Source organism: Pleurocapsa sp. PCC 7327, from assembly GCF_000317025.1.
Classification (GTDB): Bacteria; Cyanobacteriota; Cyanobacteriia; order Cyanobacteriales; family Microcystaceae; genus Hydrococcus.
The window spans coordinates 1,390,515-1,505,857 of record NC_019689.1; the positions used below are offsets into that span (position 1 = coordinate 1,390,515).

Genomic DNA, 115,343 nt, shown 5'->3' on the forward strand with positions numbered 1-115,343 from the left:
ACGCCTGGCGTTGGTCGATAGTTGGTGAATCCCGTCGCCCAACTTCTAAAAATGGGATTGACGGTGTTGTTGGGAGAGACAACACCTAGACCATCTGAACCAACAAATCCAGGAATTCCCGCATCAATTTTCCCAGGATCGAATGTCGAATTTGAAAATGAGCCGGCAACAGCGTTACCGCCTGCGAGTGCCAGATTCAATGTTATCAGAGTCAAGCTAGCTTTTTGAAAGAAGCCGAGAGTTTGCATTGGAACAGCAAAATAAGAACGTACAGTGTGAGACTTACATAAATCGTTACAATTATTTCCATCAAAAACCCTCCGCCACTACTGAAATAGGACGAGTGGGTTTTATCGGCGGTTAAATTAGCTTTTGTTACGCTTTAATGCCAAAGTAGTTGCGCCTATTACGCCAAAAGCTAACAAAAAAGAAGGTTCGGGTACGGAAGTAGATTGTGCCGTTACAGTTTGTGCGGTGAAGGTAGTGGCATAAGAAATGCCAGGATTGCTTGCTGTGGGGTCGTCATAACTCGCTTCAATAACTTGTAACCCTCCCTCACCGATGAGAACCGAAGCAATCCCGTTGGCATCGACGGTAAGTTCTTGTCCGAGGTATTCTACAGTTGGATTAGCGATCGCATTTCCTTGATACAAAACTCGAACGGATAAGTTGTCTCCTATCCCTAATGCAAAAGGATTTTCTAGAGGTACGATCTCAAGGGGAAGACCGAAAGGCGTTGCTACTTCATCAGACCAGCTATAGAGAGCTTTTGTAGACTTGAGATAATTAGTCACATTTTCGTAATTAATTGCTTCTGCCTCTTCTGGCGAAAGATTTTCATAGCTGCCGTCGGGATATTCTATCCAAAAACCGTTGTCATAAGTTGCTGTTAAGGCAGCAACTTCTCCTTCTGGAACTACAAACAAGCGATCGCCTTCTACAGAAGTGTTACTTGGGACAATTTCTCTACTTAGATCGTAAGCCATAGCCCCTCTAAAGTTACTCGGAGTTAAAGGCTCTGTTCCCTCTTCTGGATGACCGAATACTAATTCATAATTGCCATCGTTATAATCAAACCAAATCACATGAGCTAAAACTGGTTGACTCAGAATTAGTGGCAAAAAAGCCACTGTTAGGCTTAGTTTTTTCAAGGTTTGTTCGAGCATCTTTCTAAGTTTTTAACACTAAAAATTTGGTAAACGAGTAATCGCATCATGAGATGGTGGGATGGTATGAAAAATAGCTAATGCTACTTTTGAGTGTCTTTTACTTCTTCTCGCAAAACTTTGGTCGCTTCTACCATATTTTTCAATGCAGGAATGACTTCTTCCCAGCGTCGCGTTTTTAGTCCGCAATCGGGATTGACCCAGATTTGTTTGACAGGTAAATTAGCTACTCCGGTTCGCAATTGTTGTAAGATTTGTTCGGGACTGGGAATTGCCGGACTGTGAACGTCGTAAACTCCATTACCCACTTGATGGGAATAACCCGCCTCGGTTACTTCAAATAGGGTTTCGTTATTGCTGCGACTATTTTCTATTGACAGAACATCGGCATCCAATCGTTCGATGTGGGACATAATATCCCCAAACTCTGAATAACACATATGAGTATGTATTTGAGTTTGTGGTTTGGCGATCGCGCTTGCTAAACGAAATGCATCTACTGCCCATGATAAATAATCATTCCAGCGATCGTACTTCAGTGGCAAACCTTCCCTCAATGCAGGTTCGTCTATCTGAATCATACTTGCACCAGCCGCTTCTAAATCGGCGACTTCTTCTCGTAATGCTAAAGCAATTTGAAAAGCTTGCTCGCTACGAGAAATATCATCTCTAACATACGACCAATTAATCATCGTCACTGGTCCTGTCAACATCCCTTTGACAGGTTTTTTAGTTAGCGATTGCGCTACTTTAAACTCCCGTACCGTCATCGCAGAAGTACGAACCACATCGCCATAAATAATCGGCGGACGTACATATCGACTCCCATAGCTTTGCACCCATCCATGTTCGGTAAAGGCAAAACCTTGTAACTGCTGACCGAAAAATTCCACCATGTCAGTCCTCTCAAACTCTCCGTGAACGAGGACATCAATGCCAATGTCTTCTTGGAGTTGGATACAGTGGGCAATTTGTGCATCAATAGCAGCTTGATACTCCTCTTTAGTCATCTCGCCTTTCTTGTAGCGAACTCGCAGTTGTCGCACTTCAGGGGTTTGGGGAAACGAACCAATCGTCGTCGTTGGGAAAGGGGGAAGAGAAACTTGTACCGATTGTCGTTCCTGATAAGATAAGGTACGTTGAAAATCGTCAAGTTTGAGGTTTTTTAGTTTTTCTCGAACGGATGTATTCGCTGGACTAAACTGTGTAAAAGCTTCCCAGTTCGTATCAATTAATTCCTCTGTTAAGTCTTGTTCGATTCTCGTATTTTCTCCCCCTATTGTTCGTGACAAGAATTTAACTTCTTGGAGTTTTTGTTCGGCAAAACTCAAAACATTTCGTAACGGTTCGGGCAGTTGTTTTTCTCGTTTGGCATCATAGGGAACGAACTGTAAAGAAGCTGATGGTTGGATAGAAATATTGGGAATTAGGGTTTTAATTTCTGATAACAAAGGGAGAACTCGATCGGTACGAATTTGCCAGATATTCCTGGCATCGACAATGCCAACTCCCAATCGTTTATCATGATTCCAACCGTAAGTTTTAATCAAATCTAAATTGTGTCCGCGGGTGAAATCTAAACTAATTGCTGCGACAGGTAAATCTATTACCCAGGGATAGGTTTCTCCTAAGTCATCGAAGTAGGTGACGAGATTAATGAAAATTCCAATGGAAGCCAATCGATTGTAAATCGTTTGAAACTGTTGTTTTAAGGAAACGGCATCGCTCAAAACTAAAACGGGTTCGTGTATTTGAACTTCTTCTATGCCCATGTTTTTAATTTCCGTGAGTAGATCGACATAGAGAGGAAGTAATTTTTCTATAGCTTCATCGATATTAATTTCTACTCGACTCAAACGCAACAAAGTCGAAAGTCCTAGAATAATTGGGGTCGCTTTTTTATCTAGTAAATTTTGAGCGCGCTCGATAGTTTCTAAAAAGTCGTTGAAATCTGCTGGTAAGATATCCGAACTAATTTCTGGAACGAGGTAATGATAATTGGTATCGAACCATTTGGTCATTTCCAGCGCTGTAATTCCTTCTTTCCCTCGCGCCATTGCAAAGTATCTTTCTAATCCTTCAAATGGTTGAAATCTTTTAGGAATTAATCCCAAACGGACTGTCCAATCTAATACGTGGTCGTAGAGAGTGGTATCGCCAATGCCAATGCGATCGATCTCTTCTTCTAATTGAGTTTTCCAGTTTTTTTCTTCTACTTCTCGAATAGTTTTTTGCAATGATTCTGCATCAATTTTTCTACTCCAAAAAGCTTCTAGTGCTTTCTTGACTTCGCGGTTTTTACCGATACGAGGATATCCTAATGTTGCTGTCGAAATCTTCATCGTTTCTCCTAAAAATTGACAAGACAGTTGGCTAGAGTTCGGAAGCGATCGCACCCTAAACTCTGAAATTTTAACGGTAATATTATTTCTTACCGATTGTTCTAAATAAAATTAGGAATTCGAGCTATAATTCCCTTTTTTAAAGGGTCAGGACGTTCCGACCACGGCATCATGCCATCCGATTTTTGAAAATATAAATTGGCACATTTCAGTATGGCATTACATGAATTAGAATCGCGATTTAAATTGCCAAATAGATAAGTAAACTTACCAGGTGCAGTAAAGGCAATAACGCAGGAATTATTACAAGCATTCATACACTCTACTGACTGAATCGTAAATTTAGATGCGTGCGACCAATTTTGAGACTGTTGGGTTAATTCTTCTAAGAGTTTTTGACCCCCACTGTGCCCTACTCTTTTTCCATCCTGCCAGACGCTAGCGCAAGTCGAACAGACAAGAATTGCGTGTCGATTTTTCATGTCAAAAATGTGGATAAAATAACCATTTATACACCTTTTTTATCGGTGCGATCGCATATTTCGATCGATCCAAACATTTGAGTCAGATTAACTAAAAGCTGTCTTCCTTTTCTCTACGTCTATGCACAAAAATACTACGTCTTTCTACTTGAGATAGAGAAAACAAATTGGCTTATCAAACACAGCTTTCAAGCAAGTCTAAGTAGCTATCTTGCTTTAATTTTTAACTTTTGTAGTGCCAGAAAACAGTAGGTGGGGGTGCTGTGATTTTTGACAATAAAAATCTTTTTAACATCTGTACCTCGCAGATTGTTTTGCAAGTGATTTCAATATTGGCGGGCATTCTGACTGAGAGATTTAAACTCGATCTCATCACAGCTGCGGGACAGCGTCGGATTTACACCGAACTTTCCCCGTTACCTCTAGTAACTGCTCCTTACTAGAACCAATACATAGTTATCACGCTAACACACGATCGTTTTTTTTACAACTGGTTTGAATCAAGGTTTTTTCATGATTTTTCTAACTCGCCAGAATTTAAGATCCAGCTACTTTAATCGCTCAATTAAATGCTCACCTACTCTTAAAGCATTAGCAATAACCGTTAAAGCAGGACTCACCGCAGCATTAGAAGGAAAGAAACTGCTATCGACCACATAAAGATTATCGAGATCGTGGGTGCGACAGTTGAGATCCAACACTGAAGACTTGGGGTCTTTGCCAAAGCGACAAGTACCGCATTGATGCGCCACTACTTGAATCGGAATACTACCATAGGGATGAATTCCACGAGATTGTTTATCCGTAGCTTTTAAAACTTCTTGCCAACGATATAATAAGCGATCGTGTGCTTCTAGGTTGTTGGGAGTGTAATCTAGATATAATTTATAACCTTTAAGTGTAACCCGATTGTTGGGATTGGGTAAATCTTCCGTTTGCAACCACCAACCAAGAGAACGTTTGGCTAACTGCTTCAAACCAAATCCAGGCATTAATTTAGCTGCAACGGATAAAATCGGCGGCGACTCGGAAAAGATCACATCTTGCAGAATACCTCCTGAGTTTTGAATGTGACCCATAGGGTAATTAAAATTATCATCACCCCAGTAGAAATCATTAATGTAGAGGGTTCTTTGAAATAATCCAGAGTTAGGCTGGGGTGATTGTTGTAAAATTACCGTCATTAGGTGTTTCATCAGGTTGCGTCCCACTAAATCGGAACTGTTTGCCAATCCTTGAGGATGCTTTTCATTGGCAGAATGCAACAACAATGCTGCTGAATTAATTGCGCCGCAGGCAAGGACGATAATATCTCCCGTAAATAGATAAGATTGTCCGTCAATTTCTGCTTCTACCGCTTTAACCGTCGAACCTGAAGAATTAGTGTGCAAACAGACGACTTTAGCACCTGTTTTTAGGGTCACATTATTACTACCCTTGATTGCTGGAGTGACTCCCGTATCTTCTGAGTCAGTTCTTCCTTCATCGCCAATACCAATGGGAAGATAAGCCGGATGTAAACCATATTTAGACAAGCGATCGCCTATATCCTGTATATTAGACTCATGTTGGATAGGTGAAAAAGGATAATCTTCGCTGCGAGATGGTTCGGTGGGATCGTCACCTGCCTTACCGTGAATGCGATAGAGTTTTTCTGCTTCGGTATAATAGGGTTCAAAATCCTGGTATTTCAGTTCCCATTCAGGGGAAATGCCGTCTTGGTGTTGGATTGCTTCAAAATCTTTCTCTCGCATTCGCATTAGCACACCACTATAAATCTTGGTGTTGCCACCGACAGAATAACAAGTTTGAGGATGAAATGGTTCTCCTGCATTGTCGTACCACTGTTCGGGTGCGTGATAATCTTCTTTTTTAAATACTTCTACTTCGACTAATTCCGAACTTTCTTTGGCTAAAAATTCTCCTCGTTCTAAAACCAGAATTTTCTTGCCAGTGGGTGTTAGTTTACGGGTTAAAGTTCCTCCCCCTGCACCCGTACCAACAATAATTACATCGTAGTAGCGATCGTCGATAATCATGATTGGTTATTTTTTATTTGTGGAATTTACTATTTCTCGTGGATGCACCGTGATAATTGCTGATAACCCTTTAAAATCATATGGGTTGAGAGTTAAAATGTGGCTAATTCCACAGACAACATCACTGCAACAATACGAGCATCATACGTATGCTTACCCTTTACTTGATTTTTAGTTACTAGATTTAGCCAAGCTGGAAAAATTTGTGATGTTTCTTCTGCTACCGGAAAGCGGTCTAGTAGTTCCTCAATTACATTGGTTGTTTGTTCGACAGTCCAACCTAAACCATTTACGTCAACTGGACGTGTAGCAACGACCCAAAGTTCTATGAGAACTTGTGCTGTTAAATAGCATTCGTCTGACCGTTCGAGCAAAGTTGCTACTGCTTCTGTCGTTAAATTATGTTGGTCATCCGACGGATTAGTAAAACGCAAAATAACATTAGTATCCAGCAAATATTTTGTCATTAATCGTAAATATTATTACGGTCAAAGGCTTCATCTAGAAGACTTGGGCTAGTACGTGATAGTTGAGAAGCCCATTCTCGAAAATCTTGCGCCCTCTCTTTAGATGTTGCTCTTTGCCAAAAAGGTTTTGTTTCTGTTTTCTTCATATCTTGAGCTTTTAATAAAACCACAAAATCAGCGAGTTTTTTTTAATTGCTCTTCTTTAAGGTTGTCTATTTCTTTTTTAAGAGTATCTTTTAACATCATTCAAACTGTTTATTTAATTAGGGAAACAATCTTAATCGATAACTTGTATTAGAGTTAGTTCAACTTGTTCTTGTAGCTCTAATAATTTAGACATTACTGCGACCATCTTGCTGAAGAAGTTGGCTGGCTCTTTCAGCCATATCTATTAGTACTTATTATTGATTGTACTCTTCATTGCCAGACATAAATCAAAATAAATAAAATAATCCAAATCACATCAACAAAGTGCCAAAACAAAGAAGTAGCTTCTACACCAAACTGTCCGCCTTGATAATTATTAGGAAGAAAGGAACGAATTAACATAATGGTTTGTAATAGTATTCCTGTCAAAACGTGCAACCCATGAAAACCAGTTAATAAATAAAAAGTTCCACCAAATACACCCGAAGTAAAACCAAATTCAAGGCTACTCCATTCCACTGCTTGTCCGTAAAGGAAGTAGCTCCCCATTGCCATCGTTAACAGCCAAAATAATCGAAACCCCCACAGACTTTGGCGATGCAGAAATCGTTCGGCGATGTAGATGACAAAACTACTGGAAACTAAAACGACGGTATTGATGGCAGGTTCTTTTATTTCTAATCCTTCTGCTCCAGCAGGAAGCCAGTTAGGAGTGGTGGTTTTGTAAAGAATGTATCCAGCGAAAAAACTCAGGAAAATGATACTTTCTGAAAGCAAAAAGACAATGAAGCCAAACATACTATTGCCTGCTTCATCGTGTTCGTGTTCTGCTGCGATCGCGCGACTCGATGGCGGGAATTCCTCTGATGCGATCGCGCTGTTGGTACTGGTGATAGCTGATTGTTCTTGCATTTTACTCTATTTATGATTCAGTTATGTTCTGGCGCGATCGCGACTAGCGGTTCCGATTTACCATATCCATAAGGTTCTGCTACTACTACGGGAATCTTTTCAAAGTTTTCCACTGGTGGCGGCGAAGCAACTAACCATTCCAAGCCAATTGCCCGCCAGGGATTATCTGGGGCGGGTTTGCCAGAAATCCAAGAACTAATTATATTTAACAGGAAAGGTAGAGTGGCCATCCCTAACGAAAACGCCCCAATACTAGCCAACACATTCCAGAAAGCAAATTCGGGATCGTAGGAAGCTACCCGTCTGGGCATTCCCATCAACCCGACTGGGTGCATGGGGAGAAAGTTTAAAGTAGTACCGAGGAAAGTTAACCAAAAGTGAAGCTTACCTAATCCTTCGTAGTACATTCGCCCAGTCATTTTGGGAAACCAGTGGTAAATGGCAGCATACATGCCAAAGACAACTGCACCGTAAATGACGTAGTGAAAGTGTCCGACGACAAAATAGGTATTGTTGACGTGAATATCAATGGGAACTGATGCCAGCATGATTCCGGTAATGCCCGCAAAGACGAAATTAATCATGCCTCCCAAGGCAAATAGCATCGGCGTATCGAGGCGCAGTTTCCCTCCCCAAATTGTGGCAGTCCAAGCAAACACCTTAATTCCTGTGGGAACGGAAATTAACATAGTCGAGAACATGAAAATCATCCGCATCCATCCCGGCGTGCCACTGGCAAACATATGGTGTACCCAGACAATTCCACTCAATCCCGTAATGATTAGGGAAGAAACTGCGACTACTTTGTAACCAAATAGAGGCTTGCGGGCGTAGACTGGAAATATTTCCGAAAAAACGCCAAATATCGGCAGAATAATCACATAAACGGCGGGATGGGAATAGAACCAGAAAAAGTGCTGGAACAGAATCGGGTTGCCACCTTTTGCGGGATCGAAAAAAGCCGTTCCCAAGGTGAGATCGCACAGCAGCATGACTGCCCCGGCGGTAAGGGCAGGTAGTCCAAACAATTGAATAATCTGGGCACTCAATACCGTCCAAACAAAGATAGGCATCCGAAACCAGGTCATCCCTGGGGCGCGCATTCTAGCAATGGTAGTGACAAAATTAACTGCGCCCATAATCGAGGAAACCCCAGAAATTGCCACCGCTAAAATCCAAAGAAATTGACCGTTAAGTAACTGTCCGCTTGGATTTTGGAGGCTGACGGGGGGATACGCCCACCATCCCGATTGAGAGGGTCCACCAGGGACTAAAAAGCTTAAGATAAATAAAATGCCGACGACGGGAACCATCCAGAATGCAGCTGCATTGAGGCGAGGAAAAGCCATATCCCTTGCCCCAATCATCAGCGGAACTAGATAGTTTCCCAATCCCACCAGTGCCGGAAACGTCCAGCCAAATAACATGATCGTTCCGTGCATGGTAAATAAAGCATTATATACCGCGCGATCGAGCAAATCCGCCTCTGGGGTAATCAGTTCTCCTCGCATAATCATGGCGAAAATGCCGCCGATGAGGAAGAAAACGAAAGATGTAACCAAGTACTGTATCCCAATTACTTTGTGGTCGGTGCTAAAGCTAAAATAGCGTCGCCAATGGGGAGGTAGTTCGGGGATATGCGATCGCTGTTGTGAACTTTCCGATAAAATCTGAGTCATGGATTAAGGATGATAGTTAACGATGGGTGGTTCGACAGGAACGATGGTTGCCCAAGCGGATTTCTCTCTAACGGCATATTCTGCGGCAGCTTGATTGGGGGCAGGAGACGGTTTACGGTTAGCCGCTTCCGTCAGCCATTCATGGTAATTTTCGAGGGATTCAACCACGACATCTGTCTGCATTGCTGCAAAATAAGTCCCGCTATATTGAGAATCGCGCAGTCGATATTTACCGAGACGAATGGGTGTAAACTCAAAGTCGATGGTACGTTGGGGGATCATATCTTGCTTGACTCGAAACGCCGGAATGTAAAAGCCGTGTATTACATCTTGCGATCGCAAAGCCAAACGAACGCGACGATTGACGGGTAAGTGGAGTTCGCTGCTGGTAATATCTTTCTCTGGATAGTGAAAAACCCAAGCCCACTGTTTAGCCGTCACATCGATATTTTCAATGGGGTCGCTCATTTCATCCATTGGCGCAGCGTAGGCTGGTTCCATTTCCATCGGCATATGCAGGTGGGCAATTTCCATCGGACCTTTAATTGCCATCTTTTCATAGGTTTGATAGCTGTAGGTAGCAATCCAAAATACCAGTAGCAAAGGAATTGCTGTCCAAACTACTTCTAGGGTGACATTGCCTTCAATGGGCGGTCCATCGCTGATATCGTATCTCCCTGCCCGATAAAAGATAACGGAATAAATTACTACTCCCGTAACGCCAAGAAAGATAAATGCGCCCAGGGTCACCAAAAAACTAAACAAATTATCTACCAGTTGAGATTCGGCAGACGCTTGAGGAGGAAGCCAAGAGTATGACTGCCGTCCGATCCACAGACTGACAGCGGTTAAAATAAGGGCGATCGCTATCAGCGTCAAAATTCTTCTCAGTTTCACGACAAAACCTCACTTGAGTAACAAATTGGGGTCTTGTCCCATTCGCAACAAATTACCCGCCGTATTATGAACGCCAAACTCGGCAGCTAATTGCGCTCCCAATGTACCATGAAGGTACATCACAAACATAATGACCAATCCTACTAGCAAATAGCTCCACTGCACTTGTTGGCTAGTATCGCTGCGCCAAAGATAACGTTGAAAGCCTCGCCAGACAGTCATGCCTGCGATCGCTGCTAATAAGATAACCCCTCCAACCCCGTGCCAGAGCATGGTTTCCATGGCATCCAAACCCCAAGCACTCTCGATCTCCGTCGGCGGATCTGCCAGCATGATTTCATAAAACCCGGCTGCTACGGTAAAAAAGGTCACGATCGCCGAAGCTAGCATATTGTACCAACCCACATCAAAGAAATTGAAACGAGTCGCAGGAATCGCCAGATACTTGAAAATGGGTTTTTCAAAGGGAAACAGCACCCCGACAATATCGAAGGCAATGCCAATGATGAACAGTCCTAGAGTTAGATGTACTAAATTCGGATGAATGGGAATAGGGTAGGGCAGTCCGTTTGCACCTAAACTCATTACAAAATTCCCTCCTTGACAGCTTCTACCACTGGGACTGTATGCAACCCATATACCCAGACCAGTTCGTCGCCGAGATATACTTGGAATAACACCAGACAGGTTAAGAAAAAACCCGTCCCCAGATAAGCAATTGGGATAGTTTTCCGATCGCGCAACCGAATTACATATCGCCAACCCGTAATTGCCGCTAGAATTCCCGAAAGCGACCAGCCAATCAGGGTATGTAAATTTAGCACTGGTTCGACGGCATTGTAAGCTAGTGCCAGTCCCGCTTCAATTTGACCGAAGATAATGGCAATAAAGATGGAAATTGTCGCAAAAAACATATTCCACCAACTCACCTCGTACAGCTTTTCGTTACGGGTGAAATAGCCAAGGACATCGCAGAAGAAAGCAAACAACACCATTGCAATGACAAAATGAACCACAATGGGATGAATGGTGTCGGCATAGGGTAAATTGTGGTCGTTAAGGGGTGGCAAAAGATTCTCAAACATAGTATTTTCCTACACAAATTACCCAAGGGTTTTAACAAAATAGAAGCTTTTCTTTCGATCTCAAGATATAAATTGAGGAAGTTTACTTCTGTATGATAATCAACAAAAAAAAATTGAGGTAGCAGATTTTCAGATTTATTTAATTTATTGGCAAAATTTTGACATTTGACAAATTTGTTAATCTAGTTGTAAAAGCTAGCGATCGCCAGAGGTTTCTTGTTTCGAAGCGGTTAACTGTCGGAACCAGTCTGTCCTACTCAGATTTTGCCAGACCATGACGCAGCCAGTAATTAGCATCCACAATAGTCCCAAACCGTTAAGCAAAACATAGATCGGCTCTAGTGTAGCTCCTAAATATTCCCCTTCGTGAATCGACATCAGGATGTGAACCCGATCTCTGGAAAGTCCAAACCAACTTCTTCCCAATCGATAGGCTACTCCAGTGAATACTGTAATCGTCAGAGGTAACAGGACAATTGGTGCAACAGTGCGGTGGAGTCGGCGAAATTGACGAATGTCCATTAAATGGTGAGGGTAGCACTAATGTAAACACAAACGATTAAAGTCATTAGTAACAAGATCCAAAATAGCTGCTTTTGAGTCACTGTTTTTTGAGCGTTTCTAGATACGCGATCGATTGTAATATTGGTAAGGTTAAAGCTTCATTAAGTCGGATAATGCCAGTCAAAAATATCGAATTTTTCTGGTTAAAAAATTAATTTCAAAGTTGCTCATTCATTCTTAATAAATTTAACCGTTTTTTAAGATACGAATGCTATGTAACTAAGAAATTTCTAATAAAACACATAACCTCTATTAAAGCTTTTGTCAAAAGACACTATGTCGAACTTAGAGCTTGTTTCTAAATGACTTCCCACAATTAAAGCAATTAATTTGATGTTGATAATTTGCACTTACTCAATGGCGATCGCACTCCATCTTGCTGCAAAAAACGCGATCGCTCATCTCATCGAGAACTAACAATGATTTTGCAGTTTGTTGCGTTGGGTAACGGAGATCGCCCGCGATTGTCCGAGAGTGGTAAAATCAATCAATAAATTGAGCTGGTTCTGGCGGGGAGCAGCCGCTAGAGGAAACGGGGAAAGTTTGGTGTAAATCCAACGCTGTCCCGCAACTGTGATTCGATTGTAGGTTGGTGACTACCTATTGAGGGGTGAGCGAAAAAAGGTGTGGGAGGAGAGGAAGTAGTTAGCGTATTATTTACGATAACAAAGTCCGAATTAAACTGAAAATTAGTCACGAGTTCTGCTGGCTTCTTCTAATAAATCTTCTCGACCCAATTCCAATGTATGTCGTACTTGTTCTAGAGCAGAAATTTGAGTACGATTACGATACATTTCTACCGCTTCTAAAAAAGCGGGACTACCTGCTTTGCCAATATATTTGTAACGAGAATAATTACCTTTTTTCGTAACGAATATTGGTTGGGGAGATTGCCATTTGTAATACCAATAAGCTCCACCCTTTCCTTTAGCACGAAAACGAATAAGGGAGCAAGTTGGGGGTGCCACTGGGGAGTTTGCTTGAATCTTCTCAATCTCTATTGAGATTTCATCAATTAAAGCTTGTACTTGTGCGATTCTGTTGGCTAAATCTAATTGCTGTTGTTGAGTTTTGACCACTTTTGAAGTAAAAGAGACAAAAGTTATGCCGAAAATTACGCTAACTTGTTAAAAACATTCTACTCTCTCGCGACCAAAAATTTAACCAACGGTTTGAATTACTTAAATAAGCTGCCCTCAAAGCCATAACTCCTTCTGCTCCAAAAGCTGACCAGTGCATTCCTGCTTGTTTTAATCTTTGAGTAACTACACGACGATTGGAACTTTCAACTACACCTGAACCAATCATTAACCCGGCTTTTAAATAGGATTGATAATCAATTCGACTTTGATTATTAGTTAAATAACGCTCTAGGTCAGTAATCGCTTCGATTAAATCTTTCTTGTTTCTTTTTAATTTATGAGAATTGTGAATAACAGTTTGCCACTGAGATTTTTTCAGCAATTGCTGTTGAATTTTCACCCAATCTTTTTGTTGTTGTTCCCCTTTTGGATAAGCTGCTTTAGCTACTGCCCAAACATATTCTGAGAGATGAAAAAAATCGAGAATTTCTATTGAACCAGGAAATTGTTCCTGTGCCATTGACCAAATCCAATGTGCGCCATCACCAATAACTACTGTATTTGTAGCTTTTTGACCTGCTAGTTGATTATATAATTGGAATACTCTATTCTTAAATTCCTTACGTGATTTTAAAGTTGCGACATATTCTCTTCGACGTATTTTCCCTCTTTTACCCTTAATTTTTTGATGGTCTTTACTCCAAAAAATTACACCGACTTTGGCTTCTTTATAGCCCTGTTTTTGATTAAGGGGAGTCATGACTCCATCAACTCCCACATATAATAAATCTGATTTAGATGAATCTGAATTTGTAGATTCAGGCGCTCTACTAGGCATTTGTTGATGGTCGAAACTAAATTCTTGTGATTGTAGAATATTTCCTGTCTTTTCAACTTGATTGGCAAGGGTTTTTTCCGTTAATTCAAGATGAGTCCATCTTGGAAAAAGTTGATGAGAATTGGGGAATTCACTACTAATCCCCAAGGCACAAGCTAATTCTAAAACCATTGGCAACCATTTATCTTTTGGCAATCCCAACTCTTCATCAACTTTTACTTTCAAACCATCAGATGTTTGATAAACTCTGCGCTTAATACTTATTTCACCTAATGGTGTATAGTAGCTTTTCGACCAGATGGTTCTCGGAGTAGAGTATAACCGTTCTTTTTCTTCAATACGCGCTTGTACTAATTGTTGTTGCACAAAATTTCCCAATTTTAGCCAGATATCATGAAATTCACTGACAAACTCGGATAAATTATTCCAGTCTGGTAATGAATTGAGTGTTTCATTAATTTGGGACAGAATTGACTGGAAGTTATTCATTTTTCGTTTTAAAGAGTCGAAGGTCTTACTTATGTTATCGTAAAATAAACGCTAACCAACTCCCCTTCCCCACATCTTTTTTCGCTCACCCTTTGTTAGGTTATATTTACTCATTATATTTGTACACAGGAGTCTCAATAACACGATCTGGTTCTTTCCCATTCGCAATGAGCTGCTGTAAGTTTTTCACAGTGGAAGGAGAAAAAAGCGCTCCCCAGTCTCCTCATTTACACGAGCAGGAACGTTCTCGACTATGTAGAACTTGCCATTGAGTTGTAGCGTATAAGTTACTCTATCATCAACCAGGAATTCTTCTAGGAATTCTTCACCCTTACTCGTCATTTCTATGACTTCTCCTCATTGTAAAGTTGTTATCCCATCGTTCAGGGTTAGGTTCGTACACCGCAATAATTTTAATAAGAGGTCGAGTATAACAGCTAAACTTGATATGAATTGGGCGTTGAGCTTGTGTCAAGCCAAAAATAAGATAACTTGGATTATGCTTATCATTGGAATAGTCTCTAATTAGCTGTCCATTAGCAACTACCTCTTTAATTTCATTGATTTGAATCTGATGCGTTATGAACTGCTCCACAGCATGATTGGAAAACTCAAATTTATTGCTAGTAACCTTTCGGCGAATTTCCATAATAGGGTGATTGAATAAACCCAGATAAGGGGCGAGTAACCCAAGATATGCATAGGCCGCTGCATTACGAGCCGTGATGGGTAAAGCCCCTGAATTCTATTCAGGAGATATAAGCGAACAGGATGAATTTATTCATCCATGATGGGGGTCATTAATGTATTCCAAAACTTTCTGAGTACTAATTTTTCCAGTCGTATCAAACATATAAGAGTGTGTCCACAAGCTAGGCAATCTTAACAATTCTGGAAACTCTTGTCTTAGTATTTGTGACGATCTCCCCTTAAAAGCTTTAACTACTTGAGAGATTGAATGATGCGGCTCGTATTCAACTAATAAATGGATGTGAGCTGGAGCAACTTCTAATGCCTTGATAATCCATTTCTTGTCATTGGCAACAGACTGGAATATCTCAATACATCGAAGCTTCAAGGGTTCATTGCTAGCAAAAACCCTTCTACGTCTACACGGTATCCCAACCAAATGAACAGTAGCTAATCCAACAGCGTGATTGTAGTGATTATCAACAGTTCTCATGTAGATGATTATTGATTATCTAGATAGCTAATGGTATCATACCCCTATGAAGACACTGAAGTTTAGAGCTTCTATCAACACAAGCGGAACAGATACCTTAAGCGAATGATTAATGCGGCTGGGGGAATCTACAACCATTGTATTGCTCTCCACAAACGCTACTACCCTATGTGGGGCAAGCACTTAAACTGCTCAAAACTTCAGTCTTATATTGCCAAGTTGAGAAAACGTAATCCTTTGTGGCAAACAGTAGGATCTCAAGCAGTACAGGATATCTGTCAACGCATTGATAAAGCCTAGCAGTTATTTTTTAAGCACAATAAAAAGGGAGTTAAACCACCAAGTTTTAAGAAGGTCAAGAAATACAAATCCTTCACCCTTAAGCAAGCAGGTTATAAGTTCCTGGGTGGCAATAGAGTCAAAATTGGTAGTAGAGTTTATCAATTTTGGAAGTCCAGAGAGATTGAGGGAACGGTCAAGACATTAACCATCAAACGCACACCGTTAGGTGAGTTATTTATGGTCATTGTTGTTGATGGTAGTAATCGAGAAGTCGAACGCCAGTCGCCACAAGTCGGGGAACCCGCCCATGGCGCTGGCTCAGTTAAAATGGGTAAAATCGCTGGCTTTGATTTTGGATTAAAAACATTTCTCACCGGCTCAGACGGAACAAGAATTGAGTCTCCCCAATTTTTCAAACAGTCTCTAAACGCTATCAAGAAGGCTAGTAAGCATCTCTCTAAAAAGCTAAAAGGATCATCTAATAGAGAACGAGTAAGGAAGAATTTAGTACGCCAGTACGAAGATGTTTCTAATCGTCGGCGTGATTGGTTTTGGAAGTTAGCCCACGAGTTAACAAATAAGTTTGATGTACTTTGCTTTGAAACTCTCAACTTCAAGGGAATGCAACGTCTTTGGGGCAGGAAAATATCTGACGCTTGCTTTGGGTGAGTTCCTACGAATTCTTGAATGGGTAGCCAAAAAGAAAGGTAAATTAATTGTATTTATTGACCAATGGTATCCATCTAGTAAGACTTGTGCGTGTTGCGGACGCGTTTTAGAAAAGTTAGATTTGTCCATTAGAGAATGGCGCTGTCCATCTTGTCAGTCAATTAATGGTAGAGACGACAACGCATCTCAGTTAATTTGTGCAGTCGGGGCATCGACTGTTGGGTTAGGTGATGTAAGACCGTATGAAACTGCAATCGCTGTTGGACCCTAGAATCCCCGCAATTCAATTGCGGGGATTATGTCAACAGGATTAAACCAAAATGCTACAAGAAATTCTCTCAATGCTTCATCAGTGTCATTGTCTAGCTCTAGATCGAGTTTCTTTTCTGCTTGGCGAGCGATGTGGATAGCTCTAATCTGACACAGAAGTATCTGAGCAACTAAAGCACTCTTTATAGGTAAAAAAAGATAAAGAACTAAGAGTAACTCAGGAATTTTAGGTTTCATTAAAATTAGTTACCTAATTCTGAATCCCTGTCCTCAAGATAATCTATCTGAAGTCCAACGTCAATCAAAGAATTTCACTTAAATCTAAAATAAATCCAGGTAAGACATCTTCTCCTGATAGAGTTTGAGGATTATTTAAAATCTTTACTTGTTGCCCAGAGCGATATATTTCTACTGTTTTTGTATCGGGTTCGATTAACCAACCAAGTTGAACGCCATTATCTAAATATTCTTGCATCTTTGCCTGTAAATCTTCATATCGTTGATTTTTTAAATCACTAGGACTTATCAATTCAATCACAAAATCAGGAGCAAGGGGAGGAAAGCCATCTTGTTGTGCTTGAGTTAGTTGATTCCACCTTTCTAATTTAATCCAACTAGCATCAGGACTTCTTCTCGCACCATTGGGTAAAGCAAATACTGTAGAAGAATCAAATACTTCTCCTGTACCGTCTCGATCTGCCCAGTTTCTTAGTTGCTGGGTTAAACGGCTATTCTTTCTTCCTGCTGTTCCACCCGTCGGACTCATGATAATTAATTCTCCATCTTTAGTTAACTCCATTCGTGCTAGTTGTTCGGCTTGTGCTAGTTGCTCGAATTGTTCTGGAGTTACTCGAAATCCTCTAGGAATAGTAATGGTTTCCATTTTTCCCTTTGTAACTAATGTCTTTGATTATTATTGTAAATTGGCATTTTCTGCTGTTCAACAGCATATATTTACACTGTCAAGATTTTAGAGATTCTCTCCATTGCCCAATCTATTTCTTCAGTAGAAATTACTAAAGGTGGAGCAAAACGAATCACGCTATCTCGCGTCTCTTTGGCTAATAATCCTTCTTTGGCTAAGGCTTTACAAAAGCATCGCGCTCCGCCAGCTTCTGGATGTAACTCTACCCCAATTAGCAAGCCTTTCCCCCGCACTTCTTTGATATAAGGGCTATTTAGCGATCGCAATTTTGCTTGGAAATATTCTCCGACAATTGCAGCCCTTTCTGATAATTTTTCTTCGACAATAACATCCAAAGCAGCATTGCCAATCGCAGCAGCTAGAGGATTGCCGCCAAAGGTACTGCCGTGATCTCCAGGGTTAAAGATTCCTATCACTTCTTCAGTAGAAATAAAGGCAGAGATGGGATAAAATCCCCCCGATAAAGCTTTTCCTACCGTGATGCCATCTGGTTTGACATCTTCGTATTGATGGGCAAACATTTTACCCGTTCTTCCCAATCCAGTTTGAATTTCATCCAAAATTAGTAAAACTCGATTGTCTCGACAGATTTGTTCGGCTGCCTTTAAAAATCCCGCAGGCGGAACAATAATTCCTCCCTCTCCCTGAATTGGTTCGACTAAAAAAGCTGCTGTATGGGGTGTAATTGCTTTTACAAGAGCCTCGGCATCGCCAAAAGGAATGACTTTAAACCCAGGAGTAAAAGGACCAAAACCCTCTTTATACTGAGCTTCTGTCGAAAAACTAACGATCCCGATCGTCCGTCCGGCAAAGTTATTATCGCAGACAATAATTTCTGCTTGATTTTCTGGTATTCCCTTGATTTGATAAGCCCATTTTCTGACAGCTTTGAGAGCAGTTTCTACCGCTTCAGCACCGCTATTCATCGGCAAAACTTTGGGCAATCCAGAAATTTGAGCCAGCTTTTGATAGAATGCTCCCAACCGATCGTTACGAAAAGCACGAGAAGTCAAAGTAACTTTGCTAGCTTGTTCTACCATTGCTTGCAAGATTTTGGGATGACAATGACCTTGGTTTAAAGCCGAGTAAGCACTTAGAAAATCTAAGTATTTATTACCTTCTATATCCCATACCCAAACGCCTTTTCCTTTAGCAATAACAACGTCTAGAGGATGATAATTGTTTGCTCCATACTTTGATTCTAGGTCGATGTAATCCTGGGTCTTTTGAGAGGGAATTTCCCGCTTTTGCAGGAGAATATTAGTTATTGACATAGTTCTTAATTGTTTCCTAGATATTCGAAAATTAGACAAGAGATGTTTAGGCTGTTGTTTAATATCAAGTTCGCTTCAACAGTTAAAGGTAATGATTGACGAGGAGACTGGGGGACTGGGGGATACGGAGAGAATTTATTTTAAGTGATTATCAGAACTTGATATAAGGTATTGAGTCTGAATAATCGCGAGTACAGGTGTAGATTTGAGTTAGCTAATTTACCGGCAACTTGCGACTATATTTTTTTGAGAGCAAACTAAAAAGTGGGATTTAAGGTAATAGCTAATAGCTCTTAGCTACGAACCTTATTCCTATCGGTTTCATAGTTTAGATCGGCAACGCCCTTTGTAGAGAAGAAACTCGCCATCTATCAGAAATAGCTTAAATTTGTTGATGCGATGTGAAACCAGTTACCCATTCTGTCTGAATGTAGAATTTGGCTCCGACAAAAAGTGGCAGTAAAAATTGCCAGGGTTTTCTCAAAACTGATAAAACGCTCATCCGTTCCTCGCGGATCGAACATTATTAATACTTTTCTAAGAAGGTATCATCTCTTATTCAATTTGCAAATCCCATAGGGGGGCTTTTGTTAAGAATTTAGTTAAAGTCTATCTTACTGAAGATACTTGATAACGCTGCAAGCGATCGCGATCGCGTTTAATTCTAAATCTGATTCTCATCACTATTGCGATCGCAACAAACAAAAAGAGAATAAATTTCCTGGAAATTAAACCTAAAAAAAGTCCTAGTCAGTAGGACTAGGACTTCATTCACCGTTGGCATTAATCTAGGCAACCTGAGTAAAAAACAGACCCCAAATAATCCCGGCTACTCCTATAGCAATTAGGAGATTGTTGAAAAATCGTCCGAATTCTCGATTGAATCCTAGAGATTTGTCTTCATTACCTGCCGTGAAGAACAACGACCAAGCTTGATTAGCATCTAATTTCTCGAAATTATTGAAATTAGAGCGAAAGACGACGGGAGCAAATAAATCTTTGTTGGCAAGAACGTCAAAATCAGTTTTCATCTTTTTTCTCCAAGTTTTCCGAGTTAAATTTTCCAAAATCTACAGACTGGTTAACCATCCAACGATGCCATGTCCGGTAATTATTTCGAGGACTAAAAGCGAGACGAATCCAATCATTGCCAGGCGACCGTTAAGTTTTTCGGCGTATTCGGTAAAGCCAGCTTGAACGGTTTCATCAACGTACATTTTGGGTTCGACGGCAAAGTTGTTGAGTCGGTTGCCTTCTTCGATTTTGTATCCGCGTGCTGTCATCGTTTTTTTCCTGTTACTGTCCTTATGTAAATAAATATAATCTTTTGTAAAGAAATATGTAAATAGCTTGACAAAGATTCCGGGGTAGTAATCGCCGACCCAAGAGTAGGGTAAACCCTCCTCAGAACCTAGGTCAGGCAAAGAGATAAATTAGGTAAATAGCCTCAGCAATTCGCTCCCGTTGGTATCCCGACTGACGATCTGATTTTGGCGATCGCTTGCTGAGTTTCTGTCCAGCGATCGCCTTTCAGATTAACCCGCACAAGGTATTAGCGAATATTGATTCTCCTTGTCAACCCACGACATCGATTGCCCAAAATAAGCTTTCAAAGGTACTTGATTAGCTGTAAATCACTTAACCTTTTAAGCTTTTTTCTCTAAATCAGACAAAAGTTAGACAAAAGTTAGACATCTTAAAAGCTTCCGCAGGCGCGATCGTAGATCGACGAACTAGATACTGATCGATATAGAGAATTTATTCCAGTTCGTTGAAGGTTAAATAGTCATGATTTTAGTCACAGTTGGTACGGAAAAGTTTCCTTTCAATCGCCTCATGCAGTGGGTTGACCTCCTCCTTAAAGAAGGTTTTATTTCAGCAGAAGAAGAAGTTATCGTTCAATATGGTTCTTGCACTATCGTTCCTGACAAAGTTAAAGGCTATTTCCTACTGCCTACTAATGAATTTCAAAATCTCCTCAAAAAGGCGCGTTTAGTTATCGCTCATTGTGGAGAAGGAACTATCGACGTACTAGCTAAAAATTCAGTGCCTTTTATTTTAGTTCCTCGCAGCGATCGCTTTGGCGAACACGTTGATGACCATCAAATCGAATTGGCAGAAGTTTTAGCCGAACAAGGCATTCCCATTGCCTATTGTCCTGGAGATTTAGCACGTTTTGTTCTCTCACCTCAAGCAGTTCGAGTTTCTAAGGTTCCTGCTGATTCTTATGCCTATGCTTCTTCTCTTCTCGACCAAAGATTTGGCTCCAATCCAGCGGCAGAAGAACCAGTTTTAGGCTGGCAGGATTATCTGTTTGGATTTTGGCAAAAACTAACTGTTAAACGTCCTATTTTCTCTAACTAATTTAAGTTTTTCAAAGCCTAAAAACTATTTTTAAATCTAATCAAAAAAGAAATAACTATGTCACAGCAACTAACATCTAATCCAGGTATTTTTACAGTCGGACAAGCGGGAATAGTCTCTTTAGATTTTCTCTTTGATGGAGGGGAATATCGCGGAGAATTAGCTATTTTTAGCTTAAAAGGCATGGAGAATTTAGAAGTCGGTTCGACAGCTTTTATTAAAGAAGCTGCGCGTCGTGCCCTCAGCAATTCTAAGTTAGGCTATGTCGCTATCTCTGACGAGACAGAAGGGGCAAAATTCAGTGCCAAACTTGCTTGGGAAAACGATTACAATGCTGGCACTTATAAAGGGATCAAAAGCTTTACCATGGATGCAGGCGATCGCTTTGCTATCATGTTAGTTCCTCAGGGAACAGTGCGGGAACTCTACAACAATCCTGCTCGCACCGACAATCGCCGTCCGCTGTTTTCCATTAATACCGCTAACCCAGACAACGCCACTCAGTTTTATCAACTCAATGATGCGAAGGGAATGGGCAATACCTTAGTCTTTGAAGATAAAACTATCCCCAACGGTTCGGATCGCGATTTCAACGATATCACTTTTCAACTCATCGGCGCGACGGGAGAAGCCGCCAGCGTAGATACAGTTATGCCTGCGGGTTTAGACTGGCGCAAGACAGCAGTGGGCAAGCAAATTATCGACTATGCTAGTCGTCCTACCTACGAAACGGGAGTCTTTCGCGTCGATGCTAGCGGACAAGTCGGTATCGATTATCTCTTCGACGGGGGAGCTTATCAAGGGGAATTGGCAATTTTCAGCCTCAAGGGGATGGAAAACCTGAAACTCGACTCCCCAGCTTTTGCCCAGGAAGCGGCACGGAGGGCTTTAAGCAATTCTACCCTGGGTCATGTCGTCATTCAAGACAGTACTGACAAAGCTAAGTTCAGTGCCAAGTACATTTGGGAAAATGATTTTAATAGCGGAACCTATAAGGGCGCAACAACCGTTGCCATGAATCCTGGCGAGGATTTTGCAGTGATGTTGGTGCAAAACAGTACCGTACAGGATCTTTACAACAATATCAATAATATGTGGAGCAACGGTCGCTTGCCCATCTTTTCCATTCCCGCCGCCAATGGTTCTCCCAACAATCGCCAGATGGTGGACGTGACAGGTAAGGGCGATGCTTTTGCAATGGAAGACGTGCGTCTGAGTTGGGGAAACCAAGCGGATAGGGACTACAACGATATCATCTTTAAAGTGATAGGTGCCAAGGGGATCGCGCCTTTGATGAATCAAGAGATCGATCCCGGCCGGGACTGGAGTAAGTCTCCCGTCGGTAAAGAGATGCTTCAGGATATTACTCGTCCTAACTTTAGTGGTGGTGTCTTTGATGTTGGCGAAAATGGTAAAGTTCGCATCGATTTTCTCTACGACGGCGGTTGGTTCAACCAAAGCGAACTCGCGATCTTTAATCTTGATGGCATGGAACAATTTCAAGTCGGTTCCCAAGCCTTCATCCAAGAAGCGGCGAGAAGAGCATTGAGTAATTCTACGCAAGGTTATGTGGTTATTAAAGACGCGCTAGAAGGGGCGAAATTCTCTGACAAAGTGCCGTGGGAAAACGCTTTTAACAGTGGTGAATATAAGGGAGTCAAAACCTTTCAAATGGAGTCGAGAGGTCACTTTGCTTTCATGCTAGTACCGAATAACTCCGTCGCTGCGATCGCGAGTAATCCCAATTCGATCTGGCAAAACGGCAATATGCCGATTTTCTCCATTCCCGAAGCCAACGCCCCTAGCAAACCCATAGAGATGGTTAAAGTTGGCAACCGAGGAACATACGCCTTCGAGGACGTGCGGATGGATCGCGCTGTTTCTGATAAGGATTATAACGACCTCATTATTCAGGTTAAAGGCGCACAAAGCGATCTGCCTCTTATCGACAACCACATTAATCCCAATCGGGACTGGCGCAAGACAAAAGTCGGCACGGATATTACTAACTACGCCAACCGCACCGAGTTTGAAACTGGCGTTTTAATTACTGGTAGTACGGGTAGAGTCGAAGTCGAATTCCTCTACGACGGCGGTGCTTACAAAGGCGAAGTCGGTATTTTTAGCCTGGCAGGAATGGATAGCTACGAACCCGGATCCGAAGCTTTCATCCGCGAAGCAACCCGACGAGTACGAAGCAACTCAGCGCAAGGTTACATCGTCGTACAAGATTCCTTAGAAGGGGCTAAATTTACTGGCGGAATCGACTGGGAAGGCAACTTTAACCAGGGGAGTTTCCAAGGGATTAAGGTGCTGAATCTGAATCCGAACGATAGTTTCGGCATCATGCAAGTTCCTAATGGTACGATCGCGGAAGTCGCCAACAATCCCAAACTCGACGGTGCCAAACGCCCTCTCTTCTCCATCCTCGATGCTAATCCTGCCTACGGCTTCCAGATTGGCAAGATTGATATGGCGGGAGGATCGACTATTGTTTCTCTCGAAGACCAACGCTTAGATGGAAAGAGCGATCGCGATTACAACGATATCATCCTCCGCTTCAAAGGCGTAGAAGTCTCTGCCGATCCTCTAGATCGCGTAATGGCTTCTGGCAAAGACTGGCGCGCTACCGTCATGGGAGGGAAACTGTTTGATTACGTCAACGCGCGGGATAAAAATAACACTACTCCAGAAGCATTTGGCGAACAGTCAGGTCTTTACCTACACGGAACTCGCAACAATAGACCTCCAGCAAAAGTCAGAGTAAGTTAGGTAAAATAAAACCAAATTACAATTCGAGTTATGACTTACTCTCAAGTAAAAATTTAAAACCGACAGAGTTTAAACGGCTTTGTGGAGTATATCCAGAGACGTTTAAAGAGATGGTAAAAGTTCTAGAAGCCGAAAAAGTCTTACAAAAAAAACAGGACGACCAAATAAATTAAGCGCAGAAGACCAAATCTTAATGACTCTTGAATATTGGCGAGAGTATCGCACCTATTTTCATATCGGAACTAGCTGGGGAATAAACGAGACAACGGCTTTACGAATCACCAGAAAAGTAGAAGATATTTTAATGAAATCGGGACTTTTCAATCTGCCTGGGAAAAAAGCTGTTCAACCCCAAAATACAGAAATTGAAATTGTCGTAGTAGATGTAGCAGAACATGAAATAGAAAGACCGAAAAAAACAAAAAGCTTACTACAGTGGTCGGCAAAAGTGTCACACGATAAAATCGCAAGTTTTAGCTGACGCAAAAACGAGACAAATTCTTTGTATTGCTCATGAGAAGGGAAAAAGTCATGATTTTAAGATTTGGAAAAATAGTAAAATAGGAATCGAACAACAGATAGAATGTTTGGCTGATAAAGGATATCAAGGAATTCAGAAACTTCATCCCAACAGTAGAATTCCCAACAAAAAAAGCGCAATCAACAGTTAAGTCTAGAGCAAAAGAAGTTTAATCGTAAGTTAGCAAGTGAAAGGATTGTAATTGAAAATATTCATCGCAGTCTAAAAATATTCAGAATTCTTTCAAGTCGATATCGCAACCGAAGAAGACGGTTTGGGTTGAGATTTAATTTGATTGCTGGCATTTATAATTATGAACTTCTTTCCCACTCCAATTATGCGATCGCGTAACACTTTTGCAGGAGGTCTAATGATACGCTACAGGGAAGCGCAGGCAATGACTACTTAGGAGGTCGAGAAGGAAACGACATTCTCATTGGCGGGAAAGGAAGCGATATCCTGGTCGGCGGTGCGGGTAACGATACCTTCAAATTCACTTCTTTGCAGGATGCTGGCGATATCATACGCGATTTCAGTGCGGGCGATCGCCTCGACCTCGGCAGCCTATTTCTCTCTCTCAACTATCTAGGTTCCAATCCGATTGCAGATGGCTACCTGCAATTTCAACAAGTAGGTGCCGATACGCAAGTTTTCATCTCTAGCAACGGAACTAATGCTGACTGGGTGCGTTTGGTAACAGTTAGTAATGCGATTGCATCTACTTTGGCAAGCAATACTGTGTTTTAAAACTTACACCAGTCGCCTTTGTTTGTACGTTAAATTGCTTAAGTAGTTAGTTTCCGAGAGAAGATAATAGATCTGTGTTGGATGCACCGACTGCAACCAATTTTGGAAGCAGCATTGGGAAAAGAGCAATCAACAAGTATTAGTTCTCACTCACTCAAGAGAAGGAAAAATACACAACAAACGACTTCATGACTGTGAAGATCTTATTGGTGGGATTCCTGATGAGATTTCCGTATTGCGAGATTCAGGATTTCAGTAAGATATACATCTTATTATATCTGTGGAGACGGTATTTAAAAGTTTTTGATAAGATTTTTGAGGTTCGTTGAAGCGTAACATCTATCAATAAGCCTTGAGGTGCGCGAACAATCGATCGAGTTAAAAAGCAAGGGCAAAATTGTGCCCACATCGAAATTGTCATAACTGCTAGATATACTGATTCTAGGACTACTTGTCCCTGAAAACAATCACCTTTAGCCAACTCATGCAAATCACTCTCAATCTCGATGACTCCCTTGTCAACGAAGTGTTTTATCTTACTAACCTCACAACCCACGAAGAACTAATTAACCTTGCTCTACAAGAACTTGTTCGATCGCGCCGCAAGAAAAACCTTCTCGATCTCGCTGGACAAATACAGTTTGCTCCAGATTTCGACCATAAAGCCCTGCGCGAAACTCGTCATGCTGCTGATTGATACGTCTGTTTGGATCGGCGTGTTCCGCGATCGTAGCGATCGAGTTCGTCAGCAGCTTCAAACCCTTATCGACGATCGTGAGGTTTTACTCACTCGCTTTACTCAGCTTGAATTGCTTCAAGGTTGCCTAAATGAAAAAGAGTGGACTCTGTTATCCACCTACCTTGAAACACAAGATTACATCGAACTCAGAGATCGTTCCTGGCAAGCGGCTGCGCGGATCTATTACGATCTGCGTCGCCAAGGACTTTTGGTTCGCAGTCCGATTGATTGCTGTATCGCTCAAGCTGCTTTGGAGCACGATCTACTCACGATCTACTTTTGATTCACAACGATCGTGACTTTGAAACCATTGCACAAGTGCGACCTCTCCAACACTTCTGCTTTCGACCTAGCGATGACTGATATTCTTGAGCTTGCAATCATCTAAGACTCGATCGCACTATTTTAGCTTTTGAGAAAATTTGACAATCTTAGACACAAGTTAGACAAATTACATTCTTTCGCAAGCGCGATCTTAGATCGGCGACTGAAATACTAGACAGTATAGAGAAATAGAGAAAAAAAATTTGAAACTGTTGAAATTTCAGCTAGGAAAAACATGACTTATTCAGCTTTAAATAACGATTGCTATCTTATTAACTGCGATTGCCCTCCGGACAGCGCCACGAGTGGCAATCGCGCTTGCTTAATTCAACTCCCCGAACGCTTCACGCTACCTGAAGCCAGTTTATTAGAAAAAAAATTTAAAAGTATTATTCACGCTAATTCTACCTCTAAAAAAATTATTCTAGATTTTGCTCAAACAACCTGGATTGATAGTAGCGGACTGCTTTGTCTGAAACAACTTGTTCGAGTGGCTTCAACTGTTGGAGTTGATATAGTGAGTTGGAGTTTTTCTCCTCAAATTAAAACGCTTTTATCTCGTTCTGGATGCGATCGCCTCTTCGAAAGCGAGTCAGAAACCGAAGCAATTTGGCAACAAGAAAACAGCCAAAATCGGGCGATTCATCCTTCAGTTAATTCTCGTATCAAGCGTTTATTTGATATATTAGGAGCTTTAGCTGGTTTAGCGATTACAGCAGTTATTTTTATTCCCATTGCGATCGCGATTCAATTAGACAATCCTGGCCCGATTTTTTACAGTCAAATCCGTTGCGGTTACATGGGAAAACCTTTTCGGATTTGGAAGTTTCGATCGATGGTTGTTAATGCCGATCGCCTACAAGAACAAGTAGAAAACCAGACGAATAGCGGTTTTTTCTTCAAAAATAAAAATGACCCTCGCATTACTAAAGTCGGTCGCTTTTTAAGAAAAACAAGTTTAGATGAATTTCCTCAATTTTGGAACGTCCTTAAAGGAGAAATGAGTCTGGTGGGAACGCGACCTCCAACTATCGAAGAAGTTAACAAATATGAAATTTCTTACGGACAGCGTCTCAATATCAAACCGGGGTTGACGGGGGAATGGCAAGTCAATGGTCGCTCTAAGATTGTAGACTTTGAAGAAGTGGTGCGTTTAGACTTAAAATATCAACGAAATTGGAGTTTTCTCTACGATTTTAAACTTATCCTTAAAACAATTATTGTCATTTTTAGCAAAGAAAGTGGCGCTTGTTAAGATTCTTACAGAATGTCTTATTGATATAGATAGCTGGTTGAGTGACAAAACTCAAATTTCCTTCACCCCAACCCCTCTCCCAGAGCGGGAGAGAGGCTTTCCACTTAAGACTTTTGCCTGAAGTCCCTTCGCTCCTTGTGGGAGAAGGGATTTAGGGATTAGGGAACAAAAATTTGTCAGTCAACCAGCATAGATAGTTTAATTTTTTTTCTAACTAACTAAATTTATTGATTTTTTAAAGCTTGTATTTTTAAAAGCTTGACAATTTGTACAGTCAAGTTTTTCGGGAATGATTGGCGAACAGGACATATGCGCTTACGCGCACGCTACGATGAGCGCACTACATACCTAACTATGACTAATTCAACGAATTTAATATTACAAATTCTAAAAATCCTATAGATAAAACATACGTATATTCTCGCTTATCTATTCTTATTTGTAAATTTAACATGAAAATATCAATTCAATAATTCATTTCTCGAAAGAACCAAAAATTTCTTGGTTCTTAGAGAAATCTATAAACTTCAAGCCTATCGACAATATGACTTCGGTTTTATCAAATTCCTTAAACCCACTTTCCGAAACACCTATCGCGCGGTCAATTCCCTTAGTTTTAGAGCCAGTTTCCGATCTCAGCGCTTCCACTTCTAGAAACAGCAAACTTTTCAATAGTAATCAAGAAATCACTCTGACTCCAAAAAATACTTCTATTACTCTAGCACCAGAAGAGATTAAATTATCTGAAGATTGGGAACAAGATCTTGTTGAATATTGGGAGTCGTTTCTTTATAACGATCCTCTTGTTAATTATGCCAACTTAAGCAAGCAAAAAGTTCAATTATTTGAATTGAATCAAACGCCTTTAACTCCTAACAATTCTACCTCACTATCTCCTGGTCAAGGATTCCAAATTATTGGCACTAAAATATACGATCCCAACGGACAAGAATTTATTATAAAAGGCACCAATATGTTTGCCTGGGAGCGAACTTCTAATGTCAATTCCTATCTAAATACTTGGGGTTTTAATACTATTAGAGTTCCCAATTATTTATTAGGTAGCTATAATCAGCCGCATCCCAGTGCAGATGGCTATGCTACTAACCGTCAAATTGTCGATGCTTTTACCAGTAGGGGTGCAGTTGCTATATTTGACGCACACGATCGCATTGGCAGATATTACGATGGAATGGAATTTGAAGTTCTCAAAAACTATTGGCGCGACATGGCGCGGCAGTTCGGTAACAATCCCTACGTTTGGTTTAATTTGCACAACGAACCAGGCAATGGCATTGCCAATCCAGACAAATGGGTTAATTACCACCGCGAATTAATTAATATTATTCGTTCTGAAGGTGCTAATAATATTGTCGTTGTGGATGGCGAAGCTTGGGGACAAGACTATCGGACTCAGACCATTCCCACTGCTGCCAATCGAATTATGAATGGCAATACCAATGTCCTCTTCTCAATCCATACTTACGACCAGTGGAATGGCAAAGATATCGGTCAATACTTCGATACCGTACAAAATCGAGGCATTCCGATTATGGTTGGGGAATATGGATCTACAAACGCAGGACGCAGTACTTTAGATGCCAGTCGCCGGATGATGGCAGCAGCACAAGAACGGGAGATTGGCAGAATTGTCTGGGTAGCTAAAGCTAATGACCTTAACGACCTTACCACTGGTCCAGGAGGACACGCAGAGTATTTTAACGGAATCAACACGGAAATTCTAACTGATTTAGGAAGACTGGTGCGAAATGATTTGCAGAGAATCGAGATTTTAGAAAGTCTTCCAACTGCTTCCTTACAACAAAATCAACTATTGGCAAGCAGTAGTGACGATCTTCTAGTCGGTAATAGCAGTGAGACTCTCGTTCAAAGTAACGCCAACGATTCACTTCTTAGTAGTAATAGTACAGATGGCTTATCTGGCAGTCAGGACTATGAAATTCTCGCTAATGGTTATGGTCATTATTTTCCTGTTGATGACTCATTCGACTTGAGTATTGGTAGTGCTCAACTCATAACTCTATCCGATTTCCAACAGGATAGTATGTTTAACAGTGAAACTATTATGCAATCATGCCATCAGTAGCGATCGATCTCTCCAGCAACTAACCCAAAAATCAAAATTTAAGAACATGCTCGCTTTCTCGAAAAGCGAGTTTTTTTCTCTAACAAAAGTTGAACACAAGTTAGACATATTAAAAGCTTTCGTAGGCGCGATCGTAGATAGAGAAACTAGATATTGGTAAACATCAAGGCTATTTCATTCTAGTAGCCAGGGGATAATTTTTTTCTAAGATGCTAAATTCCGCTGAAACCAACTGAAATATTTGTGCTAAGAAATTTATTGCTTGGCGAACTCAAGTCAGAATCATTTTAAGGAGAAAATTTATGTATGTAGATTATGATTATGCAAATAATAATAATCAAGCTAAAATGGCGATCGCGCTCTATCTAACTACGGCAATTCCTTTAATAGTGGGAAGTCTACTTCTGATAAGCGGACGATCGCAGATTAATATGAATCGTTGGACAATTAGAGGAGTACCAGTCCCGATTATTCTAGAGTTCTTAAAAGATGAGACAGCTAGAAAAGCTTATTTCCAAGGTAATAAAAATCTTCTCCACGATCGCCTCGACGAGATGGGAGTAGAAGAAAAAGTCAAAGACTTTTATCGCGAGCAAATTCCTAACGAGTACGCACTCGATCGCCACATTCACCAAATTTTTTATAACAACACTGGATATGTCGGCAAAGCTTATAAAGTTAACTCGCAAGGAAATTTAGTTAACAAAAATTAGTACTAACCTGTTATTGAAGCAGAGTTTTTGGGAACTCTCTCTATAATTACACCTGAGCGATCGCTCCGAGTGACTAAATAGTCTAAAATCTAAAATCGCAATGACACTACCCAATTTTCTCATTATTGGTGCGGCAAAAGCAGGGACGACCGCTTTGCATACGTATCTGCAACAGCATCCGCAGATTTATATGACCCCTGATAAAGAAACTAATTTCTTTGCTTTTGAAGGCGAACATCTCAACTTTCAAGGACCTGGCGATGAAGCTATCAACCAGTTTTCTATTATCGAGCTAGAAAGCTATCAGGCAGAGTTTCAAAACGTCTCTGATGAAAAAGCGATCGGAGAGGCTTGTCCTCTCTATTTGTATCATGCTAAAGCACCAGAACGCATTTATTCTTATATTCCTCATGTGCGTTTAATTGCTATTCTTCGCCATCCAGTCGATCGCGCCTATGCCAATTTTCTCCATATTATTCGTGACGATCGCGAACCTTGTCGAGATTTTGCTCAAGCATTGCAGCAGGAAAAGAAACGCATTGAAGACAATTGGGAATGGTTTTGGCATTATATTCAACTCGGTTACTACTCCATACAACTTAAACGCTATTATGACATCTTCGATCGCGAGCAAATCCGAGTCTATTTATACGAAGATTTATGTCAAAATCCTTTGGCTTTAATACAAGATATTTTTTGCTTTCTTGGAGTAGATAAAACTTTTGTTCCTGATATAAGTATTCGCCCCAATAAATCGGGAATACCTAAAAACTTACTCGTTCATAAATTGCTTACAAAACCCAATCCTATCAAATCTATTCTCAAACCATTATTTCCCTCTCAACTTCGTCAAAAAATTCAACATCAGAATTTAAAAACGCCTAAAATTTCTTCAGAAACAAAGGTATTTTTAACCAATCTTTATCGCGAAGATATTCTTAAATGCCAAGATTTAATCGATCGCGATCTTTCGGGGTGGCTAAATTAAAAATTTCGATGAAACCTAAAATTTTACATCTTATTGGTGATAAACGTTCGGGTGGATCGAATCGACTGGTTAAACAGCTAGTCGAATCAAAATTGCGCGAAAATTTTGACTTTTTGGTATTTAGGCTAGAAGAAGCAAAACCTCAATTAAAAAATCTCAAACCAGATATCATCATTTTTCACTATCCCTGTGCTTGGAAATATCTTTTAGATCTTTTTCTACTCAAAAAATACAGTAAAGTTTTTATTTACGATCACCACTATTGCGAAGGATTTGAACGAGAACAAGTGCCTTCGCTTTTTCGCTTTCATCTCATGCTGCGGCTAGCATATGGTTTAGTCGATGGAGTGTTGTGCGTTTCTCAAGCACAGCATCAGTGGATGTTAGCTCGTCGATTAGTCTCTCCAGAAAAAGTGAGGGTGATTTCACCTGCTTCTGCAATGGATGAGATGTTAACAATTCCCTCAAAAATGCCCAGTTGCCCTTTGATAATCGGTGCTTATGGACGATTTGCCAAACAAAAAGGATTCGATCTATTACTGAAAGCATTTGCACTGCTTCCGCCAGAACAATTTCAGTTGCATTTAGGCGGATATGGACCCGATGAAGAGCAAATTAAAGAATTAGCTAGAGAATTGCCCCATGTCAAATTATTAGGAACCATTACTGACGTTCCTGCCTTTCTTGCCGCTTGCGACGCGATCGCGATTCCTTCTCGCTGGGAACCTTGGGGATTAACTTGTTTAGAAGCAAAAGCCGCCGGAAAACCCGTAATTGCTACTGCGGTTGATGGGTTGTGCGAGCAAGTTCGAGACTGCGGGGTATTAGTACCTGCCAACAATGTAGAAAAGTTAGCGGATGCGATCGCATCTTTACCCGAATATAATTTAGAAGCTTGGGGAAAGACAGGGAGAAATTCAGTCATTAATGCTTGGGAAGAATTTTGCGATCGCACCCAAGAATTTTTTATTTGGGTAAGATGAGGTTAACCAATCCCAAGTAATTCATTAACACCACTAGGGTAAGCATCGCATAACTAACTATCAGCTTCGCCATTACGGCAGTCATCACAGGACCTACTCCCAGTTGGCGGAGCGAACGCAAATTAATGTTTAACCCTACACCAGCAAAGGCAAGTAAAAAAGCCCAGCGCGATAGATTTCCCAGACTGACGAGTTGCTCCTTACTAAAAGCACCAAATGTTCCTAAAAGAGAGATGAGAAGGAACGCTAGCACGAACTTGGGAAACTTTTGCCACAGAAAAGAGCGTTTGTTCTCAATATTTGATGCCTGTCCCCGCCTCGCCCAAAAGAGAGTAAAACCAAGAACGACAAAACCGATTGCTGCATTGCGAGCCGTCTTCACCAACATAGCAATCTGAGTAGCCCCTTCGGAATAGAGAGCGCTAACCGTAGCAGTTGTAGCCGTGTTTTCCACGACTAGACCAGTCCACAAGCCGAATAGAGGCGCTTCCAAATCACAGAAGTGCCCGATCGCGGGATAGACTAATAGTCCGACTGCTCCCAGTGCCAAGATAATGGCGATCGCAAAAGCTGCTTCGTCATCTTCGCTCTCAATCGCTCCTTTTCCAGCAACGATTGCCGAAACTCCGCAGATTGAAGAGCCGATAGCGAGTAGGCTAGCTAGCTTCGGTCCAATCCCAAAAAAACGACCGAGACCCATTGTAATAGCAATAGCTAAACATAACTCGAATGCAACCAGCACTAAGCTAACAGCACCAAGTTTGAGAATATCTCCCAGGAGAAAACGAGCACCGAGCAACGCAATTCCGACTCGCAGCCAAAATTCGTAGGTGGCTACTCCAGGACGAAAAATTTTCGGAATTCCCACGGTGTTGACGATAATCGTGCCAAACAGAATTGCCCACAGCACGTATTCGATATCGGGCAACGTTAGATCGTGCGCTTTGCCATAGTCTTTGATGAACTGTTCGAGTAGCTTGCCCAGGTAGCCTAATCCAAACAGGAGCAAAACACCTGGAAGCCGACGCCATAAAAACTGGGGCAAGAGTTGGGAAAGATTCTGAGCAAATGAGGTGGTTTTAGCCATAGTTGTTATCACTTACTTGTAATTTTCAATTACAGATCGGTAGTTCTCAGCCATCATCACCAAGGAACGTTGATTCCTAGCAGCACTAGCACTAACAAAGCTAGCGCCGTCAGCACTGCCGACCAGTCTTGGGAAAGCTGAGATCCTTGCGTGGGAAGTCGTTTAGACGTTGTCTGTTCGTTTGCCATTTTTAAAACTCTATGAAAAAACTTTATGTGTCCCTAATGTACCCAGATCTCGAAACGGATTTACAATATGAATTCATGTAAATCTATAAAAAATCAATAATTTTCCCTAAAAATAAGAATATTTAATTTCTCAGCCAGCGATTGAAATCGCCGTCTCAAAGCTTAATTCTCTTCAAAGAGAATTAATTTAAACCAACACCATCCCCCAAAAACAATCGATTAAAATCGATTTTCACTATCGGACAGAGAATGAATTCTCCGTCTTCCTAATTGCGAATTGGCATAAAAGCCATGCCCATGATGACTAAACCCGGCCAAAACAAATAGGCAAGAATCTCCAAATTTTCGCCAAAAGTGTAGAGGAAGAGAATAAAAAGGATAGTCAATCCCGTCTGTGCCGTTTCAGATTTCTGTGCCTTCACCAAAAGAACTAAAAAACTGAGTGCCATAGGAATAGCCAGTGCCAACAATCCAACAATTCCTTTCACAAACAGCAACCCGTACCAAGTGTGATGGGAACCGATGGGCATATATTCTACGAGATGAGGGCCAGGCTCTACTACCCCATGTCCCCAAAGGGGAGCTTCGGTTTGCCATCGATAGCCAGCAATTTCTTTGAGGGTTTGACGAACTCGCGTCGATTCTGCTCTCGCTTCCTTAAATTTCGTCCAGAAATTATCCAAAGCATTCAGCAGTAGGGGCGAGAGTATGCCGCTAATTGTGGTAGCAATTCCCAGCAACATGAGAACGAGCGGACGGCTCAGTCGAGAGAAAATAAACGTAAATAGAGGCGTTAAAACGATACAAACTTGCGCTAAGCGAGATTTGCAGATATAACACATCACCACAGAGCCTATGATGCCAAACCAACGCCATTTTCGATTTTGCTCTCGCAGCGCTAAGGCAAAGTAAACATTGCCCACAAATCCCAAAGCTGGACCCCAAGGCGTAAACAAGCGCTGGCGTATCTGTCCGTCAAAGTCTACTTCGTATAAAGACACATCAAAAAAAGTCGTTCCCGGCCCTCCTACCGCTTTGAGGGGAGAAACATATAAAATTTCTGGCAGATGGAGAATCGGCGCGACAATTAATAAAGGCAAAAGCAAAAGGGTATGAAAGCCAATAATGCAAGCGCCTCTGTAGATAATTTGCGGTCGAATTTGCAAACAGCCTGCAAGGGGATATAGAGCGAGTAACGCCCATCCTTTTGCCCAACCAATGGAAGATTTAATTATCAAAGAAGTGGGTAAGTTAAAGTCGAGATGACCGATAATCAGAGCAACTTCCATTACCAGCATCCCGACGATCCAAATCCAAGCCAGTAAAGGAATCGCGATTTTTTGACGCTGAGGTGTTTCCTCTGTTTGCAACCAAAGCTTTAAGAGAACGTAAAACCCTAAAATCCAGCCCAAAACCGAACCGACAATATACAGTCCGCCGATGAGGTAAAAGCCGTAAGTCCAAACCATACCAAACCAAATCAGCCGTTCTGGAAAATTTTCTGGACAAATCTTTTCCTCATTTATGGAAACTATTTCGCTCATCTAGTTTCGGCGTGGAGACCCACTGTACAGGCTTTTGCCTTACCGTGGGAGGAAACGCCGCCTCCACATACAGGTTTACCAGCCGATCTCGGATGAGATAAAATAGGGCTATGACACAAGCCCTGTTTGTAAGATGCAAGTTGATAGTCCCTGTTGAGTTTCGCCATCAAATTGACGAAACACTCTCTGGATTTGCTGCTGCTTGCAATTACATTCTGGATGTGGCGAAACAAGAAAAGTGTTGGCATACAACTAAGCTTCACCACAAAGTCTACAAAGCTACTAGGGAGCAAACTGGGCTGAAAGCCAACCATGTCTGTCAGGCTATTAGACGGGTTATTGGCAATGCCAAAGCCGTTAAACAGATTCACAAATTTAGACCTACCAGTATTAGTTTGGATGCTCGAACATTCAAGTACGTTGAGGAGAAGCAACAAGTAGGAATAACCTTGAAGTCTGGGCGAGTTAATTTCGGCTTGGCAATTGGCGGTTATCAAGTTGCACTGCTTAGAGGTCAAGTTCCGACCAGTGCGACATTGAGCAAAACTAGGGGGGGAGATTACTACATCAACATCGTGGTAGAAATCCCTACTCAACCCACGGGTAAGACTCCTAAAGTTTTGGAAGTTGACCTTGGTATTCGTGACACTGCTACCACTAGTACGGGAAAATTTTGGGACGGGAAACAACTTAGAGAAACCCGTGCAAAATATTCTCGCGTCAGAGCGTCTATTCAATCCAAACGCAGCAAGGCCTCTAAAAGATTGCTTCGCAGGCTCTCTGGGAAAGAAAGACGCATGATGGCTTGGGTTAACCACAATATTAGCAAACAGCTTGTAAACGATGGGTCCAAACTGGTTGCAGCTATTGCTTTTGAAGACCTTACAGGGATTAGGCAACGAGCTATAGTTAGGAAGTCTCAACTCCGAGAGCATAATTCGTGGGCTTTTTACCAGTTGAGACTGTTTACAGAATATAAGGCTGCTGTTGCTGGTATTCCAATTGTGTTGGTTGACCCCAGATATACATCTAAGACCTGTAACTGTTGCAAGGTAATTGGCAACCGAGACGGCAAAGTCTTTCGTTGTCTGAACTTGAATTGTGGTTGGACTGGAGATGCTGACCATAACGGAGCTTTGAATATTTCGGCTCTTGGGGCTGCTGTAAATCAGCCTGGAATCTCGACTATGTTTTGTTCGTTGGAACAGACTGTGTTAGGGATCAAGCCGTCCCGCTACAACCCTGCGGGTTGTAGCGGCGGGTAGTTTACGCCACAATTTCTTTGAGGATTTTTTTCGTCGCTGTTGCTAGGGGATCGCGCCACCAGATTAGGGTTAGCGATGTCGTAACCAAAAGGGAGCCTAAAACCGCTCCTGCTAATACTAGCTTTGGTTTGGGGGCAGTGGGTTCTTCGGGTAAAGAGGGTTCTTCAACCATTTGGATGAGGGGAAAAGAGCCGAAGGGATCTCCTTTGCCTAAGTCCACTTTAGCCAGCGTCGAGGCAAAAACGGCTTCAGCAATTTGCAATTGTCGCAGGAGAGCATCAAGAACGGTCTCTTTTTGAGAGAGTGCCTGCAATTGAGTTTCTAGCTTTTGAACTTGTTGCGTCAGGGTTCTCACTTGGGCGGTTAAACCTTGATAATCTGATTCCAAAGTGACCAGTTGTTGAAAGAGTTGCGCTCGTTGTCCTCCCGAACCGTTGCTATTATCTAAATTTAGCCGCTCTAGGGTCAATTGCTCTACGGGTTTACCTAAAAGGGCTTTTCCTCTCTCTAGAAGGATGGCTAAGGCAGCTTCTTGTTGCTGTCGTGCCGCTACTACGTCGGGATAGTTAGGACCGCGATCGCTCAGAAGTGCTTTTAGGGTTGTCGTTGCTGTCGTGTATTCGCTGAAGCTTTTTTGAAACTGTTGGTCGGTTTGTAATACTAGAGCATCAGCCGCTTCCTGGGGAGAGAGTTGTAAGTTGACGGATAATTGTTTTAAACGACTGCCAAGTTGTTGCTGTTGGGCATAGGTTTCCGATCGCTGCTTTCGTAACAGTTCGATGTTACTAATTAATTCTTTAATTTGAGATGAAGAGTTAAGTCCGGATTCGGCTTTGTATTCGGATAAACGGCGCTGGGCTTCGGTGAGCTTTTTCTGCGCGTCGGACAGCGCTTGTTGGTTGGAGCGATCGCGTTCTGTTCGTTCGGTTTGCCGCAGAGAGTTAAGCTTTTCATTAAGTGCCCGATAAAGTGCTTGCAGTTTTTGTTGGGTTTTCTCTGGATCTTTCCCGTTGATGGCGATGCTGAGTAACGTGGTATTGTTGATGAGCTTGATGCGAGGTTCGCCAAATGCTTCTTGGGGAATATTGAGGGACTGAGCAGCAGCTTTAATGACGGTAGCGCTACTGGCAATAATTTTGTAATTTTCTCTCGGATCTGAGGAAGAACTGCCAAAAGCAGAAGCACTGGAAGTATAAGCTTGACCGATTTCCGGTAGATTGACGCTCACTCCAGGACCATTTCCTGCCACATTGAGGGTAGCTTCGCTCGTGTAGGTAGGAGGGGTGTTTTTCAAATAAACAATCGCGATCGCCCACAGTCCCGCATTGGCAAAGATGCCAACGATCGCATACTTCAAGAAGCGCCACCAAAGACTTCGTCCTACTGGCTTAGACTTTTCGTCAGTTAATGACTTGGGAATAATTGCCATTAATTGAAAAGGTTGCGAAACAGCAAAATGGGATTTAAAGGACTCAAGATATCGCCAATAGTGCGAAACAGATCTCTGGTATTCGTTGCCGACGAATCATAACAAGCGACGCTATCCTTTGGCATGAGCAAGGGATTCTCTTCATTATTATCGGAATTTCGCATTAAATCTTCAACGTCGCGCTCGATGGCGATGGTTTTTCCCGTAATGCGATCGGCTCTTACTAAAATAGCTTTTCTATCTTCACTAATATCCGTTCCTCCAGCACAGTTGGTTGCTACGACGGCGTGACTAAAGCGAGAGCCATAAGGAACGCTAATCCCTTCTTCGCGGTTGCTAACCGCTGCCGATGCGTTATTGGCGGCAGGAATGGTGAGATTGGAGACAAAGACCTTGATTCCTGGGGGTGTAATTTGAGAAGGACGCACCAACTCCGGTTGAAAACGATCCGCCCGAGGAACTACAATGCGATCGCCTGCTATCAGGGGTACGTCCTCTACTGGCTCTCCCGTAAAAACTCCTGATAAATCTATTATCGTCTCGCGATCGCCCCGAATGAGACGGACTTGACTGACATCTGCGGTCGGTAATACGCCTCCTGCCGCTCGAATCGCATTGGTTAGATGGCGACGAATGGGATAATTGCCCGTAATTTGCCGAGATTCGGGTGAAAATGCCGTATTTGCCTCGTTTTTAGTTTCGTTAATCAAAACTCGTCCGGGTTGAAAGGTTTCTCCCGCCACAGTCACTTGTATGGGCGCCCATTTGAGGACTTGAACGCTCAATTGCAATTTGTCGGGAAGAAAAAAACCTTTATCGCTCAAGCTTTGAGACAGTTTGGCTTGAATATCGGGCGGTTCTAATCCAACGACAGGTAAAGCGCCCAGATAGGGAATTTCGATCTTGCCATCTTGGTTGACTTCGTAAACGCCAACAAAATATTTATCATTAGGAATAGAAATTTCCAAGCGATCGCCTGGAGATATTGGTAGAGCTAAACTTGGCGACGACTTCAAAAATGCAACCATCAATATCCCGATTCGTAAAAACCAGTTTTTTTTCATCTTCAGCATTTTTGATACAATTTTTGACGCTTAAAAACATAACGGGTTGCCCAAACGGCAAACAAGGGTAAGAAAAGGCAATGAGTTAGTAAAACTGCCATCGCGACTCCTACACTCTGCCAATGAACGCCAATGAATAACCCTATCGTAAACAATCCAGTAAAAAGAAGATTCCAGACGAGATCGATTTCTGGCTTGTCTACGGCTAATAATAATTGGGAGGCAGAATCGGCAAACGGACGAGGAATTGCCGACAGACAAATTAAAATCAAAATAGGAACGGCAACCATCCACTTTTGACCGAAAATTAGGGGAACATAAAAAGGAGCCAGAAAAGACTGAAGCAGAACTAAGGGAATAATAACCAGCGCGATCGTTTTCAAGCTACTTTGATAGCGCCAGCGAAATTGAACCAGATTTGATCGCGCATCGCACAGATGCGGGAGCAAAGCTGATTTAATCGAGGAAATAATCCCAAAACTAATGCCAAAACCTGCATTAAAAGCAAAATAATAAATTCCCAATGCTTCAATACTGAGAAAGCGTCCGACGATGAGGTAGTCTAGGTTGGCACGCAGCGTATTGAGCAATTCAACGCCTAACACGCTGCGTCCAAAACGCATTAATTCCCTCCAACGCGTAGTTGTAAATTGTCCCTTGGGTCGCCAGGAATGATTTTTTAAGATACCGTAAACCCAGATAGGAGCAACTAGCATCTTTGGTAAAACGATCGCCCACATTCCCAATCCAGCAATGGCAAAAACTGCTGATAAAATATTATCGGTGCAAACTTGAAGCATATCCGTCAGCGCGATCGCCTTAAAGCGCCCTTCTCGTTGAATCAGCGCCGCCTGTACCATTCCCACGGGAAGTAAAAGCAAATTGAACGCCATCCCGCAAATAGGCACAATCAAGTTATTGTCGCGGTAAAACCAAGCAATAGGAAAGGCCGTCAGACATTGAATGGCAAATAACCCGATAAAGATTGCCCAATTCAGCCAATACGCCGATTGAGCCAAGTTTTCAAGTTGTTTTTCCTCTACTTGAATCAGTCGAATGCCAATTCCGTTGCGCGCGAACACCCGGATAAACTCATTCGTCGTGAGAACGACAGCCGCCAAACCGTAGTCATGGGGGGAAAGAAAGCGAGCTAGAATAATTGTGGTTATCAAGCGCGAAACTCGGATAACTGCGCCCGAACCTCCTAACCAACCGACATTACGGGCAAAAGGACTGTCTAAGGTTTTGAGTTGGGTTGCGATCGCTCGAAATGAAATTTTCACGTCACTGTTATTCGTGAAGTTTGCTCGCTATTGAGTGTTCCCATTTCGATCGGTAGAATCGATGCGAAAAGAAATTCTTTGTTTTTTCAGGAAGTTGATATAAAGTTCACAATTGCAAAAATCCTTGCTCCAATAACTCTAAAATTTCCTCTGTGGAGAAAGAACGTTGTTCTTGAATGGAGAGATTTTTGACAAGCGATCGCAGTCGTTCGTACTGTTCTTTGGTGAGCGGTTTTTTGAGATGTTGCTCGAAAAGATACTGAAAATTACTAGCACCGCTACACTTGCCAAACCAAATCTCCGGCTTTCCGTAGGGAAAAATTGAATAGCTGCGATAATCTTCTAGGAGACTTTTAACATGAATCCCCGTTTCGTGGCGTTGCGCTTGTTGAGAATAGGGCGAATGCGGGCGAATTCCTCGGAGATCGAGATAGTCTGTTACTTTATTAAGAGCATCATAATCGATTCCTTCTACCTCCCAGCCAAATCGAATTCTCAGACCGTTTAAAACCTGTTCTAGAGCGACATTTCCCGCTCGTTCTCCAATGCCGCCAAAGGTGCCAGAAACGCCAGAAACCCCCGCTAACACCGCCTGAATGGTGTTTTCGAGTGCCAACCCCAGATCGTTGTGGAAATGAACGGCTAAGGGAGCCTGATTAGTATACTCTAAAAGGTCGTGTATCCATACATAAGTTTTTTCTGGCGTCAGGACTCCCACTGTATCGCAGAGCAAGAATTGCTCGATATAGGGTTGAAAAGCGCAGATACACTCGACCAGAAAATCAAAATCGGAGCGACTGGCATCCTCGGCAGCAAAGTATACTTTTAAGCCAATTTCTGTGGCGTAGCGCAGATGTTTGAGAATTTTGTCGATCGCACTCTGACGAACTTTGTTGATAATGTTTTTGGGAATATTATCATCTACAGTTTTCCCTTTATAGTCGGGGTTGCGGCGGATTGCCGGATCTCTGAGAAAAAGCAGGCGATCGGAGACGGCATGAAAGAGAATAATCTTGTGTACGCCGCAAATTTTAGCGCGATCGATAAATCGTCGGTTCATCATCGTCGAGGCGACAACCTTATTATCCAATCCTTCCGCTATCAATGTTTTCACCAAATACTCTTCAGTTTCATGAATGGCAGGCATGATAGCGATTTGATGTACTCCCGTCCTAGCGATCGAATGTGCTAAAGTTCGCTTAGTTTCACTCTCAAAGAATAGTCCTGCTTGTTGTTCGCCATCTCGAAGCGTTTCATCAGAAATTATCAACCCGATCGTCTGCATGATATGAGTTCAACTGTTATCCAACTGAGCAGCCTCTTAAAAGCCCAATTATAAAGTTAATCTTAAAAGTATAGGAAATATTACTGTATTTTGACATATTACATAGTAAATTATATCCAACTTAATGCGTTATAACGGGTTAGTAAGGTAATTGGTAAATATTTTGACTGTTTAATAGACATCACTTTCAAAGGAGCTGTTTCCGTAAAAATTTTACGGTCATACTTGGATAAGAACGAAGAGAGGAGGGGGTGGGGAGACAAGGGGGAGACAAGGGACTGTGGGGAGAAAACTAACTACTAACTAATCTCCAAAATGATTAAAGATTCAACTTAAGGAGTAAATTGATGAACTTTGGAAGTTTGCATGATATCCTCTTCTTTCCAAGTTTAATTGTTGGATTGCTGGTTTTACTTTTCATTAGCATTTGGGCATATACAAGAGTTTATATTATTACCCCAAATAACGAAGCTTTTGTAAGAACTGGAGGCGTAATTTGGAAAGGCAAAACTGTTATTCTCAATGGTGGCTGTATTGTCTTGCCTAGATTTCACCAAATCACGCGCGTTCCTTTGCGAGAAATTTCTATTGATGTAGAGAGAACTGGCAAACTAGCGGTTCGCACTCAAGATTATTTGCGAGCCAATATGCGGGTGACATTTTACGTTTGCATTAATCCCAACAAGGATGATGTATTAACGTCTGCTGCTCGTTTGTCCAAACAAGAAAAAATATCCGATAATGATATCAAAGATGCCTTAGAAAAAAGAGCCGACGGCGCGATTCGTGCCGCAGCGAAAAAGAAGAGTTTGACAGAGATTGATTCTGATAAATTGGGGTTTGCCAATGAAGTTTTGAATCTGATTCAACAAGATTTAAAGAAAGTCGGACTGACATTGAATAATATCGCCATTTCGGAAATCGAAGAAAGCGATACTTACGATGAAAATAACTTTTTCGATGCTCAAGGCATGCGTTTGAGAACCGAAACAATTCAGCGATCGATTCAACAGAAACGAGAAGTCGAATTAAGTACTAGAGTCGCGATCGAACAACGAGAACTGCAAGCCGAAAAACAATTGCTAGAAATTGCTAAACAAAAAGAAGATGCCAAATTAACCCAACAAAAAGAAATTGAGTTGCTCAAAGCACAAAGAGAAAGAGAAATTCAAGAAGCAAAAGACCAAGAAGCTGCCACGATCGCTCGCAATAAAATTTGGCAAGAAAAAGCCGTTGAAGAAGAAAAAATTCAACAACAATTAGCCGTACAACAGAGTCAGATTGAGGCAAATATAGCTCTAGAGGAAGGCAACAAACAACTCAAAGTTGCTGAAATTATGCGCCAACAAACGATAGAAGTCTCTCGCTTGCGATCGCAAATCGAAATTGCCCAAGCACAAAGAGAGTCAAAAATCGCTCAACAAGAAGCTGCAATCGCGATTGCCGAAAAAGAGCGCGATCGCGCCTACGCCGAAGCCGAAAAAGCCAAAGCCGAAACCGCCGTTATCACGGCGATAGAAGTCGAAAAAGCAGAAAGGGAAAAACGCCTCTCGATGATTTGTGCCGAACAAGAAGCGCAAAAACGTGCCATTGGCGATCGCAACGTCATAGAAATCGATGTTTTCCGTCGCAAGCGTCAAGCGGAAGTTGCTCGTCAAGCAGCAGAACAAGAAGCCGAAGCCATCCGCTCCCTTGCCGATGCTAACCGCTATCAAGCCACGGCAGAAGCAGAAGGCAAACGGACGCTTATTGAAGCCGAAAATGCTCTTAGTAATGCCAACCGCACAGCAAAACTAATCGAAGCCATTTTACCCGAACTAGCAGATCGACTGCCAGAAATCGTCAAAGCTTTAGCACCTCAACCAGGAGTTTTGGGAGATACGCGCATTTATGCGTTTCCAGGAGTAAACGGCAACAATAACAATGGCGCTAGCGATATCAACAAACTATTGCTCTCTACCAGCGGTTTAGCGCTACTCGATACCTTGCTCGATGAAAGCAAATTAGGAAAAGCGATCGATCGAGTCAAGCAATTACTCACTTCTGAGGAGAAAAAGTCCTCAGCAACTCTTTCCAATCTACCCCAAGATGAGAACGCGGTGTCTGAAGAAGTTCGGACACATGAGCCATCCGTTTAAAAGCAAGTCGTATAGTGAATTGAGGCGATTGATGGTAAAAAAAGATCGGTCTCTAATTAGTTAACAAGACCGAGCTAGTAAAAATGTTACTTGAATTATATCGTAGCAGTTTAGCCAGTCAACTCACACCTGCTCAATTATTAACTCTTTTAGCTGAGCAACAAGCTTTAATTCGCCCAGTTATTAAGCTATTGAAATGTTATAAATTCGTGGTGTTGGGAGACCGAGAATTTCATAGTGTCGAACTAGCAAGACGGCTTTTATCAAAGAAAGTTAACTTTGTTTTACGTCAACAATAAGGGACTTTCATCCAACTAAAAAGACAAGCATGGTATTTACTAACCAATTTAAAGAGTTTAGAAGAAGCAATAAAAGCTTATAAACGGCGAGTCTGGATTGAAGCAATGTTTAAGGATTGTAAAACGGGTGAATATAATTTAGAAGGGTCTAAAGCCTCAATAGAAAGATTGACTCGCTTAGTTTTATTGATGGCGTTCGCGAAGCGTGCCGGAGGCAATCTCGCCTACACGAGTTCAACCTTAAAAGGCAAAATAATTACAGCGAAGGAACAACAACAATACATCGGTCGCTTGAGAAAGATTAAACAATCTTTGACTCCAAACAGTAATTTTTGGCTCGGATTATATGGGGATGTCTGGATAATAACAAGGGAATTTGTTGCCCCTAGGGGAGAAGAATTGATGAGACTTAACTCAATAAGCTCCCATTTTATCAGAGAGGGATAAGAGCTATGAACATTATACAGCAAGCTTTCTAGCTGGGTTGTCACCCCGTCAGGGTTTTCTCTCTATCGTTGTTCTCAAAAAACTCCCCAGCCGCTATCTTGGTATAATCGCAACTTTAGCTGCAAAGATAAGGACTATATTAACAAGTTCTTACCGAACAACTTAATCATCACACCTTGCTAACGTTTTCTTCTAAAGCGTAACGATTTTGAGTAATGAGTGAAGCAAACAAGCAATTTGAATATTTTTCCCTCCGAGTCAAGCCTCTCCTAGAAACTCTCTACGATAAAAAAACTGCCGCCCATTTTTTAGAGCGGTTGTACTATCTCCTCAAAGAACATTTTGCCGATCGCGTCGATGAAAATTTAAATAAATGGACGGAAAATAACGTTCAACTCATAACCTACGGAGATAGTATCCTCAAAGAAGGCGAAAAACCCTTAGTTACGCTCGATCGCTTTTTAGACGAACACATTCGAGATACACTGACAGGCGTTCATATTCTGCCTTTTTTTCCCTACAGTTCCGACGATGGGTTTGCTGTCATCGACTATCTCAAAGTCGATCCACAATTAGGAGATTGGGAAGATATTCAACGGATTGCTGGAAAATTTAATTTAATGGTCGATCTCGTCATCAATCACGTTTCCAGCCAACATGCTTGGTTTGAGCAATTTAAGCAAGGAATTAAGCCGGGATGCGATTATTTTATCGAAGTCGATCCCGCTACCGATTTATCTCAAGTCGTTCGTCCTCGCAGTACGCCATTGCTAGCTAAAGTCAATACGGTTAAGGGAGAAAAACATGTCTGGGCAACCTTTAGCGAAGATCAAATCGATGTTAATTTTGCCAATCCAGAGGTTTTATTGGAGTACGTTAAAATTATTCTTTTCTATATCAAGAAAGGGGCAAAATATATTCGACTCGATGCCGTAGGATTTCTCTGGAAAAAAATTGGCACTTCCTGCATTCATTTACCAGAAACTCATACCGTTATCAGGCTTCTACGGGAAATCGTACAAATGCTCGATCCGATGGTAGCTTTAATATCGGAAACTAACGTCCCCAACCGAGAAAATCTGAGTTATTTTGGCAATCGAAATGAGGCGCACATGATTTATAATTTCAGCCTTCCTCCCCTCATTTTGAATGCTTTATTACAAGGAAAATCCGATCATTTAAAAACATGGATGATGAGCATGCCTCCTGCGCCTATTGGGTGTGCGTATCTGAATTTTACCGCTTCCCACGATGGAATTGGTCTGCGTCCTACTGAAGGATTGTTATACGAAGACGAGTATCAAACCCTGTTAGAAAAGATGCAGGAATTCGGCGGCAAAATCAGCATGAGAAATAAATCCGACGGAACCGAAGTTCCTTATGAGGTCAATATTTCTTTCTTCGACGCGATGCAAGGTACTGTTAAAGGTAAGGATAAATGGCAAATTCAGCGCTTTCTTTGTTCGCAAACGATTATGTTAGCTCTCGAAGGAATTCCAGCTTTTTATATTCATAGTTTATTGGCAACGCCCAACGACCTTGAAGGCGTGGAAAAAAACGGAAGAAATCGCTCTATTAACCGCTACAAATGGAATTATGAAGAGTTAGAAAAACGCTTAAAAAATCCCAAGTCTCCTCAGTCAATCGTATTAAAAGAACTCAGCCGACGCATCAAAATTCGTCGCAAACAACCTGCATTTCATCCCAATGCAACTCAATATACTTTGCATCCCTTAAATAAAGCGCTGTTCGTCTTCTGGAGACAAAGCATTTATCGCGATCAAAGTATTTTCTGCATTAATAATTTGAGCGATCGCACTCAAAAACTTCGTCTCTCTGACTTAAATTTATTTATTATCGATCCCTGGTGCGATCTCCTAAGCGGGCATCCAATCGAAAATCTCCACGACAAATTTACCCTCAAGCCCTATCAATGTGCTTGGATTACTAATAAGTTTTAATCGAGCGATCGGCTAAATACCAGAAAATTATAGCAGTCTTGCCCAGTAGGTAGCCTGCCACGTCAGCAGAAACAAAACCCCGCAGATGAGAGCGCCCAAGTTCCACTTGACCGACCTCTTGAGTAGGGTTAGCTGTCGATTTGCTTGCATTTCCTCAGCTTCGACAGCTATCTTTCTTTCAGCAATGGCGATCGAAGAAGCAACTTGTTTTTTTGCCTCTTCCAACTGTTGAGCATTTTTCACCTCCTGAGCCAGTGGTTGACTGTCGAGGCGGCTCACGAGTTTTTCCAGCTCTTCTTGTGTCTGAACCAATTCCAATTGGGATTTAACTTGTTGAAACCGAGCTATATCCCTATCGAGTTGGGCACTGATTTCTTTATCGATCTGTCGATCGAGCCTTACAGTATTTAACAGTCCCAAAGGAATCAGCAAAAAAAACAGCACTGCCAACAACAAAGCCGACCAAGACAAAAACTTCAAGATAGGTCGCTCCCATCTCGCTCGCAGATTGGGTTCTCCCAAAAACACCAGCGCTAACCCGATCAAAGGGACGGGAGCTTGTTCGACTAGCGCGCCCAACATCTGCATTTCCCAGACGGGATTCATAAAGCGCGACGGCATAAAAATTTCAATTAGGTCGAACAACGTTAATGCCAAGAAGCCATAACCGATCCAGTGCAAAAGATTAAGAGAACGCGATAGACCAGAACTAAACTGCCATAGCTCGTCTACGGTTTCAGTGAGTTTGTCAGTTGGTTTGTTCGTGGATGATTTAGCCATTAATTTGACAATTACGCTCGCAAAAGTTTGAATAAACCCGAATTTATGGCTTTGGAAAGCGTGGATTCCACCAGTTATACCAGGAAACCCAGATTTTTTCTAGATCCCGATAGGCAGCTTCAGAAGAAGCATTTGGCACGGCAATGGATAAATGTGCCCACAGACAGCGCTTGTCTCTGAGGGGTTCTTGACCGAGTAGCCAAGGTAATAGACGATTCAAGCTGATGTCGTAGAGATACCGATTCTGCTCAAACTGTTCGGCAGTCACTGTACTACTGCCGCGTCGGTTAATGCAGGCGCTCAGGTAAGCTCTCTGCTGGCGCGCGAAAAGACCGTAAAAGCCTGTCTTCTGATGATGCACGACAAGAGACTGCGCAATCCCAGCGTACTGTTGAATAAAGATTCTGACATCTCCATTAGTAGCGGTAAAATAACGCATTTCGATATCCAGATTCAAACCGTTCTGTTGATATCGATAGTGCCTTCCAGCAACTAATTTTGGAAACTCGTAATTAGATTTGGGCAAGGAACGACTCGCCAGAGGCTGCCATCCTGGTAAGGGCACTTCTGAAGGAAAAACAAAGGAGTCGGCAATGGTACGGTAACTTATCGTCGGAGCTAGGATTGACTTTCCTAAAACGAACAGAACACCTCCAAAAGTTACGACTAAAAACGAGTATCGGATTTGTTTCCAGAACATCATCGTTCCCAGAACTACGCCGTATCCCGCTCGACGGGTTCCTGCTGTCGGATCGAGAAAAGGCAGAATAAACCGAAAAGTAGCACGGCAATCAGCGAAAACACGAGAGAACCGCCGCCTTTATGCCAGTATTCAAAGGTTTCCAGCTGGGAAGAGGCAGCTAGGACGGTCATGAAAGCAACTCGAAATCCGTTGACTAAAAAAGCCAAGGTGACGGCAACGATGGGTGCTAGGATTTTTTGTCCCCAATTCATGGGAAACATCGCCAGAAAAAGAATCGCTAGCCCTAACAAATGAGCCATATTTTCCAAACCCGAACAGCCAGGATAGACTTCGACACCTCCCCCAGGGAGATTGATATAAACTCCTTGGCGAGAAACTTCAAAGCCCAAATACCAAAGAATAAAAGCAGCAAATTGAGCTGTGATTAAGGAAGTATCGATCGATAGCGACGATAGGATTACCTGGGGCACGCCCAGAAAAAAGAGAACGGTCAGTTCTTGCCAGTATTGCTTGAGTCCCTTAAAACCAGAAGCAAGCAGGGCAAGACCGACGGCAGATAGGAAAGGAGAGAGACGAATGAAGTGACTGCCAGTTAGAGACGTGCTCTTTAGCAGCACGATCGCCACGAGCAATGCGCCCAGTAAGCTAGATAGCGCACCACTTTCTAAATTTAGGCAACTACGCTTTCTCCAGATTAAAGACGATACAGCCAGCCAAAACAAGACGCTAACGCCTAGCAGGTTAATATCTCCAAATCTCCAAGTCACAGTCAGGTGAATGGCGATTAACCCTGCTGCAATCCCCAACAGCCAGAATTGGAAGTTTTTTAGGTATCTAACTGGAGTAAAGAGGATTGCTTTCATGTACGTATCGCGGTAGCCATATCATCTTAGGGGAAACAAGAAACCTCTTCATTGAGTCTTTTGCTTCGATGTCTTTTGCTTCCTCGAATACTCTCTATGCAACAAGCCTCCGAATCCCAAAGCTAAACCTGTGCCTAGGATAGTAAAGGGTTCGGGGACGGTTTCGAGATCGGCTCCAATCGCTTCGTTGGCTACAGCCGATCGAGTTGCAGTCGAGCTGAATCTTGCTCTTAAGTCGGATGCTACAGTCGAGCGATTCGCTATAGTTACGTTGAGAGCTTTAAAAGAAAAATAGGTTTCAAGTAATTGGGCTAAATTTAATCCCATCACATCCGCAGAGGGATCTTCTATCATCGAATCCGAGAAGATGTCTTCTCGCATTGGATGGGAGAATGGTTGACCTACTGTGACGGCGTATGTGGCTGCTGGTGTGAGACTTAGCACTACTGCTGTTGCTGTTAAAACCATCAAAACACGGGTTTTGTTCACGTTTTTCTCCTCAACTACGCTCAAAATTTTACACTTCGCTTCAGTTTGAAGACGAATAGTGTATTTATTTATTCTTTCTTCAACGAGCGCTAGCTGTTTTCCTTAAAAGTATATTTTTAAAATTGGAACTCAAACGCAAATCATCTCGGCATTACAGCTCAAATCCGCGATCGCCTGTTTGATTTCGCCTTTGTAGATTGGATTCATCACGATGACGATATCCGGTTGATACTCTCGCAGAAATTCCGGCGAGACAATTTGCTGTCCCTCTCCAGCCACGTACATTCCCTGTTTGCGAGGATTGATATCGACGGCATACTCGATCGCGTTCCCGACGTTCAGGAGATTCAAAAAAGTCACTCCCTTCGAGCCAGTTCCCCAAATAACGACTTTTTGTCCCGAACGCGACATTTTTTCCAGTTTTTCTCGCCATGTTTCCACTAGAGCATCGAATCTCATCTTAAAGCTAGCAATATCTTTTGACAATACCTCGATTTCATCCGCGCGATCGCTGCTAGCGATTTGTCCGTTCGCTGGTAGGGATTCCAAGCAAATAAACTGTCCGTCAAATACTTCACGAACTTCCTGCGGTACAAACCCACAATGAGAAAAGGTTTGTTTGAGAGAAGTCGGCACGAAATAACTGCAATGTTCGTAGATAATATCCCAGATCGCGAGATGGCGAAGAGTATACAGAGCGTTGGGAACTTCAAAGAAAACGGGGGTATCGAGGCGAGCGCCAATCGCCTGTCGCAGCGGTTCGAGTAGATCGGCAGGATTGGTGACGTGTTCTAGGGTGTGCCGACAAACGATCAGATCGGCTTGATAATTTTTGTATTGCTGCGAATAATAATCCTGAATAAATTGAACGCGATCGGCTAGGGGGATATGTTCTGGTCTGGCTACGTAGCTGGGGTCGAAACCAATGCCGCGATTATTGCCCAGTTCGCACAGGGAAATCAGAAAATCTCCTTTGCCGCAACCAATTTCGATAATATCTTTGTTATAGAGATGATGCCGCTCTACCAAGTCAGCAGCGAGGGAGTCGGCATATTGCTGAAACCGAGGCGAGTAGTGTAAAGAGTTTTCGTAATCCCGATTATAGCCTAATTTAGCTGGATCGAACGCCACATTGGTAATAAAGCCACAACTATGGCAGAAAGAAAGTTTGATATCTCCCTTGGGACAATTCTGAGCTGCTTCCCGTTCCGTCCACAAAAGATTGCAGTAGACGGGAACGTCTAACATTTCAAAAAATAACTCCAGATCCTGAGACCCACAAACAGCACAGACGCGATCGGCTAACTCGTTCATTTTCTGTCTCCAGTTTGTCTAAAATGCCTATTTTTTAGTGGTTAGCCCTTGACTAACCCAGGGTTATTTCATTGTGACTCGATCGCATAAAGAAATAAACTCATTCGCAATTGGCAATCATCAGTTCGCAATTAGTTAGCGACTCTGGATGTAAGGCTTTTTCCTTGAGCAAAAGTCTTCTAAAGAAGACCCGATAGGAATTTCAGTCGATTTTAATCGAGTTGCGCTTTGAGCCTAGAACTAAAGTTCTAGGCGTTGATGCCAAAGGTGCAAGATCTGAGGTAAGACGGACTTTAGCATCGTAGACAGAGAGTTTATTCTCTGTCTACTAGAATGCAATAGCCCTGGGCTAACTGCTTGCCAACCAAGACTCGGCTTTTCTTTTGACCAATACCACGGTGGCGCAGAAAATGATCGAGCTATGTAGCAGGTTTTCCCAGTTTGCAGCCCTGCCGCTTCCACTCATTAAAATGCCTTCTAGAATCCCAGCCGGGAAAAGGATTCCTCCTACAACGATCGCGCTCGCCAACCGAATATCTCCCCGTGAGATTGTTAAGATAAGTCCTAGAAGACATCCCAGAGGAATAAAAATTAGTCCGTAGTAAAAGAGATTGTAAGCTTTTTTGCTCAAAGAATCGAGACTAACGCTCCAACCATCTAAAAAACATAATACATATCGAGACAGGGCAATTTCTGGAGTTAAATCGAGAGACGAAAAAAGTTCGACGCGATCGATATAAACGCTAAGGGTCACACCATTATAGGTAACGATCGAACGATGGAAATTGGTATCGGAAAATACATTGGGGACGACGAAATCGGGATGGTTAGCATTTGTTCCCGTGACTGGCGTTCGCAAGCGAAACACTAGGTCAGATCCCTCCTGCCCCAAGGTAAAATTGCGCTGAAAAAGATCGCTTGAAAGGGAGAGGATACGCGCAGGACCAAATTGTCTCGTGTCAGCCGTTGCCAGAACAATTCCAATGGTAAATTGAGAGGTTTTGCCAATTTTTTGGGCGATCGCGGTGGCAGGAGCGACTGTTTGCAACCAGTGGCTGTCAGAGAGAAAGACCCCTGCTCGGTTTTCAGTATCTGACGGTTTTCCGTGCCAAGATAGATCGGGAAGATTTCCTTTTAGATCGGCGTAGCTGCCTTTGCCCCTCAAGCGATAGGAAGCAATTGCCGCGTCTTCAAGCGGAGTCAAACCATTCGGATTGTTAAAAATTTGGGCTATCTCTGCCTTAGAAAAGGCGCGGTCGGCAATGTCCACTTGAGAAACATACCCTTGCCAGGGTCGATCCCCCGTTTGCTCGTTGCCCAGCAACAGCGGAAAACTCGATTCCCAATTGCTAAGATTTATTGTATTCTGTAGGGCGATCGCGATTAGACACATCAGGCTAAAATAGCCGATGAACCCCGCTGTTAACGTCTTGGGTGAGAGAAGGCATTTTCTTTTTGCGATCGCCCAGGCAAAACCGAGGGGGATAAGCTGCAACAGGTAAAAGCAGACAAAACCCAAATAGCCTCCGATGCTATTGGTCGCGATATCTGCGATCGTAGGCGCTCTCGAAGGGATAAATACCTGAAGGATCTCGACCGTCACCGATAAGACAGTACTGGCGATCGCGATGACTAGAAAACTGGCGATAAATCCTAACTTGAGTCTCCGAGTCAGACAGGTCGCCCCAAAACCAAAGGGAACAAATAACAGAATATTCCTGACCAGATCGCCCGAATTGCTGGGATGGTAAAAACTATGAGTAATTAATTCGATCGAGATACCATCTTGAAACGAAAAGTTAAAAGGGTACAGCGTGGCGACCAGCACCAGCAAAAAGCTACCAATTACTAGAGCAGGAGTCCATCGCTCCACTAGGCGATCGATAATAGCGACAGAAGATCCGGTAAGACGATCGTGTGGATTCATAGCCTGCTTTAAGATTATGCTAGGAAGTCATTCTCAAGTTTAGCAATTGGCTCTCAGCCAACCGCTATCTTCAAATGCCGCGGTGCGGGAACCCGTTCGGCGATCGCTTTTCCGATTTCGAGGGAAGAAGTCGCTGCTGGCGAGGGAGCATTACAAACGTGTAGGGCATTGCGACCTTCGACGATGAGAAAATCATCTACTAGCTTGCCATCGTCCATTAGTGCTTGCGCTCGAACGCCTGCATGAGTGGGGATTAGGTCGTCGGACTGCACTTCGGGAATGAGCTGTTGCAAACTACGAACGAAGGCAGCTTTACTGAAAGAGCGAACGATTTCTTTAATCCCTTCATCGGCATGTTTGGCAGCCAGTTTCCACAAACCGGGGTAAGTCATGGTTTCGAGAAAGTCCCGCAGGTCGAAATCGGTTTTTTTATACCCTTCTCTCTTGAAGCTGAGTACAGCATTTGGTCCGGCGTGGACGCTTCCGTCTATCATGCGGGTAAAATGAACCCCCAGGAAGGGAAAATTAGGATTGGGAACGGGATAGATAAGGTGCTTGACCAGATAGCGTTTTTCTGGCTTTAGCTCATAATACTCGCCTCGGAAGGGAACGATCTTGGCTTGGGGATTGACGCGACCCAATCTAGCCACGCGATCGCTATGCAGTCCGGCACAATTGATGACAAAATTAGCCGTAAAGGTGCCTTGGTTAGTTTCCAGTACTTCTCCTTGCGGGGTTTCGAGAATTTTTTCAACCCTGGTATTGAGGTGCAGTTCCCCACCGCGATCGCAAATTAGCTGGGCATATTTCTGACATACCTGCCTGTAATCGACAATTCCGGTCGAATAAACCCGAATTCCCGCCAAGCAACTGACGTGCGGTTCGATTTCTTTGACTTCCTCGCCGCTGATTCTGGCAATTTCGATGCCGTTTGCCAATCCCCGTTGATAGAGATTTTCCAGCAGCGGCAGTTCCTGGGGTTCGGTCGCGACAATGACTTTGCCGCAAACTTCGTGGGCGATGTTATGCTCTTGGCAGAAGGCAACCATCGAGCGGCAGCCTTCGCGACAAAATTTAGCTTTGAAACTGCCCGGTTTGTAGTAAATCCCAGAGTGAATGACACCGCTGTTATTTCCAGTTTGGTGAGCCGCCCAATCGCTTTCCTTTTCTAAAACTAAAATTTTGGCATCTGGATAGCGTTGTCCCACAGCCATCGCTGCAGATAAGCCAACAATTCCTCCACCAATAATGGCAACGTCAAACACTGGTATCTTTACTCCTAAAACTCGTGTGGATTCATTAAGAAAGGCAGAACTTAGAATTCGGAAGTCGGCGCTGCTTGCTCCTCCGCGGGAGCTTCGTGCGCGGCGGAGTCGGAAGTCGGAAGTAGGGGAAGAGTGGGGAGTGTGGGTAGACAATTAACGACTAACCAAACCACGAACTACTACTGTACGGGCGGGTTTTTTAGACTAAGTATCGGTAAATCTAGAGCGTTTTTAGATAAACCCGCCCCTACTCACCACTAACTACTAACTATTCCTCAATTTTTCAAACAGATAAACTTTATCTTTTTGATAGGTTAATTGAAATCGTTTGTCCCGTTCGAGTTGCTCGACCAAACCAGGTGCGGTATTTTCAACCCTGAGACTTGCATGCTCCAAATTTAGCAAAATATAGTCAAATTTAGACGCATTAACGGGCGGGGAACGATAAAACTTGACTACAGGACGATGAGTCACGTGGGGAGCGATTTCATGGGTGGTTAACACGCTGCCTTTGGTTTTAACCTGGGCGATCGCTTCCTGCGTTGCTTGCCAATTAGACCAGTCGAACAAATAACCTTTATTATCTATCAGGGCAAGCCTTAAAGTTAAACCCAAAAACAAGATCGCTAACATCCACAGGATAATGCTTTTTCCCTTTCGCAGCCACGATCGATTGGCGGCAAGAGTAGAAACGATCGCCACCACTAAAAAGGGGACGATGGGTAGGGAATAATGATGCATTAAGCCTTGCTGGGCAGACTTTTCAGATAAAATATCCAAAATCAGCGTTGGAGATCCCCAATTAACGGAGCGAGATCCCAGATTGACAGTCCCCAAATGACTGGCAACGCCAAAAAAGCCAGATATCTAAGAGTATCGAGGGACAGGACTCGCTCTAAAACAAGATGCGGCTTCAGCAGCAGATTCTTGGCAATTTCTGGCAGAGTTCCGCCCAGATAAGCATAACGGCTCATTCCAGCCGCCATGCCCGTTTCAGTTCCTATTCCTGCATCGAGGTTAGTAAATGAGGGGATAATCGCCTGGGTAGCGATCAAAAACCAAGCACAACCGGAAAAGATGGCAATCGCGCCGCATAAACGCCTTTTCTCAAACACGAACAGCCAGACTCCCATGGCTGCTACAGTCAGCGATAAGATTTCCTTACAGCTTAAAAAAAGGACGATTGCCGCGACAAACCAGGCTGTCTTCCCCAAACGCGCTGCCAAAACCGCACCCAAAAGCGCCGGAATGGCTATGACCTCTGGGTGAAAATCGAATAGATTGGCCGCTGGAATTACGGGATACATAAGGTAGGCGGCTGCTATTCCTACCGCCTGTCCTTGCTTTAATCCGGCTTGGCGGGCTAAAGCCCAAGCGGGCAAAGCGCCCAATGCCAAAGCTACTGCTTGTACGGCTAATAACCAACGAACGTCAGGGTAAATTTTGTAGAATAAACTCAGCGGATACAGAATCGAGGATGCATGGTCGCCCAAAATATGAACGCCTAAGAATGAGGATATGGGCGGTTGTCCTTGGCTAATTAAATAAACGGCTTGGTCAAAAATTCCTAGATCGAAAGCCCCCGAACGAAAAAGTGTATGCCTGATGCTGCTACACAAAAATAGAAATAAGCTACTCGCCGCGATCGCCAAACCCAAAGTTTTGGTGTTTAGCTGTAAGGAGATCGAGCTGTGAGTGTCTTCGAGCGGTTGCAGGGATTGTTTCATAGCTGCTACTCCTTAGCTTGCTGGTTCTTTTTCTTAAGTCACATCTAAAAACTAGGTAGGATTTTAGAATCGAACTTATATTCAAAGGCTAGTGAGGAACAACAGAAGAATTAAGCGTCGATGGATAGCGCGATCGCGCTATCCATTCTCAGGATAAGGCTAACTAATTTCAGACAGCTTCTTTTTCCATTTTTTTCTGCATTTGCCCGGTTTGGTTAGAGCTTTCAAAAGTATTCCTCAGTGATTGTTCGGCAGCAATTAACAAATCTCTGACTAACTTGATCCAATTGCCAGCCAACCAAGAACTTAGGGACAAATAGCAAGATAGCTTTTGATTTACGCTGAGTGGGAAGGATGTTACGGAGATAAAATATTCATAAAAAAGTCTCCATTCTGGAAAATCAATTTTTCCTTTTTTCGATGGATCGAACCATTCTGTAGGCGGTAATGGTCCCATCCCAAGAAATTTGGCGACTATAGTTCTTCCTCTAGCGATTTGAACCTGCTTTTCTTTGACCGATCGCTGGGAATGATCTCTGTTAAAAAATAAATATTCGGGAATCTCATAAAACCTACCCAACAAACTCAGCCTGACTAGGAGAACGCTATCTCCACGGGCGTAGTAACCAAGAAGCGGGGTTTGCTTAAGGGCATCGCTACGGATCAGCCCAAAAATTTCAACGGCGGCATGTTTCCTGTGGTTGACTAATACCAGGCTGCGATAGCGCTCCGCTGGCTGTGGCGAATCGGTAGCGATCTGGTAATTGTAGTCTTTGAGAATTTTCCCTTCTGAATCGATAAACTTAGTTTTTGCGTAGCACAATACAATGGAATCGTCGCGATCGAGGACTTCGACGCACTTGGCTACAAACTCTGGGGCATAGATATCGTCGTGGGCTACCCACTTGAAGTACTCGCCCTGGGCTAACTCGAAGACTCGATTGAAATTCCATGCCGGTCCCCGATTTATCTCTTGGCGGTGGTAGCGAATGCGCTTATCTTTTGTCGCATAGCTTTGACAAATTTCCTCAGTTTTATCGCTAGAGGCGTTATCCGAAATGATTAACTCAAAATCTTCAAAAGTTTGCGCTAGAAGAGAATCTAAAACTTCCCTAAGAAAATTCTCGCCATTATAGACGGGAATTCCCATACTAACTCGTGGCTTCCAATTGTTCATTATATTATGTTTCCTCGCTTTATTCTTTATCGATGAATTAATTTTTGATAATGCTCTAAGGCAGTAGAGGCAATCTTATTCCACTGAAGATTCTTGAGTACGTAGTCTCGCCCGCGCCAACCCATGTCTCGCCACTGGGGACGAAGCGCCAATAGCTCCAGCAAACCCTTTTTAATTGCCGCGACTTCTGGGATGACAAGAACGCCACACCCACTTGCTTTGACGTGAGGCGCGATGCCAGCCACTTCTGAAACTAGCAAGACTCGACCCGCTAGCATGGCTTCGAGCGCTGCTAAACTAAATCCCTCAAAACGCGAGGGAATGCAAAAGATATCGCACTCTCCTGCAATTGACGAGGCAGAGCGATCGAAATCGGGTTCCAAAAAAGAAACTCTCTGAGCGATTGAAAGCTCGGCAGCCTGTTGTTCTAAGGCTTTTCTGTCTCCATTGTCCGGTCCTTGAATGACCAGTCGAGCATTCGTCGCCTCAGAAATTTGGGCGAATGCCTCCAGCAGCAGATCTAGTCCTTTGTTGTGAGCGTCTATGCGACCGAGAAAGAGGATTTGGGGATCTTCATTGTCTCGCCACTGCAACGCCGACTCAGGCGGGACATTTTCGGCTGAGAAGCTACAGGGAGTCTCGATCGTCGGAGTTCGCACTCCCAGACGATGCAGCCATTCGGTATGGCGAATGTCCAAGAGTTGTATGGCTTTCGCTTGCTTGAGCATTCGCCGCTCTAGGAAATACCAGTAGGGCCACTTTAGATAAGCATTTTTAGCAAAAATAGAAGGGTGGTAGGGATCGAGCGGCGACGCGATATAAGGGATATTTTGGCGAGCGAGGAGGCGGGAGATGGCATAAACGCTAGGATGGAAGATCCCGTTAATTACTACCAGTCCCGATTTCATATCATTTTGGATATAGTTCCGCAAACCGTCAGAAATGTTAAAACTCATGTGTTTGCTAGGATTAGCAAACCATTTAATTTCGTAGCCTGCGTCGGTTTGATAGGAACTATCGCTCGTATCTCGCGAGAGGGAACCCTCACACAACACTGTCACTTGAGCGCCGCAGCTTACCAGTCCGGCAGCGAAACCGCTTACATACTTGACAGCGCCATTATTCATCGCCTCGCCATCGCCAAAGGGTGGGAACATTTTAAGATAGAGATAAATATTCATATCCTTAGGAGAAAATGGATTGTTGTTATTTGGCAAGGGTTCCTCGGTTCGTGCAGAAATAGAAGTATAGTTTAGGCTTTTTAGAGAGGAACTAATTCGGTGACGACTCCCATTTCGTTTAGCATTTGCCCAATTTCATCGCAGTAAATGGGATTCATCACAATGACTCGATCCGGTTGATATTCCTTCAAGAATTCCGGCGACTTGATTTCTTTGCCCACGCCAGGGATAAATTTTCCGTGACGATGGGGATTGATGTCGATAACGTATTGAATTTTATCGATCGTATTGAGGGTCGTCAGAAAAGCGACGCACTTAGAACCCGAACCCCAGACGACTACTCGTTGTCCCTGTGCTTGCCACTGTTCTAAATTTTGCTTCCAAGTTTCCAGCTTGTTTTTAATGTTGGTTGCAAAATATTGCACGTCCTCTTTCATTTGTTCGAGGGTTTCTTCTAGGGGATGTATTTTGTCAGATGGAATAGCGACGGGTAAAGCTTCAATCATGAGATATTGATCGCCATAGTCTCGATAGAGATCGGTCACTTCAAAACCGCAGGAACGGAACAGACGAGCTAGCGATCCCGGCGTGAAATAGGAGCAATGCTCGTAATAGATATCCTCAAAAGCCATGTCTCTGAGGACGCGGGTCGTGTCGGGGATTTCAAAGAAGACGGGAATGTTAGCGCGATCGCCGATGGAACGGCGCACGGTTCTGATAAATTCAAAGGTAGGATGGATGTGCTCTAGCGTGTGGCGACAGCAAATAAAATCGCCGACGTACTCGGCATGCTTTTGTGAATAGTAATCTTGAATAAATTTAACGCGATCGGCAGCTTTGCTCTTAACTCTGCCCGCGACGACGCTCGGATCGATTCCAACACCGCGATTGTTGCCCAATTCGCATAGAAGTAGGAGAAAATCCCCCTTGGAGCAACCAATTTCAACGAGATCTTTGTCGCGCAGATCGTATTTTTCGATTAGGCGATTGGCGAGATCGAGGGCAAACTTATTGAAGGTAGGCGAAAAACTTTGTTGATCTTCGTAGTTGGGCGCGTAAGCCGACCATTTGGAGTCAAATAGCACGTTAGTGACGAAGCCACAGCGATCGCAAAATCCCAAAGCAACGTCGCCGCAAGGAAAATCGAGCGCTTCTTGCTGGGTGGACAGCATCAAGCAACTGTGAACGGGAACGTTTCGCACTTCATAAAAAAGCGACAGTCCCTGATGAGTGCAGTTCGGACATTGATGGTCTGCCGAATAGGTGGTTTCTTTTAGGGCGGAATTTTTCACTAATGGCTGTTGTATCATCTAAAGTTCCTTGTAAGTGATTAATTTACTGGGATTGAGTCTTTCTATCGCTCGCGACAGCATCAGACACAAGCTTGCGCATATCTGTTGCCTAGTTCGCTACTCAAGGCTGAGGATTCAATCTGCAAGTAACTCTTCACATCTGCATGTTCCTCGGCGGTGGGTTTTGAGTAAGCCAGCAGAATCTCTGCCAAACGCTGACTGTCATGCCGCAAGATAGTTTTGCCTTTGACCAAGTTAGCGCTAATAATCTTTTTAGCGACCAGTTTTTGACAGGCTTCTAGATCTGGCTCGACGGGAAACTTATATTCTTTTGCATAGAGGCGACTCAGCCTCTCGTCAATCGGTTCTACATTCACCACGGCGTAATCAATGAGAGTTTCATCGCAGTAGTATTCCTCTATTTTTTTAATAAAATCCGAGGCTTTATAGCCATTGGTTTCAGACGGGTCGGTAACTAAATTGACGATATAGGTTTTCGGCGCGGTCGTTTGCCTTAAGGCTTCGGGAAGCCCTTCTACCAAAAAGTTGGGCAGAATGCTGGTAAACAAACTGCCTGGTCCGATAACGACGTGGTCTGCCTCTAAAATCGCCTGCGCCACTGGCTTATAAACTTGAGCGCGGCGGGAAAGATAGATATATTCGATCGCTAGCTCGAAGTTAGAGCGCAGGTCGATTAAAGATTCGCCGATCAAATCGCTGCCATCGTTCAATTTGGCAATCAGATTCGCGTCGTTGAGCGTCACTGGCAAAACGCGACCCTGAAGCTTTAATAATTGAGAAATGGCTTCGATCCCAAAGGAAGCACCGCCCTCCCAGTCATAAGCAGAGGCGAGAAGCAGGTTTCCCAAACTGTGGCCCTTGAGTCCTTCCCCTTTGTGAAAGCGGTAGTTAAGCAAGTCGCGCCATTTTTGACTGTACTCGTCATCGGGCAGCAACTCGGAGATGCATTTGAGAACGTCGCCAGGAGGCAAAATTCCGTGTTCGTTCCGCAGCCGACCGCTACTGCCGCCACTGTCCATCATCGAGACGACGGCAGTGACATCGGCGACTTTTTTCAACTCGCTAAGTACTGTACTTACGCCAGAACCCCCGCCGATTATGACAATTTTGGGCTTGATATTGTGAGTCATGAGAGATCGATAAAGTTAGTCGGATGGGTTTGGCGAGGCTTTGGCATCATTGCGCCAAAGGTAAAGATTGGGGTAGTCGTCCCAGGCAATACTGACTATTTCTGGATTTCCATCTCGGTTGAGATCGGCAACTCTAGCTCCTAGATGGCTTTCCTTACCAACGGAAATTACGTGCCTAATCCAAGCAGAACCCTTATCGACGTTTTTCCAAATCGCAACGATTTTTGTGCCTCGGTGTTCGCCAGTAATGATGTCTGCGGCTCCATCTCTATCCATATCGGCAACGTCCATTGCATTGGTAGTATACTGAGTCGCTACCGGATGGCGCGACCAACCGGCATTTTTGGGGTTGTCGGGTTGCTCGAACCAATATACATGAGCGTTGGGTTCTTTGCCCTCATTTTCCTCGCTGACGACGATATCCGAGCGATCGTCTCCGTTGATATCTGCTATGGCAAAGCGATCGGGCCAGTGCTCGACGGTGCCAATCTTATGCTTGAGCCAATTTCCTCGACCGTTACCTGGATTTTCCCACCAGGCGATTTTGTCCCCTCCAGTATACACATCCCCAGCGGCGATGTCGATATCGCGATCGCCGTCTATATCTCCAACGCCGATGCCTTCTTCGCTAGCTTCATTCGTAATTAAGGTGCGAGGCCAGTTTTCCGCGCTGGGATTGTTGGGAATTTCAAAGTAGTAGATTTCACCTTTTTCCTCTCCGCCTGCTAGAAGGATTTCCGGTTTGCCCCCGGCAATGATTTGCGCGAGTTGATAGCCCTGTCCGTTTCCGTGAGCGGTTTTCGGGAGCGTGCCGATTTTAGTTGCTTGCCAGAAACTGCCTTGGAGATCTTTGGCTTCTAACCAATAAATGTCTGGAAGGTCTTCTCCAATGACATCGGCTTTGTCGTCGCCATCTACGTCTGTAACTAGCATGGCATCGACGTTGATGGGAAACGTAACGCGAGACCACTCGCCCGTCATATCTGTACCCGGATTGCGGTAAAAATAGCGTCCCGATACGATATCTCCGTAGCCATCGCCCGTCATATCTCCCATGGCTAGACCGAAGTATTTGATCGAGCTATCTCGAATCAGATCGATCGCGCCGAAATATTTTCCTTGACTGTAGACCCCTCTGCGATCGTCTACTTGAATCTCAGTCCATCGACCGAGACTTACCTCTTTACTGGCTTTAGCGGCGTTATTCTCCCACATCTCTACCACTTTTGCACCCGTGTAGTTCTTGCCAACGATATCCAGGTCGCCATCGGCGCTAATATCGCCAATGCGAGCATTGTGAGTTCCCTGAGTGCCGAGAGTAAGGCGGTTCCAGCTTTGAGCGTTACCAGCATTCAAATAAACCCTAATCCGACCGCTGCCAGTGTTCATTTCGCCGACAAAAACGTCGAGGTCGCCGTCTTTATCGAAATCGCCGACTTCTAGGCTGTGAGCGCCCTTGAGAACTTCAGTCTCGATCGCGCGTTCTTTCCAGGTAGGGTTTTCAAACCAGGAAACTCTGCCCTCTCCTTCGGCATGGCTGAGAACGATATCTTTTTTGCCGTCGCCGTTCATGTCGGCGATGATATCCCGCGTTTCTTGACCCCAAGAAGCAATATTCAAAGGATGCTTCTTGAATTCGAGCGCTTTCCCGTCTTCATTTTCGTACCAGTTAACGCTGCCTGCAATATCCAGGTCGCCGTCTCCGTCGATATCTCCGAGATCCAATCCCTCTCCGGGCGGCGTATCGACCTCGTGACGAGTCCAAGGTTGTCGCGCTTCGGCAGGTGCTTCAAACCAAGTTAGCTGTCTGGGTTCGTCTTTTCTGAACATGGCAACGTCTGGATGTCCGTCGCCGTTAAGATCTCCAACGGCTAGGTCGTGGGAGAATTGAGAACCGATTTCGTGGCGAACCCAACCGGATTTTTCAAAGGGATTGCCCGTATTTTCCCACCATTCGATCGCGTCGCGGGAGATGGAACTGATGACCACATCTCCGTCTCTGTCTCTATCTAGATCGGCAATGTCTCCGTCGGTAGTAAAGTCGCCATCGCCGATGGGATAACGAGTCCAGGATGGATAATGATACCATAGCGCCCCAATCGATTTTTCAGACCCCACCATAACATCGGGTTTGCGATCTCCGTCGATGTCTCCAATGGCTAGTATATCTAGGCAGCAATCGGAACCCGAAGGAGGAGAGGGGTCGATGACTTGGTGACCGAATTTATCGGAGGCGATCGCTTTGCCGTCAACCAGATGGCTAGCGGGATCGCTGGGATGGCGAAATTGAATGACTGCTATTGCTGCTAGAATGACGATTCCTAGAAAAATAGCGGTTCGTTTCCATTTCATGGCTTTAGCTCGTCCATTTTGCCATAGAGTTTATGAGCGCTACCTGAATTGATTCCTCTTCAAGGAGCAAGCGAAAGTTATCGGGAGACGGATTCCGTTCGCGCTGGGGTTGCGATCGCGTGTCCGACGTACCATCCTAGGTTGGAATAAGCTTCTTCTAGATGGGAGATCGTGTATCCGCGCGATCGCACAAAAGTTTCAATTTCTTGACTTTTGCGCATAAAAGCTTCTCGATCGCCATCATCTACCTCATAAATAAGGATGGGTTTAAATTCTTCAAGAGTTCGGAACATACCGCGAAGAACGTCGAGTTCTGCTCCCTCAACGTCAATTTTTATCACTGAAGGAGGAGTTATTGTTTTTTGTGCCACTAGATCATCAATAGAAACCAACTCGACAGTAGTCGAACCTTTCAGATCGGGGGGCATACCTACTGTTGATAAAGTATGACCTCCGGGGTGTTCGGCTAGCAGCAGTTTGCCTTTGCCTGTCGAGTCAGAAACCGCTTTCTTCAAGATAATGACATTAGAGAAGTTATTGAGTTTGACATTGTGTCGGATAATATCGGCGTTCTCTGGAACGGGTTCGAAGGCGTAAACTCGTCCAGACAAACCAACTAGCTTGGCGGCAAGAACGGTAAAAAAGCCTACATTGGCTCCAATATCGTAGAAAGTGTCGCCTGGCTTGAGGTGGCTTGCCAGCACTTGCTGCATGGGCAGTTCATAAATACCGAGGGCACTATCTGGATTAGCTTCAGCCGCGTTGAACTTTAGTCCTTTTCCTACGCCATTACCGAGAGTTACGTCCCGATTCCTCAAGCCTAAGCGAGCAATGCGACGAATATTCGGGCTTGACTCTAATTGACATAGCCATTCGATCCAACTTAGCGGCAGAAGTCTCAAAAGATAGCCCAGTAGTTGCTTGAGCCAAGAGCGAGAGTCGGTCAATCTCATTGTTCTAGACCTTGGCGATAAAGTTATCAAATAGGCTGCCCGTATCATTTCCCCATTCCCAGTTGGCAACAATGCCAACGCGGTTAATAGCCAGCCGTGGGGTATCGGGATAAACATCCGTCAGGGCACGATATAGGACTGGCTCACCGTTGACGAAAGCCATGTAATGCATTCCGTCAAAGACGACGCGCAGAGTATAGGGAACGCCCCAATAAATGCGGCTGCCAACGTTTGTCCAAACTGCGTCATATAATTCCTCGAAACCATCGAGATAAAAGAAAGACGAAACGGACGCACCCCCGTAAAAATCATCCAGCCAATTGTTAACGATGATGTAGTTGTTAGCGTCCTGCCAGAAGATCAACCCAGCACGACTTTTGTGCCCCTGACCTCGGTCGGTGCCTGGGGGAGTAACGTCTACTTGCAAATCGGCTAGGTTAGGGTTATCCCAGGCGATAGTATAAGCCGTTCGTCCTGGATTGGGACTTTGCGCGTTTGCTTGGACTTTGGCTGTGCCACTTCCACTGAGCGCGATCGCGCCCCGACCAATTTCCTTGTGCCAGACTTTGTTCCCAATGCTGGTCGTTTTTCGATCCAAGTCTCTAGCTGCACCGTCAAAATCATCGCTGACAACCACCTGAGTCCCTTGTGCTATCCAAGGAGAGCCAAGATCGAGACCTCTGGGAATCAAAAAGCTGCGCGGGTGAGCTTCAAAGTGGCGAATGTAGAGACTTTCGTTTGCCTCAACCGTATTAAGACCAACTCCCGTGGCTTCTTGCAAGCGCGTATCGGCGAACCAGGTGTTAAATACCTGCTTGCCATTTAAGTACAGACCAAATGTCTCGCCGTCGTCCAATATTTGTACCGAGTTGATGGTGTTAGACGCTAAATACCACTCATCGCTAACTGCCACCATATTCGAGATGCCATTTTCCTGAATCTGAAGCTGACATCGATCGCCTGAGATGAGAAAACTCCAGAAGTTATTTTTGTCTCGAACGCGCCACAGAAAACCGCACGTAGTTACAATCGCTGGCGTTTCGATAATCGCGTGGATCAGCCCAGAAGGAGCGCTGGGTTTAAGGACAGCTAGGCTATCCGTTTGCAAGGATCTGACACCGTTGGCAGTTAATTCGTAACTGCCTCGATACACGCTCCAAACACCGCCTACTTCTGCTGGCAAACCTGCCAATAATCCTTCGCCAATCAAGTCATCGGCTGCATGAGCGGTGCCATACCAATTAGCCAGTTCTGGAACTAGCTCTACATGGGCGCTATAAACCCGTGTATCGACCCGGAAACCTGCCTGTCCCAAAACGCTCTGATAGAGTGCGGCATAGACAGTGGCATCGTCGTTGAACGGATCGATCGCCAGAGGACGCATATTGGGATAGGCGACTAGACCATGAGCATTGGGAACAGAGGCAGCGTAATAGGCTGCGCCCTTCTCGCGCAAAATGATGATGTAATATACTGGGAGGTTTTGTAATCCCTTAAAGGTCGAGAGCAGCTCGTTACCAACGCGAATCCAGAGCTCTCCATTTTCCGGTCCCGTTGCATGAACGATCGCTCCATTTCCCTGTACTAGGGGATTAGAGGGAACTTCATAGGGAAACCAACCTACTGCCAGGTTTTCATCTATACGAGATGTTTTAACTCCTTTATGGTTGCGAATCCACCACAGGAAAACCCGTAGGGTTTGCTGCTTGTGTTTGCAGCCAAGCCAACGCAGGAGTCGCAGCGCTGGGGTCTCAGTCTCGCTGCCACGAATCCAGCGCCAAAACCGCGTTATTAGACGCTGTCCGATATTTTCAGATTCGGAAGTATTGTGCCCGTTAAGGAGAAAGACTGAGAAAGCCAGTCCATTGACGCGGGCATAGGGACCGTAAGCAATGCCTTGTCTGCCCCAGCCAGGTTTCATCAGGGTTTGAAATCGCAGCGCCCCGTTGTCGATCGCGATCTGCTTTTCTACGTCTGCGCCTTTACGAATAGCGCCGCCAGCGCTTTTAGTACCAATAACTTTGCCGATGGGCCGCTCGTCAGAGTAAGAGTCGGTTAGGCGATCGGTATAAGGGCTCGTCAGTTGCGATCGCTTTCGTCCGTACGATTTCATCAACGCTATTCCTTGCTAAAAAAACTAAAAAAGCTCTATCGATCCGACAAATTATATTTATAAAACAATTCAAAGTTCTGGAAAAAACATTCTACAAACTCCCCATTTGACACGTCGTTAAGCGTAAGCCAACTGGGATCGCTCAGGAGTCGCGTCATTTGAGATTTATGCTGGCTCAGGGCAAGTCGTTTGAGTTCTAAAACCTCGCCGACATAGATAGAACATCTGAAATCTTTGAGAATCTGCAATCCGAAGCCAGACAGTAGACTTTTCTTTAAAAGAGACAATTTTTCTCGTCTGCTCCCCCCTAACCCTATCCAGGGCCAATGATGCCAAAACCAGATGGGATACTCATAAACCGTTGCTTTTATCCCGCTTTGTTTGAGGGCAGATAAAACGACTCGATTAGTGACCCAGTGATCGGAGGGCGATTCTTTATAGTAAGGAATAAAAACCTCTTGAGGTCGATGGGAAAGAAGAATAGTTTTGACTTTCTCAATGGCGGCATCCCGATGTTCTTCTAACCGTCCATCTTTGAAGGCGAGAAAGTGCGTATCGCTAGCCTCTAGCCCAAGGGATCGAGCCGCCGCGATCGCTTCTTGCTCTCTAATAGACTTTAGCTCGTTTTCGGGAATGAGATGGGCATGAGAGCTGCTGCCATCGGTCATAAATACGAGTTTGACATCGGCTCCCGCCTTTTTCTTACGGATAATCGTTCCGCCACAGCCCAAGGTTTCGTCATCTTGGTGGGGGGAAAAAATAATCGCCGATTGCCCCAGATCGTCTTCGCCTCTTTCGTTAAGGGTGGAGTTGAGGAGGAACCGATAAAACTGACGCACCGGACTCGTCAGAGATAACTTGCTCATTCGCCTCGCCGATTTTCTTGTATTGGCACAGTAAATTTTCAACTACTCTCTCCCAGTCAAAAAGCTCCTGGACGCGCTGACGACCTGCCTTGCCCATCCTTTCTCTAAGCGTTTCGTCTTCCAGGAGTCGCGCGATCGCTTCGGCTAGCGCCCGATGGTCTGCCGACTCAAACAGGAAACCCGTCTTGCCATCTTCGACCACATCTACCATGCCGCCGACTCGCGCCCCGATAACGGGGATCTCCATTGCCATTGCCTCAGCCAAAGTCATGCCAAAGGCTTCGCTCAGCGATGGATTAATCAGGACATCTGCATTTCGGTAGTACTCGACTAATTGAGAATGGGGAACCGCACCCACAAACGAGATTTGAGAGGCGATTTCCGACGGGATTCTCTCTTTTAACTGGGAGAAATAATTGCCCCGATAAAAAGTTGCCAATTCGAGAACTTTAGGATCGTCGCTCAAACCCACAATAAAGTTAAAAGGAACCCCTTCTTCTGGTCCGACGATTTTCAGTTCTGTATTGGGATAGTGGCGAACGACCTCTCGAAAGGCATCTATCAAGACGTGCAAGCCTTTTTCTGGAGAAATTCTGCCCACAAATAGGAGTTGATTGACGCGATCGCGATTGGTTTTATGACGCTGTGTTTCGTTCGCAAAGACATTGGCATCGATGCCGTTAAAAACGGTATAGCAGCGATGGGCAAATTGAGGGAACTTTTGCCGAACTTTGTTGGTAATATATTCGCTGCAACCAATAATGAGATCGACGTGGCGTAACCTTTCCTCGATGAGCTTTGCGTCGAGTTGCGTCAGCCACTCGCAATGCATGTGCAAGACGATTTTAATCTTGGGATTAATCGCGCGAATGAGGGGAACGAACTGAGAAAAATTATGAAGGTGAACGATGTCATATTTCTGCTTTCTCAGTTCGAGCGCTATTTGCAGCGTATAACCTGGGTAATGAAAATCCGAGGTGCCGGGAGCGCTCTTGAGACCGAAAAGTCGCGGAAATTTGGACAGCAACTTCAGCAGTAATTTGTCAAAAATGAGGGGGACGTATCGATAAGTTACCTCTTCATGGCGTTTTTCTTGCTTGTGAAATTTACCCCTGGCATAGACGGTTACCTCGCAAGAACGAGCCAAACGACGTGCGGTTTGATAGATGATGATGGGAATAGAACCCGCTTGAACCGGAGGTTCGACTGTCCCCCAAGGTTGATTGACAAAGGCTACTTTCATGATTTCCTAGCTCTCGGATTAGCTAACGGCTACGGTTTCGCTCCCTTGGCTTTTCGACTAGACAATTGTAGGTTCTGGAATCGGAATAATAAACTTTCCACCTTTTTGTCGATAAGCTTCTTGCTGTTGCATAATCTCTTCGGCAAAATTCCAAGCCAAGATTAAAACATAATCTGGTTTGTCTTCCAAAAGCTTCGAGGGCGGGAAAATGGGCAGGTGATTGATGCCCATGTAACGTCCTTGTTTGAACTTATTCAAATCCACCACGTAATCGACCAGGGTTTTATTAATGCCGACGTAACTTAGCAGGGTTGTGGCTTTAGCAGCAGCACCGTAGGCAGCAATTTTTTTGCCTTGTTTTTTGAGATCCCAAAGGATATCTAGCAGAGAATACTTGACGCTCATCACGCGATCGCCAAACTCGCGATAATAATCGATGCGATCGACTCCCAATTCTGCTTCTTTTTTCAATAATGCCTTCACTGACTTCTTTACGGCTTCGCGAGGCTCGACAAATAGGCGCAAAGAACCGCCGTGGATAGAGGTGCGCTGGATATCGTTGAGATAGAGCGAATGTCTTCTAAAGAGTTTGTCCAGAGCAGTTACGGAAAAATAGCAAAGGTGCTGGTGATAAATCGTGTCAAATTCGCAGTGGTCAACCAGATCGACGACGTAGGGAGCCTCAATTACTGCCACGCCCGTTTCTTTCAAGAGCATGCCAATACCAGCTACAAACCCATTGAGTTCTGGCACGTGAGCTAAGACATTGTTGGCAAGGAAGACATCTGCTTGCTTGCCTTCTGCTAAAAGTTGTTTGGCTAGCTCCTGAGTGAAGAAGGTGCAAAGAGTAGGAATACCAGCCTTTTGCGCGGCTTCTGCCGGACCGGAGGCCGGATCGATTCCCAACACGGGAATCCCTCGCTCGAAGAAGTTCTTGAGCATGTAGCCATCATTGCTAGCCGCTTCGATGACCAAGCTGTTGCGATCGAGTTGTCTCGACTCGATAATGGCTTTGGCACTGTCTCCAAAGTGTTTGAGCAGGGATGAGGATACGGAAGAAAAATAGGGATAGTCTCTGCAGAAGAGAATTTCGGGCGGAACGATTTCCGTAATCTGAACCAGTCCGCAGTCGGGACAAAAAGCCAGATCGAGAGGAGCGGTATATTCTGGTTTGTCGAGTTGGTCTTTAGTTAGCAGTCCGTCGGCTAGCGGCGTATAACCAAAGGAGATAATCAAATCTAAATCGGGATTTCCGCAAGAGCGGCAAGTTAGCTTTGGGTCTTGCATAATCTTCGTTTGTGGCGAAAGGCGAAAAATATAAAGTGGAATTAATCGAGTCGAGCTAGACGAGCAGTCCTGAAATTGCCTCGCTGCAAGCGACGGGTGACATTCCTGCTAGATCTAAAATTTGGGGAATCAAATCTTCTCGTTTGACTGCCATCAGGTGTACTCCCTGACAGAGTTGCTTGGCTAGCCGCACCTGTTCGGCGGCAATGTTTACCCCTTCTTGTAAGGGATCGGGGGCATCTGCCAGTCGTTTGATGATGTCTTGCGGGATCTTGACTCCAGGCACGTAGCGATTGATAAATTCAGCATTTTTAGCCGATTTGAGCAAAAAAATTCCAGCTAGGATGGGTTTGTCCGCTCCAGCCGCGATTTGGTGCATAAATTTATCCAACCGCTCGAAATCCGTAATCAGTTGGCTTTGAAAAAACTGTGCCCCCGCTTCTATTTTCTTCTCAAAGCGCCGTTGCAACCCCGACCAGCTCTTGAGTTGGGGATCGACCCCCGCCCCAGCAAACAGGTCGAGTGGTTCGTCGGGAAGCGATCGCTGGTTGCTGTCAAAACCTTGATTGAGTTTGTCGATAACTTTGAGCAAGCGAACCGATTCGAGATCAAAAACCGCTTTGGCAGCTTGGCAATCGCCAGCTTTGACGGGATCGCCCGTTAGCGCCAAAAGATTGCGAATGCCGAGGGCGTGCGCGCCCATTAAGTCAGCCTGCAAACCGATCGCGTTGCGATCGCGACAAGTCATCTGACAGATGGGTTCGATGCCATGCTGCAATAAAATTGCCGATGCCGCGATCGAGGACATCCGCAAAACGGCACGACTGCCATCGGTAATATTGACTGCATGAACCCATCCTTTGAGCATTTTTGCCACTTCTATCATCCGCGCTGGATTACCGCCTTTGGGCGGGGTTATCTCAGCCGTAATTAAAAATTCTCTCTCTAAAACGGCTTGGCGAAAACGGTTAACCATCGGCTATTTATTAAGTTATCAAATGTCAAGGCTTGCTCGTTACCATCCAATCCGAACATTTTTGTACGTCAGGGCAGGTTTCAAAACCTGCCCCGACTATTTCCGACTGTCACTTCTGATAAAGAAGGAGCAAAAGCATCTTGCAAAAGCACCACTTTGTCGGTGCGTTCCCAGGGCAAATCGAGATCTGTGCGTCCGAAATGTCCGTAAGCTGCTACATCTTGATAAAAACGACCGCCTTGCTCGGCTGGGAGGCGACGCAGGTTAAAATTCTGAATAATTCCAGCCGGACGCAATTCAAAATATTCTCTGACGAAGGCTAGCAGTTTTTCCTCGTCTACTTTACCCGTGCCAAAGGTTTCTACCATGATGCTCACGGGTCGAGCGACTCCGATCGCGTAGCTTGCCTGTACCTCGCACTTATCTGCCAGCCCTGCTGCCACGATATTCTTAGCCACATAGCGACAAGCATAGGCAGCCGAACGGTCTACCTTGGTTGGATCTTTACCCGAAAAAGCGCCGCCGCCGTGACGGGAGTAACCGCCATAGGTATCGACAATAATTTTGCGTCCAGTCAGTCCGGCATCTCCTTGGGGACCGCCAATGACGAATTTTCCGGTAGGGTTGACCAGGAAACGAGTTTCTTGAGTAGGTTTAATTTCAATGTCGGCAAAGACGGGTTTGACGACGGCATCCCAGAGATCGCTTTTAATTTTTGCCTGTACGGTTGCGTTGTCGGCAATCTCACCAATGGTCTCGGCGTGCTGGGTAGAAATTAAAATCGTATCGATTCCGATAGGTTGCCCATCTTCATAAATAACGGAAACCTGGGTTTTCCCGTCGGGACGCAGGTAGGGCAAATCTCCCGTTTTACGAACGGCTGCCAAGCGGCGCGAGATGCGATGCGCCAAGCTGATGGGCATGGGCATCAGTTCGGGCGTTTCTCGGCAGGCATAGCCGAACACGATCCCCTGATCGCCAGCGCCGATGCGATCCAATTCGTCATCGCTGAGTTCTTCGCGTTGTTCTTGAGCTGCTGTCACTCCTTGGGCGATATCAGGCGACTGTTCGTCTAAAGCGACCAAAACCGAACAGCTATTGGCAGCAAATCCGTTTTCGGCATTGGTATAACCGATTTCGGCAATTTTTCGCCGCGCTAAATCTACATAGTTAATTTGGGCTTTAGTAGTAATTTCTCCCGTAATCAGGACTAAACCCGTATTAACGACAACTTCTGCGGCAACGCGACTGCGATCGTCGCTCGCCAGTAAAGCATCCAGAATCGTATCGGAGATCTGGTCGCAGATTTTATCGGGATGCCCCTCAGTAACGGATTCGGAAGTAAATAAATAACGACGAGACAATTTGATTCAATCCTCTCTTAATAAGATTACAGATAGGGAATTTGACATTCTGGATAGACGGTTGGGTGGCGATCGCTTTTTGCTGCCGCCTCTGTGTAACACTTTTTCTATCCGTAGCATTAGGGTTAGAGATTTATATTTATGCCCGATTGGTTGCTAGCGCTTCGGTTTTCCAGCGCAGATTTTCATCGAGCAATCCATTACTGAGTAACTGTTGGATGTGGGCGATACGTTGGTATCTCGGTCCTTCAAATTCTTCGAGGGTTAACCCAACTTTTTGATAAGCTGCGTAGAGTTCTGCCGCTCCCTTGCGAGCATTCCATTGGGGTTGGAAGTCTGGCAAGGTGCGCGTAATTTTGCTACAGTCAACCCGGTAGCAGCGCTTATCCGGTCCGCCATCTTTGGCATACTCGATCTGGCAGCCGGGAACTGTCTCGCGAACGATCTCGGCGATATCTCGAATGCGATAATTGTCTTCGTTACGCCCGACGTTGAAGGCTTGATTGTGTACTAACTCCCGGGGGGCTTCAACAGAAGCAATGAAGGCGCGAGAGATATCTTCAATGTGGACGATTGGTCGCCAGGGGGTGCCGTCGCTTTTGATATAAATCCGACCCGTGGTAAACGCCCAAGCAACTAGGTTGTTGAGAACGAGGTCGAACCGCAGACGGGGCGAGACTCCATAGGCGGTCGCATTGCGCAGATAGGTGGGACTGAAATTGTCGTCTGCCAGTTGCGCGACATCCTGCTCTACCCGAACTTTGGAAATTCCATAAGGCGTGACGGGATTGAAAGAGGATTCTTCGGTCAGCCAATCTTCTCCGCCCGCCCCATAATTGCTACAAGAAGAGGAGAAGATGAAGCGCTCGATACCGACTTGTTTGGCTAATTTCGCCAGACGAACCGAGGCCAGATGGTTGATCTCGTAGGTTAGATCGGGATTGAGGTTGCCCAGCGGGTCGTTTGAGAGTCCGGCTAGATGCAGCACGGCATCGAATCCTTCTAAATCCGAGGCTTCCACGTCGCGGATATCTTTTTTAATTTCTGGGATTTCTGGCAGTCCTTCTCCGAAGGTGCTGCGTTCGTACAAATCGCTATCTAGCCCGACGACTTCATGCCCTTTGGCTAGTAGCATTGGTACTGTTACCGTGCCGATGTATCCCTTGTGACCAGTTAGTAGTATTCTCATTTGATTCCTCCCAAGTTTTCCAAGGTGCTTTACCGCTTGCCCATAGGTTTTCTAACAAACGCTTGTCGCGCAACGTATCCATACATTGCCAGAATGAGTCATGCTTGTAAGCCATTAGCTGACCGTCTTTGGCTAATCTTTCCAGTGGCTCTTTTTCCCACTGAGTATCGTCGCCATCGATATAGTCGAACACTTCGGGTTCGAGGACGAAAAACGCACCGTTGATCCAGCCTTCTTTGGTTTGAGGCTTTTCGGAAAACTCTGCGATGCGATCGCCATCTAGTTCTAAGTGACCGAAACGCGCTGGCGGACGAACGGCAGTGAGGGTAGCTAGTTTGCCGTGAGCGCGATGGAAAGCTAATAGGTCGTGTAAATTGACGTCGGAAACGCCGTCTCCCCAAGTCAGCATGAAGGTTTCATTGCCTATGTGGGGAGCGAGGCGTTTGATGCGACCGCCTGTATTGGTGTGCAGTCCGGTATCGACTAATTCGACCGTCCAATCGAGTTGGTAGCCGCCATGATGCTTGACCTCGCCGTTTCGCATTTCTACGGTGAGGTGGTTGCTGTTGAGGGAGCAATAGTCTACCATGTACTTTTTGATAACCGCTCCCTTATAACCAAGGGCGATCGTAAAATTTTTAAAGCCATAGTGGGAATAGTGCATCATAATATGCCAGAGAATTGGCTGTCCGCCAATCTCCACCATTGGTTTCGGTTTATTTTCGGTTTCTTCGGCGATCCGAGTGCCCAGACCGCCAGCCAGAATTGCTACTTTCATAACCTCTCCTTTCTTGACTATTTCAATTGCTTACATGCAGGCTTTCAAGTTGCCAAGAATAGCGATCGTCAACCTTGTCAGTTATTAACCATAAGCCTTTTCTCCGCCAGTATTGCTCTACTAAAACTTGTGAAAGCTCATCGGCAGAAAGAAGTTTTTGCTGGAGCAGAATCTCTCCTAACTTTTTAGAAGTGAAAGTAGATTTTTGCCAATTTAGCAATTTGTTTAATTTGGCTTGAGAAATAACCTGACGCTGAACTAAAAGTTCGCCCAACTTAATTCTTTGATTTCTCAGATGATATTCAAGTTCGGCTTGAGTAATATACCCTCGTTCTACTAAAAGTTCGCCGATTTTTTTCTCCGAGCGATCGAGCTGTTCTTCTAGCACCGCTGACAAAGCGGTTTCAGAAATTAAGTTTTGCCTTACTAAAATTTCGCCAATTTTAGAAGATTCTAAATCGACGATTGGCAATTCCTGTTCGGAATCAATAACATTCGCAGATTTAGAGAGAAAAAAGGAATTTTTAATGGGGTTGCTTGCAGGCAGACGCTTAGGCCGTGCGAGCAGTTGTTGCGAAGCCAACCAAATAAAGGGCGGAATGGTATGACTGTAGCGATACCAGAGTCGATTTGGCTCTTGTATCAATCGATATAACCACTCCAAACCCGTATCTCGCACTAAGCGAGGCGCTCTTTGGCGAATGCCCGCATAGAGCGGAAAAACTGCACCTACTCCAATCATGACTGCCTGGATTTTATCGAGGTGCTGAATCATCCAATATTCTTGTTTGGGACATCCCAAACAAACTAATACCAACCCAGCACCGCTAGCGTTGATTTTTTCAATCAGAGCTTGGTCTTCAGTCGGACTCAGAGGTCTAAAAGGCAAGGGTTCCATGCCAGCAATCTTGAGGTTGGGAAATTCTCGTTCTAATTTTTTCCTCATTCGCTCTAGAACCTCTGATTGGGATCCCAAGAAAAACAAACTCACGCCGCCTTGGGCGCTTAACTGACATAAACGAAGAAAAACGTCCATTCCGGCGACGCGGTCTTGGCTTCGCTTTCCCATTTTTCTGAGCATCCACACCAAAGGCATACCATCGGGAGAAACGAGATCGGCTGCTGCTAATACTGAGGCAAATTCTGGATTCCAGTGAGCTTCCATGAGCATGTGAACGTTGGCTAGACAGACGATTCTACTCTCTCGCGCTCTTGCCCACCTCAGAATTAAAAAAATCTGTTCTTCAAAAGTTAAGGCGGTAATGGGTGCATTAAGCACATATTTTTTCGGAATCAAAGGTTGAGGAATCATTTTTTAAATCCTTACTGCCTCCTGTTCTCTAAATAAATCGCCATTAAAAAGAAAAAGAAAGGAGTTTATTCTCCTTTCTTTTTGAGAAAAATTTAAGCTTAATATTATTTAAATAATGTTTTTTGTGTCTGCTGAGTCTTTATGGCTCGTATCCCACATACAAAGGTACGGCAACCATGTGACCTTGACCGAGAACCTCGCGTTTTAGGGTTTTTGTCTTTCCCTTGTGAGTTTCCTCTATTTGAGTTGCGTAGGTAGAACCGAAAGCCATTTCTCTGTAGATGGCTGAAACAGAAGAATCCCGATTGAGTAAAACCGGCATCTTGGGATCGCTAACTCCCTGAGCGGGATAAAACAGTCCACCCAGTATCTCGGTTTTTCCGCCATCGAGTGTAGCTGCTACGATGTTGCCAAACTCTGTTTTGTACCCAAGCAACCAAAGCAAACCGCCATCGTTCTTAATCATGGGGTTAGGGGGCGGCATCTCGCAGTTAAGTTGACGAGCATAAAGTTTCTGTCCTTTGCCAAGGTTAATTGGTGTAGAAACGACGTTTTCAATGAACCAGGTGCTGGTCTTAGGAGTGCTCAGCAAGACTGGTCCGATAGAGTGCCGAACTACTACAGGCTGCGATGCTGCATTCTCCAGTCCGCCACCTTCAAAATTGAACCTCTCAAAAATGACTGGATGCTCGTTATTCTCGAAACGGAATAAAATCCCATCGGGGCGAAGCCAAGAATTGAAGCCGATGATGCGGCGCACGTTGCCGCGTACTATTACTGGTTTAGTTAAGTTGTAGTATCCCCAAGGAAAGTAAATCGTGGTTTTACCTGAGTCGATCGCCTTTTGGATGCCATCGGAGTCGTCTTGGTCGTCATCGCGTTTGGCACCGTAAGCTTCAACGTTTGCCCAGTTGTTCGAGTTATTATCGAAGAACTGCGGTGTCTCCTCAATAGCCAGGTTTAGGCTTTTCTGCGGCGAATCGAACAGGCTTATCGGTGCAGTAGAAACAAATTCCTCTATTTTGGGACCGGCGATGAGTCGATCTGAGCTTCGAATGGCAGCTTGATAACCTTCGACACTGACATTTCGTACAAAAATGTTAGTGGAATTTTCAATCGCTACAGCCTGCGGCGAACCGCCGCGAAGCTCCGAGTCAATCAAAACGATGGGTCCCGACCAGTCACCGCCGTTCCTGATGGCAGGCACTGAATTGATGCTAGTCAGCTTGCGGATAGCTAGCACGAGGTCTTGATTCTCAATCCCGACCACATTCTGGTTCTCCAGTTGGATATTCTCAAGGATAACGTTGTAGAGAGCAGAACCGCCACGAATACCGATGTCAAAGCCTTTAACTGTCAAGTTTTTAATCAGACAGGGACCGACCTCGCGGGTCAAGTCTAGTCCAACGGCTCCTTTGCCGTCGCCAGAGACGATCGCAACGTTCTCCATTGCGCCAGTGTTGCTAGCATTGAAATCAACCCCAATAGCGCCAGGATTGCCCTTGCCGATATCGAAGGTCATGTCAAAAATGTAGTTATTGTGGGCGCGATTGCCAGCCCCAAGCTCTCCAGTTCCTAGCGATCCCGCTCTGGTTAGAGGTTTGGGTTGTGTTGGGTCGCTAAAGCCAGCGGTGTTGTCCTTTAGCTTGATAGTAGTTTTGCCAGAACCTTCGCCTTGCCAGGTGAGAAAAGCACCAAATATCCCATCTGCGCCCTTCCATTCGATCGCGTCGCTGACCAAATACGTCCCTGTTGGGAAGAACAGCGTCCGATGTTGGGTCAAGTTTTCCTGTACCGCTTGGCGAATGGCTGCCGTGTCGTCGGTAACGCCGTCGCCCTTGGCGCCGTAGTCCCGCACGTTCACCAGGTTGGCATCGGTGGGATAGATAACCCTTGGATGAATTACCTTTGTGGTTACTGATGTAGTTACCGAACTGCTCATTCCTGAAAGACAAGAAGGAAACGCGATCGCCAATAGCAGACCGCACAAGACCAGAGAGCAAAATGTAACGATGGCAAAGCGAGAACGCATGGTTGAAACTTTGTGCTTTTAAGATCTCGATTTAGGTAAAGCGTAATCCTGCCCAATTCTTATAATCGCGAGTAAATACGCTTGTTGATTTGATGTTCTTGCCATCGCAGACCAATGAGGCTGGCGATGTAAAGCATATAAGCGGGTTCTTCCATTTGGGTAAAAATCAAGCCGCAGACGAATACGGTAAGCATGAAGTACTTAGGCAGATCGTCCAAACAAAGTCTCCTCCACACAATAGAGCAAAGATATAAGTAGGCTCCCAACCCGATAAATCCAAAATCGCCCCAGATGCCTGCCCAACCCCAAAAAGGAGCAAAAAAGCTACTGCCATTCGCCAGCCAGCTTTCGGCTACGTCTTTCCAAACAATTTCGCTGACGGGAACGGTCTCGCCAATAGGAACCCTGGTGGCTCCCAGTGGGGATAGCAAGGAACTGTAGTCTCTCAGCATCCACCCTCCCATTCGGCTGACGGTGTGACCGGGACCGAGTCCGAACAACCAATTGACAGGCGAACGAAAGTAGGAGACGATTGTACGAATTCCTGTAAGCTTCAGTTTTGTCGCTTCGCCGTCCGGTCCGTACATTTCTGGTCTAGCCCAAGTAGTAAAACCGCTGAGAGCCTCGATGTTTTGCACAGCCCAGAGAAACACCACAATAAATAAGATTATGCCTATTATATACAGCAGCGCTTTGCCAATCTGTTCGACATTGGCGATCGCCAGAATAAGAAATGCTAAGGCAAAGATCGGCACAATCTGTTTGGCATCTGCTAATTGAATGTTTAAAAAACCAGCAACTAACACCGATGCTCTTAGCCACATGGGTTTTGTCTTAGCCGTTACAAAATAGTAGATGGCAAACGTACAAGAAACCGAAGCCCCGACAACATGCCCGGAACCCGACCGATAAAAAACCCCTTGGATATTGTCGCAATCTCCCGGTAAATGGCAAAAACCCAAACCATATTGAACATAGATCAGAAATAGATGAAAAAAGACAAAACCTGTCATCCACCCTCGAATCCGCTCAAGGCTTTCCGAGGACATCGGAAGGCTAATTGTCGCAATCAGCAGCATGAATGGCTCAGCCAAAAGTAAAAACCCAAAGACTACATTGACAGCTCCCGCACCATTCCAAAGGGCACTAGCGAAACCAACCGTCAGCAAGATCCACAAGCCAACCAGAAGTTGTTTAACAACTGCGATTTGCTTTCGGTCTGTAGGGCGAGTTTTGACTAAGGCAAAGATGAAGGCAAAAGGAACGGCAACGAAGTGAAAGAAATTAACGATTGATGGCGCTCCTGCCGAGTCAAGCAGGCGCGGGAAAAAAGCCGTTGCGAATGCAAATAGAATGATTGTAGAAGTTTTGATAGATTCTTTTCTTTTGAGTGAAGTACTTGTGTTCATTGACTTGCCCAGCGCCTGCGGGTGCCGTTCTCATTAGCTGATTTTTGATAATAATCTACGTTCTTCTTGGCTTCGAGCGGAGAATGCTACGGGAATATGACGGTATAGGTTGGCAAAGAATCCCTTAGGAGATATTCTCTCTTCCCAGATCCGGCGGCACTGATGCTGCAAATCTATAAATTCCTGAGGCGAGAGGTTGTCATGAAATTCAGCTATCTTCTCGGCAATAAATGGAAGTTCGCTCTCATCGACCCAGACGCAGTATTGCTTCCAATCAATCTCGAAGTCGTAGGGAAGGACGCAATCCGTATCTAGAAAAACTGGTATTCGTCCGCAGCAGAGGGCTTCATAGAAGCGAAACGAGTAGTTTCCAGACCCCCGACAACAGAAGACATAATCGCTGTCTCTCATATTTTGTACGAATTCCTGCTGAATTTTCTCCTGTAAGGCCAAGTTGGGTTCGTGGAAAAAAAGTCGGTTTCTCTTGACGAAATTAGCTTCAATTAACGGACTTTTGGACAGGATAGACAACGCTAGAGTTCTTAAAACATGACCTATATGATATCTTGGGATTTTTCGCTGTACGAATAACTTTTCACTCCAGTGCAAAAAGAATTTTAAGTAGGTTTTAAGCGTTTTGCTGACCGAAAAACCGCAGAATCCCACGACGGGTTTCGCTTGCTTTCGCCTGATGGGAAGCTGATTATTAAAATATTTCTCAAGCAAGTCTTGGCTCCAAGCAGGAAAAGCAAAATCATTGACTCGTTTAACAGAGCGATATAGTGAATGGCGAAAGACCAGATCGCTTTCGACAGGTAATTCAAGATGGGAACAATCACCGCTGAAAAAGCTGATTACTGGTTTCTTGGCTTGTTTGGCTTTTTTCACCAGTCGAATTGGCGAACTCAAATTTTCAGAACTAAACACTGGCTCCCAATTAACGGGAATGACGGCTAGATCGGCTTCTTCTAAAGAAGACATTTCAAACAACGAACGACCCATCTCTACATAAGGGTCGAAAATTCTGCTCCAAGAGCTTTCAGGCGGCTTGCCCCAAAAGGGGAATAGTATTGGCTCGTAGGTTGTTTCTTGCGGGATGCAGTTCCGTTCGGAGAAAATTTTCAGTTTCATAAGCATATTGCTGAGTTGTCTGAAAAATTACCTCGGCACTGAAATCTAAGTAGATGCTCCAACGATTCTACGCCTCGAACGGTAAAATCAAGGGGAACATAACGGCGCATAGAGGGTTTTGAAGGCATCTTGGCGAGCAATAGTCGCAAACCGTCAAAATATCTTTCGTCAACTTACAGGATCGGCAATGGCAAGTTGCGTGCAAGGATAACGAACCCGCTTGTAGATCTCGATAAGTTGTTGGTAGTTTTTCTCGGCAGTGTATTTGGTTTCATATTCCAGACGAGCTTCTCGACGCATCCGGGCAAGTTCTTTTGGGCGTGCTAGCAGCCAATCTACTTTGGCTGCCAAATCTTCTGGGTCGCCAGGACAAAAATGGAGACCAGTTCGATCGCGCTCGACCAGCTCGGCGAGCGCGCCTAGCCCCGCGGCAACTACAGGCGTTCCTTTGGCGAAAGCCTCGACTGCCACGCGACCGAAGGTTTCATACCATTTTGACGGAAAGATTAACATCGCTGCCTCTCCCATGAGATGATACACTTCCGACATGGGTCTGCGTCCCAACCATTCCACTTGAGAAAGTCGTTTGGTTGCTTCGATTACCTGACCGGCCAAGGGGCCATCGCCAATAATCCTGAGAGGAATTCGTCCATCTAGACGTTCCCAGGCTGCCAGCAGAGTGTCTATGCCTTTTTCTACCGAAAGCCGACCTACATATAAGGCATAGCCACCATTTCCTTGACCGATTCCGGGGTCGGGATGAACAAAATTGGGTTTGACGACAATCTTGTCTGCTGGTAGTCCCCCTTTGATAAATTTCTGTCGGGCAAATTCAGTGAGAGCGATATAGCAATCCACCATCTCCGTCCAGGTAGACATGGCACGATGAACTGTCAGCATGAGAGCAGTTGCGCCAGTAGCTGCCCGACTGCCTCGATAGCAGCCATGCAAGATGCCGGGCCAGGGAATGGATTTTCCGCAACAGTCTTCACAGATACGCCCTTCTCGGAAAAGGAGGGCATTGGGGCACAAAAGGCGGTAGTTGTGCAAAGTTTGTACGACGGGGACTCCTTTAGTTTTAGCTGCATAATAAATCGAGGGAGAGATCGGAGGAAAAAAGTTGTGTACGTGTACCACATTATAGGAGTGTTCTGTTAGACGACGGCTGGCGATTTGATAGGCTTCATCAGACCAAATCGTCTTCAGGGCCATGCGCCAGAGAGCCGAGTCCGCTACGCAATCGTTGCTCTCCTCGTACACCTCAACTCGGTGTCCCATCTCCCGTAAAAGACCGCTTTCGGACTCAAACACTTCTTCCTCTCCGCCACGAATCTGATAGCGACTGTGTACGCTCAGAATTTGCATGAGACTTAATCCTCTTTTAGTTGGAAAACGCGAGTTCGATGCAGTCTCAACTTTTTCGGCAACGCCTAATTTTCAAACAATTTTGGGGTTAATCGTTTGGGCGATCGCTTTTTGGCGAGCGACGATCTCTTCGTAAAGCTGCACCAGGCGCTTGCCTTTGACTTGCCAGCTATGATGGTTTTTGACTAACAGTTGTCCGCTCCGTCCCATGCTTTTCCGAAGCTGGGAGTCTCGAACTAAGCGAACCATTGCTTCTGCCATGTCGCTGACGGTTTCATCGGGCGTGCGAGCTGGAATTTTAAATCCAGTTTTCTCAGTTACTTGAACGGCTGGCCCTCCTAAATCGAGGCAGATGACCGGGCGACCTGCTGCCATTGCCTCCAAACACACCCAGCCCCCTGAGTCATGCAAGCTAGGATGAACCAAGACATGACATTCCTCTAACTTACGCAGCGTTTCTTCTCTTGGCAGTCTGCCCCAAAATTTAACCTGTGAAGCAATTCCCAGTTTCTGAGCCAGAATTGTCAGCCGCTCCCGTTCGGGACCGTCGCCTAGCAACCAATACTCGGCATCAGGCAAGTTGGCTTTGGCAAAGGCACGCAATCCTAGGTGAAAGCCTTTCCAATGCAAAAGCCGACCCATGCTAATAAATCTTACGGGAGATCCTTCGGGCATCTCGTACTGGGCAAGACGCGCGATTTCGTCTTCTGAAAGACCCGATTCTGGAAGAACTTGCACGTCTGTCGCCCCCATTTTGAGCAATCGCTTGGCTGTATCTTCGGTTGTGGCGCGGATAGCAGCACTTCTCTTGGCAGTCAGATATACGAAGGGATCGCGTTCGCCAATCCAGCGTACAAAGCTGCGTGCGGTTTCGTATGCTCTAGCTCGAAAGCTAAAATCCTGCCAAAAAGCTCCAGGTGCGGATTCCCCACCACCTACCGGACCCCAGACAAAAGGTACGGGCAGCAAGGCAAGAAAGCTGGGACTTGAGTACTTGACAAAAGTCACGTGATGTGAAATTTCAAACCCGATTTCCCGATGTAGGCGACGGGCAACAAAATAAGCATAAATCTGCCAGAGATAGTAGTGGATTTGCATGGCGCCGCTTTGACCCCAGCGCATGCTATCCTTCCAGAAGGGGAGAGCAAAGTAAACAAAGTGTAAGTTAGGAATGGGATGGCGAGCTAGTTCGGCTTCAATGATTTCCCTACTTTCATCTGGGCGAGTCAACACCCAGACATCGTGGTACTTGGCGACTTCTCGAGCAACATTCCAACCCACTCCGGGCTCAGATCCTCTACCAGGCTCGCAAGAATAGGCGGACATCAAAACTTTTAGTCGTTTCATAGGCTATCTCCAACCTCGATGGTTTTGGGTCTTAGCCCTAACATCAATTGCAGTTTTGCCCACTTTCCTAACCATAAAATTAGCTTAAGCGTAAAAAATGACAGTCCTAGAAGCGGACCATACCGTTCTGTTTGATAGAAGAATGCAGTGGGTAAACGATAGGGAGATTTTTTACTCCAAAATAAAGCTTTAAAGGTTGCAACTGGAGTCAAACCGGGACGAAAATAGCTATGAAAATCGAGTTTTGGGTGAACGGGACCAAAGAGGTTGACCTTGAGATCTCCCACAACGCAGGCTTTAAATCCAGCGCGAGTGGCTCTCAAAATATACGTATCATCCCCCGAATAATGAGGAAATTTGTAGGTATCTGGAGGACCTATCTTGCGGAAGACAGAAGCAGGAATGCCTACGCACCAGCCAGATAAGCCATCGACGTAAATTACTTCTCCTGGACGAGCAGCACAACCTTTGCGACCTTTAAAAGCATTGTGGGTGCTGATGGATAAACTAGAAGACATACGAACATAGCAGCTAGGTCCGACAATGGTGTCTGGATGAGCCTGCATAAACGCTATTAACTGCGATAGGGCATCCGGTTCGGGAAAACAGTCATCATTAAGCCAGATGAAATATTTGGCTCCCTGTTGGGAGGCATAGTGCATAGCCTTTGCCATTGCTCCCGTCCACCAGAGATCTCCGTTACCTGGTAAAACGGCAACATCTGGGTAGAGAGCATTGACCGCTTCCGCCGTCCCGTCAGTAGAACCATCGTCTACAATGACAACGTGATAGCGCTGTAAATCTCCGGACTTTTTGAGATTGTCCAAACACGCTAAAGTCGTCTCTTTGCGATTGTAAACGGGAATGAGAATGTAGACAGGCTCTTTGAAATGAGCTTGAGACATATTGAATCTTTGTAAAAAAACTCTAAGAGGATGTATTGTTTTGTTTATCGCTTATTCAGAACGAATTCAACAATTTCAGCTAAATGCTTTGATACAGCTTCTGGGGTATGATTGGTCATAATCTGCTTGGATTTTTCTCCCATTGGCTCGATCGCGTCGACGCGATCGATAAAGCGACTCATTAATTGTGCTAATTGTTCGGGATTGCGAGGATCGAACGCATAGCCATTCTCCCCATCGACTACCAGTTCTACTGCTCCTGCCCATTTGGAACAGAGAATGGGTTTGCCAAATATCATGGCTTCGACTGCAACTAAACCCCAAACATCCTCGATGGTAGGAAAAACAAAAACATCGGCTAGCTGAAAATAGGCTCCTACTCGTTCATACTTGACAGCGCCAACCCATTTGACTTGTTTTCCTAAGTTATGGGTTTTGACAAACTCTTCTAGTTCTAAGCGCTGCGACCCATCCCCAACCACGAGCAACGAGTAGTCTCGATATCCCCGCTCTTCAAGCAAGGAGCAAGCTTGTAATAATTCATGCAAACCCTTTCTCGGAATGAGATGTCCGACAAAGAGAAATACGGGATGCTGCAATTGTAATTCAGCCAGGTCGAGGTTTTCAGAGTTTTGGGAGTAGGTTTTTGGATGGGGAACCAGATAGGGTCTGGCAAAAACCTTGTCCGCGCTAGCTCCGAGTATCTCCGTTAAATAGGTTTTTCCGATACGGTTATTGGTTACGAAGGCATCTGCTATCCTGGCGATTAACCGACGCTGGGATAGGCGCAGCCATGACTTTTGATAGTCCACTCCTGGCGAACTGCCATCGTAGAGAACGACCACTCGCCACCTGCACCACACTTTTAGCAGCAAAGCAAGAATAGTCCAAATAGAAAACCCCGTAGAGAAAACTATATCGGGATGAAACTCGAACAGGGGAGCGACAACGCGCGGAGACAAGTAGGTAAAGGAAGGCTTGTAGGTTTTAGACGTTCCAGGAATTGATAGGACTTTTATGCTTCCTACTTGCTTGACAGCGAAGGAATCTTCAAATCCAGGGAGAAAGCCGGGCCAATCGGCAGTAAATACCCTTGTCTGCGGAAAAAGACGGGTAAACTCGCTCATTATCGGCTGGTAGTAAGCTCCTGCTCCTTGCAGAAGCCAAGCGACTCGTGGGGAATTCTTGATACTACTCACCTGAGATATCTCTAAAGCCGCACCATCGTTAATCATTTGCTTTATAACTCGCTCTGTCAAAATACCTATTTTCTATAAAATAAAGGGGGATGCTATGCCGTCAAAAGATGCTGCAATATCGAACTGGCAAAGTTTTCAGCTGAATTCTGTTCTGCGAAGGCTTTCATTTTGGCGCGATCGCCCAACTTATCCGTTCCTTGGAGCAAAAATTGAGTGATTCCCTTGGCAATTTCGCTGGGAACTGTCGAGTCTACCGTTAATCCCAGCTGCCAGCGATGAGCAATTTCTCCCATCAAACCGTAATCGGATACTAAAAGTGGTTTCTGGGCTGCTGCCGCTTGCACTAAAGTGCCGCTCATGCCAACGTGACGCTGGTAGGGAGCCAAAATGACGTCTGCGCTTTGGAAGTAGAGTTGAACTTCTCGTTCGGGGATAAACCCATCGCGAACGACAATCTGCACGGGGAGAGACTGAGTAATTTCTGCGATTCGCTTTTGTATTGGCGACTCATCGGTGAGAAATATTTGACCGACCAACAAAAGACAGAGTTTTTGACAGAGGCTAGGCGATAAGGTTGAAATGGCTTCTAGCAGTTCGCGAATCCCTTTGCGCCCATCGTATAATGCCCCGAATAAGAGAAATGCCTGTCTGCCCGGCTCTATCCCTAAGCTCGTTCTGAATTGCTTTAGCTTTTCTTGTTGAGGCATTTCGTACACCTGAACGGGATCTGGCAAATGAATCGTTTTTACTTGAGAGCCAAATCGCTCCATAAATCTGATAACAAAAGGATCGAGACAAAATAAATTGCGGAGCCTGGGGTGATGCATGACGCGAGGCAGGATAATGTATTTTTCCCGCCAGTGCTGCAAGCGATTCTTCCAAGTTGGCACGTAGCCAGCAAAGGTATTGTAATGAAAGGTCGGTCGGAAATAGATGCCTGAGAAGGAACAGGGTAGGGACGCTCCCGAAGCGATCGCTGCTTGAAAAGAATCAAAATATAAGAGCAGACAGCTATCGGCTTTGAGTAAAGTTGCGTACTTGCGCAGCAGTTTCCACTCTTGAAAGGAACGCAGGGCACGGTGGACGAAAGATTTTCTGGGAATCAGAGCCGCCTCTTCCCCTGGAGTAATGCTTACAAAGTTTAGGTTTTTCCGATCGTAACTCGAAGCAATCTCTATGACATCGGGATGGTGTCGCACAAAAGTTGGCGAAACAACAAAGTTGAGATATCCTGGTAATTCTTCTTTACGCCAGTACTCAGCCAGATGCCGAATATAGCTTGCATAATGTCCGCCGTAGGCGAGTTCAAAGACTAGGAGTTGGCGAGCGCCAAGCTCTAAATCCTGGCGCTCTGGGTTTTGGGCATTCTCCCTTAAACTACCTGGCTTCTCAACCTTGTCAGCTGGTGTTGTCAAAGACTCAGTTTGCATGTAACGATCTAGGAAATAATAACTTTCTCAGCTGTAGTATTTAAAGGCTCCAGGGCTGCTTTCTTCTCGCGATCGCGTCCCTCTAAAATTTCGCTGTAAACAGACAAGTAGCGACGTGCTTGTAACTCTAGGGCAAATTCTCGCTCGGCTTTCTCGCGAGCGCTAAAGCGCAGTTTTTGATGGCGTTCTGCATCTTCTAGCACCCAAGCAATTCCTTGCGCTAAATCTTCAATTTCAAAGGGATTCGCTAGATAACCGTTTTGCTGATGGTCAACAATGTCTTTCAATCCCGTCGCCTTAAAAGCAACGACTGGCGTAGCGCAAGCAAGCGACTCGGAAGCCGTTTGTCCCCAAGATTCCTGAATTGATGGCACGACCATGACATCTGCTGCCGAATAGGCACGAACCAATGAGGTGCCATCTAATGGGCCCAGGTAGTGCGCTTTAAAGCCTAAATCGATGGGATTGTCGGGTTCCGATGACCCAAAGACAATCAGTTCTATTCGCTCTCGCCATCCAGCCTTACTTAGGTTCTGTAGGGCTGGAACTAGAAGCTGAAACCCTTTCCGGCGATCTCGAGTAGCGCTGAGCGCTCCAAAAAGAACGAGTTGCTTGTCCTGAGGTAACCTTAGAAGTTCGCGAGCCTTTTGCCGATCGAGAGGCTTATATTGTTCGGTATCGAGACAAAAAGGTATCACTTCGACTCGTCGATTCTTGAAAAGGGAGCTAGAACTCGCACAATTAGCCATCCACGTGCTAGGCGCAACAACGGTTAAATTAATATCCTTCCAAGCCTGGGCTTTACGTTGCCATACCCAGCGCGATAAATCCGATTCCTTGATGCTACGAAGCTGAGGACAAGCACCGCAAGAATGGATGTAGCGATCGCACTCTTGGCTGTAGTGACAGCCTCCAGTAAACGGCCACATATCTTGGAGCGTCCAAACCAGAGGAACCTGAAGATTTTTGAGGTCTTCTATTCTTAAAAACTCCCAGCCAACCCAATGTAGATTGATGACGTTAGCCTTGAAACTTTTAATTCGATTCTGAATTAAAGAAGGGGTTGCATTGATTGAAAAGGTGTTGTTATGCCCCCAAATTTGGCTGATTGTCCTGCCAAATAATTTTTCCTGGATCTTTTTGAAGAAGGCGGTTGGCTTGTCTAATTCGATAACCGATTGATGCTGTGACCCTTTTTGGAAAACTAGCATCGAAGAATCTGCTCTTTCCTTGAGTAGTCCGAGGTGCAAGCGCGAAGCAGCGTGTCCGGCCCCCGAACTTTCATGCATTGCTAAATGTAGAATTTTCATTGGAAATTAGCTATGGAGTTGGGTTAATCGAGCCACTAGTCGTTCCTGCGAAAAAGACGACTAATTTAAGTCTTGCTATCTTAAATGTTGATGATTGGTTAATAGATTTAGGCAGCAGCGTTCTCGATCTTTCTCTTTCAAACTTTCAGACTTTTTGGGACTGCTACAGTACTAATTATCTTCTCAAATAATTTAGTCAATCAATGATGACTTCATAATACAATCGAATTCTACTGCCGCCAAACTCTTAGCATATCTTGAGACGCAAAAGAGTCCGGTTACTTGAAATCCTAAAGACTCAAAAAAATGAAGTGAATCTAGGTAGCCCGGCATTCCTTGATACAGTTGAATAAATGAAATTTCTGATTGAAGTCCGATGGCTTTCTGAATTGTTTCTTTTCCACCCTTTAAAACTTCAAGATCGTAACCCTGAGTATCAAGCTTAATAAATAGCCTACACTCAATACCCAAATCTTTAACGATTTCATTGTAGACATTATCCAGTCTTTTGATTTCTACTTCTTCCCTTCCTGCAATCGTATAAGATTCTGTTGGAAGATCGGCTTGGCTGCACAATTTACTTATATTGCTAGTACTAACTTCTTCATTTTCATAAGTTAAAAATGAGTTAAAAAGCGATGTACCAAACAAATTAATTTCAGATTTTTTATTTTCGGTACCCAATGCGAGTTTGTATGCCTTCCATTTAGGGTCTCTACTAGCAGATTTTTCCAATATTGAGTATGTTGCCGACACTGGTTCAAAGGAAATTATGTAGCCATCATAACCAAGCCCTCTCAAATTTCTTGCATACTGTCCTTCATTTGCTCCAATATCAAAAACACAATTGATATTCATGCGGTCAAAAATGTATTGAAGATGTGCATTTCTTGCATATTCATTTGCTCGCTCGTCTTTCACTCTAAAGTTATGCCCATGGTAAACTATTTCATAACCCATAGTTCTCAATGTCTTGCTTAGTATTTCTTTCATCAAGCCTTTGATTCGCTTCATAGGTTTTAACTCCCAAACAAAATATCTGATAGCGGGAAGCAGATGAAACTCGACTTTATGAATATGAAAAAGTTGTACCTTACAATTGCAAGAATCTTAGGAAAGCCCTTTAAGTGACTCCATCGATTAACCAAGATGAGCGAACAAAATAACCACCAGTAGTTAGAACGATCGAGTTGGCTTGCACAGATCGATTTGCGCCACCTCTATCATCGTCTGACAAAGATTCTGCCAGTGCAACTTAAAGGAAGCGTGAGTTTCGCAGAAGTCCAGACATCTTCGACGGTACGCTTCCCGATTGCCCATGATTTGCTTTATAGCATCTGGAATTTCCGCAAAATTTCTAATCAATACCCCTAATTGATATTTCCGAATGAACTCAAAGGAGGAAAGCTCAGTTGCAATTACTGGACAACCGCATGCCAGACTCCGCATTAACTTGCCTGAAGAGAAGCCAACCAATTCAATGTTTGGACCAGTGTTGCAGTAGAGAGCAAAGTTTCCTTCGCAGTAGGATACTAACGAATTCAAGAGATTTTCTGGTAATGGCTCGTCGCTCCAAAAGATGCGATCGCTCATTTTAAGATGCGAGTATTGTTGCCAAAACGTCTCAATCTCACGTTTTGAACGACTGTTCACTACCAAAACTGCTAGATCGGGCCAATAAGGTACGGTTTTCAGTAATTCTGGCACCTGCGCCCAGACAGTCACCGAACCCGCATACAAAAAAGGAATTGAACCTTTGGGTAGCTTAAGGCGTTTGTGCCAGTCAATCGGCTTATTGGAGAAATGAACGATTGGGATATTTGGAAGAACCACATGGGGCGTTGTTATCGAAAGTTGAAGTTCCTGACACAATGGCTGAAAGCGTTGGGCATCAGGAACAACAATCAAGATAGCTTCCTTTACTGCCTGGCGTTCCAGCGGTTCCCAGAGGGGATTGTTCCAGTGGCTGGGAAATTCGTCGTTGAGATAGACGAAAGGGCACTGACTCGCTTTTGCCATCAGCGAGCCAATGTAAGCACCAATCTGACCCAATCCAAATACACAATAGTAGTTTCGACACCAATGGTAGCGAAACCTGAACCAGTCTGGTCGCAAGTTGTTGAAGAGGTTGTATCGCGACTCAATAGAATAGTAAATTCTGACGTTTTTCGGCAGTAAGCTAGCATAGTTCCGGGAGGGCCTTTCCCACAGATAAAGATCGATTTCCCAACCAACTCTTGCCAGTTCCAACACAGAGTTGAGCGAGAAAGGCATGGTTTCCAGTCGAGCGCTCTTTGGACCGTAGGGGTAATGAATGTAGGCAATTCTCTTACTCATCGGTCTCGCACCACATAATAAACACCCCAAGTGTCAAATCCTGGCTCCCGGTCAGTAATCCACTCCCGGCTGATTACAGCCTCCAAATCAGCTTCTGCAAGAAGTAAGTCTACTTCCGATCGAAATAGATAACGCATCCGGTGGGTTTCCCTGACTTCCTCTACAACCCCACTACTCTTGTCGCGAATGAAAACATGATAGTTGACATCTACTAAATTATCGTTTGGGTAAAGTATAGGCTCTGCAATGCGGGTAACTTGAATCGCTTCATCTTCCAAACGTTTCACGCGCACAGTAGGGCGAGCAGTGAGCACTGCCGGTCCATACCAGCAATCGAAAATGAAAATTCCACCGGGCTTCAGATGAGATTTTACAGTGGAAAATATAGCTCGCAAGTCCTCAATGGTCGATTGATAGCTGACTACATGAAACAAGGAAATGACCGCATCAAATTGTTTGTTCAGACGAACCTCACGGACATCGCCTTGGCACAATTCCAGTTGACCTGCTAGTCGATCGGACATTTGGGAAAGACGCTGCTTAGCCTTTTGGAGCATTTCATGACTCAAGTCCACCCCATTAATGTAATAGCCCTCTTTTGCCAACAGAATGGCATGAGTTCCAGTACCACAACCCAACTCTAAAATCGATTGACTACCCGGGGCATAGGTTTGGAGCAATTGATTGACAAACTGTGCTTCCCCAGCATAGTCTTTATCCCGATAGAGCAAATCGTAGTAACGGGCATAATTGCCAAATACACTCATTGAATTACCTCTCTCAAAACTTGAGCCACTTGCCCGATCTGCTCGTCGGTCAATGCCATACCGCTGGGAATATAGAAACCTCGACGAGCGAGTTTTTCTGCGATCGGACATGATACGCCCTCAAACAAGCCCATCCGGCGGAAAACTGGCTGCTCGTGCATGCACCAAAAGAAGGGACGAGTACCAATTTTATACTGTCCCAAACGGTGCATTGCCTCCTTCGCATCAAAAGGCACCTCATCATTTAAGACAATTCCATATACCCAGTAAATATTAGTAGCATAATCGGTCTTAGGAAGCGGGAGCTGCAGTTGAGGAATGTTCGACAGCAGTTTGGTGTAGAGTTGTCCTATGTGACGTTTGCGAGCTACAAACTCATCGAGCCGCTCTAACTGGGCAACCCCTATTGCTGCCTGTAGGTTAGTCATGCGAAAGTTCCAACCCAATTCTTCATGGACGAATCGTTGATGGGGTTGGAAGCACAAGTTTCTCAAAGAGCGGCAGCGTTCCGCCAGATGCTCGTCATCTGTGAGTATCATTCCCCCTTCGCCTGTAGTGATGTGCTTGTTTGGGTAGAAGCTAAATGTACTGATAGTGCCAAAACTGCCACAGGGACGATCCCGGTAAGTCTGTCCGTGCATTTCGGCGGCATCTTCTATAACGTACAAGCCATACTTATCTGCCAGTGCCAGCACTGGATCCATGTTTACGGGCAAACCATAAATGTGGACGACCATAATGGCTTTAGTTCTAGGGGTAATCTTGGCTTCAATCTGGCGAACGTCCATGTTCCAAGTATCGGAGATGCAATCCACCACAACTGGCACAGCTCCCACCCGGACGATCGCTGCGGCACAGGAAATAATCGTGAAGGTTGGCAAAATTACCTCATCGCCTTTGCCAATTTTGAGGGCAGCGATCGCCGCATCAATAGCAACAGAACCATTGCTTACTGCAATCCCGTATTTACGCCCTACACGGGCAGCAAACTGTTCTTCGAATTGCCTAATAAACGGACCCTCTGAGGAAATCCAACCCGTATCGATACATTTATTAAGATACTTCTTTTCGTTTCCGTCTAAAAGGGGTTCGTTAACTGGAATTGGTTTCATCTAAGATCTTGCACTCTTCGCAATAGGTGCCTGGAAATCAATTTCCAGGCTTACATATTAAGTCCATTAAAACTCAGAGCCTGCGCTTTGGCATCAACGCCTAGAACTTTAGTTCTAGGCTCAAAGCTCAACTCTATCAATAAAATCGACTGAAATTCCTATCGGGTCTTCTTTAGAAGACTTTTTCTAGCAGTTGTTGAGAATGGTGGAAGATCTGAGTTTCATCAAACTTTGTTTAGTTCCACAATTTTTGCCTGTTCCGCAGCGATTCCTATAAAGCGTGTCTTATCATGTTCGCCGACGTAGGGTCCCTGTTTGACTTCAATCATCTCGACTTCTTCGAGTACCTCAAAACCGTGACCGCCGGTAACTAAGAGAATCACATCGCCTGATTCGAGGATACGGCTCTCTAGATATTGCTGTTGGTCATTATAAAAGTCCACTCGCAACATACCCTTTTTGATGAAGAGAACTTCTTGAGTGTATTTCACCTCGCGAGGCACTGGATTATGCACATGGGGTTGGATAATCTTGCCAATTGGATGGCGCATATACGCCATCTGTTGAGATAATTCGCTTGGAGTAAAGAAGTGAATCCCCGGCTTGTTAAACTGATTAGATACGATCAGAGCCAGCAGTTGATTTTGATAAATAATCTTTTCAACCATGATGTAAATCTGCCTTCATGATAAATCTTGTTAGTTAGCAGCAACTTGAGCCGAATTTTTTACGCTATCTTTTTTAGTAGGTAGTAGGAAATTGAATAATTGTTTTGCCTCTCGATTTAGTCGGCGCCAGAGGCGTCTCCAAATAGAAAATCGCCAGCCCGACCATGCCGTCATATCAACGTACTTAAAGAACAGGTGCCTGAATGGATGTTCTTCACGGGAGTTCCATGGCTTGGCAGATCCTCCAAAATGGATGATGTAAGGATTGTAGACTAACTCATTATAGACGTCCTCTGTATAAGGGCTATCCTGCCAAGATTGGAAGCGATAGATGGTAGGGATCTGATTCCAAGCGGGATGTAGTTCTCCCCAACGATCGGCGAGTACGGCATTCAAAACGTCCTGATCGTGCCATCGCACGTATTCTCGTTTTTCTCTTAGGTATTTCAAAGCTTTAGCACTGATGTTGTCTGCCCGCCATTTGGCAACATCGATCGCCAAAACTCCGGAGTTGAAGTATTTAGCATCTGGGGACAAACCCAATTCTTTATAATTTAATAGCCCGGTTGGTGCAGACACGGTTAATACTGTCAGATCCTGTGCTGCCAATAGATAATTTTCTCCGATGTCTAGATCCCACAGATGCCCGATATTGGTATTCAGAATTAGATCGCAATCGAGATAGATCGCCTTCTTGATTTCATCAGGTATCAGCTCGGGAATGACAAGTCTGTAGTATGCAGCGATTGTAAGGTGTTTCGGTTCCGTAATGTTTCCAATCGAAAAATCTCGAAGAACTTGAATGTCTCCAAGCAAGGCATCCGGTTGCGGTAGCCACCTAACTTCACATCGATTTGGATGGAGACCTTTGACAATCTTGCGCTTGTTGTAATCCTCGATCCCTCCATCAATAATAAACAGGAGCAGTTTTCGATCCGCACTAAGATTGTCAAGGATAGAATGCATTGTTACAGCGACCTGCATTGCATACCCATTATCAGCGGCACATACTACAACAATTGTATTAGGGTCTGGGGTGTTCGCAGTACCTTGATTGGTAGTTAAATTAGCAGTCTTCATAATTTTAAGCTTTCGATGTAGGCTATTAAAAAATCGCAATCTTTATACTCTTTACGAGCTGAAATCCGCTATGGTATGTTTGGCAGCAACAACTTCTTGATAGCTACCCGACCTAGCTATTTGACCTTTCTCTAGTAAATAAATGCGATCGCAATGCTCGATTGTCGAGAGACGATGAGCAATAATAATCATGGTTTTTGTCCCACTTAGCGATTTAATGGCTTCGCTTACCAGACTTTCGGTTTCGTTATCCAGAGCCGCCGTCGCTTCATCAAGTACCAGAATTTCCCGTTCGTGATAAAGTGCCCTAGCAATTCCAACTCGCTGACGCTGACCTCCAGACAAACGAACTCCTCGTTCGCCAACAATGGTCTTAATACCATCTGGAAGGTCATCAATTAGTTCTGTAAGCTGCGCTGCTTGAATGGCTTTTTCCAAGCGTGCTCGATCGATTTGTTCGTCCGGAACGCCAAATGCAATGTTTCGTTCAATAGTGTCATCTATCAGAAAAATAGATTGGGGAATATAGCCAATCAAATTCTGCCAGGAGCGCAAATTATGACTTATAGATACACCATCGATTTGAATATCTCCACTTTCAGGCGTTAAAAGACCTAAAATCACATCGACTAATGTTGTCTTTCCCGCTCCAGATTTTCCAATTAAACCAATAGACTCTCCTTTCTTAATGACTATCGAGATATCTTTAAGAGAAGGTTCTGAGATCTCAGGATAACAATAGGTTACTTTATCTAGAATTATTCGATCGCTGAAAGCCATAACAGGCTCCTGTTTATTGCCAACCAGCCATAGATTTTTACTATTGTTTTGAAGTGTCCTTTCTCTCCCTTCAAATTCCGCTTTTTCTATCTCTTTCAAATCTAGATAAAGTCGATCGATGACGTAGCTAGAGTTTTTGATCCCGCTAAATGACTGCATAAAACTACTGGCTGCTGGTAGCAATCGAACTGAAGCCATTCCAAATACTCCTAAAGTTGCAGTTAGGTGTTCTGCACTTTGATGGGAAATCAGATGGACAATTGTAAAGCCTACTAGAAAGGTAATTAGTAGAGGCTCTAGCATATAGCGTGGCAAGAGAGAAAAAGCATTGAATGATGCCACAGCATTTTTAAATTTTTCGGCTTGTTCGGAAAGCTGACCCTCAAAATAAGATTCACAACCAATAACCCTGGTTTCCTTAAATCCTCCCAATCCGTGGTTGATAATACGAATCATCTCGATATCAGCCTCATGGGCTTCTTTCCCCCAGCGAGTTACCTTATCTTTGAACTGATAGAGTAAGGAAGATACAAGAAGTAAAACTATTAAAATGATGGCTGTAGCTGTTAAATCTGTCTTGAGAAGCAGTAAGGTCAGAGCACAGATAACAATAAAATGAGAGGCTGAAAAAAGAATGGGCATCAAAATGCCATTGGCAAAATTAAAAGTTTCCCTGACAATTGTTTGGATTGATACGGCTGTATTTCGATTTAAATGGAAAGCATAATCGGTACTTAAATATGCATGCATCAATCTAGAGCGTAAATCCACCTGTTGTTTAAAGCCAAATTCAAAAATATACTTCTGAATCTGAAACCCTAAGAAGGATTTAAAGTACAAGATGCCGAGAATGGCTAAACCAAACAAGCAAATCAACTGGACTCGATCTTGAAATCCTAGTTGTACGTAAATCCAACTCAACCAGGAATTCTGCTCGATTAGCTCTAAATTAGTAGCCAATGCTATAAATGGTCCGATGAGTCCAATTCCTAAGGTTTCTAGCAGGGAAACAAACAAAAATAAAAAGACAAGAAAAACAAGCTGTTTTTTCTTTCCTGCCAGAATATATAAAAATCTAGAAAAAGATCTGAGCATTAGGGTTAAGAGTCAACTATTAGAAGGTAAAACAAGTTAGAGATTTTCGTTGGTTGACTTATTTGATAATTGCCTAATGGGAGAAATTGTGAGATTTCTAATGCATTCCCTAATTACATCGGTATAGCTTCTGCCTGTTACTTTACAGTAAGCTTCTAGCTTCTCGATTTCGGGTTTGCTAAAGCCTATGGTGATGCGCTTTTCGATTAGTTTTCTCTTCACTGTCAAGACGTTGCTATCGACTAACAAAAAAGCTCTAGCCCAGATGGTACTAGAGATTAGTGGTTCTACTTCTTTAGAGAACAGTCGGGCAAATATTTTCGACCTTTACCTCATCCGTCGCTATTGATTTGAACTAACATTTAGAGTATCTTTCTTTAACTTGTTCCCTAGCCTGGATAACCACTTAAGAAGGTTGAATCAAAGAGCTTAAGCTTTTTACTTAACCTTCCATCTAAGTCTTTTGCACTCTAAATTGAATGAAAAATCAATTAAAAAGGCTTTTCTATAAATTTTTAGAGGACATCCTAAAAGTCCATTTTGTTATTTTGAGTGCAGTAGAACGTAACAAACAATCTCTCTTTGGAGTTGGTATACTCAGATGCTTCGCTTCGCTATTGCGACGCTCAGCATGACATCCTATCCCTTTGGGACAATCTGCTAGCTTTAACTTAATTTTTTCTTAGTAAAAAGCTTTTTCTGAAAAAAGACAATACAAGCCTACCCTCTAGAATTACTCAAGCGCACTCGCAGGTGTCTTCTCAAGCAATTCACAGCAGCTTAGCTGCTGGAAGAAACAGTATGATATTAAGCATCACTTATTTATCTATTCGACATCAAAGATAGCTTTACTACACATAAGATGTCAAGTATATTTACCAACTAATTTTTTGCCTCTATCAAATGATAAAAATTCAATCGGGTCAGTAGATTTTAAATCAATTCACCACTACGATCCCGCACCTGCAAGGCAAGGATTTGGAGTAGAGGAAGAATTTTTTCCCTTTCCAAGGCTAAAACTGATGGTCTGGAACCTCAGTCGCTCAATTGTGAATTGTTAATATCCTTCACAGGTCTGCATTCCAGCACTGATGGGATCGAAATCATCTGGAAAAATTGTTTTTTCATCGTACTTAGCTCTCTCCAAGCAAGCCCCTTTTAAACTCGCTCCTGTGAGGTTTGCACCAATCAGGTAAGCTCCTCTCAAGTTCGCTCTCCATAAGTCGCATTGAACCAAATTGACCTCTTTAAGGTAAGCTCGCTCTAGGTTGGCGATACAGAGTTTTGCTTTCCAAAGGTAAGCTCCGTTCAAATTGGCACCGCTCAGGTCGGTTTCTTCTAGGTTAGCTTGACCGAGATCGATCTTCCACATTTCAGCGCCGCTCAGGTTAGCTTCTCTGAGATTGGAGCGAGCTAGATTGGTTCTGTAGAGGCAACTTCCTTTTAGGTTAGCTCGGTAAAGATTAGCTCCCTCCAAATTAGCTTCCTCTAAATCGGCATCTATCAAGCAGACTTCTTTCAAATCGGCAGCATGGAGATTGATTCTTTTAAAATCTCTTTCTCCTGCCCAATATTGTCTTAGCAGTTGCTCGACATTAGTCATTTCTACATTTTTCACCATAAGCTCTCACTGGTTGAACCGGATCTCATCGCGCTACCAAAAGTTGGCAGTTGGTTTGAGAAAAACTTATCATTAATTGTGTCCCCAGGATCGATCCGGATTCACTTATATGTGAGATATGTGAGAGAGCGATCGCGTCAAGCGTCGAGAATTCTGGCTCGCCGGACAAAAAACAATTTTTCAGCCATTCAAATCAATTGTTTTTTTTTCAGGGCAAGAAGCCCGCAAGACTCGACAAAAATTTTAGAGAAAAAACTAATAAGCTACCCGCTCTTTTGTCAATTCCTCTCGACGAGAAGCCGACACCGAATTTCTCGCCATATTAGCCACCACTCCTAAAATTGGCGTGCCGGATATCCTTAACTCATCCAGGGCGTGTTCGAGCACTGGGCGTTTTAGCTTGCCCAATCCGGCAACGAGCAGAATGCCATTAGTATGGTTGGCTAGTAGATAGGGATCGGCAAATTCTGAAAGGGACGAGGCTTTGTAGATAACTAGATCGAAGGCGGCTTGCAGTCTCTCCATTAACTCCTGCATTTTTACAGAAGCGAGAAATCTGGTTGGATCGGCTGGAATCGATCCAGAGGTCAGAATGTAGAGGTTATCTTCAAGCGGCGATCGCTGGATGGCATGGTTGAAGTCGAGCGTTTCTGAAGACAGAATATCCGATACCCCTTGTTGGTTGGACAACATCAAGCGATCGTGCAGGCTGGGATAGCGCAGGTCGACATCTACCAATAAAACTCGCTGACCCATGCTTGCTGCCGTCTGAGCGAGATAGAGAGCAACGGTAGACTTTCCGTCTTCAGACGAAGCCGAACTGACGACAAGCGATTGGATGGGAGGATTGGATTTGAGCAGACGAATATTGGTGTAGAGAAAGCGGAAAGCTTCCAGAAAAGCAGGACTCACAGAAAAAGCTTGAGATTTTCCGTTTCTGTCGCTCGGCATCAGAACGCGAGCGGGTCTGTCGATCGGAGCGTAGCGCTCTTCAAGGGGAGACCATTTTTCTAAGACTCTTTCAAAAGGAATCACGCCCAGAATTGGTAGCTTGGCGACTTCCTTAACTTCTTGAGAAGTATAGAGTAGATTGCTCAGTTTGTCTGAGGCTAAAGCCGCTCCCAAACCCAATAGCAACCCTAAAATTACCCCCAACAATAAGTTTTTCCGGAGACTAATAGAGACTGGTACGAGCTCCTCTGGAGGAGGAGTCAATAACCGCCAAGGCAATTCCTTTTGAGCTGCATCGATTTTCAAGCCCTCGCGCTTAGACAGAAATTGATTTAGGTTTTCTGTGGCGATTTCCAGTTCTCGCTGAATGTCATTGTATTGACGCAGAACTAACGACAATTGCTTCACGTCCCGATTGAGACGATCTAGCGTCTGCGTTAAGAGTTTATTTCGGGTTTCTAGCTGCTGGATGCGATTAGAGGTCTCTCTGGCCACTCTAAGCCCTTCGCGACGAAGCAAGGGCAGTAAATTTTGCCGCTGCTGCTTGAGAGTCTTCATTTCTGCACTTTCTTCCAGCAGTAAGGCGGAGCTTTTAGCCATTTGACTGTCGATTTCGAGCAACTGGTTGAGTAAGTTCTGATAGCGAGTATTTTCAGCCAGCGCTGCCAGGGCAACCGAACTAGCTTCCTGTCGCGTCAATTCTTGTTGCATCGAAGTATAAAGCGCTTTGGCTTCATTGAGTTCGAGCTGAGTTTGCAACTGCTGTTGTTCGAAAGAGCCAATCAAAGTAGACAGTTGTTGACCTTTGATTTCTGGATCGATAATATTGTTCTGCTGCCGGATTTTTTGCAGTCGCTGTTGCTGAACGGCAACGCTCTCTTGCAATTGAGGCAGTTGTCCTTCAACAAAGTCGATTCCTCGTCGGATCCCAGTCTGACGAGTGTTGAGGCTATAGTCCAAATAAGCCTTAGAAACGGTATCTAAAACGGTTTTGACTTGTTTGGGATCTTTATTTTGGTAGGAGACTGTCAAAATTAGGGTTTTTTCTCCCTTGGTCGTAATGTTTACGTCGTTAAAAAGGGATTCGTAGGTAATCTTTGGATAAAGAGCTTGAAGCTGTTTGACAATGGGAGCCATCACTTCGGGACTCTTTAATATCTTGAGCTTGACTTCGTCTTCCTGGACAGTATCGATACCTTTATCGCTTATGGTATCGCGGTTAGCCGAAGAGATGACTTTAGACTCAATCGTCTCTGGCTCGATTAAAATCTCGAACTGACCCTGATAGATCGGATCGTCGGTAATAGCCTTGATTCCAGCTAAAGCTGCGACCCCGAGAGTGATACCAGCAATTAAAACTGCCTTACGACGGATAACGGCGATGATTTGCCCTAGATTTAATCCCCCTTCATCACTCTCGTTAAACCGAGCAGCACTGGCTAGCAGCCACGGGTGAGAATTGCGTTCAGAGTTCATGATCGTTCCTGTTTAATCAAAAAGATTAAATAAAGTAAATGGCAAAGTAAAGATCGAAAAGAATCTTCCTACAGGGTTTAATACTGCATCGAGCGTATCTGAAATGCCGGCCAGAGAAGAGCGACCAACTACGATCACGTCGTTGTTGTAGAGTACGGGATTATTTTCGTTGTTAAGCTTTTGGGCAAAATCGATAGAAATTTCTTGTCGAGACACCGTACCGTTTGGGTTAAGGCGGATTAGTTCTACCGTATCATTCTCTGCTCGATTGGTAAATCCTCCCGCAGCAAATATGGCTTGATTTAACGGGCTATTTGGGGGAACTTCTACGATTCCGGGTTTCTGGACTTCTCCAACTACGTTAACCTTGATCGTGTCTGGAGAAAAACTAGCCGCAGCTACTTGAGCGGCTTCTCCAGGATCTTGTGCTGTTGCGAGCGGTACGACAATCGTATCTCCTTCCTGTAATACTGCGTCTTGACTCGAATCTCCTTGTTGCAGGAGCTTCCAAAGATCGACTGTGATAGTCCGCTGCTCTCCTGTGCTTGTTAGGCGACGAACTTCGACCTGACGAACGTTGGCGAGGGGTTTGATCCCGCCAGCTACCTGAATGGCACGAGTTACGGTAGGAGCGACGCTTTCACCCCCACCCGTTCCCCCAGGTACGCCCGCTTGACCGGTTCTGGCACTGCCAGTCACCGTATAGGGACCCGGACGAAAAACTTCACCGATTACGGTAATGTTGAGAGGCTGAGTTTTATCGGGAGCAAAACTAGCAGAACGCAACTGAGAGGCTTGTGCTAGGTTTATCTCTTCCGATGTAGGAACGTAGACGATGTCTCCGTCTTGAAGGAGCAAATCTTGCCGAAAATCGGCAGCTTGCAAGAGCTGCATGAGGTCTACTTCGACGATTTGTTCGGAACCGGCATGGGTGCGCCGACGAATCTGAACCTTACGAATGTCAGCGAGGGGATTGATTCCACCAGCTGCTTTGAGTGCCTGCGTGACGGTTGGCAGTCCAGCGCCTTGCTGACCCGGCTGACCTTGGCCTTGAATGGTATGAGTACCTGGCTGCCGAACCTCGCCCAAAACGGCGATATTGATCGGGCGGTTTCTATCGACAGAAAAGCTAGCTGCTGCTAGCTGGGGAGCTTCTGCCAGGTTAATCTGGCTGGCAGTCGGGATAAAGATAGTATCGCCATCTCGCAGCGTTAAGTCATTACCGAGATTACCTGTCTGGATTACCTGCCACAGATCGACAGTAATCGTCTGCTGGGAACCCCGACCTTGGAGACGACTCACTCGAACGTTACGTAAGTCTGCGGCTTGAGTGATTCCTCCAGCAAGCTGCAATGCTTGGGCAATAGTGGGCAATTGCCCCCCCGTCCCTCCTTCGCGAGCTTCGCGCGACATGGTGTAGGAACCGGGACGGTTAACTTCTCCGGCAATCCCGATTCTCACCGGACGCGGTGTCAGCAAGTTAACGGTCACTTGGGGGTCTCGGAGAACCCTTGCACTTGCGTATTTAGCGGCAATAGCTTTGGCTGCTTGTTCTAAGGTCATTCCCCCAACTGGCACGCTGCCAATTCTGGGTAGGTTGAGCGAACCGTCGATCAAAACCTGATGCTCGCCGCTGTATTGGGGTAACTGAAAGACATCGACGCGAACGCGATCGCCTGCTCCTAAAATATAAGCCGTTTCGGAAGCACCTGCGCTGGTTTCGGCGGGAGTTAGCGCTACTTCGATAGATGACGATCGAGCTGTTGCGGCTTGAGGATCGATTGTTATGGCTACGGTTGATACAATTAAACCCGTAGTGAGTAGAATCATCCGTTTGAGCCGATCTAAAGCATTAGACATAGGCAGATTTTTATTTAATTTATAAGACAAGAATATTGTTTTTAACGAGTTAAGTAAAGCAATCAATCGATTTTTAAAGATAAAACCGTTAAAAGCAGGGATCGTTAGGATCGATAGGGCATTTTAATCTAGAGAATCTGCCCAACTTTTTTACTATTTCCTGACAAACTAATATCTAAAGTTGAGTAAAAGCTGCATAAATTACTCCTCTAGATAGGAACTGGAAAAGAACTTTATAGCTAATGGGAATTGGCTGACTCATAACAAGAGGTTGAGCGGTAATGAATACCCGTGTTTTTGAATTTGACGTAGCGACTGTAAAATCACAAGCGCAAGAACTTAAGCTGAGCCGCGTTCAAGGTCGCTATTTTAGCGAAGAGCTTGGCAATGGCGTCGTTTTAGAGATGGTAGCTATTCCTGCTGGAATCTACGCGATGGGTTCGCCGGACGATGAAATCGAAAGATACGACAACGAAAGACCTCAACATTGGGTTGCGATCGAACCATTTTTTATGAGCAAATACCCCATTACCCAAGCTCAGTGGCAGGCAGTCGCTACCTTAGATCCCGTTGAGCTACCCCTCATTCCTAATCCCTCCAAATTCAAAGGAGCCGATCGCCCGGTCGAGAAAGTCTCTTGGTACGAAGCCGTCGAGTTTTGCCGGCGACTGTCGGAACTTTATAGCAAAAATTATCGACTTCCTACTGAGGCTGAATGGGAATATGCCTGTCGAGCTGGAACGATAACCCCTTTCCATTTTGGGAAAAGACTGCCGCAGCATTTGGCTAACACTCATGGTTCGCAACTGAGAAGTAAAAAGGTTGAGGGAACCACGCCAGTAGGAGCCTTCGGAGTAGCTAACGCTTTCGGTTTGTATGACATGCACGGGAACGTCTACGAATGGTGTCTCGATCTCTGGCACGACGATTATGAAGGAGCGCCTGCTGATGGCAGTGCTTGGTTGATTGCCGAGGATCGGGAGGGATTGCGTGTCATTCGCGGTGGGTTTTGGCTGTCTCATCCTAAACATTGCTGTTCGGCTTATCGCGATTGTTGCGAACCCGATTCTAGGTCAAGCGTTGTTGGTCTTCGAGTGGTTTGCGAAGCACAAAGTCTTAGCATTTCCTCCCTCAGACCAACTGAGTGCTTGCCCGACGACTCATGTGGTAGCTAAATTCACTAACCGATGGATTGGGGATCTCTGGATTGATCGTGCGAGTCGTAGATTGCCAATCGCTTCTTTTAGCGGGAATTGCTGCTAGCGTACCATCTGCTTGCCTGGAAAGTCGCATCCAAATCGTGCCGTGTTCCTCGCAAAAGAACTCTTCTAACCAAGCATTGCGGTCTACATAGGCAGAATTTTGGGTTGCTAAAAAGCTGGCTTTTTTTCGGGTGATCCCCAGGTTTTTTTTAAGCTCTGATATGTCCTGGTAAAACAAATAGTATTTTTGACCCCCTAGACGCCATAGACGTTGTTGACAGCAAGGACAATAGAACTTTTGAATTTGGCTTCTTTTTTTTCTTTTGTTAGACATTTTTTCTAATGAATTAGGGTGAACATAACGTTGAAGCTAATTTGGCTAGGGAACTATTAGTGATTAATTATCTTCTTTTTCTATGCTATAAGCAATAGCCTTAAAGATGTATAAGATTTTTGTCAAGAATATACTAGCTTGTGTAAAGATTCTGTGAATTCTTTCTGGTTTTTATCTTAAGGTTAACTATTACTTGAAAGAATCATTGATATTAATTAAGTCAAACTTAAAACTCACAATAAATAAAGTGTTTTATAACACAAACGATTGTTAACTTACTGTAATTCTTTAAAAAATCTTTTTAGGAAAAAAGTTAACAAGATCGTTTACTAAGTAAATATACTCAGCAATCTATGAGGCAATCGAAGTTAGCTAGAAAGTAAGACCGCTAATTATCTAATTTGTCTATTCAAAAAAGCATAAAATAAGCTAATTAGAAAATCAATAAAGAGAAAATTGCTGTTTTTCTCTTATTTTAAGATATGCAATTTAAATTAAGTTATTTACATGGCAGCAAAATTCCTATGAAGCTATCGTAAATCGATGAGTTTCAAGGAGACAATCGAGCTGTTCTAAGGCTCGCTCCATACCTTTTTGGGCAGTTGGCGAAAAGCTCTCTCCCAGTTCAAAATTCGTTCCCGGTACGGCGATTAACCAAGCTGGCGGACAATGACCGAAGACAGTTCGGGCAAGCAACAGCACCCCGCGCGGATCGCTACTGTGGCTGCTTGGGGTGCCAGAGTCAAGCGGTTCTACCGAGCAAACTTTTACATCTTGTACATCTTGCATCTGTGAAGCCAGATAGGCATCGACAAAAATAACAAGTTCTGTCTCGGCAATATCAGCGGCAAGTTCGGGGGTTAATTGATGCCTCCAAAGCGATCGCACTCCGACTCGATTCTGCCGGGCAACAACTTTAGCGATTTCCTGTCCGACGCCATCATCGCTGCGCAAGTCATTTCCATAGCCAACGATTAGTACCTTAGATTGAGTATTGGCGAGATTGTTATTCATAATCTTTATCAGAATCTGAATTTATCCCCTAACACTCTTATACTTCAGAGGGCTTCGATCGATTTCCGGATTGATTGTATATTTATTGTTTATTTTCTTCTGGCGAACTTGGAGAGGGAGAGCTAGAGGAATTAGGGGTTCCCAGTACGTTTTCCTCATCAACCGATTTCGAGGTCTCAGAGGTGGAATGTTCTCGTTCTGACTCCGGTAACATTTCCTCGCGGTTCGCCCCAGCATCAACGATTTCCACTGTGGGTTCCGAGGAAATCTCTGTTAATTTTACTTTCTCGCTCGTTTTCGTTTGGGGACTTTCGGCTTCGGCTCGATGAGCTTCAATATGCGTTTCTTCGTCTCTATCGCGGGATCCTACTTCAATTTCTGCTTGGTTAGATGTCTCTGTTTCTGGCTCGGATGTAGCGATCGCGTCTGTAGATTCGACGACAGCCGCAGGTTCTAGAGTTTGGGGAATGCTTGCGTCCTCATCGGTTTTATTGCTGCTTTCTGTTTCGGCTTCCGACGAATCTAGGGCTGCCGTAATACTTTCTGGTTTGGCGGAAGGGATTTTGGGTTCGGGCTTTTGCTTGCCAAAACCGAATAGCTTTTTAAAAGAAAAGCTTTCTTTGCTTTGCGTTGCTGGTTTATCTTCAGGAGTCGTCGCGGCTTGAGTAATTTCCTCTTGTGCCGTCTCGCCTTCTGGGGGGATGGAAATTGCTTCCTCAACGACTGTTTCGCTAGTTGGTTCGGGTATGGGAGGTTCAGAAGGCTCTGAGGTGACGACTTCTGCTTGGGGTGGCGCTGGTTCCTCAGCTTCTACTTCTGGAGGAGTTTCAACAACTTCTAATGGTGTTTTAGCAGCTGGAGGGGCAACAGTTATAGGCGGGGGCGAAGGTTGTTTTTTCTTAAAGGCGCTGCTCACACGGTTTTGCAACCACGCTAATAAAGAAAAGCTTTCTATCTCGGCGATCGCTTCTGGATTAGCGATCGCCCATCTCAATTTTAGAGTTTGCCAGCCGAAGGTCAGGATGAGAGCCGTACCTGCCACTTGACCTAACAACAAGCCTCCTCGAAGTTGTTGGGCACCAAGCCAGAGGACTAGGGTATAGAATAAGCCAATACCGCTCCAGAGAAAGTCATCTTGGCGATGAAGCTTGGGGCGAAAGAAAGCGGTTAGGAAAAGGGCTAGGCTGCCAAGTCCGACGACGATCGCTAGGATGTATGCCAGCATGATGGGGTTGCTCCTTCGGTGTTCCTCCTATCCCATTGTGATGCAAGTTGTCCCTTATCGACAAAAGATTCTTTATCTCTACAGAAGCAATTTTGTCTTACTAGATATCTGCTGAGTTTCACAACCCAAGAGACTCGCGATCGCGAGAGCAATAACTTTAACTATAATACCGGATTCAAAAACAGCATGGTAAACTCCACCTGCTTTCCCTTTCTCTAGCGCCAGTTAAGTTAAGTATAGTAGCGATCGCTATTTTTCACTTCGCCACCAAGCGCGTACCAGTTTAATTTCTTCATAGCCGAAGCTTTCTCCTAAAACTTCTTTCAAACTTTTTAGAGAATCGGCTCCTTTTGTTTGTATGGCTTGGATAATTAATTCTTGCTTGGCTGGAACCACGAAATCATTAATATCTATCGGCTGATTCGTTTCTATCAGTTCGCACAAGTGAGTATAAATAGTCGAGATGGTAAAACCTCGTCTCTGGGCGATTTCTTCTACAGACAAGCCCTGCTGATAAAGTTGTAGAGTCATTTTTTGACTATTTGAAGGCAGAGAAACGGGTAGTTTTTGTTCCTGATAAAAGGCACGAATTTCAGAAACAAACTGCTCTCCATACCGTTCGAGTTTGTGAGCGCCAACACCAGAAATTTTAGCAAATTCTTGTAAAGTTTTTGGTTGCATTTGCGCCATTAATTTGAGGCTATAATCGGAAAAAATAACGTAAGGGGGAAGAGAATGAAGATCGGCTATTTGTTTGCGCAATTGCTTTAATCTTTCCAAAAGAATTTCAACTTCTGCTGCTCTGGGATTATAACTTTCTAAAACTTTAGAATTGGAAGGTGCAGTAACAGCTATTTGCACCGAGCGCATCTTTCGTAGGATTTCCCAACTTCGTTTATTTAATTTCAAAACGGGATAGCCGTCGGTCGTTTCATCGACTAATCCTTGATGAATTAAAGATCGTCCTAACATTTTCCATTCTTCCACCGTTTTACCTTTGCCAATACCATAGGTAGATAAAAGGTGATGTCCGTATTCTTCAATTTTTCTTTTGCTCGATCCTCGCAATACATCAATAATATGCATCATGCCGAATCTTTCTTGAGTGCGTGCCACGCAAGAAAGAAATTTTTGCGCTTCAATCGTCCAATCTTCTATAGGTTTCGGATTTCGACAATTATCGCAGCTAGCACAATTTCCCGGAAATCTTTCGCCAAAATAGCGTAAAATAATTGTGCGGCGACATTCAGTTCCTTCTGCATAATTAATGACTTGACGTAATTGTTGGCGAGCAATTCTTTGCTCTTGAGGATCGCTTTTTTGGTCGATAATATATTCAATTCGTTTGAAATCGCCTAGACTCAAAAATAGCGTGCAATTAGCGGGTTCTCCATCTCTTCCTGCTCGTCCCGATTCTTGATAATAACTCTCTAGATTGCGGGGTAAATCGTAGTGAATGACAAAGCGAACGTCGGGTTTATCGATTCCCATGCCAAAGGCAATAGTTGCGACGATAACTTTTACGTCATCTCGGATAAATCGAGTTTGATTTAAGGTTCTCGCTTCATCGGTTATTCCGGCATGGTAGGGAACGGTTGATATGCCATCTTTTTGCAAGCGAAACGCAATTTCATCGACGTTGCGACGACTGAGACAATAGACGATTCCCGACCCTTGTTGCGTGCGAATAAGTTTTAATAATTGATTATAGCTACGGCGTTCTTTGGGTTGGACTTCGTAATAAATATTGGGACGATTAAAACTAGCCAGATGAATTCCGGGCTGCCGCAGTCCTAATTGTTGAATAATATCTTCTTGTACTCGTTTGGTTGCGGTTGCGGTCAAGGCAAACATCGGAACGTGAGGATATCTTTGGCGCAGTTGAATCAATTGTCGATACTCTGGGCGAAAATCGTGTCCCCATTCCGAAACGCAATGGGCTTCATCGATCGCAAAAGCAGTAATACTAATTTTTGTGGCTGCCAAGTCGAGAAAGTTACGAAATCTTTCGCTCAATAGTCTTTCCGGTGCAACGTAGAGTAATTTAATCTTACCGTCGAGAATGGCAGTTTCTCGCGATCGCACTTCTGGAAACGTAAGACTGCTATTGAGAAACGTTGCCCCAATGCCGTTGTCCTGTAAGGCATCTACCCGATCTTGCATCAGCGCAATCAGAGGCGACACGACTACGGTGAGTCCGGGTTTCAGTAAGGCAGGCAATTGAAAACAAAGCGATTTTCCACCACCTGTGGGCATAATGACCAGCAAATCGCGATTTTGTAGCGCTTCTTCAACGATTTTTCGCTGCCCCGGACGAAAATGTTCGTAACCGAAAAAATGCTTCAAGGCGGCTTCTAGGGAAGGAAACTGTGACATGAAAGAGGTTTGAGGCGCTGACAACGAAATTATTGTAAAACTCTAAATGAGTGAATTGGCAACGGCGATCGCCCAGAAATACCAAAAACATCTGTATGAGGTGGCACAGTTAGCTTCACACAAATCCAATTGAGCAGTAAGGATGAAGTTCCTAATATGGACGCAGAGTGCTATTGTGACAACCTCATAACGAGTCATTAGCGTCGGTAACAAAAAAACTGTTAACAGACAAAGCCAACGCAGTTCTGGTTACCTAAAAGCGAGAGAACATCGGAACTGTTAAAGCAAGGGAAGTAAAGAAGGCGATATAATAAATGGGGAAAATTATATCTACATAGAGATTTCTTCTTTTCCTTAGAATAGAATAGAATTGAACTTGTTGGATCTCCTCAAAACAATTCGAGAAATTATTGCCCGTTGGTGGTCGGAGTTTACGCTTCAAACCAAGTTAATGGCGGCTGCAACATTAGTTGTATCCTTGCTCATGAGCGGTCTGACTTTTTGGGCAGTCAATACCATTCAGCAAGATGCCCGCCTAAACGATACCCGCTTCGGTCGAGATTTGGGACTCCTGCTAGCTGCTAATGTTGTTCCTTCGATCGCTGAAGACAATTTGACAGAAGTAGCACGCTTCTCCAGTCGTTTTTATCAGAGTACTTCCAGCGTGCGCTACATGATTTACGCCGACCGGGAAGGCAAGATTTTTTTTGGCATTCCCTACTCGGAAGCTGAAGTAAAAAACTCGCTGACTATCGAACGTCGCATACAGCTACCAGAAGATTACGCTGACAGTACCGAACTGCCAATGGTGCGCCAGCATATTACGCCAGATGGAGAAGTGACTGACGTATTCGTCCCCCTCAGACACGAAGGGAAATATCTAGGCGTGCTGGCGATCGGCATAAATCCCAATCCGACAGTTGTTGCTTCCTCTAACATAACCAGAGATGTTACAATCGCCGTTTTTATTTCCATTTGGGCAATGGTTATCTTAGGGGCTGTTTTTAACGCCCTCGCCATTACCAAACCCATTAAAGAGTTATTGGTAGGCGTGAAAAATATCGCAGCTGGAAACTTTAAACAGAGAATCGATCTGCCCTTTGGCGGCGAACTGGGCGAGTTAATTTTCAGCTTCAACGAGATGGCAGAACGGCTAGAACGCTATGAAGAGCAAAATATCGAAGAACTCACGGCGGAGAAAGCCAAGTTAGAAACGCTAGTGTCCACCATTGCCGATGGCGCGATTTTGCTCGATCCCAACTTGCAATTACTATTAGTCAATCCCACAGCAAGGCGAATGTTGGGTTGGGAAGGGCGAGACGCGATCGGGGCTAACGTTCTCGACCTTTTTCCCTCAGAGTTGAAGGAACAACTGAGCGAACCACTCCACCAACTCGCTTCCGGTCACGTCCTTAAATCGGAAAATGCCGAGTTAGCAAATGACCTGCCGCCAGCCGAAAATTTCGATCGCCTGTCTCTAGGTGATAGCAGCACCTCTCCAGAAGAATTTCGCTTGACTATAGCGCAACCTACTCGACGGACTGTTCGCATCTTCTTAACGCAAGTTCTCGATCGCCATAGCGAGGCGATTAAAGGAATTGCCATGACATTACAGGATGTAACTCGCGAGGCGCAATTAAATGAAGCCAAAAGTCAATTCATCAGCAATGTCTCTCACGAATTGAGAACGCCTCTGTTTAATATCAAATCATTTATTGAAACCCTTTGCGAATTTGGAAACGATTTAACGGAAAACGAACGTCGAGAGTTTTTAGAAACAGCTAATCACGAAACCGATCGCCTGACTCGATTGGTCAATGACGTACTCGATTTATCTCGTCTAGAATCTTCAAAAACCTATCATCTCGATGCTGTCGATATCGCTCAAATCATCGAACAAACGCTGCGAACCTATCAACTCAATGCCAAGGATAAAGGACTAGAAATCATCCAAGAGGTCGAGCCAAATTTACCACCTGTTTTGGGTCATTACGATTTATTACTGCAAGTAATAACCAACTTAGTTGGCAATTCTCTCAAGTTTACGGAAGCGGGGGGCAAGATTAGCATTCGTGCCTACAAGTTCGATCGCGCAGATCGCAAGTCTCAAGTCAGAGTAGAAGTATCGGATACAGGGATTGGGATCGACCCCGAAGATCGAGAAGCGATTTTTGAACGTTTCTTCCGCGTTGAAAATCGGGTTCATACCCTAGAGGGAACGGGACTTGGACTGTCAATCGTTAAAAATATTATCGAGAAGCACCATAGCAAAGTGCATTTAATTAGCGAGGTGGGAGTAGGAACGACTTTCTGGTTCGATTTATGCATCTATCAAGAACCCGAACAAGCATAGTTTTGAGCTAAATCGGGATGACTGGAGACTGGATATTAGTATTCGCCTTCATAAATCCATTCCAAGTGCAAGTATTCTTTCAGTAAAGAGAGCAACTGCTGTTGGTCTATAGGTTTTGACAAGAAAGCATTACAGCCAGCACGCAAACAAGTTTCCTCCATCATTTCGATTAGACTGGCTGAAATCGCGATAATTGGCACGTCTTTAATTTCAGGAATTTCTCGAATTTCTCTCGTCATCGTCAAGCCAGTCTTAACGCTCATCATGATATCGGTCAAGATGAGATTGGGTTTAAGTTGACGGGCAATGGTCAATCCTTGCTCGCCATTTTTTGCCATCATTACCTCAAACCCCAAGGGTTTGAGCAAACTGAGCAGAAGCGAACGATTTTCTTGTCGGTCGCCTACCACAAGAATTCTGCGCGGTTTTCCTTGATAACCTTTAATCCGTCCCTTCGGTTGGGTTTCCAAAGCTATCTCGACGACGGGTAAGGCGAGATCGAACCAAAAAGTCGAACCTTGCTGTAGTTGGCTTGATACTTGTAGTTGGCTGCCCATCAATTCCAACAGTTGTTTGCTAATTGCTAAGCCCAAACCCGTACCGCCTCTCTTGCGATCGCGATCGCCAACTTGTTCAAAGGGTTGAAAAATTGTCTCTAAATGCGATGGGCTAATTCCCACTCCCGTATCGACGACTTCAAAGCGAATTTGTTTATGAGGGATGAAATTCGATCTATAGTTCGTGCCGATTTCGCTAACTTTGAGGAGTATTTGTCCTTTGTCGGTAAACTTGACGGCATTGCCGAGCAAATTAATTAATACCTGTCTGAGTCGCTTTTCATCGGCTCTTACGCCAGTGGGGATGTCGCCCGTCATCTGGCACTGAAACAGCAGTTTCTTTTCTTGCGCCCGCATCTCAAAGATGCCACAGATTTCTTCTAAAAAACTAGGAAGATGAAAATCAGTAGGTTCGAGTTCGAGCTTGCTAGCTTCTGCCTTAGAAAAATCTAGAATGTCGCTAATTAGCGTTAATAAATAGGTTCCGCTGCGCTGAATAATTTTGGCTCTTTTGGCTTGTTGGGGAGATAGAGCGCGATCGTTCATCAAGATATTGGCATAACCAATGACGCTATTGAGAGGAGTGCGCAGTTCGTGGCTTATATTTGCCAAAAACTCACCTTTGGCGCGATTAGCTACTTCTGCGGCTTGTTTGGCGGTAGCGCTTTCTGAAGCTGCTTTCATCGCTGCTTGCACGGCTTTTTTGAATTGAGCGGTTCTCTGTTCGACGCGGGTTTCTAGTTCTGCGTTGGTCTTTTGAAGCGCGACAAAAGAGTCTCGAAGTTGCTTAGCCATTTGGTTGAAAGAGCGAGCCAGAATTCTCAGTTCGCTTACCCCTTCGACCTTAACTTGTCGATCTAGTTGACCGCTCGCAATGGCTTGGGATGCTTGGCTCAATCGCAGAAGCGGTCGGCTAATCCAACGAGACGTATAGATCCCCAAGACAGTTGCTATTGCTAGAGCACCCAAGCATAACAAAATCGTAGTTCGAGTATTAGCATTAATTTGTGCCATGAAATCCGATTCTGGCACCGCGATCGCTACTAACCAGTCTAGACCTAACTCATCTCGCCAAGGGGTGACTCGGACAAACTGGCGTTTGCCATCGAGCATAAACTCAAGCTGTTGACTATTTTGAATTTCATTAAAGCTGCCGAAATGTTTTCTTAAATAGTCGGCTGTGGCTCGAATTAAAGGATCTTTACTTTCTAGAACATTCAGTCTTTGTGCCTTACCGTTCACCATTTTGTAAGGTTTTTCAGGACTCGAACTGGCTAACACTAGCCCGTTGCGCTCTAAGATAAAGATTTTGGCTGACGGAGTGACTGCTAAATTGCGCAAGAAATCGCCAATCCCTGTAAGCCGGAAATCAACGCTCAAGACCCCTTTTAGTTTTTTAGCGTAGTCGTAAATCGGATAGCTAACCGAGATCGACAAAATATCTGGAACGTCACTCCAGGGAAAAACTTGACTCCATATCGGTTTGCCTGCCCGAACCGTGTCCGTATACCAAGATTCTGTTAAAGGTTTGTAATCAGAGGTAAAGACTACTTCGGTGCGATTTCCTTGACTATCGGTTGCGTAGGTATAGTTTTTCCATTTGGTATCGGCGGAAACTTCATCGATGGTAACACCCTTACCTTCCATCCAGCGTCCCGCGCCTGTATATTCGCCCGTCGTCAGTACGTAACTGATGTAACCCACATCTTCAAATGCTTGCATTTGTTTCCAAAAGTAATGCCCGGTTTTTTTGATGTCTCCTAGATTGAGCAGACCCAACCTTACGGCATCCACATTGATTTGATTGATTGCTCGCGGGGTTTTTAAATAACTATCGAGGTGCTGGTCGATCCGCGAGCTAATTTCTCTCTGTAGCTGACTAGCAAGGTCATTGACAGCCTTTTGTCCGTTTTGTAGGGATAGATATCCTGTCAATCCTACAGCGGCGAAGATTTGTAAAACAAAGGGCACTAGAAGCAAAAGACGTAACGGGATTTTTTCAAGACTTTTGGCAATCTGCTTGCTCATTGCGGGCAATGTTCAAAATGGCGGAAAAACTTGGAGAAGTAAAAAATTAAATAGATGTTTTTTTCAGTTATCTAATATCCTTCCAATTGTTCTTTGTTTTTAAGCAAATTTAATTTGCAAATAGCAAAGATGGGTTAATAGTTTTGGAAGAGATCGTAGAATTCTTAGAGTTTATCAATTATATTCTCACGATCGCGGACTTCGATTGAGTTAAAGATTACAAAAAATGACTTTTTTGCTTATCTAGTTGCAGTGTTGCGATCGCTTTTGCTTGCAAGCTTATAAGATCGTTGCCTTAAATTTGCGAACGTCGAAGAAACTCCGCCGTTCCACGACGGAGCTTTCTTCAACTTGTCAATTTTTATTGTTTAAGATAACGGGAAAAGTTTTTGTACTTTAAAACGGTGGAGCGGCACCTAACAGCCCTAGCACTCCCAACAGCATACCAATGCGCTCCCAGAAGACAAATCTTTCGTAAGTTCGCTCGCTAGGTTGCTGTTGATAGGGAAACAATGTGGTTCCAAAGATCAGCAGCATAACTGAGGAGAATGCTGCAAATAATAGAGGATGCGCCATCGGTAGACCGATGAGAGCGACCGGAATTGATGCACTCAACACGCCAATCAAACCCCAAGCGATTGAGAAAGCCGTTTGCTCTCCCCACCGATTGGCAACTGTAATAATCCCATAATCGCGATCGCCTTTTGCATCGTGTACGTCCCAAATAAGTTCCCTAGCCAAGGCATAGCAGAAGAGAAACCCTAATGGGTAAGACATCGCGAACGGCTTTCCAGCTACCAAACTGCCCAGCAAAATTAGAAAGGCAATGATGGTTGCAACGAGTACATTGCCAAGAATACCGCTGTAGGTCAGCAAATGAGAGTAATTCCAAAGTAAAATGATACTGACAGCGACCAGGATAAAGGAATAAAGCCCCAAAGGAATAGCAGCTATCAGAGCGCAAGTAAATAGAACAACAGCAGCCCACCATGCTTGCTCGATTGAAAGGCGACCGGATGGAAGCGGTCTGTTAGGATGATTGATTCGATCTTTATTTAGATCCCAATAGTCGTTAATCGCGCAGGCGGCAGCAGTCATACAGAATAAAACACCTGCCGTTAGTAGGTATAGCTGGAGTGGAAGCGCTGAATTTAGGGCATAAGTCGTGGCACAGCCTGCTAGGGCAGCAACGACACTGACTGGGAGCCGGAAAAGTTCGGCAAACGCACAAAATTGACTTGTCCCGCTAATAGAATCGGAAGACGAAGGAGTATTCAGCATAATTTACCTTCTCAAATAACTATGAGGCAGAAGCCTTAGAGCGGGATTTTGAGGGAAATTTCACGCTTGCAGTTCTAGTCGCTACGGTTACGGTTGATGCTAAGTAGGCACAATATTATTATGAGTGAAGCTATCTAAAATCTCGCTCGCTGGACGAGTGGTGAGTGCATCGACCACGAATGAGAATTTAACGACTGAATCGAACGATAGCCGCTAGCCTTTTAAAAAGGCTATCTCGCGTTTCGCGTAGAAGCAACTCAACCTATATTCATTGTAGCGATCCTAGATAAACTATTGATTAGATTCTATATTTCTGATTCCCATTTCTCGCAATCCTTGGCGGAGTCTTGCTGCTTCTTGAGGATTTTGAGATTCGTGAAGGGAAATTGCTTTTTTAAAAGCTTCCATACTTTCCGAGAAATTACCAACTTTTAGAAGAGCGATCCCTAAATTTTGATAGGCAAAGGCATAATTTGGATTGAGTTTAATCGCGCTTTGATATGCTGCGATCGCTTCTGGAAACTGCCCCATTGCTTTGAGAGTCGTGCCGAGATTATAATAACCCAATGCAAAGTTAGGATCGATTTTAACAACAATTTCGTAGGCTTTTTGGGCGTTTTGTAAATCTCCGACTTCTTTCAATAAACTGCCAAAATTATTGTAAGCACCTATTTTTAGTATTGGTAAAATCGGCTGCTCTATTGCTTTTTGATAATGCTTGGCTGCTTGCTTTAGTTGTTTTTTTTGGCGGGCGTAAGCATTGCCGAGATGATAATGTAATTCAAATAAAATATGTGCGTCTGCTTGGTTTGATTTTAATCCTTGTTTGAGTAATTTAATGCCTTCTTTTTCTTTTCCAATTTGTAAATAAAGTCCGCCTAATTTATTACAAATATAGGGATCGTTGGGATAGACGGCAAAAAATTCTTCCATTAACTTTCTAGCTCGATTATATTTATCCAAAGACGCGATCGCCTCTGGCGTATAACCATAATGAACGATCGCAACTGAGGTTAAATCGATAACTTTCCAGTGAGGTTCTTTTTTGAGTAATTGAGCAACGCTATCGTCAACGATTGAATGATAGGGACGAGTAAATTTAACTTCTGGATGATTGCGAAATAGGCGCGAAACCAAAGAATAAGGAGATTGAGCGGCACCGACTTCTTGACGAATTAAATTAATAACGATAGCATCTCGATCTTCCATCGCTTGTCGCATTTGAGGCACGATTTTAGAAGAGAGTACTTCATCTGCATCTAATACTAAAACCCATTCTCCCCGAACATGTTTTAGGGCTTCATTTCGCGCTGCAGAGAAGTTATTTTGCCAGTTATAATGCAAAACTTTTGCACCAAATTCTTTGGCAATTTCTACCGTTTTATCAGTAGACCCCGTATCCATGACTATTATCTCATCAACGACATTTTTGATGCTTTCTAAGCATTTCGGCAAAGAAGCTTCTTCGTTGTTGACAATGGCGCAGAAGCTAAGTTTAGTCATGGTTATTGCTCGGTTTTTCTTGGGGATTACTCATTCACTATCTTGTTAAATTTTGCGAGCGGGATAATCTATTAGATAGATCTCCCGATCGCATCGCCAGTTAACTATAGATCTTTAACTACGTTAGCTGCAAATAACTCTTCTAAGCGGCTATCCCATTTCTTTTGATTTTTGGTTGCATCTTGGATATAGGGCGATATAGCAATCAATTTCAAGAAAAGATCGTTAAAAAACGATAAAGGAAAGCGCATCGGTCTGACAATATCTATGAATAAAACGACGCGAACGTCATCGGTTTCGTTCCAAGCTTCATGTTGAAAAGAATCATCGAATAACATACATTCTCCCTCTTCCCAGTGGCGAATTTCGTCGCCAACACGAAGGCGGCATTTTTCTTTAGGTTCGGGAATTTTTAGACCGAGGAGACAGCGAATCAAACCTTTATAAGGACCTCGATGTTCCGGGATATGTTTTCCCGGTAATAAAATAGAAAAGAAGGCAGTTTTCATGCCAGGAATTTGTTCGAGAATACGGGTAGTTTCCGGACAGCGAGCGCAATTTTTTTCAGCTTTAAAACCGTATCCATAAAGGAAATAAGTTTTCCAGAGATTATCTTTACTCGTTCTGTAGGCTTGGTCTGGAGAAATATCTTGGAAATTTGGTAATTGCTCGCTATACTTTAAGATTTCATCGAGTTCTTGGCGAATAATTTTCCAGTTAGCTTCCAATAGCGGCACCCAATCAAAGTGTTCTCTCTTAAAGAAAGGCGTATCGCCAATTAGAGAGTAGCGAGGAATAAGCTTTTCAAGCTGCCAAAGTATCTTTACGCCAATCCCATAGATGACAAGATTACGCCATGTCATCTTAAGGTTTTCTAAAGAGAATTTCTTGCTCGATTGAATTTGATTTGAGTTTAAATCACTCCTCATGTCCGTGAAAATCCCCACTAAATCTCAGTAATTGTACGGTATTTGAGTCAATCAAAATCTATCTTATCTA

At 44.2% G+C, this 115,343-nt stretch carries 93 protein-coding genes, 4 pseudogenes and 2 riboswitches (1 of these 99 only partly in view); of the genes and pseudogenes, 17 read left to right on the forward strand and 80 right to left on the reverse strand.

Annotation, left to right across the window (positions count from 1 at the left end; genetic code table 11):
* The 17 genes from PLE7327_RS06230 to tnpA all read right to left on the reverse strand — a co-directional run.
* Nucleotides 1-215, reverse strand: partial view of a PEP-CTERM sorting domain-containing protein gene (locus PLE7327_RS06230; RefSeq protein WP_186005370.1) — the beginning only. Its footprint begins 769 nt before the window's first position; 215 of the gene's 984 nt are visible here — the first part of the coding sequence; its start codon is at nt 213-215; its stop codon lies off the left edge, out of view.
* Between the two features lie 150 nt (nt 216-365).
* Nucleotides 366-1,166, reverse strand: a complete 801-nt coding sequence (locus PLE7327_RS06235; RefSeq protein WP_015143012.1) for a DUF4198 domain-containing protein — start codon at nt 1,164-1,166, stop codon at nt 366-368.
* Between the two features lie 83 nt (nt 1,167-1,249).
* Nucleotides 1,250-3,508, reverse strand: coding sequence for a 5-methyltetrahydropteroyltriglutamate--homocysteine S-methyltransferase (gene metE, locus PLE7327_RS06240; RefSeq protein WP_015143013.1), 2,259 nt, complete (start codon nt 3,506-3,508; stop codon nt 1,250-1,252).
* 101 nt (nt 3,509-3,609) lie between these two features.
* The gene (locus PLE7327_RS06245; RefSeq protein WP_015143014.1) at nt 3,610-3,990 is read right to left on the reverse strand and encodes a DUF1636 domain-containing protein; all 381 of its coding nucleotides are present in this window, start codon (nt 3,988-3,990) and stop codon (nt 3,610-3,612) included.
* A 316-nt stretch (nt 3,991-4,306) separates the two neighbouring features.
* Nucleotides 4,307-4,455: riboswitch (cobalamin riboswitch) on the reverse strand.
* An 83-nt stretch (nt 4,456-4,538) separates the two neighbouring features.
* Nucleotides 4,539-6,029, reverse strand: coding sequence for a GMC oxidoreductase (locus tag PLE7327_RS06250; protein ID WP_015143015.1), 1,491 nt, complete (start codon nt 6,027-6,029; stop codon nt 4,539-4,541).
* A gap of 92 nt (nt 6,030-6,121) precedes the next feature.
* Complete coding sequence (locus PLE7327_RS06255; RefSeq protein WP_015143016.1) at nt 6,122-6,496, reverse strand: PIN domain-containing protein; 375 nt, start codon at nt 6,494-6,496, stop codon at nt 6,122-6,124.
* Nucleotides 6,497-6,913: 417 nt separating this feature from the next.
* Nucleotides 6,914-7,441: a heme-copper oxidase subunit III gene (locus PLE7327_RS06265; protein WP_371265293.1), complete on the reverse strand. Its 528-nt coding sequence runs from the start codon at nt 7,439-7,441 to the stop codon at nt 6,914-6,916.
* A 131-nt stretch (nt 7,442-7,572) separates the two neighbouring features.
* Entirely contained in the window at nt 7,573-9,234 is a 1,662-nt protein-coding gene (gene ctaD, locus PLE7327_RS06270; RefSeq protein ID WP_015143018.1) for a cytochrome c oxidase subunit I, read from the reverse strand.
* A 3-nt stretch (nt 9,235-9,237) separates the two neighbouring features.
* Nucleotides 9,238-10,131, reverse strand: a complete 894-nt coding sequence (locus PLE7327_RS06275; RefSeq protein WP_015143019.1) for a cytochrome c oxidase subunit II — start codon at nt 10,129-10,131, stop codon at nt 9,238-9,240.
* A 9-nt stretch (nt 10,132-10,140) separates the two neighbouring features.
* Nucleotides 10,141-10,716 carry a DUF2231 domain-containing protein gene (locus PLE7327_RS06280; protein WP_015143020.1) on the reverse strand — a complete coding sequence of 192 codons (576 nt, stop codon included), beginning with the start codon at nt 10,714-10,716 and terminating at the stop codon, nt 10,141-10,143.
* The gene (locus tag PLE7327_RS06285) at nt 10,716-11,216 is read right to left on the reverse strand and encodes a DUF2231 domain-containing protein (RefSeq protein WP_015143021.1); all 501 of its coding nucleotides are present in this window, start codon (nt 11,214-11,216) and stop codon (nt 10,716-10,718) included. The genes PLE7327_RS06280 and PLE7327_RS06285 overlap by 1 nt, the downstream gene beginning before the upstream one ends.
* A gap of 195 nt (nt 11,217-11,411) precedes the next feature.
* Nucleotides 11,412-11,738 (reverse strand): hypothetical protein, encoded by a 327-nt coding sequence (locus tag PLE7327_RS06290; protein WP_015143022.1) that lies wholly within the window; start codon nt 11,736-11,738, stop codon nt 11,412-11,414.
* 526 nt (nt 11,739-12,264) lie between these two features.
* Nucleotides 12,265-12,505: riboswitch (cobalamin riboswitch) on the forward strand.
* On the reverse strand, nt 12,470-12,859 hold the full coding sequence (locus PLE7327_RS24750) for a hypothetical protein (protein WP_015143023.1): 390 nt from the start codon (nt 12,857-12,859) through the stop codon (nt 12,470-12,472). (Overlaps the previous riboswitch by 36 nt.)
* A gap of 40 nt (nt 12,860-12,899) precedes the next feature.
* Complete coding sequence (locus PLE7327_RS06300) at nt 12,900-14,189, reverse strand: ISKra4-like element ISPle2 family transposase (protein ID WP_015143024.1); 1,290 nt, start codon at nt 14,187-14,189, stop codon at nt 12,900-12,902.
* Nucleotides 14,190-14,375: 186 nt separating this feature from the next.
* On the reverse strand, nt 14,376-14,531 hold the full coding sequence (locus tag PLE7327_RS06310; RefSeq protein ID WP_015143025.1) for a hypothetical protein: 156 nt from the start codon (nt 14,529-14,531) through the stop codon (nt 14,376-14,378).
* Nucleotides 14,521-14,838: a DUF4258 domain-containing protein gene (locus tag PLE7327_RS26390; RefSeq protein WP_015143026.1), complete on the reverse strand. Its 318-nt coding sequence runs from the start codon at nt 14,836-14,838 to the stop codon at nt 14,521-14,523. Before PLE7327_RS26390 ends, PLE7327_RS06310 begins: the two co-directional genes overlap by 11 nt.
* 132 nt (nt 14,839-14,970) lie before the next feature.
* On the reverse strand, nt 14,971-15,372 hold the full coding sequence (gene tnpA, locus PLE7327_RS06320) for an IS200/IS605 family transposase (RefSeq protein ID WP_015143027.1): 402 nt from the start codon (nt 15,370-15,372) through the stop codon (nt 14,971-14,973).
* A 46-nt stretch (nt 15,373-15,418) separates the two neighbouring features.
* Between tnpA and PLE7327_RS26395 the strand changes: the two are divergent.
* Nucleotides 15,419-16,594, forward strand: a pseudogene (locus PLE7327_RS26395) (RNA-guided endonuclease InsQ/TnpB family protein).
* Here the strand turns inward: PLE7327_RS26395 and PLE7327_RS06335 are convergent.
* The 5 genes from PLE7327_RS06335 to PLE7327_RS06355 form a co-directional block, all read right to left on the reverse strand.
* Nucleotides 16,591-16,830 (reverse strand): hypothetical protein, encoded by a 240-nt coding sequence (locus PLE7327_RS06335; RefSeq protein WP_015143028.1) that lies wholly within the window; start codon nt 16,828-16,830, stop codon nt 16,591-16,593. The pseudogene PLE7327_RS26395 and the gene PLE7327_RS06335 overlap by 4 nt on opposite strands.
* A 64-nt stretch (nt 16,831-16,894) precedes the next feature.
* Nucleotides 16,895-17,476, reverse strand: coding sequence for a Uma2 family endonuclease (locus PLE7327_RS06340; RefSeq protein ID WP_015143029.1), 582 nt, complete (start codon nt 17,474-17,476; stop codon nt 16,895-16,897).
* A gap of 71 nt (nt 17,477-17,547) precedes the next feature.
* Nucleotides 17,548-18,792, reverse strand: a complete 1,245-nt coding sequence (gene rocD / locus PLE7327_RS06345; protein WP_015143030.1) for an ornithine--oxo-acid transaminase — start codon at nt 18,790-18,792, stop codon at nt 17,548-17,550.
* A gap of 788 nt (nt 18,793-19,580) precedes the next feature.
* Nucleotides 19,581-19,823, reverse strand: coding sequence for a hypothetical protein (locus PLE7327_RS06350; protein WP_015143032.1), 243 nt, complete (start codon nt 19,821-19,823; stop codon nt 19,581-19,583).
* Between the two features lie 39 nt (nt 19,824-19,862).
* A complete protein-coding gene (locus tag PLE7327_RS06355) occupies nt 19,863-20,075 on the reverse strand; it encodes a chlorophyll a/b-binding protein (RefSeq protein ID WP_015143033.1) in 213 nt (70 codons plus the stop codon).
* A 505-nt stretch (nt 20,076-20,580) separates the two neighbouring features.
* Here PLE7327_RS06355 and PLE7327_RS06360 point away from each other — a divergent pair.
* The 11 genes and pseudogenes from PLE7327_RS06360 (at nt 20,581) to PLE7327_RS06410 (ending at nt 32,304) form a co-directional block, all read left to right on the forward strand.
* Nucleotides 20,581-21,156, forward strand: a complete 576-nt coding sequence (locus tag PLE7327_RS06360) for a glycosyltransferase (protein ID WP_015143034.1) — start codon at nt 20,581-20,583, stop codon at nt 21,154-21,156.
* Between the two features lie 57 nt (nt 21,157-21,213).
* Nucleotides 21,214-23,928: a DUF4114 domain-containing protein gene (locus PLE7327_RS06365; RefSeq protein ID WP_015143035.1), complete on the forward strand. Its 2,715-nt coding sequence runs from the start codon at nt 21,214-21,216 to the stop codon at nt 23,926-23,928.
* Nucleotides 23,929-23,933: 5 nt separating this feature from the next.
* Nucleotides 23,934-24,799, forward strand: a pseudogene (locus tag PLE7327_RS23180) (IS5 family transposase).
* A gap of 24 nt (nt 24,800-24,823) precedes the next feature.
* A pseudogene (locus PLE7327_RS06375) lies at nt 24,824-25,195 on the forward strand (calcium-binding protein); the annotation flags it as partial.
* A gap of 484 nt (nt 25,196-25,679) precedes the next feature.
* Entirely contained in the window at nt 25,680-25,892 is a 213-nt protein-coding gene (locus PLE7327_RS06380; protein ID WP_041391903.1) for a type II toxin-antitoxin system VapB family antitoxin, read from the forward strand.
* Nucleotides 25,879-26,297: pseudogene (locus PLE7327_RS06385) on the forward strand (PIN domain nuclease). The gene PLE7327_RS06380 and the pseudogene PLE7327_RS06385 overlap by 14 nt, the downstream one beginning before the upstream one ends.
* 196 nt (nt 26,298-26,493) lie before the next feature.
* Entirely contained in the window at nt 26,494-27,513 is a 1,020-nt protein-coding gene (locus PLE7327_RS06390) for a sugar transferase (RefSeq protein ID WP_015143037.1), read from the forward strand.
* A gap of 544 nt (nt 27,514-28,057) precedes the next feature.
* The gene (locus PLE7327_RS06395) at nt 28,058-29,620 is read left to right on the forward strand and encodes a glycoside hydrolase family 5 protein (RefSeq protein ID WP_015143038.1); all 1,563 of its coding nucleotides are present in this window, start codon (nt 28,058-28,060) and stop codon (nt 29,618-29,620) included.
* Nucleotides 29,621-29,922: 302 nt separating this feature from the next.
* Entirely contained in the window at nt 29,923-30,333 is a 411-nt protein-coding gene (locus PLE7327_RS06400; RefSeq protein WP_015143039.1) for a hypothetical protein, read from the forward strand.
* Nucleotides 30,334-30,433: 100 nt separating this feature from the next.
* The gene (locus PLE7327_RS06405; RefSeq protein WP_015143040.1) at nt 30,434-31,321 is read left to right on the forward strand and encodes a sulfotransferase; all 888 of its coding nucleotides are present in this window, start codon (nt 30,434-30,436) and stop codon (nt 31,319-31,321) included.
* A gap of 8 nt (nt 31,322-31,329) precedes the next feature.
* Nucleotides 31,330-32,304 (forward strand): glycosyltransferase family 4 protein, encoded by a 975-nt coding sequence (locus PLE7327_RS06410; protein WP_041392903.1) that lies wholly within the window; start codon nt 31,330-31,332, stop codon nt 32,302-32,304.
* Here the strand turns inward: PLE7327_RS06410 and PLE7327_RS06415 are convergent.
* From PLE7327_RS06415 to PLE7327_RS06420, 3 genes are all read right to left on the reverse strand, one after another.
* Nucleotides 32,288-33,391 (reverse strand): YeiH family protein, encoded by a 1,104-nt coding sequence (locus PLE7327_RS06415; RefSeq protein WP_015143042.1) that lies wholly within the window; start codon nt 33,389-33,391, stop codon nt 32,288-32,290. The two genes, PLE7327_RS06410 and PLE7327_RS06415, sit on opposite strands and share 17 nt — an antisense overlap.
* A 56-nt stretch (nt 33,392-33,447) precedes the next feature.
* Nucleotides 33,448-33,579, reverse strand: a complete 132-nt coding sequence (locus PLE7327_RS26125) for a hypothetical protein (RefSeq protein ID WP_015143043.1) — start codon at nt 33,577-33,579, stop codon at nt 33,448-33,450.
* Nucleotides 33,580-33,845: 266 nt separating this feature from the next.
* Nucleotides 33,846-35,123 carry a hypothetical protein gene (locus PLE7327_RS06420; protein WP_015143044.1) on the reverse strand — a complete coding sequence of 426 codons (1,278 nt, stop codon included), beginning with the start codon at nt 35,121-35,123 and terminating at the stop codon, nt 33,846-33,848.
* A gap of 110 nt (nt 35,124-35,233) precedes the next feature.
* On the opposite strand from PLE7327_RS06420, the gene PLE7327_RS06425 reads away from it, so the two are divergent.
* Nucleotides 35,234-36,388 carry an RNA-guided endonuclease TnpB family protein gene (locus tag PLE7327_RS06425; protein ID WP_015143045.1) on the forward strand — a complete coding sequence of 385 codons (1,155 nt, stop codon included), beginning with the start codon at nt 35,234-35,236 and terminating at the stop codon, nt 36,386-36,388.
* A gap of 1 nt (nt 36,389) precedes the next feature.
* Here PLE7327_RS06425 and PLE7327_RS06430 read toward each other — a convergent pair whose 3' ends face one another.
* The 4 genes from PLE7327_RS06430 to PLE7327_RS06445 form a co-directional block, all read right to left on the reverse strand.
* On the reverse strand, nt 36,390-37,817 hold the full coding sequence (locus PLE7327_RS06430; protein ID WP_015143046.1) for a hypothetical protein: 1,428 nt from the start codon (nt 37,815-37,817) through the stop codon (nt 36,390-36,392).
* Complete coding sequence (locus PLE7327_RS06435) at nt 37,817-38,845, reverse strand: polysaccharide biosynthesis/export family protein (RefSeq protein WP_217523338.1); 1,029 nt, start codon at nt 38,843-38,845, stop codon at nt 37,817-37,819. The genes PLE7327_RS06430 and PLE7327_RS06435 overlap by 1 nt, the downstream gene beginning before the upstream one ends.
* Nucleotides 38,846-38,883: 38 nt before the next feature.
* On the reverse strand, nt 38,884-40,164 hold the full coding sequence (locus tag PLE7327_RS06440) for a lipopolysaccharide biosynthesis protein (protein WP_015143048.1): 1,281 nt from the start codon (nt 40,162-40,164) through the stop codon (nt 38,884-38,886).
* Nucleotides 40,165-40,270: 106 nt separating this feature from the next.
* Nucleotides 40,271-41,449, reverse strand: a complete 1,179-nt coding sequence (locus PLE7327_RS06445) for a LeuA family protein (RefSeq protein WP_015143049.1) — start codon at nt 41,447-41,449, stop codon at nt 40,271-40,273.
* A gap of 347 nt (nt 41,450-41,796) precedes the next feature.
* Between PLE7327_RS06445 and PLE7327_RS06450 the strand changes: the two genes are divergently transcribed.
* Together PLE7327_RS06450 and PLE7327_RS06460 are read left to right on the forward strand one after the other, a co-directional pair.
* On the forward strand, nt 41,797-43,587 hold the full coding sequence (locus tag PLE7327_RS06450) for a flotillin family protein (RefSeq protein WP_015143050.1): 1,791 nt from the start codon (nt 41,797-41,799) through the stop codon (nt 43,585-43,587).
* A gap of 961 nt (nt 43,588-44,548) precedes the next feature.
* Complete coding sequence (locus tag PLE7327_RS06460; RefSeq protein ID WP_015143051.1) at nt 44,549-46,294, forward strand: alpha-amylase family glycosyl hydrolase; 1,746 nt, start codon at nt 44,549-44,551, stop codon at nt 46,292-46,294.
* A 27-nt stretch (nt 46,295-46,321) separates the two neighbouring features.
* Here the strand turns inward: PLE7327_RS06460 and PLE7327_RS06465 are convergent, their stop codons facing one another.
* From PLE7327_RS06465 to PLE7327_RS06675, 43 genes are all read right to left on the reverse strand, one after another.
* Nucleotides 46,322-47,074 (reverse strand): HpsJ family protein, encoded by a 753-nt coding sequence (locus PLE7327_RS06465; RefSeq protein ID WP_015143052.1) that lies wholly within the window; start codon nt 47,072-47,074, stop codon nt 46,322-46,324.
* Nucleotides 47,075-47,117: 43 nt separating this feature from the next.
* Nucleotides 47,118-47,777, reverse strand: coding sequence for a cyanoexosortase A system-associated protein (locus PLE7327_RS06470; protein ID WP_015143053.1), 660 nt, complete (start codon nt 47,775-47,777; stop codon nt 47,118-47,120).
* A gap of 11 nt (nt 47,778-47,788) precedes the next feature.
* On the reverse strand, nt 47,789-48,640 hold the full coding sequence (gene crtA / locus PLE7327_RS06475) for a cyanoexosortase A (RefSeq protein WP_015143054.1): 852 nt from the start codon (nt 48,638-48,640) through the stop codon (nt 47,789-47,791).
* A gap of 48 nt (nt 48,641-48,688) precedes the next feature.
* Entirely contained in the window at nt 48,689-49,129 is a 441-nt protein-coding gene (locus PLE7327_RS06480; protein ID WP_015143055.1) for a PEP-CTERM sorting domain-containing protein, read from the reverse strand.
* Nucleotides 49,130-49,258: 129 nt separating this feature from the next.
* Nucleotides 49,259-50,443 carry a class I SAM-dependent methyltransferase gene (locus PLE7327_RS06485; RefSeq protein WP_015143056.1) on the reverse strand — a complete coding sequence of 395 codons (1,185 nt, stop codon included), beginning with the start codon at nt 50,441-50,443 and terminating at the stop codon, nt 49,259-49,261.
* Between the two features lie 349 nt (nt 50,444-50,792).
* Complete coding sequence (locus PLE7327_RS06490) at nt 50,793-52,370, reverse strand: VanZ family protein (RefSeq protein ID WP_015143057.1); 1,578 nt, start codon at nt 52,368-52,370, stop codon at nt 50,793-50,795.
* 53 nt (nt 52,371-52,423) lie between these two features.
* Nucleotides 52,424-53,635, reverse strand: coding sequence for an L-2-hydroxyglutarate oxidase (lhgO, locus tag PLE7327_RS06495; RefSeq protein WP_015143058.1), 1,212 nt, complete (start codon nt 53,633-53,635; stop codon nt 52,424-52,426).
* 264 nt (nt 53,636-53,899) lie between these two features.
* Nucleotides 53,900-54,415, reverse strand: a complete 516-nt coding sequence (locus tag PLE7327_RS25165; protein WP_217523339.1) for a DUF2079 domain-containing protein — start codon at nt 54,413-54,415, stop codon at nt 53,900-53,902.
* A 2-nt stretch (nt 54,416-54,417) separates the two neighbouring features.
* Nucleotides 54,418-55,362, reverse strand: coding sequence for a DUF2079 domain-containing protein (locus PLE7327_RS25170; protein ID WP_217523340.1), 945 nt, complete (start codon nt 55,360-55,362; stop codon nt 54,418-54,420).
* 169 nt (nt 55,363-55,531) lie between these two features.
* On the reverse strand, nt 55,532-56,539 hold the full coding sequence (locus PLE7327_RS06505; protein ID WP_015143059.1) for a glycosyltransferase family 2 protein: 1,008 nt from the start codon (nt 56,537-56,539) through the stop codon (nt 55,532-55,534).
* A 26-nt stretch (nt 56,540-56,565) separates the two neighbouring features.
* A complete protein-coding gene (locus PLE7327_RS06510) occupies nt 56,566-57,720 on the reverse strand; it encodes a glycosyltransferase (protein ID WP_041391907.1) in 1,155 nt (384 codons plus the stop codon).
* A gap of 80 nt (nt 57,721-57,800) precedes the next feature.
* Nucleotides 57,801-59,030 (reverse strand): class I SAM-dependent methyltransferase, encoded by a 1,230-nt coding sequence (locus tag PLE7327_RS06515; RefSeq protein WP_015143061.1) that lies wholly within the window; start codon nt 59,028-59,030, stop codon nt 57,801-57,803.
* A 62-nt stretch (nt 59,031-59,092) separates the two neighbouring features.
* On the reverse strand, nt 59,093-60,163 hold the full coding sequence (gene yvcK, locus PLE7327_RS06520; RefSeq protein ID WP_015143062.1) for a gluconeogenesis factor YvcK family protein: 1,071 nt from the start codon (nt 60,161-60,163) through the stop codon (nt 59,093-59,095).
* 15 nt (nt 60,164-60,178) lie between these two features.
* Nucleotides 60,179-62,515: a VCBS repeat-containing protein gene (locus PLE7327_RS06525; protein WP_015143063.1), complete on the reverse strand. Its 2,337-nt coding sequence runs from the start codon at nt 62,513-62,515 to the stop codon at nt 60,179-60,181.
* Nucleotides 62,516-62,592: 77 nt separating this feature from the next.
* The gene (locus PLE7327_RS06530; RefSeq protein WP_015143064.1) at nt 62,593-63,468 is read right to left on the reverse strand and encodes an FkbM family methyltransferase; all 876 of its coding nucleotides are present in this window, start codon (nt 63,466-63,468) and stop codon (nt 62,593-62,595) included.
* A gap of 4 nt (nt 63,469-63,472) precedes the next feature.
* Nucleotides 63,473-65,581, reverse strand: a complete 2,109-nt coding sequence (locus tag PLE7327_RS06535; protein WP_015143065.1) for a hypothetical protein — start codon at nt 65,579-65,581, stop codon at nt 63,473-63,475.
* Between the two features lie 35 nt (nt 65,582-65,616).
* On the reverse strand, nt 65,617-66,447 hold the full coding sequence (locus PLE7327_RS06540) for a PIG-L deacetylase family protein (RefSeq protein WP_041391909.1): 831 nt from the start codon (nt 66,445-66,447) through the stop codon (nt 65,617-65,619).
* Entirely contained in the window at nt 66,380-67,690 is a 1,311-nt protein-coding gene (locus PLE7327_RS06545) for a glycosyltransferase family 4 protein (protein ID WP_015143067.1), read from the reverse strand. The genes PLE7327_RS06540 and PLE7327_RS06545 overlap by 68 nt, the downstream gene beginning before the upstream one ends.
* Nucleotides 67,691-67,747: 57 nt before the next feature.
* Nucleotides 67,748-68,977 carry a class I SAM-dependent methyltransferase gene (locus PLE7327_RS06550; protein WP_015143068.1) on the reverse strand — a complete coding sequence of 410 codons (1,230 nt, stop codon included), beginning with the start codon at nt 68,975-68,977 and terminating at the stop codon, nt 67,748-67,750.
* Between the two features lie 55 nt (nt 68,978-69,032).
* Nucleotides 69,033-69,953: a methylenetetrahydrofolate reductase gene (locus PLE7327_RS06555; protein ID WP_015143069.1), complete on the reverse strand. Its 921-nt coding sequence runs from the start codon at nt 69,951-69,953 to the stop codon at nt 69,033-69,035.
* An 80-nt stretch (nt 69,954-70,033) separates the two neighbouring features.
* Nucleotides 70,034-71,317 (reverse strand): methionine adenosyltransferase, encoded by a 1,284-nt coding sequence (gene metK / locus PLE7327_RS06560; RefSeq protein ID WP_015143070.1) that lies wholly within the window; start codon nt 71,315-71,317, stop codon nt 70,034-70,036.
* A gap of 139 nt (nt 71,318-71,456) precedes the next feature.
* A complete protein-coding gene (locus PLE7327_RS06565) occupies nt 71,457-72,452 on the reverse strand; it encodes an NAD(P)-dependent oxidoreductase (RefSeq protein WP_015143071.1) in 996 nt (331 codons plus the stop codon).
* Complete coding sequence (gene rfbF, locus PLE7327_RS06570) at nt 72,430-73,284, reverse strand: glucose-1-phosphate cytidylyltransferase (protein ID WP_015143072.1); 855 nt, start codon at nt 73,282-73,284, stop codon at nt 72,430-72,432. The genes PLE7327_RS06565 and rfbF overlap by 23 nt, the downstream gene beginning before the upstream one ends.
* A gap of 22 nt (nt 73,285-73,306) precedes the next feature.
* A complete protein-coding gene (locus tag PLE7327_RS06575; protein ID WP_015143073.1) occupies nt 73,307-74,596 on the reverse strand; it encodes a WecB/TagA/CpsF family glycosyltransferase in 1,290 nt (429 codons plus the stop codon).
* A 139-nt stretch (nt 74,597-74,735) separates the two neighbouring features.
* Entirely contained in the window at nt 74,736-76,628 is a 1,893-nt protein-coding gene (locus tag PLE7327_RS06580; protein WP_015143074.1) for a glycoside hydrolase family 55 protein, read from the reverse strand.
* Between the two features lie 59 nt (nt 76,629-76,687).
* The gene (locus PLE7327_RS06585) at nt 76,688-78,037 is read right to left on the reverse strand and encodes a hypothetical protein (protein WP_015143075.1); all 1,350 of its coding nucleotides are present in this window, start codon (nt 78,035-78,037) and stop codon (nt 76,688-76,690) included.
* A gap of 33 nt (nt 78,038-78,070) precedes the next feature.
* Nucleotides 78,071-79,168 (reverse strand): exostosin family protein, encoded by a 1,098-nt coding sequence (locus tag PLE7327_RS06590; protein ID WP_015143076.1) that lies wholly within the window; start codon nt 79,166-79,168, stop codon nt 78,071-78,073.
* Nucleotides 79,169-79,336: 168 nt separating this feature from the next.
* Complete coding sequence (locus tag PLE7327_RS06595; protein WP_015143077.1) at nt 79,337-80,533, reverse strand: glycosyltransferase family 4 protein; 1,197 nt, start codon at nt 80,531-80,533, stop codon at nt 79,337-79,339.
* Nucleotides 80,534-80,605: 72 nt separating this feature from the next.
* Nucleotides 80,606-81,880: a glycosyltransferase family 4 protein gene (locus PLE7327_RS06600; RefSeq protein ID WP_015143078.1), complete on the reverse strand. Its 1,275-nt coding sequence runs from the start codon at nt 81,878-81,880 to the stop codon at nt 80,606-80,608.
* Entirely contained in the window at nt 81,877-82,785 is a 909-nt protein-coding gene (locus PLE7327_RS06605) for a glycosyltransferase family 2 protein (protein WP_015143079.1), read from the reverse strand. The genes PLE7327_RS06600 and PLE7327_RS06605 overlap by 4 nt, the downstream gene beginning before the upstream one ends.
* Before the next feature lie 44 nt (nt 82,786-82,829).
* The gene (locus PLE7327_RS06610) at nt 82,830-84,044 is read right to left on the reverse strand and encodes a glycosyltransferase family 4 protein (RefSeq protein WP_254658107.1); all 1,215 of its coding nucleotides are present in this window, start codon (nt 84,042-84,044) and stop codon (nt 82,830-82,832) included.
* Between the two features lie 32 nt (nt 84,045-84,076).
* Nucleotides 84,077-85,414, reverse strand: a complete 1,338-nt coding sequence (locus PLE7327_RS06615) for a glycosyltransferase (protein WP_015143081.1) — start codon at nt 85,412-85,414, stop codon at nt 84,077-84,079.
* Nucleotides 85,415-85,422: 8 nt separating this feature from the next.
* Nucleotides 85,423-86,724 carry a glycosyltransferase family 4 protein gene (locus tag PLE7327_RS06620; protein ID WP_015143082.1) on the reverse strand — a complete coding sequence of 434 codons (1,302 nt, stop codon included), beginning with the start codon at nt 86,722-86,724 and terminating at the stop codon, nt 85,423-85,425.
* A gap of 192 nt (nt 86,725-86,916) precedes the next feature.
* Nucleotides 86,917-87,738 carry an FkbM family methyltransferase gene (locus PLE7327_RS06630; RefSeq protein ID WP_015143083.1) on the reverse strand — a complete coding sequence of 274 codons (822 nt, stop codon included), beginning with the start codon at nt 87,736-87,738 and terminating at the stop codon, nt 86,917-86,919.
* A gap of 162 nt (nt 87,739-87,900) precedes the next feature.
* Nucleotides 87,901-89,061 carry a hypothetical protein gene (locus PLE7327_RS06635; protein WP_015143084.1) on the reverse strand — a complete coding sequence of 387 codons (1,161 nt, stop codon included), beginning with the start codon at nt 89,059-89,061 and terminating at the stop codon, nt 87,901-87,903.
* The gene (locus PLE7327_RS06640; RefSeq protein WP_015143085.1) at nt 89,058-89,828 is read right to left on the reverse strand and encodes a class I SAM-dependent methyltransferase; all 771 of its coding nucleotides are present in this window, start codon (nt 89,826-89,828) and stop codon (nt 89,058-89,060) included. The genes PLE7327_RS06635 and PLE7327_RS06640 overlap by 4 nt, the downstream gene beginning before the upstream one ends.
* Nucleotides 89,825-90,940, reverse strand: coding sequence for a DegT/DnrJ/EryC1/StrS aminotransferase family protein (locus tag PLE7327_RS06645; RefSeq protein ID WP_015143086.1), 1,116 nt, complete (start codon nt 90,938-90,940; stop codon nt 89,825-89,827). The genes PLE7327_RS06640 and PLE7327_RS06645 overlap by 4 nt, the downstream gene beginning before the upstream one ends.
* 224 nt (nt 90,941-91,164) lie before the next feature.
* Nucleotides 91,165-91,608: a hypothetical protein gene (locus PLE7327_RS06650; protein WP_015143087.1), complete on the reverse strand. Its 444-nt coding sequence runs from the start codon at nt 91,606-91,608 to the stop codon at nt 91,165-91,167.
* A 30-nt stretch (nt 91,609-91,638) separates the two neighbouring features.
* The gene (locus tag PLE7327_RS06655; protein WP_015143088.1) at nt 91,639-92,688 is read right to left on the reverse strand and encodes a glycosyltransferase family 8 protein; all 1,050 of its coding nucleotides are present in this window, start codon (nt 92,686-92,688) and stop codon (nt 91,639-91,641) included.
* A 51-nt stretch (nt 92,689-92,739) separates the two neighbouring features.
* The gene (locus tag PLE7327_RS06660) at nt 92,740-94,563 is read right to left on the reverse strand and encodes an ABC transporter ATP-binding protein (RefSeq protein WP_015143089.1); all 1,824 of its coding nucleotides are present in this window, start codon (nt 94,561-94,563) and stop codon (nt 92,740-92,742) included.
* A gap of 1,057 nt (nt 94,564-95,620) precedes the next feature.
* On the reverse strand, nt 95,621-96,184 hold the full coding sequence (locus PLE7327_RS06665; protein ID WP_015143092.1) for a pentapeptide repeat-containing protein: 564 nt from the start codon (nt 96,182-96,184) through the stop codon (nt 95,621-95,623).
* Nucleotides 96,185-96,439: 255 nt separating this feature from the next.
* Entirely contained in the window at nt 96,440-98,611 is a 2,172-nt protein-coding gene (locus PLE7327_RS06670; RefSeq protein ID WP_015143093.1) for a tyrosine-protein kinase domain-containing protein, read from the reverse strand.
* Between the two features lie 12 nt (nt 98,612-98,623).
* A complete protein-coding gene (locus PLE7327_RS06675) occupies nt 98,624-100,471 on the reverse strand; it encodes a polysaccharide biosynthesis/export family protein (RefSeq protein WP_015143094.1) in 1,848 nt (615 codons plus the stop codon).
* A gap of 281 nt (nt 100,472-100,752) precedes the next feature.
* Between PLE7327_RS06675 and PLE7327_RS06680 the strand changes: the two genes are divergently transcribed.
* The gene (locus PLE7327_RS06680) at nt 100,753-101,646 is read left to right on the forward strand and encodes a formylglycine-generating enzyme family protein (RefSeq protein WP_015143095.1); all 894 of its coding nucleotides are present in this window, start codon (nt 100,753-100,755) and stop codon (nt 101,644-101,646) included.
* Here the strand turns inward: PLE7327_RS06680 and PLE7327_RS06685 are convergent.
* From PLE7327_RS06685 to recQ, 4 genes are all read right to left on the reverse strand, one after another.
* The gene (locus tag PLE7327_RS06685; RefSeq protein ID WP_254658109.1) at nt 101,603-101,911 is read right to left on the reverse strand and encodes a hypothetical protein; all 309 of its coding nucleotides are present in this window, start codon (nt 101,909-101,911) and stop codon (nt 101,603-101,605) included. The genes PLE7327_RS06680 and PLE7327_RS06685 overlap by 44 nt on opposite strands.
* A 618-nt stretch (nt 101,912-102,529) precedes the next feature.
* Complete coding sequence (locus PLE7327_RS06690) at nt 102,530-103,021, reverse strand: hydrogenase maturation protease (RefSeq protein ID WP_015143097.1); 492 nt, start codon at nt 103,019-103,021, stop codon at nt 102,530-102,532.
* A gap of 82 nt (nt 103,022-103,103) precedes the next feature.
* Nucleotides 103,104-104,246 carry a Ycf66 family protein gene (locus PLE7327_RS22590; RefSeq protein ID WP_015143098.1) on the reverse strand — a complete coding sequence of 381 codons (1,143 nt, stop codon included), beginning with the start codon at nt 104,244-104,246 and terminating at the stop codon, nt 103,104-103,106.
* Between the two features lie 249 nt (nt 104,247-104,495).
* On the reverse strand, nt 104,496-106,622 hold the full coding sequence (recQ, locus tag PLE7327_RS06700; RefSeq protein WP_015143099.1) for a DNA helicase RecQ: 2,127 nt from the start codon (nt 106,620-106,622) through the stop codon (nt 104,496-104,498).
* 451 nt (nt 106,623-107,073) lie between these two features.
* Here recQ and nblS point away from each other — a divergent pair, with 451 nt between their 5' ends.
* A complete protein-coding gene (nblS, locus tag PLE7327_RS06705; protein ID WP_186005389.1) occupies nt 107,074-108,975 on the forward strand; it encodes a two-component system sensor histidine kinase NblS in 1,902 nt (633 codons plus the stop codon).
* 35 nt (nt 108,976-109,010) lie between these two features.
* Here the strand turns inward: nblS and PLE7327_RS06710 are convergent, their stop codons facing one another.
* The 4 genes from PLE7327_RS06710 to PLE7327_RS06725 all read right to left on the reverse strand — a co-directional run bounded on the left by PLE7327_RS06710 (nt 109,011) and on the right by PLE7327_RS06725 (nt 115,207).
* Nucleotides 109,011-111,560 (reverse strand): hybrid sensor histidine kinase/response regulator, encoded by a 2,550-nt coding sequence (locus PLE7327_RS06710; RefSeq protein WP_015143101.1) that lies wholly within the window; start codon nt 111,558-111,560, stop codon nt 109,011-109,013.
* Between the two features lie 396 nt (nt 111,561-111,956).
* Nucleotides 111,957-112,841, reverse strand: a complete 885-nt coding sequence (locus tag PLE7327_RS06715; RefSeq protein WP_015143102.1) for a geranylgeranylglycerol-phosphate geranylgeranyltransferase — start codon at nt 112,839-112,841, stop codon at nt 111,957-111,959.
* 291 nt (nt 112,842-113,132) lie between these two features.
* Nucleotides 113,133-114,344 (reverse strand): glycosyltransferase, encoded by a 1,212-nt coding sequence (locus tag PLE7327_RS06720; protein WP_015143103.1) that lies wholly within the window; start codon nt 114,342-114,344, stop codon nt 113,133-113,135.
* 104 nt (nt 114,345-114,448) lie between these two features.
* On the reverse strand, nt 114,449-115,207 hold the full coding sequence (locus PLE7327_RS06725) for an aspartyl/asparaginyl beta-hydroxylase domain-containing protein (protein ID WP_015143104.1): 759 nt from the start codon (nt 115,205-115,207) through the stop codon (nt 114,449-114,451).
* Between the last annotated feature and the right edge of the window lie 136 nt (nt 115,208-115,343).

Coding starts and splice junctions, on each gene's coding strand:
- PLE7327_RS06235 (WP_015143012.1), bottom strand. CDS start 1,166: ATGCTCGAACAAACCTTGAAAAAACTAAGCCTAACAGTGGCTTTTTTG.
- metE (WP_015143013.1), bottom strand. CDS start 3,508: ATGAAGATTTCGACAGCAACATTAGGATATCCTCGTATCGGTAAAAAC.
- PLE7327_RS06245 (WP_015143014.1), bottom strand. CDS start 3,990: ATGAAAAATCGACACGCAATTCTTGTCTGTTCGACTTGCGCTAGCGTC.
- PLE7327_RS06250 (WP_015143015.1), bottom strand. CDS start 6,029: ATGATTATCGACGATCGCTACTACGATGTAATTATTGTTGGTACGGGT.
- PLE7327_RS06255 (WP_015143016.1), bottom strand. CDS start 6,496: ATGACAAAATATTTGCTGGATACTAATGTTATTTTGCGTTTTACTAAT.
- PLE7327_RS06265 (WP_371265293.1), bottom strand. CDS start 7,441: ATGTTTGGCTTCATTGTCTTTTTGCTTTCAGAAAGTATCATTTTCCTG.
- ctaD (WP_015143018.1), bottom strand. CDS start 9,234: ATGACTCAGATTTTATCGGAAAGTTCACAACAGCGATCGCATATCCCC.
- PLE7327_RS06280 (WP_015143020.1), bottom strand. CDS start 10,716: ATGAGTTTAGGTGCAAACGGACTGCCCTACCCTATTCCCATTCATCCG.
- PLE7327_RS06285 (WP_015143021.1), bottom strand. CDS start 11,216: ATGTTTGAGAATCTTTTGCCACCCCTTAACGACCACAATTTACCCTAT.
- PLE7327_RS06290 (WP_015143022.1), bottom strand. CDS start 11,738: ATGGACATTCGTCAATTTCGCCGACTCCACCGCACTGTTGCACCAATT.
- PLE7327_RS06300 (WP_015143024.1), bottom strand. CDS start 14,189: ATGAATAACTTCCAGTCAATTCTGTCCCAAATTAATGAAACACTCAAT.
- PLE7327_RS06310 (WP_015143025.1), bottom strand. CDS start 14,531: ATGACGAGTAAGGGTGAAGAATTCCTAGAAGAATTCCTGGTTGATGAT.
- PLE7327_RS26390 (WP_015143026.1), bottom strand. CDS start 14,838: ATGGAAATTCGCCGAAAGGTTACTAGCAATAAATTTGAGTTTTCCAAT.
- tnpA (WP_015143027.1), bottom strand. CDS start 15,372: ATGAGAACTGTTGATAATCACTACAATCACGCTGTTGGATTAGCTACT.
- PLE7327_RS06335 (WP_015143028.1), bottom strand. CDS start 16,830: ATGAAACCTAAAATTCCTGAGTTACTCTTAGTTCTTTATCTTTTTTTA.
- PLE7327_RS06340 (WP_015143029.1), bottom strand. CDS start 17,476: ATGGAAACCATTACTATTCCTAGAGGATTTCGAGTAACTCCAGAACAA.
- rocD (WP_015143030.1), bottom strand. CDS start 18,792: ATGTCAATAACTAATATTCTCCTGCAAAAGCGGGAAATTCCCTCTCAA.
- PLE7327_RS06350 (WP_015143032.1), bottom strand. CDS start 19,823: ATGAAAACTGATTTTGACGTTCTTGCCAACAAAGATTTATTTGCTCCC.
- PLE7327_RS06355 (WP_015143033.1), bottom strand. CDS start 20,075: ATGACAGCACGCGGATACAAAATCGAAGAAGGCAACCGACTCAACAAC.
- PLE7327_RS06360 (WP_015143034.1), top strand. CDS start 20,581: ATGATTTTAGTCACAGTTGGTACGGAAAAGTTTCCTTTCAATCGCCTC.
- PLE7327_RS06365 (WP_015143035.1), top strand. CDS start 21,214: ATGTCACAGCAACTAACATCTAATCCAGGTATTTTTACAGTCGGACAA.
- PLE7327_RS06380 (WP_041391903.1), top strand. CDS start 25,680: ATGCAAATCACTCTCAATCTCGATGACTCCCTTGTCAACGAAGTGTTT.
- PLE7327_RS06390 (WP_015143037.1), top strand. CDS start 26,494: ATGACTTATTCAGCTTTAAATAACGATTGCTATCTTATTAACTGCGAT.
- PLE7327_RS06395 (WP_015143038.1), top strand. CDS start 28,058: ATGACTTCGGTTTTATCAAATTCCTTAAACCCACTTTCCGAAACACCT.
- PLE7327_RS06400 (WP_015143039.1), top strand. CDS start 29,923: ATGTATGTAGATTATGATTATGCAAATAATAATAATCAAGCTAAAATG.
- PLE7327_RS06405 (WP_015143040.1), top strand. CDS start 30,434: ATGACACTACCCAATTTTCTCATTATTGGTGCGGCAAAAGCAGGGACG.
- PLE7327_RS06410 (WP_041392903.1), top strand. CDS start 31,330: ATGAAACCTAAAATTTTACATCTTATTGGTGATAAACGTTCGGGTGGA.
- PLE7327_RS06415 (WP_015143042.1), bottom strand. CDS start 33,391: ATGGCTAAAACCACCTCATTTGCTCAGAATCTTTCCCAACTCTTGCCC.
- PLE7327_RS26125 (WP_015143043.1), bottom strand. CDS start 33,579: ATGGCAAACGAACAGACAACGTCTAAACGACTTCCCACGCAAGGATCT.
- PLE7327_RS06420 (WP_015143044.1), bottom strand. CDS start 35,123: ATGAGCGAAATAGTTTCCATAAATGAGGAAAAGATTTGTCCAGAAAAT.
- PLE7327_RS06425 (WP_015143045.1), top strand. CDS start 35,234: ATGACACAAGCCCTGTTTGTAAGATGCAAGTTGATAGTCCCTGTTGAG.
- PLE7327_RS06430 (WP_015143046.1), bottom strand. CDS start 37,817: ATGGCAATTATTCCCAAGTCATTAACTGACGAAAAGTCTAAGCCAGTA.
- PLE7327_RS06435 (WP_217523338.1), bottom strand. CDS start 38,845: ATGGTTGCATTTTTGAAGTCGTCGCCAAGTTTAGCTCTACCAATATCT.
- PLE7327_RS06445 (WP_015143049.1), bottom strand. CDS start 41,449: ATGCAGACGATCGGGTTGATAATTTCTGATGAAACGCTTCGAGATGGC.
- PLE7327_RS06450 (WP_015143050.1), top strand. CDS start 41,797: ATGAACTTTGGAAGTTTGCATGATATCCTCTTCTTTCCAAGTTTAATT.
- PLE7327_RS06460 (WP_015143051.1), top strand. CDS start 44,549: ATGAGTGAAGCAAACAAGCAATTTGAATATTTTTCCCTCCGAGTCAAG.
- PLE7327_RS06465 (WP_015143052.1), bottom strand. CDS start 47,074: ATGGCTAAATCATCCACGAACAAACCAACTGACAAACTCACTGAAACC.
- PLE7327_RS06470 (WP_015143053.1), bottom strand. CDS start 47,777: ATGATGTTCTGGAAACAAATCCGATACTCGTTTTTAGTCGTAACTTTT.
- crtA (WP_015143054.1), bottom strand. CDS start 48,640: ATGAAAGCAATCCTCTTTACTCCAGTTAGATACCTAAAAAACTTCCAA.
- PLE7327_RS06485 (WP_015143056.1), bottom strand. CDS start 50,443: ATGAACGAGTTAGCCGATCGCGTCTGTGCTGTTTGTGGGTCTCAGGAT.
- PLE7327_RS06490 (WP_015143057.1), bottom strand. CDS start 52,370: ATGAATCCACACGATCGTCTTACCGGATCTTCTGTCGCTATTATCGAT.
- PLE7327_RS25170 (WP_217523340.1), bottom strand. CDS start 55,362: ATGAAACAATCCCTGCAACCGCTCGAAGACACTCACAGCTCGATCTCC.
- PLE7327_RS06505 (WP_015143059.1), bottom strand. CDS start 56,539: ATGAACAATTGGAAGCCACGAGTTAGTATGGGAATTCCCGTCTATAAT.
- PLE7327_RS06510 (WP_041391907.1), bottom strand. CDS start 57,720: ATGAATATTTATCTCTATCTTAAAATGTTCCCACCCTTTGGCGATGGC.
- PLE7327_RS06515 (WP_015143061.1), bottom strand. CDS start 59,030: ATGATACAACAGCCATTAGTGAAAAATTCCGCCCTAAAAGAAACCACC.
- yvcK (WP_015143062.1), bottom strand. CDS start 60,163: ATGACTCACAATATCAAGCCCAAAATTGTCATAATCGGCGGGGGTTCT.
- PLE7327_RS06525 (WP_015143063.1), bottom strand. CDS start 62,515: ATGAAATGGAAACGAACCGCTATTTTTCTAGGAATCGTCATTCTAGCA.
- PLE7327_RS06530 (WP_015143064.1), bottom strand. CDS start 63,468: ATGAGATTGACCGACTCTCGCTCTTGGCTCAAGCAACTACTGGGCTAT.
- PLE7327_RS06535 (WP_015143065.1), bottom strand. CDS start 65,581: ATGAAATCGTACGGACGAAAGCGATCGCAACTGACGAGCCCTTATACC.
- PLE7327_RS06540 (WP_041391909.1), bottom strand. CDS start 66,447: ATGAGCAAGTTATCTCTGACGAGTCCGGTGCGTCAGTTTTATCGGTTC.
- PLE7327_RS06545 (WP_015143067.1), bottom strand. CDS start 67,690: ATGAAAGTAGCCTTTGTCAATCAACCTTGGGGGACAGTCGAACCTCCG.
- PLE7327_RS06550 (WP_015143068.1), bottom strand. CDS start 68,977: ATGCAAGACCCAAAGCTAACTTGCCGCTCTTGCGGAAATCCCGATTTA.
- PLE7327_RS06555 (WP_015143069.1), bottom strand. CDS start 69,953: ATGGTTAACCGTTTTCGCCAAGCCGTTTTAGAGAGAGAATTTTTAATT.
- PLE7327_RS06565 (WP_015143071.1), bottom strand. CDS start 72,452: ATGCTACTAGCCAAAGGGCATGAAGTCGTCGGGCTAGATAGCGATTTG.
- rfbF (WP_015143072.1), bottom strand. CDS start 73,284: ATGAAAGTAGCAATTCTGGCTGGCGGTCTGGGCACTCGGATCGCCGAA.
- PLE7327_RS06575 (WP_015143073.1), bottom strand. CDS start 74,596: ATGATTCCTCAACCTTTGATTCCGAAAAAATATGTGCTTAATGCACCC.
- PLE7327_RS06580 (WP_015143074.1), bottom strand. CDS start 76,628: ATGCGTTCTCGCTTTGCCATCGTTACATTTTGCTCTCTGGTCTTGTGC.
- PLE7327_RS06585 (WP_015143075.1), bottom strand. CDS start 78,037: ATGAACACAAGTACTTCACTCAAAAGAAAAGAATCTATCAAAACTTCT.
- PLE7327_RS06590 (WP_015143076.1), bottom strand. CDS start 79,168: ATGAAACTGAAAATTTTCTCCGAACGGAACTGCATCCCGCAAGAAACA.
- PLE7327_RS06595 (WP_015143077.1), bottom strand. CDS start 80,533: ATGCAAATTCTGAGCGTACACAGTCGCTATCAGATTCGTGGCGGAGAG.
- PLE7327_RS06600 (WP_015143078.1), bottom strand. CDS start 81,880: ATGAAACGACTAAAAGTTTTGATGTCCGCCTATTCTTGCGAGCCTGGT.
- PLE7327_RS06605 (WP_015143079.1), bottom strand. CDS start 82,785: ATGTCTCAAGCTCATTTCAAAGAGCCTGTCTACATTCTCATTCCCGTT.
- PLE7327_RS06615 (WP_015143081.1), bottom strand. CDS start 85,414: ATGCAAACTGAGTCTTTGACAACACCAGCTGACAAGGTTGAGAAGCCA.
- PLE7327_RS06620 (WP_015143082.1), bottom strand. CDS start 86,724: ATGAAAATTCTACATTTAGCAATGCATGAAAGTTCGGGGGCCGGACAC.
- PLE7327_RS06630 (WP_015143083.1), bottom strand. CDS start 87,738: ATGAAGCGAATCAAAGGCTTGATGAAAGAAATACTAAGCAAGACATTG.
- PLE7327_RS06635 (WP_015143084.1), bottom strand. CDS start 89,061: ATGAGTAAGAGAATTGCCTACATTCATTACCCCTACGGTCCAAAGAGC.
- PLE7327_RS06640 (WP_015143085.1), bottom strand. CDS start 89,828: ATGAGTGTATTTGGCAATTATGCCCGTTACTACGATTTGCTCTATCGG.
- PLE7327_RS06645 (WP_015143086.1), bottom strand. CDS start 90,940: ATGAAACCAATTCCAGTTAACGAACCCCTTTTAGACGGAAACGAAAAG.
- PLE7327_RS06650 (WP_015143087.1), bottom strand. CDS start 91,608: ATGGTTGAAAAGATTATTTATCAAAATCAACTGCTGGCTCTGATCGTA.
- PLE7327_RS06655 (WP_015143088.1), bottom strand. CDS start 92,688: ATGAAGACTGCTAATTTAACTACCAATCAAGGTACTGCGAACACCCCA.
- PLE7327_RS06660 (WP_015143089.1), bottom strand. CDS start 94,563: ATGCTCAGATCTTTTTCTAGATTTTTATATATTCTGGCAGGAAAGAAA.
- PLE7327_RS06665 (WP_015143092.1), bottom strand. CDS start 96,184: ATGGTGAAAAATGTAGAAATGACTAATGTCGAGCAACTGCTAAGACAA.
- PLE7327_RS06670 (WP_015143093.1), bottom strand. CDS start 98,611: ATGAACTCTGAACGCAATTCTCACCCGTGGCTGCTAGCCAGTGCTGCT.
- PLE7327_RS06675 (WP_015143094.1), bottom strand. CDS start 100,471: ATGTCTAATGCTTTAGATCGGCTCAAACGGATGATTCTACTCACTACG.
- PLE7327_RS06680 (WP_015143095.1), top strand. CDS start 100,753: ATGAATACCCGTGTTTTTGAATTTGACGTAGCGACTGTAAAATCACAA.
- PLE7327_RS06690 (WP_015143097.1), bottom strand. CDS start 103,021: ATGAATAACAATCTCGCCAATACTCAATCTAAGGTACTAATCGTTGGC.
- PLE7327_RS22590 (WP_015143098.1), bottom strand. CDS start 104,246: ATGCTGGCATACATCCTAGCGATCGTCGTCGGACTTGGCAGCCTAGCC.
- recQ (WP_015143099.1), bottom strand. CDS start 106,622: ATGTCACAGTTTCCTTCCCTAGAAGCCGCCTTGAAGCATTTTTTCGGT.
- nblS (WP_186005389.1), top strand. CDS start 107,074: ATGGCGGCTGCAACATTAGTTGTATCCTTGCTCATGAGCGGTCTGACT.
- PLE7327_RS06710 (WP_015143101.1), bottom strand. CDS start 111,560: ATGAGCAAGCAGATTGCCAAAAGTCTTGAAAAAATCCCGTTACGTCTT.
- PLE7327_RS06715 (WP_015143102.1), bottom strand. CDS start 112,841: ATGCTGAATACTCCTTCGTCTTCCGATTCTATTAGCGGGACAAGTCAA.
- PLE7327_RS06720 (WP_015143103.1), bottom strand. CDS start 114,344: ATGACTAAACTTAGCTTCTGCGCCATTGTCAACAACGAAGAAGCTTCT.
- PLE7327_RS06725 (WP_015143104.1), bottom strand. CDS start 115,207: ATGACATGGCGTAATCTTGTCATCTATGGGATTGGCGTAAAGATACTT.